Raw genomic sequence first — 115,343 nt, 5'->3', positions numbered from 1 at the left:
CCGCCGTGATGCGGTACGCACCTCCCTCGCTGACCCGTTCGGCGGCTCCCGCCACCGGTGTGACACGGAATCCGCTGCGGCGCTTGACGCCCCACGTCAGGACGGCGTCGGAGGCTGCCTGCCAGTCGCCTTCACCGTGCCCGATGACCACGGTGCCTTCGTAGCGGCGGTAGCCCGGGATCCCGGCCGCCCACACCTCGTCGCCGGGGCAGGTCGCGCCGGCCGGCCCGTAGGTGAGGTCGCCGGCCCACGGTGCGACGGGCGCCTCGTGGCGGCCGTCCGGTCCGTGTGTTCCCTCCGGGCCGTGCGTTTCATCCGGTCCGTGTGTTCCCTCCGGGCCGTGCGTTTCATCCGGTCCGTCCGGGCCGTCCGGTCCGTCCGGGGGCAGGGGGGCGCGGTCGCGGGGCGGCATGATGTCAGGGGCTCGCGGGGGTGTCCGCGTCGGCTACCAGCCCGAGCTCCACGTCCCGGGCGGCCTCGGCCTCGCGGCGGATCAGCCGGAACCACATGAAGACCACGAACGCCGCGAAGACGAACCACTCACCCGTGTAGCCCAGGTTCTGAAAGGCCTTCAGGTCGAGACCGCTGCCCTCGGGCGCGGCGGCCGGAACGGGGCGCAGGGCGCTGCCGCCGGACGCCGCGGTACCGGACGCACCCGTACTCGGGGCGGCCGTGCCGGTGTCACCGGTGTCGGCTGCGGCACCGCCGTCGGCGGTGGTGCCGGTCTTCTGGAGCGTCACCCAGGCGTCGTACACGTCGTACGGCACGAGGTTGACCAGCGACGCGGCGCTGATCATGCCGACCTGGCCGTCGGGGAGGCCGCCCACCGTGTCGGCGCCGGCGGTGCCCGCGTTCTCCGAGGCCTGGAGATCGCCGGTCACCGTGACCCGGCCGGTCGGTGCGGCCGGCACCGGGGTGTCTCCGGCCTTCCCGGGCAGCCAGCCCCGTACCACCGGCAGGGCCTTGCCGCTGTCGGTGCGCAGCATGTCCAGGACGTAGAAGCCGCTCCGGTCGTCCAGCTCCCGGCCGGGCACCAGGAACTGGTCGGCGTACCGGCCCGTCGCGGTGGCGGGGCGGCCGGAGGTCACGGTGTCGACGGGCAGCAGCTCGTCGAGCGGCTCGGCGGTCATCGTGCCCGGCGCGGGCTGCTTGTCGGCGGCCTCGTGCGTCTGCACGCGGTCCTCGAAGCGGCCGAGCTGCCAGGTGCCCATGAACACGCAGAACGGGATGGCCAGCACGACGAAGAGGTTGATCCCCCACCATCGCGGGGTCAGCAGGAACCGGTACACCCCTCCACGGTACGGTCCCCGCTCCGGTCGGCCGGAGCGGGGGCACCTGCCGAGCCGCCCTTTATCCGGCCCCTACGCGCCCGGGGCCGGGTCCGCGGGTCCGGCCGGAGCGGCGTCTGCCAGGTGGCGCCGCGCGAAGTCGAGCTCGAGCCGCACCTGCTTGATCCGCTCCTCCACGACGAGCGAGCCGTGCCCCGCGTCGTACCGGTAGACCTCGTGCACGGCGTCACGGCCCTTCAGCCGGTCCACGTAGTTCTCCACCTGGCGGATCGGGCAGCGCGGGTCGTTGACGCCCGCCGAGATGTAGACCGGCGCCCGCACGGCGTCGACGTACGTCAGGGGCGACGAGGCCTCGAACCGCTCGGGCACCTCCTGCGGTGTCCCTCCGAGCAGGGTGCGGTCCATCGCCTTCAGCGCCTCCATCTCGTCGTGGTACGCCGTGACGTAGTCCGCGACCGGGACCGCGGCCAGGCCCACGGCCCAGTCGCCGGGCTGGGTACCGAGGCCGAGCAGGGTCAGATAGCCGCCCCAGGAGCCGCCGGCCAGCACCAGCTTCGCCGGGTCCGCGAGGCCGGACTTCACCGCCCACTCGCGCACCGCCTCGATGTCCTCCAGCTCGATCAGGCCGACCCGGTGCTTCAGCGCGTCCGTCCAGGCCCGCCCGTAGCCGGTCGAGCCGCGGTAGTTGACCCGGACGACCGCGTACCCGTGGTCCACCCAGGCGGCGGGACCGGCCGCGAACGCGTCGCTGTCGTGCCAGGTCGGTCCGCCGTGGATCTCGAACACGGTCGGGAACGGGCCCTCGGCCGGAGCGGCCGGACGCTGGACGAGCGCGTGGATACGGCCCCCGGGTCCCTCCACCCACACGTCCTCGACCGGGACGGACACCGGGGCCTTCGCACCCGGCGGATCGAGCACCACCGCACCGGTCGTGGAGCGGACGACGGGCGGCTCGGCGGCCGACGACCACAGGTACTCCACGGAGCCGTCCGGCCGGGCCGTGGCTCCCGACACCGAACCGGCGGGCGTCTCCACCCGCCCCAGGGCGCCGCCCGCCGTCGCCGGCTCGTACCGCCACAGCTCACTGCGGGCCTCGAAGCCGTGCTCGATCAGCAGCGCGGACCCGTCCGGATACCACTCGGCGCCCACATCGCCCGGCAGGTCGATGGCGAGATCCGTCTCCGTGCCCGCCACCGGGTCCCAGATCATCGGCTCCCAGCGGCCGCGCCGCTGATGCCCGACCAGCAGCCGGGCGTCCCCGGCCACCGGCACGAAGCCCAGGACCGCGAGGCCCAGCTCCTTCGTGCCCCCTTCGGTGTCGTCCAGCTCCGCGACCGTGGTGCCGTCGGGGCGCACCACGCGCAGCGCGGAGTGCATCGCGTCGCCGTGCTCGGTGTGCTCCAGCGCGATCAGCGTCCCGTCGTACGACAGGTCACCGACCCCGGCCGACTCGCGGTGGCGGTAGATCTCCACGGGGGCCGAGCCCGGCCGCACGACATGGACCGTCGTCCCGTCCTCGTCCGTCGAACGGCCGATCACCGCGGTCCCGTCGCGTCCGATCGCGAGCCCGGCCGGGTAGGAGGGACCGAGACCGGGAGCCGCCGGCTCGTCGCGCGTCCCCTCGTCCTCGCCCGTGCCGCCTGCGTGGAACGGCTGGCGCATCCACACCCCGAACTCGTCGCCGTCGGTATCGCTGAACCACCAGACGGCCTCACCGTCCGGCGTCAGCACGCCGTCCGTCGTGCCGTTCGGCCGGTCGGTCACCTGGCGCTGCCCGCCCGTCGCCCGGTCCCATGCGTACAGCTCGTACGTCCCCGTCGCGTTGGAGACGAACAGCGCGCGGTCCGGCGCGTCATGCGCCCAGTCGGGCAGCGAAACCCGGGGCGCCCGGAAACGCTGCTCCCACTCCGGGACGGAATCGGTCGTCGAACCAGTGGTGTCAGTCATGCCCCCCATTCTGCGCCGGACCGCGGACAATCCGTTCGCGTCGTCCGCAGCCTGTGGATAACCTCGCGGGCATGCCTGTTCCGATACCTGCCGACTGGCGCGAGGCCAACCGCGCGATGTGGGATGAGCGTGTGCCCATTCACGCAGGCAGTGACTTCTACGACCTCGATTCCTTCCGCGCGGGCAAGGACTCCCTCCGGGCCTTCGAGCTCGCGGAGGTCGGGGACGTGACGGGCCGCTCGCTGCTGCACCTGCAGTGCCACATCGGCCTCGACACCTTGTCCTGGGCCCGGCACGGCGCCGCTCAGGTGGTCGGTCTCGACTTCTCCGAGCCGGCCGTGGAGACCGCCCGCTCGCTCGCCCACGACCTGGGCCTCGGCCCGGACCGGGCGGCATTCGTCGCCGCCGACGTCCACGACGCGGCTCAGGCCGTGCCGGACTCCTCGTACGACATCGTCTACACAGGCGTCGGCGCGCTGAACTGGCTTCCGGACATCGACCGCTGGGCCGAGACGGCGGCCTCGCTCGTCGCGCCCGGCGGTTTTCTCTACCTGGCGGAGTTCCATCCGCTCACCGACTGCCTCGACGACGCGACCGGTTCGAGAATCGTGCACGACTACTTCAGCCATGACGCGTGGGTGGACGAGACGCCGGGCACGTACGCGGACTTCGACGCGCCGACCGTCCACAACCGCAGCGTCGAGTGGCAGCACCCGGTGGGCAGTGTGGTCTCGGCGCTGGCCGCGGCCGGTCTGCGGATCGAGTTCCTGCACGAGCACGACATGTCGCTCTTCGCGCGCTTCCCGGTACTGGAGCGGCAGTCCGACGGCTGCTACCGGTTCCCGGCGGAGCGGCCGCGGATTCCGATGATGTACTCGATCAGGGCGACGCGTCCGGACCGGTCCCGGTAGGAGCCGGCGGCTCGGGCCGGTTGTCAAGCGTGAGGCCGGTTGTCAGTGGTGGGGGCCAGACTCGAGTGCATGACCACGACTGCTGATCTGCGCGCCACGGTCGAGAGCTACTGGACCGCGGCCGGCCACCGTGACTGGGACACCTTCGCGGCGACGCTCGCCGACGAGGTGCTGTACGACCTGCCGCAGACCCGCGAGCGCATTCGCGGCAAGGAGCGGTATCTGGCGTTCAACCGGGAGTACCCGGGGGACTGGCAGGTGCGCGTCGAGCGGATCGTGGCCGACCGGGAGGGGCTGCAGGCCGCCGCCCGGACGCTGTTCACCGTCGACGCGCAGGAGCTGCACGCCATTCACTTCTTCACGTTCGACGCGCAGGGGCGGATCAGCCAGATCACCGACTTCTGGCCCGAGCCGTACGAGCCCCCGGCGGGCCGGGAGCACCTCGTCGAGCGGTACTGAGGGCCCTCCCGGTCCGGGACGGCCCGGGACGGCCTGGGACTGCACGGGACCCTCCCGGTCCGGGACGGCCCGGGACGGCCTGGGACTGCACGGGACCCTCCCGGTCCGGGACGGCCCGGGACTGCACGGGTGCTCAGGCGGCCGGTGTCGGCCCCGCCCTGTCCCACCCCGGGGCGCGCACGTCCACGCTGAGCGTGTTCACCGCGACCTCCTCGCCACACGTCCGGCACACCCACGCCGCATCGAGATCGTGCGCGTGCCCCTCTTCGCGGCTGGCGCTCTCGCGGCCGTCGCCGCCGCCCGGCTCATGGACGATCACCACCGGCCGCTCCTCCAGCACCCACCGGTCGCCCCACTCCAGCAGCGACCGGATCACCGGAGCGAGATCGCGCCCCGAATCGGTGAGGTGGTACTCGTAGCGCGGCGGCCGCTCGTTGTAGGGCCGTCGCTCGACCACGCCTGCCTGCTCCAGCGAGCGCAACCGGGCAGCCAGCCGGTCGCGCGGCGCGCCCGTGTTGCGGGCGATCGCCTCGAACCGGTGGTTGCCGAAGAAGATCTCCCGCACCGCGAGCAGCGCCCACTTCTCACCCACGACATGCAGCGCCGCAGCGGCCGGGCACGGCCGTCCGGGCAGCGGGACGGTCAGGGCGGCCGCCGGGGCGGCGGGGGCGTCGGCGGCGTGGGGGGCGTCGGAATCACGTGCGGCACTCATCCCTACAAGGTTGCCATCTCAAACTCACTGGCGCTACCTTGCCGCCATGACAGTTGGAAAATCAAACTCACCCCGCCATGGGGTCGTCGGCACGACGGCTGAACCGGGCCCTGAAGCCGTAGTGGAACCGGCTCCCGCAGCCGTAGTGGAATCAGCCCCAGAAGCAGTGGCGGAACCTGCGCCCGGGGCAGTGGCGGAACCAGCACCCGCCGCCTCGCGCGCAACCGCGTGGATCATCGCGGCCGGCGTCTTCGTCGTGAATCTCGACCTGTTCATCGTCAACGTCGCCGTCCCCGCGCTCGGCGACGCCTTCCGCGGCAGCTCGCTCGCCTCGCTGTCCTGGGTCCTCAACGCGTACGCGATCGTCTTCGCCGCCCTGCTCGTCGTCGCCGGCCGGCTCGCCGACCGCTACGGACACCGCCGGGGCTTCCTGCTCGGGCTCGGCCTCTTCACCGTCGCCTCCGCGCTCTGCGCTCTCGCCCCCGGAGTCGGCTGGCTGGTCGCCGCCCGCGCCCTCCAGGCCGTCGGGGCCGCCGTGCTCATGCCGACCTCGCTCGCGCTGCTGCTCGTCAACACCCCGGCCGAGCGCCGCCCCCGGGCCATCCGCGGCTGGGCCGCGATCGGCGGGATAGCCGCCGGACTCGGGCCCGTCGTCGGCGGGCTGCTCGTGGAGGCGGACTGGCGCTGGGTCTTCCTCGTCAATGTGCCGGTCGGCGCGGTCGGGCTGATCGCCGGCGCCCGTCTGCTGCCGGACGCCCGCCCGCACCGCGACGGGCCCTTCCCCGACCTGGCCGGGGCCGTCCTGCTCACCCTCGCCATCGGTGCCCTGGCGCTCGGCCTGGTCAAGGCCGATGCCTGGGGCTGGAGTTCGGCGCGCGTACTCGGATCACTGGCGGCCGCGGTGCTGCTGACCGGGGCCTTCTGGCTGCGGTCCGTCCGCCATCGCGCCCCGGTGATCGAGCCTGCGCTGCTGCGTACCCCCGCCTTCGCCTCCGCGACGCTTGCCGCACTGCTGTTCACCGTGGCGTTCGCGGCGATGCTGCTGACCTCGGTGCTGTGGTGTCAGCAGGTGTGGGGGTATTCGGCGATCAGGACCGGACTGGCCATCGCCCCGGGGCCGTTGGTCGTCCCGCTGCTGGCCGTGTCCTCCGGTCCGGTCGTCCGCCGGATCGGCGCGGGCCGCACCGCCGCCCTGGGCTGCCTGCTGTTCGGGGCGGGGATGGCCTGGTGGGCACTCGCGCTCGACGCGGCTCCGCACTACGCGGCCGGCTTTCTGCCCGGCATGATGGTCACCGGAATCGGTGTCGGCCTCGCGCTCCCCACCCTGGTCGGGGCGGCCGCGGCGGCTCTCCCGCCGACCCGGTTCGCCACCGGATCGGCGGTCACGACGATGGCCCGCCAGACCGGTTCCGTGCTGGGCGTCGCGCTGATGGTCACCCTCCTGGGCGCCCCGAGCGCGCCGGCGGTCGCGGTGGACGCGTTCCGTCAGAGCTGGTGGGCGGCAGCGGCCGCCGCCGTACTGGCGGCGGTGACAGCTCTCGCCCTGCACGGGCGGCCGACTGGGGCAGACACCTGAGCACGCCAGAGGCGCGGCAACGCTCCGGAGCGATGCCGCGCCTCTGGCTGTGTCCGGGAACCTAAGCGACCGAACGGAAGGCGGGCAGATAGCCGTTGGACTGTCCCACGGCCTTGGGGTGGTACGAGTTGTAGACCGGGATCGAGACGCTGTGGAGCCATGCGTCACCGGAGCACAGTTCGTGCCCGGTGAACTCGTCGGCGACGCCGGAGAAGGTGAACCCGGCATTGGCCGCCTGCTTGGCGATCACGCCGTTCAGCACGTCGGAGGCGTTGTTGATGGCTGTGCGCTCCGCCTCCGAGAGCCCGGCGATGCAGCTTCCGCCGATCTTGTAGAAGCGCGGGTAGCCCAGCACCACGACGTGCGCCGCCGGGGCCTTCGAGTGGATGGACGCGTAGAGCGAGCTCAGACCGGACGGCAGCGAGCTGTTCATCTTGCCGACGGCGGCGTTCACCCCGGCGAGGCAGGCGGACTCACCGGACAGCACGCAGTCCTGCATGACGTCGGCGAACCCCACGTCGTTGCCGCCCGCGGTGACACTCACCAGCGAGGTGGACGAGCTCAGTGCGCCGAGCTGGCCGCTCGCCACGGAACTCGAGGTGGCGCCCGAACAGGCGACGAAGGCGAACGACGAAGGGGAGTTCGCCGCCGCCCAGAGGTAGGGGTAGGCATTGGTGCTGCGGCGGCAGTCACCGCTGTCGGAGAGATAGCTCCCGGCACCGACACCGGACGAGTACGAGTCGCCCAGGGCGACGTACCCGCCGGCGGCGGCCGAGGAGGTTGCCGAGGCCGGCTGGGCCATGCCCAGAGCAGCCGCGGCGGCGAGGAGCAGAGTGGATGCGGACGCCCAGAATCTCCGTACTGACATGTCTGTCAGCCCTCCGAAGTGTGGGGGGTGGGTGGGGGGTTGAGTGAGCGACACCCGTTGTAGCAGCTTCCGGTACCCACCGGTAATAGCCATGCGGGAAGCTGTCGGAATTGCCCGAATGATCGTTCGGTATCCGTAGCTCCGCGCGTAGATAAACCTTGAACTCCCCCTGAACCAAGGGTTTTACGTCTGTCGGATCATCGGTTCACAGGTGATCGCCGGGCGCACGTACCCCGCTGCGCCCGACCACCGCGCCCGCGCGGTCGATGCAGATGACATCGACAGCGACCGGCGCCCCCCGGAGAACCGACAGCGCCTCGTCCCGGGCCGCCACGGCCACCAGGTCCCCGAGCGCGATACCCCGCGCGAGGCAGGAACGGAGAGCCGCGAGCCCGGTGTTGGCCGCGGCCACCTCGGCCGCCAGGGCCTCGTCCGCCCCGCCCCGCCGGGCCAGTCCGGCCAGGAACGACGGATCGACCTGTGAGCGCCCGGAATGCAGGTCCAGATGGCCGGCCGCGAGCTTCGACAGCTTGGCGAACCCCCCGCAGACGGTGAGCCGTTCCACCGGATGACGGCGTACGTACTTGAGCACCGCGCCCGCGAAGTCGCCCATGTCCAGCAGGGCGATCTCCGGCAGTCCGTACTCGGCGACCACGGTCTTCTCCGAGGTGGAACCCGTGCAGCCGGCCACATGGGTCTGCCCGCCGGCCAGGGCCACATCCACCCCGCGGCGGATCGAGTCGATCCACGCCGAGCAGGAGTAGGGCACCACGACACCGGTCGTGCCGAGGATGGACAGACCGCCCAGGATGCCCAGGCGCGGATTCCAGGTGGACCGGGCGATCTCCTCGCCGTCGTCGACACAGAGCGTGACCTCGACGTCCCCCGCGCCCCCGTGATCAGCCGCGACCCGCTCGATGTGCTCGCGCATCATCCGGCGCGGCACCGGGTTGACCGCGGGCTCCCCGACGTCGAGCGGCAGGCCGGGCAGGGTGACCGTCCCCACGCCCGGCCCGGCCCGGAACACCACACCCGAACCCGCCGGCAACGCACGTACCGTGGCCCGGACGAGAGCGCCGTGCGTGACATCGGGATCGTCGCCCGCGTCCTTGACGATCCCGGCCGTCGCCCTCCCGCCGCCCAGCTCCTCCACCGCGAGCGCGAACGCGGGGGTCTGGCCGCCGGGCAGGGTGATGGTCACCGGGTCGGGGAAGTCGCCGGTCAGCAGGGCCGTGTACGCGGCCGTGGTGGCCGCGGTCGCACAGGCACCGGTGGTCCAGCCGGGCCGCAGACCGGTGTGTTTGAGTTGAGCGCTGCGCCCGCCTCCGGCTTCACTCATGGATGGATCCGATGCATGTTCTGATCTTGGGCGGGACGACGGAGGCCCGCCGTCTCGCCGAACTGCTGATGGCCCTTGCCCCGGCCACCGGTTCCCTTGCCGGGGCCAGGGTGACCAGCTCTCTCGCCGGGCGGGTGGGAAGTCCGAGGCTTCCGCCGGGAGAGGTCCGGGTCGGAGGCTTCGGGGGTGCCGACGGACTGGCCGCATGGCTGCGTACGCACCAGGTGGACGCGCTCATCGACGCCACCCATCCTTTCGCCGGCACGATCGGTTTCCACGCGGCTTCCGCCGCCGCTGCCGCCCATGTTCCTCTTCTCGCGCTGCGCCGCCCCGGCTGGGTGCCCGGTGCGGGCGACGACTGGCACCCGGTCGCCTCCCTGGAGGAGGCCGCGGCGGTACTTCCCGCACTGGGGCGGCGCGTGTTCCTCACAACGGGCCGCCTGGGGCTTGCCGCCTTCGCCGGGCTGGACGGGCTGTGGTTCCTGGCGCGGTCGGTGGACGCGCCCGGACCTCCGTACCCCGCACAGATGGCGGCCTTGCCGGCCCGGGGCCCGTTCACCCTGGACGGGGAGCGGGAGCTCATCCGCCGCCACCGCATCGACGTCCTCGTCACGAAGGACAGCGGCGGAGCCGCCACCGCCCCCAAACTCGCCGCCGCCCGCGAGGCACGGATCCCCGTGGTCGTGGTGCGCCGCCCGCCGGTCCCCCAGGACGTGGCGGTTGTCGGCACCCCGGAACAGGCCGTCACCTGGCTGCGCGCACACCTCGGCGGCACACCCTGACCCCGGCGCCCCGGCAGACCCTCCGCGGGCTCATTCCTCCTCGCTGGCCAGGGCGTTGACGGCCGACGCCGCCATCGCACTGCCACCGCGCCGGCCGCGCACGATCAGGTGCGCCAGCCCGGACGGATGCGCGGCCAGGGCGTCCTTGGACTCGGCGGCACCGACGAAGCCGACCGGTACACCGATGACGGCGGCGGGGCGCGGCGCACCCTCCTCGATCAGTTCGAGCAGCCGGAACAGCGCGGTGGGCGCGTTCCCCACAGCGACGACCGCGCCGTCCAGCCGGTCGCGCCACAGTTCCAGGGCGGCCGCGCTGCGGGTCGTCCCGAGCTCCGCCGCGAGACCGGGCACCGCCGGGTCGGACAGGGTGCACACCACCTCGTTGTCCGCGGGCAGCCGCCGCCGCGTGATGCCGCTGGCCACCATCGCCACGTCGCACAGGATGGGCGCGCCGCCCCGCAGCGCCGCGCGGGCGCGGCTCACCACGTCCGGGGTGAAGGCGAGATCGCGTACGAGGTCGACCATGCCGCAGGCGTGGATCATCCGGACCGCCACCTGGCTGACATCGGGGGGCAGACCCGTCAGATCCGCCTCGGCCCGGATGGTGGCGAAGGACTGGCGATAGATGGCCGGTCCGTCCTTCTCGTACTGGTGCACAGTGCTGTCGCTCTCGTCGTGTCCCGGCCGTCCCGGCCCCGGGCGGGGCACGGGGACGGGGACGGCCGTACGGTCCCGCCCGAGGCTATCCGCTGCCTGCGGCCCGCTGTCATGCACGGTCCGATCGCCAAGCAGCCAGGCCGCCCGGTCCCGATCGCCCGAATGGTCGAACTTCTTAACTGATCATCATCTTTATGGAGTGGTGGATTCGGCCCTGCGCCCACTGCGACCTAGGTTCACTCACGGTAATCAACAGGACTCGGCTTCGGTGGAACTGCCGAAGGCGGGCGCCGGTGCGATCTGGAAAAGTGAGGCTGGTTCATGTCCCGACTTCGGCATGCGCGTGCCCGGCTCCCTGTGGGGATCACGGCGGCGCTGACTCTGCTGTTCGTCTCCCAGGGTGCCGCGATGCCGCTCTCTGCCGCGGCGGACGATCCCATGAGTTCCGTCGGGATCACCAAGACCAGCAGCACGGGCGGTGATCCGCTGCAGCCCGGTGACGAGTTCATCTACACGATCAACGGTCAGTGCTCCGGGCTGACGGTGGACTGCGTGGACTTCACGGTCACCGACACACTTCCCGAAGGGCTGGACGTCACCAGCCTTCCCCAGTCCACCACCACCCGCGATGTCACGTACGACGAGTCGACGCGGGAGCTGACCGTCGTCTACACGCAGCCGCTGCAGAACCCCGAGGGCAAGACCGGCCTGCGGGCGGGCCAGGCGGGCGCCGTGGAGATCGGGATGCGGCTGCCGGCCGACACACAGGCGGCGGACGGCGCCACCATCACCAACACCGCGGAGGTCTCGGCCGGCAACGCCGAACCGAAGACCTCCGCCACCGATGTGTTGGTCTCCATCCCGCGCGCGGTCAAGCCGGTGGCGACGAAGTCCTGGGAGGACGGCTCCGCGGTCGCCGGCACCGGTGAGGAGTCCACGATCACGCTCGGGGTACGTAACAACTCCTCCTCGTCCGCCGAGGTCACCGAGCTGTCCGTCTCCGACACGAGTCCGGAGATCTCCGAGTACTTCGACTTCACCTCCGCCTCCGTGACCGCGTTTCCCAAGGGCGCCGACCAGGCACACCTGGTGGTGACCACGGCCGACGAGGCCACGCACACCGGGAACACCATCACCGCACCGGGTGAACTGCCCCTGCCCGACGGGGTTGCCGCGGGTGACGTCATCGGATTCGAGGTCGTCTTCACCAACAGCGAGGGCGACCCCCTGCCGTACGACGCGACCGGCGGCACCGTCGAGGTGGGGCTGAAGCTCCGCGACACCCAGCGCTCGGACGGTTCGCCGCTGCGGCCCACCGACAAGATCACCGTCGACAACTGCGCGGTCCCGTCCGCCCAGGAGACCACCGAGGGCAAAGTCGTCGGTACGCAGGCCTGCGACACGTACGACATCCTGCCGGACGTCCTTGTCCTCAACGGGTCCAAGAAGTTCTTCCCGGACACCAACGGCAACTTCGCGCAGGACAAAGGCGAACACGCCGTCATCGGCGTGAACTCCCCGGTCAGCATGATGGTCGACGTCAAGAACAGCTCCCCGTTCCCGGTGAAGTCGATCACGATCACCGAGCCGGACGCGAACGCGACGAGCGAGTTCAACAAGGTCGCGCTGAGCCAGGTCCGGCTGCGCCTCCCGGCAGGAGCCACCGAGGCGAAGCTGACCGTCACCTACGCCGATGGCACCAGCACCACGAACACGTACACGGAGAACCAGACCGTCGACGTCGCCAAGGACGGCACCTCCGTCACCCGGGTCGAGGTCGTGTACACCGGCGTCGACGGCGACGGGAACCCCACCATCGAGGCGGGCGCCGACGCGGGCCTGGACCTGCACGGCACTCTGACCGGCGCCGTCACCGCGGACGATCTGCCCTCCGGAAGCAGCCCCGGCATCGCCAACTGCGCCGGGTTCAAGGGGGATGCCGGCCGTACTGACGGCAGCGGAACCGCGGCCGGCACCGCATGCCAGGACCTGCCCATCGAGTCGCCGAACACCTCCGGGTCCGGCACCAAGACCGCCGACCAGACCGACGTGCCGCCCGGCCAGCCCATCCCGATGCACCTCAAGCTCAGCAACAACGGGAACAAGGCGCTGGTGGACCCGGTCCTCACCGACCCGCCGGCCGACGCGGACGGCAAGCCGACCGGCCCGAGCCCCTTCGACGTGCTGCAGATCGACTCCGTGTCGGTCTCCCCGTCCTCCGCCCCGGTCACCATCGAGCTCTGGGACCCGACCGCGAGTGGTGGTGCGGGCGCCTGGGTCGCGTACGACGCCTCCGACACCGCGCTGCTGCACCGCGCCACGGGCGTACGCGCCTCCTACGACGGGGACATGCCGCCCCAGTCCAGCTTCACGGTCGACCTCGTCACCGAGCGCCGCGAGGGCGTCGACGACGGCGGGACGTTCAACAACTGCTACTCGATCTCCGCGGGCGGCGACTACGTGGCCGGCGACCCGGTGTGCTCACCCGAGCTCACCACCGGTCCCGCCGACGACTCGGCCTCCCTCAACAAGTCGATCAGCCCCGGTGAACTCCCCGAGTACGTCCCCGGACTGCCCCGGCAGCACGCGGACGCCGCGCTCACCGTGCGCAACACCGGCAACATGTCGGCCAAGTACCTGCAGATGACCGACCAGGACACCGACTTCTTCGACGCCGTCGACCTCGTCTCGATCAAGTCGAACACGATGCCGGCCGGTGCGGACCGGGTCCAGATCGACGCGTACGTCGACGGGGCCTGGGTCAACGGCACGCCGGCCGCCTCCGCCGCTCTGCCGACGGGGGTGAACGCCGCGGATGTCACCGGCATCCGTGCCACGTACTCCTCGACCAGCGGATTCAACGACGGGTACACGATCACCCCGTGCGCCGAGACGGCCTGCTCCGGTGTGCTGGTTCTCGACGTCAGCCCCCGCCCGGCACTGCGTGACGGCGGCGGCCCCGTACCCAGCCATCTGGAGGACACCCTGGGCGGCAGCTTCCTCACCAAGATCGAGGACGAGGACAAGCCCAAGGACATCGACCCGGTCAGCGCCACCCTCGACCTGGTCAAGGGGGACCCGGTGCTGGACGTCAGCAAGACGCCCAACACCGCGCTCGCGCCCGGCGAGGACGCGCCTTTCTACCTGAAGGTCACCAACACCGGTACGGCGAACGTCCCGAACCTCGTGGTGAAGGACGCGCTACCCGAAGGCATCGCGTTCGTCGAGACCTTCGAGGGCGACAACGGCGAGCCCTACAAGGTCGTCGACACGAAGGTGCCCGACGGAACACCTCCTGTCCCGACCCCCGTGTTCAACCAGACCACCGGGGACGGCCGCGTCTCGGCGCTCAGCTGGGACTTCTCCAAGAACGCGGACGGCTCGGCATGGGTGCTGGCGCCCGGTGCCACCCTGACCATCGAGATCCACGTCCGGCTGGAGGCCGGCATCAACGCCGGTGACGTCGTCACCAACACGATGGGCGCCACCTCCTCCGACCCGGACATGACCTGCGAGGGCACCTCGCGGACCGACGGCTCCTTCGGGGACGGCCTGTACTGCGTCGCCGAGGCCACGCTCACCGCCAAATCCGGCGCCGCCTTCATGGCCCGCAAGTGGGTGTCGGGCAACGACGAACTGGGCTGGTTCAACATCCGTACGGGCAAGGTCGTCGACGTGGGTGACGACTCGTGCCTGTCGGCCACCGACGCGGCCGGCCGCCGGTACACCGCCACCCCGTGCATCGCCCTCGTCAACCCCGGCGACCAGTACCACTACCTGATGCGCGTCCAGAACGCCGGCACCGAGTCCGGCACGGCCATGCGTATCGTCGACCGGTTCCCCGTCCAGGGCGACAAGGGCGTCATCCTCGACGAGCCGCGGGGCACCGCGTGGGACAAGCGGCCCACGCTCGCCTCCGAGCCGAAGCTGGACGGGCCCGGCACCATGGCCGTCTCCTACGAGAACGACGAGCCGCTGTGCACCGACGACCTCGACATGGGCGGCGCCGGGTCGAACGCGGCCCAGTGCCCGTCCTCCACCTGGGACGACGCCTACGGCGCCGCGGCGGTCGGAGCCCGGATGGAGCTCACCTTCAGCCCGGCACTCGCCCCGGGCGGCAGCGTCGACATCACGTACGCGATGGACACCCCGGTGGACGTCGCGCACAACGGTGACCCGACGATCGCCTGGAACTCGTACGCGCACAACGAGACCACCGACCGGGCAGGATCCCCCCGGGTCCTCCAGGCCAACGAACCCATCGAGGTCGGCGTCGCCCTCGCCTACGGCGGCCTGAAGCTGGTCAAGCAGCTCGGCGACCACCCCGACCAGCTGGACGGCCCTCTGAAGCGGATCCCGTTCCCGTACCACGTCACGTGTGTCATCGCCCCGGAGGGCGGTGAGCCCCGAACGGTCCTCGACAAGGACTACCGGGTGTCCGTGAACAGGCCCGTCACCATCGAGGGCCTGCCGGCGGGCGCGCAGTGCTCGGTGTGGGAGACGTCCGTCCGCGGCGGCAGCGCCGACCACACCGCCGACAACCCCGTCGAGATGACCATCGAGCCGGGCATCGGCGAGGCCGCGGTACAGACGGCGGAGATCACCAACACCTTCCAGTTCGGTGAACTGACCCTGAAGAAGGACCTGGAGGGCGACGCGGCGGACTACGCCACGGACCGCACGTTCAAGGTCGATGTCTCCTGCACCCTGCCGGACGCCGCCGGCGCCGCCGGCGACCGTGTCTGGCAGAAGACCTACGAGGTGAAGACCGGCGAGCCCGTCACCGTGAAGCCGCTACCGGTCAACAGCCGCTGCTGGGCAGAGGAGGTGGACACCGGCGGTGCGTCGAAGGCGGTCGTCGACCACGGCTCGCCCGACAATCCGGCGGTGGTCACGGCCGCCGGCTCGGAGGGCGGGGGAGCGGTCATCACCGTCACCAACACCTTCCCGGCAGCGAAGCTGACCGTCACCAAGCACGTGGTGAACGGCGGCTCGGGACCGTACGAATTCGGTCTCGCGTGCACCACCGACCAGGGCGATGTGGCCCTCGCGGCGGACGACAGCGCCTTCTCCCTGAAGGACGGCGAGGAGCGCGATATCAGTGTGCCCGAGGGTGCGGAGTGCACCGTGACCGAGCTGAACGTCCCCGACGGTGACACGGTCACCGTGACCGCCTCCGACGGCGGCACGGACGGCACGGTGGTCGTGGCCGGCGACGCGTCGGTCGACGTCACCAACACGTTCGAGAAGAAGCCGGACGACGGCGACGGCGACCACCCGGACGACGGCGACGGCGACCACCCGGGCAAGGGCGACGGCGACCACCCGGGCAAGGGTGACGGTGACCACCCGGGCAAGGATGACGGTGACCACCCGGGCAAGGGCAAGGGCCACCTGGCCGACACCGGTGTCTGGACGTGGACCGTCCTCGGCATCCTGACCGCCGTGCTGGCCCTGGTGGGAGGCGTGGCAGTCCGGAAGGCCTCCAGCAGGCGCACCAGCTGACCCGACGTCCCACGACAGGGCGCAGGCCCCTCGAATCCACCCGGATTCGAGGGGCCTTTGCCGTGACGCGAGGGAGGAGGCGGCCTCCGGCCCTGCGGTGCGGCCTTCGGGGGCAGGTACGGCACTGCTCGTGGCGAAGGCGCTGGTGGTCCGTCACCGTTTCCCCCGTCTTCACCGGATGGGAGGAAACAAGATCCCTTTTCTGCTCCTTTCGGGGGCGAGTGGATACTCTCTGTTACATCGGTCTTGGTGCTCTCATCTGGAGGGAGCGCGTGAGGGCTGACAACAGCGGCCGCCGTACGTGCCGTCACCGCCTTGCCCGTCGGGGGGACGGGAACCACGTTCCCGGGGCCGGCGAGAGACAGAGAGGTACCGCTCACCATGGACGCCATCCTCCGCGCCACCGGTGTGGAGCTGTTCTACGGCTCGCAAAGAGCCGTGTGCGGAGTGGACTTCGCACTGAGCCCCGGCGAAGTCTGCGCGATCATGGGCAGCAGCGGTTCGGGGAAGTCGTCGCTGCTCTACTGCCTGGCCGGAGTCGTGGCGCCGACCCGCGGTGAAGTCTCCTTCGAAGGAGTGCCGTTCCAGAGACTCGGTGACGACGGGCTGAGCACGGTGCGCAGGGAACGGTTCGGGTTCGTCTTCCAGTACGGAGAGCTGCTGCCGGAGCTGACCGTGGAGGAGAACGCGGCTCTGCCGCTGCGACTGGCCGGCCGGCGCAAGGCGAAGGCGCATGAGGCGGCCGGGGAGATTCTCGGCCGACTGGGTCTCGCGGAGTTGCGGCAGCGCAGGACGTCGCAGATCTCGGGTGGCCAGAGCCAACGTGTCGCGGTGGCGCGGGCTCTTGTGCACCGGCCCGCCGTGGTCTTCGCGGACGAACCGACGGGCGCCCTGGACAGTGCCAACGCCGATGCCGTGCTGGCGGAGTTCCTGGCCCTTGCGCGGTCTCAGGGCACTGCCGTGATCATGGTGACGCACGATGCTTCGGTGGCTGCCCGCGCGGACAGCCGGTACATGATGGCCGATGGGGCCCTGGCCAGGCAGGCAGTGGCGTGAGCCCGCGCTCCGCGAGCACGTTCCTGATCGGGCTGCGGCTCCTGCTCGGTACCGGCCGTGCAGGGCGGGCCCGCTTCCTCCTGATGTCCCTCGGCTGTGCGATGGGTGTCGCCTGCCTCGCCGCCGTGCTGACCATTCCCGCGATCCTGTCGGCACACGACAGCCGTGCCGCGGCCCGCGAACCGCGGCCGGTGACCGGCGTTCTGCACGCCCGAACCCCCGAGGACACCGTCTTCCTCATCCGCGAGGACCCCTACGGTTCGCAGCCGTTCACCCGGGTCTTCGTCAGTCGCCCCGCCGGTAGTCACAACTCACGCCCGCCCGGCATCGACCACCTGCCGGAGGCCGGTGAGGTACTCGTCTCCCCGAGGCTGCGCGAGTCCTGGCCGGACAGCCCGGCCTCGCCGGGCTGCTCCCCGGCCGGATCACCGGCACCATCGGGCCCGAAGGCCTCACCGGCCCTGACGAGCTGTACGCCTATGTCGGACGCGCACCCGGCCGGCTTCCCGCCGCCGCCCGCCCGTTGGCGGGCTTCGGTTCCGCCTGGGCCCCGAGCCCCGCCGTGGACTCCTCCACCCTCGACATCCTGCGTTTCGCCCTGGGCTGTCTGGTGCTGCTGCCGCTGGCCGTGTTCCTGTCCGTGTGCGCTCGGCTCTCCGCCGAGGCCAGAGCAAGCCGACTGGCCGCGCTGCGCCTGCTCGGATTGAGCGTCAGGGACACCCTGCGAGTCAATGCCGTGGAGACGGTGGCCGCCGCCCTCCTCGGCGCGCTCCTCGGTGGCGGCGTGTACGCCGTGGCGAACGAGGTGCTCGCACGGGTCGGCCTGCCGGGACTTCAGTGGTACCCGCCGGACGGGCGGCTCTCCGCCACCGTCCTCGCCGTCTGCCTGCTCGCCTGCCCCGGCCTGGCCTGGTTCGTCGGGCGCCACCGCGCCCGTGAGGCAGCGCTCTGCCCGCTGCGGGTGCGCCGAGGCGCTCAGCCCCGGCCCCCGAGGAAGTACGGGATGCTGCTGCTCCTGCCAGGACTCGGTGTCATCTGTGGCTACTGCGCCCTCGGCGTTCTCGGCCGGGACCCCTCGGACGGCCCGGCCAACGCGGTGCTCGTCCCCGTCGGTGTCCTGCTGACGGGAGCCGGCCTCGTTCTCGCCCTCGCGCCGGCCACGGCCTGGCTCGCCCGCCGGCTCGCCGGCACCACTCAGTCGCTCCCCCTGGCGCTCGCCATGCGGCGCAACGAAGTCGAGCCCGACAGCTCCCTGCGTGTGGTCACCGGCCTCGTCCTTCTCGTCTACGCCGCTTCTCTCGCCCAAGGTGTCCTCGTCGAACTCGCCCATGTCAGCCGGCCCACCTCTCCCACCCAGGAATACGCGCTCCCCTTCAGCGATCTGAGCGACGGACAGCGCACTCGTATGCGTCGGGTCGAGGGCGTGCAGGCACATGCCGTCGCGATGGATTCCTGGATTCCGCAGGCCGACTCCACCACGCCTCGTATCACCGCTGTGGTCGCCGACTGCGCTCAGCTCGCGGCGTTCACCGCAGAGCCGCCCAGAGGCTGCGTGGACGGCAGGGTCCAACGCCTGACCGACTCCGACATGGCCGAGGACCCCGATGCCCGGCCCGGCCGCACCTATCCATTCCTCCTGCGCACAGACGCCGGGCAGGGGGCTGACACAGAGAAGTTCCGCGTCGCACTGCCACGCGGCCACCTCGTCATCCGGGCTCGTCAGCCCTCGGCCTTCGCCGGCGCGGACGTCCTCATCCCGCCCTCCGCACTCCCGGCCGGACAACAGCCGGCAGCAGGACAGCTCCTCCTGATGTCGAGCTCGACGCCGGACACCGTACGGACGGCGCTCGACGGCCTCGGCGCCATCGTCCCCACCGCGGAGATCGAGGCAGTGGGTGTCAACATCGAGTCGCTGCAACAGATCACCGTCGTCAGGAGCCTCCTCGCAGCCGGCATGATCCTCGGCCTCGCCATCGGCGTCGCAGCGTTCGCCGTGTCCGCCGCGGACCGCGCGATGGAGCGCCGAGGCCGGATCGCCACGCTCAACCTTCTCGGCGCCCGCTCCCTGACGGTCCGCGCGGCCCAGTGCATCCAGGTGCTGCTCCCGCTCGCCGTCGGCCTCGTGGGCGCCCTCGTAGCCGGCCGTCTCGCCGAATCCAGCTACCTGATCACCGGGGGCGGAACCGTCCACTGGGATGGCGACGGCCTTCCTCTCCTCGCCGTCTGCACCTGCGGAATCCTGCTCACCGCCGCACTGGCCTCGCTGCCCCTCACCAGCCGCCACGTCGAGCTCGAGCACATCCGACGCGATTGATCCGGGCCTCGCCGCATGGTCCCGGACGCGGCCCATGCCGTGACGGGCGGTGGCCGTTCATCGCAGGGTCACCTGCGGCTCCGGCGCCCCCGGAAACCACTCAGGGGCCTGATCCACTAAGTGGATCAGGCCCCTGACCTGGTCTTACGGCTGTCGGGGTGGCGGGATTTGAACCCACGACCTCTTCGTCCCGAATGAGGGTCGGTTACCGATCTTGCCAGGGGCGATGGTGTTTTCCCTGGTCAGAGGGTCGGTCTGTCGTGGTCTCGGACGGTCTCGAAGGGGGTTGGGGAGCGGGTTGGCTCCCAGATGGCTCCCAAGAAGCCCTGTTGCTAGGACGGGGGTCAGTCTGCGGTCCTATTGTTGTCCGCGGCTCGGCGCCGAAGGCTGTCGACGTAGTCCGGGCGGAGCATGGGGCGGCATCGCGGACGCTTCCCTGCGTTGATGTCCTCCACATACTTGGCGAGGCGCTCGGGGTTCTTGCCGGACCATCCATGTGCGAGAGCCCACCCCTGCATGGCTTCATCATCCATAGGGATGTCGGCGTCGTGCAGGGCAAGCAGGCAGCTCACGACCATCTCCTTCTCGTAGCCGGCCGAGATGGTGTTGTTGTGGTTGACGGTCAGTGTCAGGCTTTTCAGGGCTTCGACGACGACGGGGTCGGGCTCTGGCGTCAGCTCTTCCCACGCCGAGCCGCCACCCAGGATCGATGGCCTTACGGCTGTCACCCACGGCCTGACCTCGTCTTCGTTCCACGTGATGACGCAAAGCGCTCGGATGCGGTTGCCGCCATACTGCAGCAGCTTCCCGATGTCTGCCATGTTCGGCCACGCCATGAGCACCGGACCGTTTCCACGGATGATCCCGCCGCCCCTACCGGTGACGTGCTCGACGTTGGAGTGTCGGGACACGAGCTGTTCCAACTCCGAGTCGTTCTGCAGGTTGGACTTGAGGGCGGTCCAGACGGTGAGCATGTCGCCGTCTTCCACGTGTTCGCAGCACCAGTCGATGGCTGCGTTTACACCTTCGGTGTCGTTGCTGGCGACAGCGCACGGATAGTTCACGTTGCGATCGAACATCCCGGCTCCCTGTTCTCGGTCGGACCGGGCTCACGCTACGCGCAGGCACTGACGGAGCGACTCGCACGTTCATCAGCCCCCGATGCGCGGCCTTTCGCGCCAGCCACGATCCAGCTGGCAAGGGCTGACCCCGTAGATCGATCGGCTTCACGTACACACCGCGTGAGACACCGTCTCAGGGACAGCTGGCGGGTGGGCGCGAGGCGGACCGCCATGTTCCGGGAGCGCGCTGCCTAGCACAACTGTGCGGCCAACAGGTGTGGAATCAAAGGATAGTGAGGGGTTGTCACCCCTGCTGCTAGCGTTTTTCTAGCAGTCACATCAGCAGACTCAAGCTCCTCACCTTCGCCATGTTGGCGGTGGGCGGCAACGCCGGCAGCAGAAGCCGGTACGTCTCGGAAGTGCGGTCGAGCGTGCTGATGCCGTCTCGGACACATCGGGTCTTGCCCGGGCGAGCCGAGGGGGAGAACGGGCAAAGCGTGACCGATCTCCTTGGACGACCACGGCGTCCAGGTACGTGCCTGGATGGACACCGGGACGAAGATCGGAGAACACCTGATGGAGCCGTCATCCGGCGCGGGCGAGACCGTGCTGCCCCGCCCCGTCGAAGCGCTGCCACTACCTGCATTGGCGACCGCGACACGGAAGCTCGCCGACAAACTCATCGAACACTTCAGCATGGGCGAGCCCGCCGCATTGGCCCTCGCACAGGCTGTCGTCGACCCATCTGCCGCCCGGCGGGCGGCAGAGTCCCCGGAGCGGCTGCGGGTGCCCGGCGGCGTGATCCTGGCCATCCGGGCGGACGTGTGGGCGCGCTACATCATCCCAGACCCGCGAAATCCGCGGATCGGTCCGTCGCGCCGGCACCCGGCCTCGAACCTGATCGGCACTGGTGAGAGCACGCGCTTCCGTCCGTTGGCCGAGCCGATCGCGGCGTCAGGGAGTCGCCCGGAACTCGTGCAGAGGCTCGGGAATCAGGAACACCTCGCGTGGGCAGCGCAACTGTCCAAGGAGTACGTGCTTGACCACAACGACTGGCGCGAATCCCTCCGGCACCAGGGAGTGATGACAGAGGTCTGGCTGGCCGCGACGGCCTTTCAACACGAGGACAGCACACCCGGGGTAACGGTTCCGGTCACGGTAGAAGGGTCGAGTCGCGTGACGTGCGCCCACGATCTGCTCGACCTTAGGTCCGCCGACGTTCCCTACCTGCGCGACACGGTGAAACTGCGCTCCCACATCCGCAAGCTCAACGAGGCAATCACGACTGCGGGCGACCCGGCGCAAGTTGATCCCGAGATGGCGATCACCGTGCGCTGCGAACGGCTTCCGGCGCTGATGCTCGTCGGTTTCGAGCCTCATGACGGCACCACTTCTGACTTCGGCGTTGCCGTCAAGTCGTTGGTCGCGCTCCGGCACGTCGACTCCCCCAAACCGTGGGGTGAAGCCGCGGAGAACGAGGCTCTCGCCGACGCCGTGGTGGACGAGATCGAGCGGCGAAAACTGATCACTCCCGCCAAGGCGGACTGGCTACGTGGTGCTCTCAACCCCGACCAGGCGAAGGCCGCTGGATTCAACGACGATCCGTCCGTCCGGGCGGCAGCAATCGTCCGGCTCTTCGCCGAGCGTGATCAGCCGATCCACGCCGCTGTGCGGGTCGCCATCACCGGACAGAGCACCCGCAAGAACATCACCACCAAGCTGCTGCTCGACGTAGCTTCCTCTCTGGTAATGCGTTCGGTTTCGGAAGAGGACTCCCGTAGGCGGGAACGGATGCGGAAGTACCTGAAGGCGGCGTTCCCGGGTGAGCTGGCCAAGGACTGGGAGGCCACGTTGCGTGGGACGGAGGAGCTGGCTCAAGCCGCGCTTGAGGAGGTGGATAAGGGGGAGCCAGGCGTGGCGACCCGGGAACTCGCGGCCCGCAGCGCCTATCCCCTGGTGATCAACGGCCAGCTCACGGGTGACCGTGGCACGAACAACAACGATCAACCCGATCGTCGGCACCCAGGCGAGGTCATCGACCGCATGCGCAGCACCCAGCACGGCGTGCACCAGCTGAAGCAGACGCTCCTCGACGCTGGGGCGGGTCGCAGGGGCCGCAAGGTGGACGAGACAGGACGGGTCACTCAGAACGACGACGGTCGCGACATCCTCGTCACCGACGCGAGCCTCCGCCGCACCTTCCCACCAGCTGGCGAGGGTCCTTCGGCCACACCGGCTCCTCGGAACGCAGCTGAGATTCTCGGGAATGCCCTGCATGACCTAGCCACTTCGATCCAGGCGATCGAGGGTGCGGTCAAGGTCGTGGAGGCGGTCAGGGCCGACGACGGGACCCGTGTTATCGATTCGCTAGGCGCCGACCGAGCCGACTGCGATGCGTGGCGGAACGTCCTGCAGGACGTCCTATTCAAGCTGCCAGTCTGGCAACAGCGGAGTGTCCAGCGACACGGGATTGTTGCCGAGGACCCATACGACCTCGATGCGGACCGTGACGACGAGGAAGGTGAGGAACCGGACAACGAGTTCGGCGGTCAGCCGACTGGCGAAGACACCCCTCCTCAGGGCGAGGCCGTTTGAATCGCTCGTGCCTCCGGGTTCTCCGGGCGGGCATAGAAACCCGGCCGCGCGCCGGGTAACGCGACGCGGATAGACAGTGAGGCCCACCCACCGACCAGGGCGAGGGCGGCAACGCCGGCTTCCCGGGCTTGTGCTCGGGAAGCCGGTACACCTCGGGGCCGAACCGCGATCCGCCGCCGCTTGCCGTCACACCGGGCGTGACCCGGAAGACATCAAGTGGGTGCGCCGGGCAGTCCCCAGCTCACCCAGCTATTTGCTGTGGACCAGACATGGCCACGAGCTGGAGCACTCGATGGACAGCCTGCACTTTCTCGCCGACCGCGGACAGGAACTTCGCGATCTGATTCACTCGCCTGAGAACCGGGACGCGGTCCGTGCGGCATGCACGGACGTGGACGTGAGTCTCTACCATCCGGAGGATGGAGAGCGACCCGCCGATGGGCTCTTGGCAGTATGCGTCGGCTGCGAGGGCCGCTTGGAGTGCCTAGCCCTGGCGTTGCGGGCGGAGGACCCGGAAGTCCGTCACGGTTGGTACGGCGGCCTCGGCCCGGCAGACCGCGACCGCATCGCGGCAGTAGTCCGGCTTGACGCGGTGGCAACGCCTCTGTCGGACAAGGCTTTTGCGGCCATCCGCCTGGGCCAAAACGGATGGCGGATCAACGACATCGCACAAGAGCTTGGTTGCTCCAGACGAACTGTGCAGCGCTACCTCCGTTCCGTGCGTTGACACCAAGGTGCACTGCTGTATGCGCAGGTGGTGCTCGCCGGGCTGCCGAGATCGACTCAGAGAGGACACCGCGTCCGCGTCGAACTTCACTGTTGGGTTGGCGGGAATTGACCCACGACCTGTTCGTCCCGAATGAGTACGTTCGGGCCTTCCACCTCGGGCAAGGGCATTTACGCAGGTCACGCTAACGGGTATCGGTAGGTGCAGGGCTGTGCCAGCGGGTCTTGGGGAGCCGATCGGCTCCCAGCTGGATCCCAACAGAGACGTTCGCTCAGCTGCGGCTGGCCACGTTGGGGACCTGCTGCGAAGGGCCCCACTGCTGTCGGTCAGCGCTAGCACGTTCGTGAATGACGTTGCTCCTGGTCAGCGTGCCGGCTTCGACCGGTCCTGGCTCCGGAGGAGATCCGGGAGCTGCCTCTGCCCAAGGGCTCCTAGCAGCCGAGGTTGTCCGAACTGCCTACTCGGCAGTGGTCCGCAGCGGCAGACGGATGCGGAAGGAGGCGCCTCCGAGCTCTCCATAGGCATCTGCTGAGAAGCCAGCCTCGTCAACACCAGGCCGCGTTCCGCACATGTCAGCCACTGCATCTCGGATAACTGTCAGCCCGAGGCCAGCGCCCCTGGACTTTGCGCCACTCACGCCCGGACGCCACATCTGCGCGATGTCGACGTCAACGATTCCGGGGCCCGAATCCGAGAAGTCAACCACTGCGTGGGCGTCATCTATCCGAGTACGAACCAGTACTGAGGGATCCCCCAAATGGTCACCGGCACCTGCCAATGAGCTCATGGCGTTGACGGCCAGGTTGAATACGATCGCCTCCAGGTCCGACACCGCACCCGCTACGCGGATCGGGTCGCCACAGAGCTCTTCGCTCAGGGCGATGCCACGCCGCTCTAGGTAAGGCCGCACCACACCCAAGGCGTTCCCGATTACCTCGTTCAGGTCCAGGACCGCAACTCGACAACCTTCTGCTTGGGTAGCTTGGGTCGCGATTACTGGAAGCTCGCTTGCCCTAGCGGCCTGGCCGGCCTCACCGACGGCTGCTGCCTCATACGCGAAGGCGCTAGCAAGAATCCCGGTTGTTGCAAGCGCTCGGTAGAGAAGACGCTCCTTTGGCACCAGAGGCAAGCTGGCCTCATGGCGCTGGGCAGGCAGGCTGGGCGCCAAGGTCGGCAGTTCCGGTTGGGCCACAAGCTCGATTACCTGACCGTCGCCTGTGGGGTCGGGGTCTTCGGGCACGTTGGTACGTTCAACGGCAGGGCCGGGCTCAATCGGCCGAGTTGGCGCAGGATTTACCAGCCGCTCGCCGTCACGAATCCGCTTCCGTTCCCTCGCCGCCCAGTCTGTGGCGCTTCGGGCAAAATTCCGAAGTTCGATGAACGCGGCGTTCTCCTGGAACCCCATCCGGTCGGTCTTGGGGATGAGCAATGCATCGGGGTCCTCGACCGATACCCGCCCGATGCTTGTGTTTGTCGAAGGGCGTAGTTCCGGACTCCGTGCTCGGAGGAGGTTCAAGCTGAGCCAATCGAATCCCTCGTCCCCATAAGGGTGCACACGCAACCCCCGGTGGAAGAGGTGAACGCCCCCGACGACGCGCAGCCAAGGGCGTAGATCAGCAAATCTGCGCTTCGACTCGCGCAGCTCGAACGAACGCTTGTTCAGGAGGAACATCCACAGTTCGAAGGATGCTGCTGGAGCCTGATATTGGAGAGGGGACTGCAAGCGCCCGCCACGGCCATCCGGCGCCACATCGATGTGATCGCCGCGCGTGATTACCTGTCCTCTCCAGTCGTAGAGGACTGTGCTCGCATAGCCCTGTTCATCAAGATGAGCTTCAAGTTTGTACTCGTACTCATCGAAGAAGCTGCGGTTCACCGCGTCAGATACCTGCTCAAACTGCGGGGCGATCAGCGTCGCGGTGAATCCGGTTTCCTCGTCGTGGAAGAAGCCCGTGAGTAGTCGCATGGCCCGCGCCAGACGCTCCATCTGCTCCTTGTCGAAGCCGTGCCTCAAGCGGTGGACAGTCAACGAGGTACCGGGGTTCTTCACGGTTGTCCGGCTGACAACCGTGAGCTCGACCTCCTCGACCGAGCGAACCGTGTCGTAGTCAGCCCAGTCGATGACGAGTGTGTGCTCCACGCCGGGCTCGCTTCGCGGGCGCGACACCAGCTCTACCCGCCGCCCCAGTCGCAGCGCAGCCAGTCGGCCCAGGCCCTTCTCTCCGATCCGACGGCGGCTGGTCTTGCTATCCGGGGTCCCTGGCTTCGAGGATCTTCCGATTAGAAGGAACCCCTCGCGGATCTCCTCAGCCGTCATGCCGTCACCGTCGTCTTCGACGACAAGGGTGCCGCCGGGCTGGGTGGCGTTGTGGAGCTGGACGATGCTCTTCGTCGCATCCGCGTCGTATGCGTTGCGGACCAGCTCGATCACCCCCAGGTCTGGATGGGGGATTAGCTCCTCACCCAGGCGAATTAGGATTTCCGGGGCAAAGCGCAGATGAGTGCTCAAGTTTCCTCCTTCGGGCCAAATCCGCCTGCGTCACAAGATCTCTGGAGATCTGCCAGCGTAGCTACGTGCAGGGGCGGCGTATGGCCAGTGGCTGGATGATGGCCTTCGTGGGGGGCAATCTTGGCTGGTTCGCGCCTGCGCCTGCGCCGGCGACTGTGACCTGGTCTGGGCGCCCTGACGTGGCGCCCAGTGGCTGGTATAGATGCCGGCCGGGATCAGTCGACGGCTCGTGGCTCGGAGCCGGCTGCCACGGAAAGACTCGTGCGCCCTGCGATATGCAGCGGACCCCCCCAGCCGAGTGGAATCGGCCGAACGGTGAGCTGTATACTGATCCTCGAAAAGCGCTTCTCTACTAGGGGGAGCTCATCAGTTTTCGGTGACCATTGCGGTGGGGAAACGCCCGGCAACATTCCGAACCCGGAAGCTAAGCCTGTCAGCGCCGATGGTACTGCGAGGGGGACCTCGTGGGAGAGTAGGTCGTCGCCGATATCTTATTTGAGGGCCGCCCGCCTTGTGGGGGCGGCCCTCAACTGCTTACTCGGCTTTATCGTATGGGCCGAGGAAGCGTTCGCCATTGAAATGCACCATGTGTGTTTCTTCCTCCGCGATCCAGACTTCAGTCTCCCAGGCGATATCAGCCATGAATTGGCGGAACTTCCCTCTGGTTAGGAACGCTGTCACGAAGACCAGGCCAGGACGGGCGCCTGCGAAGAGCTCCTTGAGGTGTGAGATCCGCTGATTGTCGACTGGTCCGGTGGAGGTGACTGCCTCTACGAGGACTAGCCAGTCCTTATCGGTGAAGTGGATGACCACGTCAGGCATCTTGCCGTGGGGGTCCACCGCGACTCCCAGCTCAGCCAGGTACTCCGGCTCGTTCACGATCCATTTGGAGCCGGTGTCACCCAGATAGACCACAGTGCCCTTGGGTGTGAACTGTGATCCGAAGCGCTCGACGACCGCTTTGATAAGTTCACTATGTGCCCCGGGGCTCAGGTTGGCCGTGTCGACTTTGCCTCCATCGGGCAGTGTGACGGGCACCCTGTGAACCTGCCTCTCGGCGGCGTTCACTTCGATCAGCTTCGGCTGCTCCGCGTGGAACTCTCTCAGGCGCTCATCCCATGTCGCTGATTCAAAAGCTGCTATGGCCTTTATGGCAATATCGCTAGGGTGGTATCGGTTGTTTTGGTCGTTGGTGGCTCGGTTTGGTGAGTCAGAGTTCTTGACGAGGATTCCGGCGCGCATCAGCGGGTATACGGATTTCTTGCGGACGGACTCGCGACTGTTCGGCGCGTACCTGTCCTCGCCATTCCTCCCCTTGGGGATGTCCGGATAATTTTCGGCCATCCAATCCATGCATGGGGTCACTCCGAGAGTGTGGGGAATAACCTCATCCCAACTTTGTGTCGGTCGGAGATTAAGCATCGCAAGCAATACGAGTGCGGTCCGCTTTCCCTGCTGCTCTTTCGGCATCCCTATTGCGGCAAGAATCCTCCTCGCCTCGTCGAGCTTCTTCTCCTGCTGTTCTTTCGTCACCCGTCAGCCCCCGCCAGTCGTCTCGGTACGTTGAGTGAGGGTTAGGCTACAAGTCGGCTAGGTGGGTACCGGCGGTCACCCAGGGCGGTCGTGGCGGGGGCGAGAGCTGCGTCCCCGTCCGCGCCGCCCGGCTCGCCGGCGAAGGCCAGTTAAGAGGTGCCCCCAGCCTGACTGCGAGCGGCCAGGTGTTCGTAATCCGCAGCGCCCATGCGTTACGACATGGCTTCGCAGCGATGAATCCGGGGACGCCCTGCGCTCTCTCGCCTTCAGCGCCTGCCTCAAACGTTGCCACGAGGTGCGGATCTGGTAGGTATCTCCACCAACAACTCCACGGGGGTCTCCGTGAGAGGATCGCGGACGTGAAATTGATCGAGAGCACCGAGGCACGACGGGTGGAGGCGCTCAGTGTCCTTGCGCCTGATTCCCAGGCCGCCCTGGGGCAGTACTTCACTCCTGCACCAGCCGCCAACCTGATCGCCTCGATGCCTCGCCTAGACGTGCTGAGCAAAACCGTACGCGTTCTGGACCCCGGCGCTGGGGCCGGCTCGCTGACCGCCGCACTGGTGACCCGACTGCACGAAGAGCGCCCTGACCTGCACGTACACGTCGTTGCTGTGGAGATCGACCCTCAAGTCATTCCCTACCTGCGGGCCACGCTCGAGGAATGCAAGGCAACCTACGGCACCACGTTCGACCTCGTGCAGGGCGACTACCTAACCGACGATGACGCACTCATCGACGGGCCGTTTGACCTGGTCGTCGCCAACCCACCCTATGGAAAGCTCGCCGCAGGCAGCCTGCATCGGACGCGCACTGCGCACCACCTGGTCGATACCAGCAACATCTACACGGCCTTCTGGGCCAGGGCCGCAGCCGCCCTCGCCCCCGGCGGCCAGATCTCGATCATCGTGCCCCGCTCCTGGGCCAACGGCACCTACCACCGCGCCTTTCGTGAGTGGATGCTCGATCGCACCAGCCTCGACCTCCTACACGTCTTCGAGAGCCGTAACACAGTCTTCGCCGACACCGGCGTCCTCCAGGAAAACGTCATCGTGGTCGGCACACGGGGTGACCAGCAGCCTCAGGTCGTCCTTTCGGCGTCGATCGCGCACGATGACGCTCCGCTGCGCCGCACCATCCCGTTCGACGCCGTGGTCCTGCCCGGTGACCGCGAGCGGTTCGTCCGTTTCGATGACTCCGCTGTTGTGCCGCCGGCTGTCGCGTTCACCTTGGCTGACCTGGGCTTGGGTGTCAGCACGGGCAAGGTCGTTGACTTCCGCAACCGCGAACACTTGACCGAAGACCTCGGCGCCGACGGTGTCGTGCCGATGGTCTACCAGGCCAACGTACGCAGCGGAGCGATCGAGTGGCCACTGCGCACTGCGAAGAAGCCGCAGGGCTTCTCCCCTAGCACCGAGGCCGCGCGCAAACTACTTCTCCCCGAAGGGCACTACGTCGTCATCAAGCGTTTCTCCGCGAAGGAGGAGAAGCGGCGCGTGGTCGCGGGCGTCTGGAAGCATGACGGCCCGATTGCCCTGGACAATAAGACCAACTATCTGCACGAGAAGAAGGGGCCTATCGAGCCTCAGCTTGCGCACGGATTGATGCTCTGGCTGAACTCCTCGACACTCGACGCGATCTTTCGCACCTTCTCCGGGCACACCCAGGTCAACGCCGGGGACGTCAAGACGCTCCCCTTCCCCTCCCGTGACGACTTGGTGCGCCTGGCGCAGAGCGCACCGGAATGGCTCCCGGAGCAGTCGAAGCTTGACGCCCTCGTGGCTGACTTGTTCCCCGCTGTCGTAGGCTCCGCAGAGTGACCAGCACTTTACGAGCATCCGTCGACAACGCCAGCGCCCTCCTGGAAGCCTTCCGCTTCGACAAGGTTCGCTGCAATGACAGGTCCGCCCTGACAGCCCTTGCGCTGCTCGGCCTGGAGCCCGACGACCCGTGGGATATGGCGACCAACCCGCGCCTCGGCGTCACAGAAGTCATGGGCGTCATCGCGAACAAGTGGGGCAAGGGGTACGCCCCGAACTCGCGCGAGACCTTTCGCAAGCAGACGCTCCACCAGTTCGTCGACGCGGGTTTCGCTGAGCACAACTCCGATGCTCCCGAAGGGCGCGCGGTCAACTCCTCAAAGAACAACTATCGGATCGCTCCGGCTGCTCTGTCGGTAGTGCGTCTCTTCGGCACCCCGGGGTTCCAGGACGCCCTCGACGCCTGGATAGTCGAAGCTCCCACCCAGCAGGCTGCTTACAAGGCCACCCGCGAAATGCAGATGCTCCCGGTCACCCTGCCCGATGGGTCTCCGTTCCGCCTCTCTCCCGGTGGCCAGAACCCCCTGATCCGGGACATGGTCGAGGAGTTTTGCCCTCGCTTCGCCCCTGGCGGGCAGGTGCTCTACCTGGGGGACGCCAAGGATCACCGCTACGACATCCGCAAAGACGATGTCCTCGCTCGTCTCGGACTGACCTTCGACGAGCACGGCAAGAACCCGGACCTCGTGGTGTACGACGAGCAGCGCGGTTGGCTCTTCCTGATGGAGGCCGTCACTTCTCACGGACCGATCGACTTCGGACGGCGTCAGCACCTGAAGAACCTCTTCGCGACGGACAAGGCAGGGCTGGTGTTCGTGAACTGCTTCCCGGACCGCGCCACGATGCGCAAGTGGCTGGCCGACCTCGCATGGGAGACCGAAGCGTGGGTGGCGGACGCGCCTGATCACCTGATCCACCTGAACGGCTCGCGGTTCCTCGGCCCCTACGAGTGAGCCTTTTCAGCTCGCGCTCTGATTCGGTGAACCCCAGGTCGCGGTCGTCACAAGTCCGGTGTAACCCGGAGACAATGTTGCGGTCAGCGGTGCACGCAGCTTCTCCTTTTGCAGAGTCTCGGCGAGCCAGCGGACGTGACTGCCGACCCGCGCTCTAGCCGGCCCGAAGTGCACAGGCGTGTCGTTCAGTAGCGGCGCAGAGCGTGGTCGACCTTTTTAGCGGCAGTGAGACGCTTTCCTGAAGGCGTCGTCGAGCTTTCCCCGCCCGTGGACCGCCCTGGGATTGGGCCACTCTGTCCCTCCTCGCCAAACACAGTGGCGGATCACTAAAGTTGTTCTCAGGGTGATCGCCTCACCTGGGAAAATTGCACCTCTCCTGTAGGCTTCGGCCCACACGATCTTGCGCGTCTTCTCGGAGACATCCATGCGCGGAACCTTGCCGGAGCGTCCAGGTCGGGCGTATGAGAACGAGGTCGGTTGCGGTGCGGAGGCAGTCGTCGCCGCCTGATTGCGCCAACTGCAACTCTCGATGTCGAAGGGCCCCACCACGAACGGTGGGGCCCTTCGACATTGTGCCCCGCGGAGGATACGAGATTCGAACTCGTGAGGGGTCACCCGCAACACGCTTCTCAAATGCTCGCCCGGAGGCTCGGCGAGGTGCGGGAACCTCCTGACCTGCGGAGCAGCAGAGGTACATAGGGCTCGTGAACGGTGCCGTACGTTGGTGAACGCAGCCAAAACTGCAACCACGGAGCCGCCTTTTGCGGCACGGATGCTGCCGGCTCGTGTTTGCTCGTCGATCGTGTCAAGCCGCAGTGGCGGGAGCGTCGACTGGCGTCTCTTCGGGTCGGTACTGATCGAGCAGGCGCAGCAACTCGTCGTAGACGCTGTCCGGGTCGTCAGTCTCAAGGATCAGCATGGCCACCACGTCGAGAGCATGATCAATTTTGCCCTCGGAGTCCTTCTTGGCCTGTTCGAGCATTTTCAGCTGGCGGGCCGCCTCAGGTCGGGCGTCCGCGAAGGCGGTGGGCAGCCTGGCGAGTGCGTCGAGCAGATCCCATTTCTTCGGGATGAAGTACGTCGCCCGCATGGGGTCCTGGTTGACGACCCTCACGACGGGCTTCGTGATTCGCGGCCCTCGGGTGATCTCTACGCCCAGAAGGAGCTTCGAGGCAGCGTGGTACAGGTTCGTCAGAGCGGGATCGTGGCCTTCGAGGACCACCTCAGAGACACTGACGCCCTCGGAGGAGAGAAGCGCACGAGTGAGCACGGCTGCTGTGCCTACGTCGGCGCGCTTGGGGTCGTAGGTGGTGATGAAGCGGTCACCGTCACGACGTAGCAGAAAGGGTTTCGCTTGCCCGGTGTCTCCTCGGTAGATGTGGACCGAGGTAGCGGAAAGGCGTTCGCGGGTCAGGAGCGTCATCCCAGAATCTCCGCTCGTTGCCAGACCCGCCCGAGGGCGTCACGGTGGTGGTCGCTGTGGCCGTGCTGGTGGGTGCACGGCAGACGGTCGTACCATGTGTTGTCGGTGTCCGGCTGGCCGTCCGCCCGGTCACCTGTCAGTGCATCGCGGCCCGGGCGTCGCTCCAGACACTCGGACCCAACGATGCTGTTCAGGGCACCGCGCAGCGGGCTGGGTTCGACGTTGCTGTGTCGGCTGGCGATCTCTGCCATGTGCTTGGGGGTGAGCTGCAGGGCCAACTCGATCGCGGCCTGCGGGTCGTCAGCCCCCAGGCAGGCGGCTGCCAGGTCGTTGGCCACCTTCGCGATGACCACTTTCCCTATCGGCGTCACCTGGCCGTCCCTGACGACGAGGGCGCGTGGCGGGAGCGCGTCGAGGTCGATATCGGCGCTGGATATGCGTGTTCCTTGTGGCACCGTCGTGACTTCTTCCGGGGCTATGAAGGGGGTAATCGTTCTTCTCCTCGGTCGGCGGCGGAAACCCAGGGCCGGCTCCAGGCCGGCGCTGGCTGTCCTGTCTTCCTAGCGGCCCGCCGAGAAATAGGGCCAGGTATTTCCACCCGTTCGAGAGACATGGGCCCAAGGGCACCACACGGCAGTGCGATTTGTGGCACCCTTGGCTGGCGATTGCCTGGCCGGTTTCCGCTGGCCTACTTCGCTCAATCCAGTGTCGGGAAACGTAGTTCAGGTTGTCGCTTGGCGCGCTGAACGGCTAGCGACAAGGGGACCGGTGGCACACCGGGGGCGGTGGAAGCAGACGTACGAGTAGAAGGCGAGGGCGGCCGGAAAACGAATGCGCGGGTGTAGGCGCAGTGGTCCGGGGCGCGCGTCCGGCGTCGGTATCCTGGAGCGCATGTCTACTGCCCCGGTTCGCGTTCGTTTCGCCCCGTCTCCGACCGGCATGTTCCATGTCGGCGGGGCGCGGTCCGCTCTCTACAACTGGGCCGTGGCACGACAGTCCGGCGGCACGTTCGTCCTGCGCATCGAGGACACCGACGCGGCCCGGAACAAGCCGGAGTGGATCGACGGCATCATCAACGCGCTCGCGGCGATCGGTATTCATGGCGAGGATGCGGCCTTCGAGGGGCCGTACTTCCAGTCGCACAACGCGGCCCGGCACAGCGAGGCCGCCCAGCAGCTGTACGCGGCGGGCAAGGCGTACTACTGCGACTGCACCCGAGAGCAGCTGAAGGAGCGCACCGGGTCGGAGCACCTCGGGTACGACGGGTTCTGCCGGGGCCGGGGGCTGGCCTTCGAGGCGGGGCGGGCGCTGCGGTTCCAGACGCCGGATGAGGGCGAGACCGTCGTGGTCGACCTGATCCGCGGGGAGCCGGCGTTCCCGAACAGTGCGATCGAGGACTTCGTGATCGCCCGTGGTGACGGGTCTCCCGTCTTCTTGATCGCGAACGTGGTCGATGACCTGGACGAGGGGATTACTCAGGTCATCCGCGGCGAGGAGCACCTGTCGAACACGCCGAAGCAGCAGCTGCTGTGGGAGGCGCTCGGTGCCCAGCCGCCGGTGTGGGCGCACCTGCCGGTGATCGTGAACGAGAAGCGGCAGAAGCTGTCCAAGCGTCGCGACAAGGTCGCGCTGGAGGACTACCTCGCCGAGGGCTTCCTTCCCGAGGCGATGGTGAACTACCTGATGCTCCTCGGGTGGGGTCCCGGCGGTGACCGGGAGCTCATGCCGTACGAGGAGCTGGAGCAGCTCTTCCGAATTGAGGATGTCAACACTGCCCCGGCGTTCTTCGACGTGAAGAAGCTGACGGCGTTCAACGGCGACTACATCCGTGCCCTGGCGCCCGCGCAGTTCGCAGCCGCCTGCGCGCCGTGGCTCGTCGCCCCGTACGCGCCGTGGCAGCCGGAGGCGTTCGACCAGGCCGTCTTCGAGACGGTGGCACCCCTGGCCCAGACCCGGCTGGCGCTGCTGTCCGAGATCACCAACAACGTGGACTTCCTGTTCCTCGACTCGCCTGTCGAGGACGAGGCGTCGTGGAACAAGGCGATGAAGGCGGGCGCCGACGGCATCCTGGCCGATGTCCGCGCCGAGTTCGCCACCGTCGCGGACTGGGAAGCGGACGGCCTGAAGGCCCTCACGCTCGCCGTGGGAGAGAAGCACGGGCTGAAGCTGGGCAAGGCCCAGGCGCCCATCCGGGTCGCGGTCACCGGCCGAACGATCGGACTCCCGCTGTTCGAGTCCATGGAGCTGCTCGGCCGGGACCGCGTGCTGGCCCGTCTGGACGCCGCGGCCGAGAAGCTGGCCGCGCAGGCGTAAGCGGCCCCGGTCAGGCGACCTGCGTGAGAAGGTCGCCCCAGGCGTTTCCGAAGTAGTGCAGGTCGAACTGGGCCAGGGCCTCGTACGCGGCCTTGGCTTCGGTTCGGCGCGCCGTAGCGTGTTCCCGGACCTGCGTCGACAGACGGTCGAGGTCTGGCGCCGGCTGGCCGGTCAGGGCCGCGAGATCGCCGAGGCCCGCGACCGGTCGGATCAGGCAGGGCAGCCCGAGCAAAAGTGCCTCGGCTGCGCAGCGGCTCCAGCCCTCCCGCATCCGGGGCAGAAAGACGCCGACGTCGCATGCCCGCAGCAGCCGCAGGTATCGCTCGCGCTCCACGTCGTAGTGCGCACCGCCGAAGCCGATGGTGTTGCTGCCGCTGGTGATCACTTGAAGCCCGGGTGCGCCGGCCAGGGCCGCCGCGACCTCCGCGGTGCCCTTCCAGTGGACGGCCTTGCCCGCGTACACGCCGATCGTGTCCGCGGCCAGGTCGAATTCGGCGCGGCACTCGGCCCGGTCAAGGGCGCGTGCCCGTTCGATCTCGGTCATGTCGAAGGCGTTGTAGATCACCCGTACGTTGTGGACACCGCGGGACCGGAGGAAGTCAGCCCAGTACGGGGATACGCACACCACGGCCGCACACTGCGGCAGCACCCGGAACAACCGTTCCCAGAGCATGGCCTCCACGGGAGTGGAGTCGTGCTGCAACGGCTCGTAGTGGTGCAGGAGGAACACCGTGCGGGCCCGCATCTCCGGTGTGAAGAGCAGCAGGCTGAGGTCGTCCCACACGAAGGTGCCGGTGGCGGCGGAACTCAGCGCCCGGACGGTCGGGGCCAGTCGGGCGAGGTGGCGGATCTTCCGCCAGCGGCGGACGCGGTAGGTGCGCTTGTGGTCCGGAACCGTGCGCCACTCGACATCGCTGGCGGTCGCCTCGTGAAGCATCCGGAGGTAGACCCGGCCGCCGGTCCGACCAACCGGCTCCATCGAGTACACGATCCGTCTCACGGGCGTATCTCCTGTTGGTGGTGGATGTACTCGGCGTTGAGCAGCGTGTGCGCGGCTTCCAGGTGAGGGCTGAGGCAGCGTGCGGCGGCGGCCAGAGGGAGCTGGAAGTCTGTGAGGTTCTGTACGAACTTCCGCCGGCGTTCATGGTTCGGCGAGGCGGCCAGGTCGCGCAGGTTGTGGATGCGGTCGGCCAGCCGTACGAGGAGCTCCTCTGCGGGGAGGGCAGCTGTCTTCACGCGCCATCGGTTCTCGTCGCCCGGGACCTTGGGCCGGCGTTCGAGCCGATGGTCGGGCGTCATCGCGCGCAGCCGTTCAGCGAAGGCTGCCCCCAGCTGGTGGATGACGAGAGCCTCTGAGCTCGGTTCGACCTCCAGGGCGTCGTGCAGAAGGCCGAGGAGGAGAGTTTCGGGCTGTGTGACGCCGAGCTCGGACCGCAGAACCGTGACGACGGCGAGCGGATGCTGGACGTACGGGGTGCCCTGATCTCGGGTATGCCCGGCGTAGATCGCAATGGCCAGACCGGCAGCCACACGGGCGCGGGAACGGTCCCCGGCGGCCCATGTGCTGGTGGCGAGCGTGGTCAGGATGTGAGGCAGATTGGCAACGGCCATTTCCGTCACCCCTCTCGTAAGGATGGCTGGGGTAGAGCCCGGGGGTCGGGGACGTGGTCGGCGATCAGGAGGGTGTCTCCGACGGCGAGGGCGTCGAGTCCGAGGCCGCCTGCCGCCTGTACGGCCTGCTCGGCGGATCGCAGGATCGGCGTGCCTTTGAGGTTGAAGGAGGTGTTCAACAGCAGCGGCAGGCCGGTGTGCTCGTGGAACCGCTGGAGGAGTTCGTGCAGGCCCTGGTGGTCTTTGGCCACGGATTGGACGCGCGCGGTGCCGTCGTGGTGGGTGACCGCGGCTATGCGGTCGGCTCGGCACCGCCGGACGTGGGCGACGCGGTTCATGAAGGGGTCGCCCGCCGACATGAACCACTCCGTGGCGTGCTCGGCGAGGACGGCCGGGGCGAACGGGCGGTACGCAGCTCGTTGCTTGATCGCGTTGAGTCGGTCCCGCGTGGCGGCGTGGCCCGGGTGGGCGAGGATCGAGCGGTGCCCGAGGGCCCGGGGCCCGAATTCGAGTGGTCCCTGTACCCAGCCGACAATGCGGCGCTGAGCGAGCAGCGCTGCCGCCGCCGGTGCCAGGTCCGCCCCCAGGCCGGTCAGAGCGCGGTACCCGGATGGCATCGCACCCGTTTTCAGAGTGCCCGGGTTAGGGCCCCAGGCCGCGTCGGTCGGCACCTGGAGACGTTCCTGCCCGAGCTGGTAGTGCCAGGCGTACAAGGCGGCGCCCACAGCGGTGCCCGCGTCGTGTGGTGCCGGCGCCACGAAGAGGGTGTCGAAGCCGCTGTCGTCGGCCAGCCGGCCGTTGAGGTGGGAGTTCAGGGCGCACCCACCCGAGAACACCAGCGTCGAGGCTCTTGTGAGCCGTTGAAGATGGCGTGCGATGTGGATGACCGACTCGGAGAAGACATCCTGGACTGCGGCGGCCAGGTCGGCCCGATCCGAGTCGGCTTGCTCCACGACGTTGTCAGTGGTCCAGACGCGGCCACGGAGCAGCAGCGGTGTGCTGTTGTCCGCCGAGCCCCAGGGGTGGCCGATCCGGACCTCGCCGTCGTCGCCGAGCCGTACGAGTTCGCGGATCTGCGGCCCGTGACGCTGGGGGTCGCCGAACGACGCAAGCGCCATCATGCTGCCCTCGGGTTCGTCGCCCGGTGGGATCACTCTGCGGGCCAGGTTTCGGTAGAAGTGCCCGAGGGAGGAGTGAACGCGCCGAGGGCCGACAGGGCCGGGAACAACGGTCGGCATGCTCTGGTGGACGCGGTCGATGCGATCCGGCCGCAGGTCGTAGCCGGTGATGCGTTCCCGCCCCGGACCGAAGTCGGAGCCGAGGGAGGAGCCGCCGGCGTCAATGACGAGGCCCGCCGCGTGGTCGTGTCCGGAGAGCAGGTACCCGGAGAGCACATGGGCGGTGTGGTGGGAGAGGAGGCGGAGATGGTCACCGAGCGGGGCAGGTAAGAGAGCGGCGAGTTCGTCCCGCTCCTCGGTGAGCCACCAGCCGGCGGCAGGATTGGGACGCATGGAGGCAGCCCAGACGGCGTCGACGTCTTGCGGTTCGATGCCGGCGGCCTCCAGACACCACTGAAGGGCACGGACCGGCGCGGCGAGCGTGCCCTTGCGGGTGGGGTGGTTGTGCTTGACGCCGCTCCAGCGTTCCTCTTCTGCCGCGTAGAGGCGGCCGTCGACGATCAAGGCGGCGGCGGTGTCGTGGTGGAAGTTCAGCCCGAGGACTGCGGGCATGGTCGTGTACCTCCGGTCTGGAGTCATGCGGTCGGAATGCGTGCAGGCAGGACAGCGGCGCCCGAGTCGGTGTACTCGTGGCAGCGAAGGCAGAACCGGAAGTGATGGCCTCGGGGGGCGAACACCTTGGCCGCGAGGTCCTCGTCCCAGATGCTGAACTCGCTGTCGTCCTTCGCCATGGCGTTGAAGCAGCGGTAGCAGGAGCCGTCCATCTCGATCATCAGGTGCTGGTCGAGGTAGCGGTCGCAGATGCCGCGCAGCTCGTTCGCCGGCTGGCCGACGTCGACGTGGTGCACGTGGTTGGTGACGTGGATCGCGCCGTACGTGTCGCACAGCCTCGCGAGCTCCACGAGACGGGAGGAACTGATGCCTTCCAGCACGCTGTTGACGACCACGGTCTTGCCGGCTTCGCGGAGACGGGGCACGACGGCGTGCACTTCGGCGTAGTTCTCGTGCTCGTCGTCGCAGCCGATGAGGATCTGGTCGTACGAGCGGAGCGTGGCCTCCATGATCCGCTGGTTGCGGGCCAGCGTGATGGCGTTCGTGCCCAGAACCATGACCTTGCCCGGCAGGCGTGTCCGGGCGGCTTCGCTGAGAGCGGGGAAGTCCCGGTGCACGGTGGGTTCGCCGCCGTTGATGTGCAACTGCTGGAAAGGGATGGTCTCCAGCCGGGTCAGGATGGTGGAGAACAGCTCTGGGGCCATGTTCTCGCCCTGGGCGCCGTCGGCGAATATGCAGAAGTCGCAGGACCGGTTGCACTTCGTCGTGATCTTGATCTTCGCCGTCTTCAGGGCGCGGGGCTGGGACGCACGCGCGGGCATGGCGGGGCTCCTTGTGTCAGGGGTGGATGGCACTGGGCGGGAGGCTCAGGAATTCCTGCACCGTGGACTTCTGCCGGTGCCAGAGCGCGAGGGTGGTGCGCAGGGTGTCGGGGGTCGTCGGTCCGGTGGGGATCAGCCCGGCCATTCGGGCGGCCAGACGTTGGGCGGGAGTGGCCCCGTCCTCCGCGAGCGCGTTCAGGGTCTGTGCGGCGGAACGGAGTTCCTTCGCCTCTCGCCGGATCAGGTACTCGGTCGCGACACCGGGCGGCGGATCGAGGTAGTACAGCCAGCGGGCGACACGTACGCGGAGCATTCCGGCGGTCATTGTCCAGTCGGTGGCAGCGGACTCCTTGCCCTTGTCGGGAGGGTGGCTTGCCTGCGGAATGCGGCGCATGGCCGCTTCCAGGGAGACGTGTGCCGATCGGAGCAGGTGGCGCGGGCTGCGGAGTCGTCCGTTGGGTCCGTCTTCGGAGTGCCGGAGAAACAGCTCGGCGTACGCGTCCAGCCCGTCCGGACGCCACTGGGTGAGCGCGGCGGTCTTGCCGGGGCAGCGCGTCCGTGTCGCGAGTGCGGCGGCGGCGAACCAGCAGGGGGCGAGGTAGTGCCAGGCCACGCAGTGACGCCGGTACGCGGTGATGTCCTCGACCACATTGTCCGTACTGTCCGCAGCGAGCTGGTACCGGCCTCCGAGCCTCGACTGGAGGATTGCCCGGTAGAAGCGTTCGTCGGTCTCGCACCAGGGGGCCATCTGGGCCCGGGACCTCCAGCGTTGGAAGTCCCGGGCGCTACCGCTGATCAGCGACCAGGTCGCGAGCTCAGGTGCGCAGACGAGCCGTCCGTCCGTTTCGGGCACGGTGAATGCGAACCCGGGAGGATGCTCCAGAAGCCGCCCGTGGGAGACCTCCCGGCGGACGGCGGACTTATGCGCGGCGGCCAGACGGTGATTCCACTCCTCCCAGTTCGCGGGGGCCTCGGGAAGGAGGACACGCACGTCGATGTCGGAGTGGGGAGCCAGCAGATCGGCCAGCTGCCACTTGTGCGTGAGCATCACGGCCCCGACCCCGTGGGCGTCCAGCTCGTGTTCGTACAGCGTTCCGAGACCCGGGTAGAGCGGCGGTGCTTCGGCCGCGACCATCACCGCTCCCCGGTGGAGGATCGGGTGCACGACGGCTGGGCCGCGTCCGAGGGGAGGACGGGGAGCAGAGGCAGCAGGACCGGGGTGCCCTCGGGACGCTCCATCCGGTCCCAGCGAAGGTCGTAGTCGACGTAATGAAAGCCCTGCCAGGCGTCGTTCGTGTTGCGGTCGAGCATGGCCTGGAAGAGGTGGGCGAAGGCGTCGCCGAGGGTGCTGTCGGCGAGGTGGGGCTTCAGGGGGATGTCACGGTTGTGGAGGATGCAGGGGCGGGCCACACCAGTGGGCGTGATCTTGATGCGATTGGCGTCGGAGCAGGTGGCACAGCTGGAGTTGGAGATGAAGCCGATCGAGCCCGCCCAGCCGTCGGGACGGAGATACTGCCCGGGGCTACGGACCCCGAGCTGTTCACGAGAGACCTCCCCCGCACCCGCGAACCATTCATGGAGACGATTGCGGACGTCCGCCTCGTTGATGAACTCGGTGTCGAACAGCGCCTGTGCGGGCCCGATGTTCTGGAGTTCGATCAGACGGACGGCGACAGGTAGGTCGCGGGCCAACTCGGCTACGGCGAAGGCGTCGTCCAGGTAGGTGCGCTGGAGGACGCAGTTGATCTTCACCCGCATTCCGAGGGTGAGGGCCTCGTCGAGGGTGCGCATAGTCGTGCGCGGATCGCCGCCGCCCATGATCGTGGCGGATCGCGTCGGGTCGAGGCTGTGGAGGCTGAGGTTGAGGTACGTCAGTCCGGCGCGGTGCAGCTTCTCCACGCTAAGCCCGCGGCGTAGGTTGCCGTGGCTCGTCATGCCGATCGCGGCGTCGGACCCGAGGCCGTCAGCGAGGCCCTCGATCACGTCGAGGATGTCCGCCCGCAGGGTCGGTTCGCCGCCGGAGCAGTGCGCCTTCCGGATCTTCCAAATCCCGGCCTCGGCGGCGATGGCCGCGTAGTCGGCGGTGGTCAGGGGGCGGTCTTTGTGCCCGTAGTCCGGCATGCAGCGGGGCTTGCAGAACACGCAGTCCAGGTTGCACAACGAGTTCAGGGTGAAGGCCAGGTAGGGGTGGTTGCGGCCGGTAGCCGCGAAGGCTGCGATCAGGTCACGGTGGCGGGTGGTGGGCATGGGTCAGCCTCCTGCGAGGGGGGAATGGGCGTCGGGTACTTCGGCCAGGCCGTTGAGCGGCTGGCCAGCAAGGAATCGGCGCAGGTTCTCGGCGAAGAACGCGACCGCCCCGTCCATGTACATGTGGCAGAGCGTCGAACTCTTCGGCGTGAGCACGACCCGGGGGTGGAGCCGCAGCGGATGGCGAGCGGGCAGGGGCCTCGGGTCGGATACGTCCAGCGCGGCGCCCCGCAGGTGGCCGGTATTGAGGGCGGCCAGGAGGGCCGACTGGTCGACGGTTGTCGCACGGCCGAGGTTGAGGAAGACGGCTCCCGGCTTACAGGCCGTGAAGAGGGCGTGGTCGAAGAGATGGTTCGTGGCCCGGGTGGCCGGCAGCAGGTCGACCACCACGTCGGCGATGGCGACGGCCTGGTGCACCGCCGAGGCGTGCATCCAGGTGATCCCGTCCCCCGCTGCCACAGGCGGTGTCCGTCGTACTCCGATCACGTCCATACCGAAGGCGCGCGCGGTACGGGCCAGATGGCCACCGATGCTGCCGCAGCCGACGATGGTCATCGTCGACCCGGCCAGGTCGAAGAACTCCTCGGCGAGGTCGTCCTTCCACCAGGTCCGGTTCCGCTGGACGCGCTGGCTCGTGAACAACCCGCGAGAGAAGCCCAGGACCAGCCCCATGGCGTGCTCGGCCATGGGGCGGCCGTGAAACCCGTACGAGCGGGTCAGGGCCACCCCGGCGGAGTGCGCCTCGGCAACGGGCAGATGGTCGGTACCGGCGGCCGGAGATGCGATCCAGTTCAGATGCGGCGAGCCGACCAGCCACGATGGTTCGAACCGCCAGCCGAAGTAGATGCTGGCTTCCGCTAGCCCGTACGGCACGTCCTCCTCGGCGGCCGTACGGAAATCCACGCCCGGGAAAGAAGCACGAAGGGAACGCTTGTGCTCGGCGGACAACCGCCAGAACGAGTGCGGGGATTCCAGGCTGATGAGCACCACCGGCCGGCTCATCGGCCCCTGCTTTCCCCGGTGGGCGATGGAGCCAGAGCCCATGGGGCGATGCGGCCAATGGCGGAGCCAATGCTCGCCTCGTAGTCGTGGCGTGAACGCACCAGAGCCGCACCGGCGTTCCGGAGCCGCTCGCGCTCTCTGGGCAGGGTGGTCAGGGCTCGGTTCAGGGCGGACGCCAGAGACTGGGAGTCCCTGGGGGCGGCGGTGAATCCGGTCTCGTCTTCGATGACGGTCTGGGCCAGTCCGCCGGCGCTGGTCGCGACGACCGGCCCCGCCCCCGCCGCGAACGCCTCCAGAGGTATCCGTCCGAAGGGCTCCTCGCGCGAGGGAACAACGACCGCGTGCAGCGCGGGGCTATGCAGCCAGGAGCGGATGGAGGGGGTGAAGCGGGTGATCAGCGTCGCGTCCAAGCAGTAGGCGCGGATACCTGCTGCCAGATGCCTCTGGTACGAGCTCAGATGCTCGTGATCACTCGACGTGACCGCCGCCAGGAGTAGATGCGGCAGGCGGACTCCTCGTTCCTTCAGAAGGTGCAGCGCCTCCAGGAGGTCTTCGAACCCCTTGGTGGGCACCGCGCGCCCCATCGCAAACAGGAAGCCGGCTCGGGCCTTGAAGGGCAGGGGCCGAACACGCGTCGGCCTGGCCATCTCCTCTCGGATCAGCCCGTTCGGGATGTTCACGATGCCCGCCCGCGGGATGGCACAGTTCGTGACGAGGTGGTTTCGCATGTGGGTGGAGATGGCCCCGATACGACCGCCCTGGGCGGTCGCCGCCCGCAGGGCCTCACGCTCCCAGCGGATTCGGGACAGGTCTCCAGGCCGCGTCAGGGCCGCTGTGGAGCGGGGGACGAGCAGCAGGTCTGTGGTCGGTGGCGTGTAAGCCGCGAGGCCGAGGAAGGGAACGTCGAGGCCGACGAGCAGGCAGCGGCTCGTGCGATTGGCGACGCGTGCGGCAGCCTTCCCCGCCAGGGCGCACAGGTGCATGGAGCCGCGGACCGAATCCGGGGGCATCTGGACCTCGGGAATCGTGATCACCTCGGCCTCCGCCTCGTCCAGCATCAGCTGGACCTCGCGGATCCACCGCCGATCGTGTGCGACCGCTGTTTCAGAGACGGGTGGGGAGATCACGGAGAGGCGGCCCGTCGGTAGGAGGCGGGCGAGCGCCGTGAGGAAGGCACGGTTACTGAAGCCGGTGCCCGACTCGGCGCCGTACAGGCCCTCGTGAAGGGCGACGACTACGCGCGGATAGCGAACGGCCGTCGGCACTTCAGCGGACGGGGACGGCGGGGTCGCATGGATGCGCACCGTGTGGTGCCTCCTTCGAAGACAGGATCTTGTAGGCGCGGGCATCAGAGCGTTCTCGCAGGCGAAGACCTGGACGCGCGCGTCAGCCGGCACCAGGCGCGGGTGCCGTCGGCGCCGGTCGTCAGGGACCAGGCGTCGGCCAGTGCCTCGACGAGGACCAGGCCCCGCCCCGATTCGGCCTGCTCCTCGGGCGCCGGGTGAGAGGTAGGCCCGGGTCGAAGGCAGCCACCGTCGGTCACGGTGATTTCGACCTCCAGGCCACCGACGACCGGGCTCCTGCGGTCCACACACAGGACCAGGGGCGGGTTCCCCGAGGCGAACGCATTCGTTGCGAGTTCCGACCCGATCAGTCGGGCGTCGTCGAGCAGGTCCGACTCGGTGCCGAGGAGCGCCACAGCGACGGCTTTCCGAGCGACCGCGGCCGCCCTCGGCCCGTACGGCAGGTCCGTGATCAGCGTGGTCGTACCGCCGCCATCGGCGTACCCGTGTGAGGGCGCGGAGACCGGTCGCCCGGTGGCGCGCTCCAGCACACTGCCCGGACGGTCTCGGGAGGTGATCGTGTGGTTTCTCAAAGCCCACCTCTTTCTCCGCCGGCGTCGAAGGCGGCGCCTTCCGCCGTGACTCAAGAACACCGGAGGAGGCCGGTCGTGCAGCACCCGATCAGTCGGTCAACTCGGTCAACTTCCTTGATAGGCAGGAGATTCAGCAGCTGCCTGCCCCACCATGGGGAGCGCGAAGTGGTCGACGAACCCCTGGGACGCGAGGTGGTCGCACGTGGCACAGCAGGCAGGGGGACCGAACGCCGTGCTGTCGGGCTGCCTCGACGAACTCGGATGGAGCCCCAAGGCGCTTGCTCGCAAGCTCAACCGGGTGTTCGGAGCGGGCACCGTCGCTGAGTCGGCGCCGTACCACTGGAGGGACGGCGGTTCCCTTCCGCGTTCGCCGTTGCCGATGATGGCTGCCTACGTGCTCTCCCAGGAACTGGGCAGAGCCATCTCGGTGGCCGAACTGTGGCAAGGCCGCGCGGGCGACTCCTCGGCTCTCGTCCCTGCGGACACGGATCTCGCACGGCCCTGGACCGTGCAGGGCATGGAGGCGATCGTGGAGGACTGGGTGATGGGAGGGCTCGTCGACCGACGCCGATTCCTTGCGATCTCGGGCGCGGGGCTACTCGCGATCGTCGCCCAGTACCTTGACGGAACGGCAGGCCGAGGCCAGTACGCGCCCCGGATAGCTCCGTCGAACGGCGCCGATCCACTTGTCGACCAGGTTGAGCAGCACCTGCCCATGCTCCAGTTGCTTGACGACGAGCACGGCGGGGCGCGACATCTCCCCTACGTAGGTGCTCAGTTCCGCGCGGTGGGACTACTCATTCACGATGGTGGTCACTCGCCCGTCGTAACGAGCAGGCTTATCCGCGCGCTTGCGGAGATTAGCCAGCTGGCCGGCTGGATGGCCTTCGACGCCGCCGATCACGGCCTGGCGCAGCGCTACTTCGCCACGGCGCTGAGAGCCGCGCATCAGGCCAACGACCTCCCCCTGTGCGCCCACATCCTGGGCGACCTCTCCTTCCAGGCAGCGAGCCGAGGACACCCGGCGGACGCAATCGCCCTCGGCGAGGCCGCCCGCCGCGCCAGCGAAGCCGCTCCGCCCGCCGCCCGGGCATCCGTCCTTTCCCGGCTCGCCTACGCGTATGCCGCCGCCGGCCGTGACAACGACTTCGCACATACCCGTGGCTCTGCCCGAGAACTGATCGCAAGTCGGGACGGCAGCCAGGAGGAGCCCCGGTGGATGTACTTTCTGACCGACAACCACCTGGACTGCCAGGCCGGCTACGGCTTCATCCAGATGGGGCGCGCGCGGCAGAAGGCCGACGGCGGCACGAAGGCCCGACGATTCCTCGCGCAGGGGACCGAGATGCTCCGGTCCGGGGCATACGACGTTCCGCGTGGCGATCCCAGCCAACGTAGGGCCATGTTCGAAGGTGCCTGGCTGGCCTTGGGGCACAGCGCTCACGGAGACCTGGAGGCGGCCTGCGAGATCGGACTGATCGCGGCTGACCGCCTTGACGCCGTGCGTTCACCGAGGAGCGCCGCCCTACTGCACCAGCTTGCCGCGGACCTCCGCCGCCGCCAGCGCAACCCACACGTCCGCAGCTTCCTCCCGGTCCTCGAAGACGCACTCGCCCGACATGCTCCATCGACGCCACCTGGCCGTTAGTGTCGAGATCATGAACGCTGGGGAGCGCGTTGTCGTTGTCGGGGCTGGGGTGGCAGGACTGACCACCGCCGTCGTTCTCGCCGAGGCCGGGGCCTTGGTGCGAGTGATCGCCGAGCAGGTGCCCGGTGCCACCTCGCTGGCCGCCGGGGCTATGTGGGGCCCGTACCTGGTGGAGCCGAAGGACAAGGTCGATCGGTGGGGGCAGCGGTCCCTGGAGGTATTCCGGGAGCTGGCCGAGGACCAGGCCACGGGTGTCCGGCTCACCAGCGGCATCGAGGCATCGCGTACGGCCGAGTCTCCGCCGGACTGGGCTACGACCCTGCCGGGGTTCCGGCCGTGCGAGCCGACCGAACTTCCGACCGGGTTCACCGCCGGGTACCGGTTCACAGTGCCGCTGATCGACATGCCCGCTCATCTCGACTACCTTCTGCGCCGTCTGCATGTAGCGGGCGGGACGGTGGAGCAGCGACGCCTGACTTCGCTCGCGGACGTCGGGCCGGTCCCTGCGATCGTCAATTGTGCGGGCTTGGGAGCCCGCGACCTGGTCCGGGATCCAGAACTGCGGCCGATTCGCGGCCAGCACGTAGTGGTCACCAACCCGGGGCTCACCGAGTTCTTTTCCGAGGACACCGGCACTTCACCGGATCTGTTGTGCTTCTACCCGCATGGAGAGACCGTCGTCCTGGGCGGCACAGCCATCGACGGCGAAGGCGGCCTCGCCCCAGACGGCAAGGCGGCGGACGGCATTCTCGCTCGATGCGTCAAGGTCGAACCCCGCCTCGCCCGTGCGCGTGTCCTGGAGCACCGGATGGGCGCTCGGCCGACCCGATCCACGGTTTGCGTGGAGGCGGAGCGGAGGGCGGGCGGTGCGCTGGTCGTGCACAACTACGGTCACGGGGGTGCCGGTGTCACTCTGTCGTGGGGGTGCGCTGAGGAGGTTCGGGATTTGCTTGCTCCGAACTGACTCTGGAGCTGCGGTCGCCATATGGAGAGCAGCAGACCACTCAGCTCACGGAGGCGTCCAGCAGGCGCTCGGTGCGGTGGTCGGTGCGGCGGGTGCGCTCGACAGAGTCGAGCTGTACCTCAAGGTTGGCCGCAAGGTGGCCCGCATCGGCGCCTGAGATGGAGACCGGGCGCCGGCCCCCGGTGGTGGGCCAGTTGGCCTTTGTGGGACGCCGTGAGGTCGATCTATTCATGCGCACGAACAACCGCTCCAACGCGCGCCTGCCCTCCACGGCGACTTCGTTCACAGAGTGCCACCGCGCCTATAGCCAACCCACAGCCGACCGCCGACCTGCTCCAGCACTTCGTCCACGACTTCCACGAGCGGCTCAATCCGCCTTGCCAGTACGTCACGAAGGCCGTCGTGAAGGCGCATGCTGAGTCCCGGCGCCGTGGTCTCAAGACGGCGCGCCAGCCACTTCCCGCCTCCGTTCCAGGATCCGCCGGCGGTCAGCGCCAACTCGCCGGTGCGTCGTACCAATTCGGTGGCAATGAACAACCGTTCGCTCTGATCTTCGCTGCCCGCGAGGTCGTCGAGAAGGTCAGTGATCGCGTAGCGGCAATCATCGATCTCTTCAGCTGACACCGTCGGCGGTCCCGCTGCGGTCAGCTTCCGGGCCTCAGCGGCGACGTAGGCGCCGACCCCGTCGTGGTCGAAGAGCAGGATCCCGTCGGCGCACATCCAGAGCAGCGGTGATCTGCGCTTTCGTACTTCCCGCTCGACGAATGCGTGCCACGTTGCCTCGGTGTGCACGAACATCTCCACTGGCCACTCACCGTGCTGGAGACTTGCCCGGTACGGGGCTGGGGATCCATGGAGGAGCACCACGATGTCGAGGTCCGACATCGCCGTGCGGCGTTCCGTCACGACGCTGCCTCCCAGGAAGGCGGCCCGGGCGTCAGGGTGGTGCTCCTTGATAGCGGCACGTGCGGCGTCGATCGCATCCATGCAGCAACTATTCAGCACTCTGTCTGTCGTGCGCACCGGGTTTCTATGGGGATACGGCAGGGCTGTCCCCAGGGGCAGACTGTTGCTCCATCTGGCATGTCTCCAGGCAAGCGGGCCCGTGTCTGCGGGCAAGACGTCGGCGAATGCTCTCAGGTCGTGGCCCTGGTCTCCGTCTGCGCTGACATCGACGCGGTATGGGGTTCACGGCTCCTACGCGGCGCTTCCGGCGACGTACAAGTGTCGCCCGTATCCCAGTTGTCCGTTGGCGTCGAACCCAGTCGTCTTGCCATCGAACCGAGCCCCGCCGAATCCGGTATGCCCCCACCCGCAAAATAGTGACGCCCCATAGACCGCTACGTCATCTCTATAGACAACCCAGGCCCCACTCCGTGACACTGCCTATAGCGATCGATAGAGATCACATAGAGTGCTGAGGGGGTCGTTGTGAGGTTCACCATTGAAGGCGCGAGTGAGGAGTTCGAGGGCAAACTCCTCGCCCTGCTCGCCGAGCACCGAGACGAACTGGCCGTGTCCGTAGACACCGCATGGGGTGCCGACCGGGCGATGGTCTTCCTGAACACACTCAATGAGGACGCCCGCCAGTTTGTGCGCCTGGTCGTCGAGTCCGACGGCCATCTGGAAGCCGTCGTGCTGCGCGAGGCGTTCCCGCGCGGACTGCGCGGCCCCACAGTGGCCCTGACCTACGCCCTCAAGCGCGGCTACAAGCACGGCTGGTGGCCCGAAGGCACCGAGGCGCCAGTCACAGTTGTCTATGGCGGCGGCCCACAGGACGGATGGCGACAGGCATCGGCCTACGAGATGTCCGGTGAGAATCTCCCCGTCTTCCGCGCCGCCCTAGCTCACTACGACGCCACTACATCCCGGCCTCCTTGGGACGAGGAGGCACCCTCCGCGTTCGCCGTGCATCCAAGCTGGGGGGCCGACGCTGACGTACCGAGGGCGCTGTACGACGATCCGCCGACCACACCCAACTTCCGGACGGAGGAGCAAGATGATCGGGGGTTGCGCGGCTAACCCCCGCCTGCCGCATCCTCGGCGCGGCCCGTCGCAGTGGCGAGCCCTACCCGCCTCGCAGGAGTGATGCCGCCGTGTCCGCGTTCTTCGACAAGTTTTTGATCCCGATTGCAGTTGGCCTGGTCGTCACCGGTCTCGCTGCCGTAGCCACCCGGCTCTACCGGCGTCGCCGGACCACCCCGACGCCACCCCGCGTGCTGCGCCGCTTCAGTCTGCTTGGAACCGCCGACGCTGGCGGCACTCCTCTGTACTACGAGACCACCCGGGCCCCCGGCAGCGTCGTCACTCGCCGGGTCGGCAGTCTGCCTCAACGCTTCGAGCTAACCGATGCGCCGCTCGGCGACGGCACGTACGCCGCCGAACCCCTCGACCACCTGTAGGACGGCCAGTGCATGGAGGGTGTGTTACCGCGAGTGCCCTCGTGCTGGGCTGCCCACCAGCACTTTTACCGCACGATTCCGTTAACAACCACAGCCAACCGAAGCGGCTACGTTCGCTGTCAAACGACCGGGTTGAATGACAGCGGACACCAGCTCGCCGGGGGCAGACAGGAAAGAGTCACGAAAGACTGGCCAGCGAGTGCAGAGGGATGTCAACGTAGACGACCTGCCGGACGCCCAGGTCAGAGCGTTGATCGGCGCGCCTGCGGCTCCCCCTGGCCGCAGCCCCTCCACTCGTCTATCTAGCCGGAGGCGCGACGCCGACAGCGGGCTCGGGCGCCTGCCGCCCGAGGTAGCCGTCGCCATGAACCGGCAGGATCCCGTCCAGGCGCTGCCGCGCCGCGTTGCCGGCGCCCAGTACACCCGAACCCGGCCCTTGGAGGCACTCCTGAATCCGCGCTACCCGTTCGATCCGTCTTTTGAGGCTGGCGCTCTTCCCGCGTACTGGGTCAGCCCTCGACACCTGGCCGGCGATGACGGCCGTCTCTGCGATGTCGTCGCGGACAGCCTCGCCGGTCTGGGCTGGGCGAGTCTGACAGCCGTGCGAGGACGGCGAGACTTCGATGAGCTGGGAGATCACCAGGTGGTGCGCAGCACCGTCCTGCACATCAGTCCCGACGCTCTTCGGTGGGCACAGTGGATGCTGGCGGACGAGCCGTTCCACCTCGGTGGCCTGCCGGTCGCGTGGCAGGTCTCGGCCCGCTCGGACACCACCAGTTCGCTCGCGGACTGGTCCGCCTACTTAACCCCAGGCGTACCGGGAGAGGCCATCACCGAGTTTCTCCTGGCGCTCGACCAATGCAGCCAGCCCACCACCTTGTACGACGGTCCCGAGGTGGTCCTCGCTGCGGCCGCCGGGCACGGTTGGCTCCGCGACGCCGACCAACCCCACGCGGCGGCGATGCACCCCACCTTCACCGCCCGCCTCAGCCTCGGTGAGGTGCCGCCCCTCATCCAGGTTGCCGACCCCAGCGTCCTGACCGCCGAGGGGGACGGGCAGGTGGCGACGGGCTGGCAGGCGTGGGCTGAGCCTGCAATGGGGGCTCCGTACCTGTGGGCCGCCTCATTCAGCGCGAGCGTGCCGCACCGTTTGGTCGCCGCGTTCGCCTTCTCGCTCAGCTCCACGGCACCGGTACTGCGCCGGGTGCTGCCGGAAAGTACGCGGGACCAGATCCTGTGTGCTCCCGCCAACTGAGAAGCGCCCCACTCCGCGTAACGAAGCCGGGCCTCCCGTCTGGGAGGCCCGGCTTCGTGGTGCTCTAGCAGGTTTTGTGTGTAGCGGACCTGTGGTTGCTGGGGCGGAACCGTGTCAGCACTGGGGGCCATACCCCACTTGTTGGCACCGCTGAGCGACGGTGCCTATCTGATCTCTCGTCGCTCCGATCGCTGAGGCTGGCAGGCACTCCGGCCAGGCCGATTCCTCGCCCTGGTCGAACAACGACGCGGCCCTTCGTCAGAAGGTGTTGGCGGTGAAGGGGCGCGGGGGTATGGCTACGAGGCCGAGCAGGCGGTTGAACTCCGTTCGGTCCTCTTCGCTCATGAGCTCGTGGGCGTTGCCGAGGTTCTTCACGGTGAGCTGCTGCATGAACGGGGCGAGGAAGCGCTGCAGTGCTTCCGGGGCGTCAGCCCATGCCTGCCGGTGCTTCACGAAGCGCTTGAACTGCGCTTCAAAATCGAGGAACTCGCTGCGAGTCGCTGTGAGGACATGAGCCTGTTCCTCCTTGCTGAACGGCCGTCCGTCGCGATGGCTCCACGTGTTGGTGTCGGCTCGGTACTTGAAGTCCGCGTCGGCGAGGAGGGCGATGATGTCGGGTCGGGATGAGGTTGCGGTCATACGGGTGTGACGCTCCTTGTGGGATTGGATGGGGAGCATCAATCGTCTGGAGAATCGCCGGTTGGGCTAACTGGCGATCGTCGGCTATGTTGCGCCCGATTCCCCGGGTCAGTGCCTGCGGCTGGAGTGGTTCGACGCCTGAGCCGCGGACGGTGTGGCGGAGGCCGGTGTCGGGATGTGCCGGCCGTCTCGGGCGCCTGCGGTCTGGAGGCTTTCGGGTGCCGCTGCGGGCAGGTGGGCGCTGCGGCGCAGGCGCCAGACGAGGACATCGCTGATGGAGTCGGCGCTGCCGAGCTCGCGTCGCCGGGCGGCGTCGGCGAGCAGTGCGCCGGGGGCGTGGCCCGCTTGGCGGGCGTCGGTGAGGGTGGCGGCCAGGGCGGGCCAGCCGGGCTCGGCCTGGATCCGTTCGGCGAGCTCTGGCAGTGCCTGGTGCAGGAGATCGGCTTGCCGCTCTCGAATACGCGGTGCCATCCGCTGGCCTCGCTGGCGGAGGGCGGCGATGGGGTGGGCCGCAGCAGCCTGGTAGGCGGTGCGTAGGTGTTCGGCGGCTTGCTGGGCTGCGGCTGCCTGCTGGCTGTGGTGCCTTTTGGCGTGCCAGTTCGCTGCGGCGATGGCGAGGAAGACGGCCATGTCGATGACCATCGCCGTGGTGGCTCCGTCTTCGCCGCGGCCGAGTGCGGGGCCACTGTGGACGAGATCGTGTGCGGCCTGCCGCAGAGCGTGGTCATGCCCGCGTACGGCGCGGACATGGGAGCGGCCGGCCCGCTCGAACGCGTTGGCCGCCTCCCGCAGTTCCGCACGGGTGTGCGCGGCAGAGGTCTTGGCGAGCGCGTCCAGGACCTCACCCGCTGCGGCGATCTGTGCTGCCGCCATGCCGTCGTCGCCGTGGTCGATGATCAGTAGGGCCTGCCAGCCGGCGGCCGACGCCCGGCGCCGAGCGAACGCGGGATGGGTCACCTGCGGCAGGGCGGACTGCACCGGCTCGGAGCCGCTGGAACCGGCCTCGGAGACCGCCTCTGCTTGGAGGGACCAGCGTTCGCGGATGCGGGGCAGGGACAGGTCGGGTGCGAGGGTGGAGCCAGCGTAGAAGACCGGCTCGTCGTCCTTGTTGCGGTCACCAGGCAGTGCGACCTTGTAGCCGAGCAGGTCGCCCGAGGGCGCGATCCGCTTGTGGATCAGAAGGCCGTCGGCGGCCAGACGGTCGAAGAACTCATCTGTGGAGGCGGCGCCGGCCGATGCGCCGCGCACGGTCTCGCGCAGTTCCTCCCGCACGGTGCGCTCTCGCCCTTGGCGTTCGGCTTTGTGGCGCTCGGCGCTGGTGGGGCGTTTGGCTGCGGTGCCGTCGCCGGGGGTCACGCGGTGCAGGTCGTAGTCGGCTTCGATGAGACGGGCTTCCGCCTGGGCGCGCCGACCGGAGCGGTGGTGGTCGGGGCGGCGGCCGTCCTCGCGTACGAGGGTGGCGATGATGTGGATGTGGTCATCGGCGTGGCGGACGGCGGCCCACCGGCACCCGGCGTCGTCCGGGCCACCGGAGTCGATGCCGGTGGCGGCCACGATGCGGCGGGCGATGTCGCCCCACTCCTCGTCGCTCAAAATGCGGTCGGTGCGTGCCGCGCGGACGGAGCAGTGCCACACGTGATGGTCGGGCCGCTGGTCTGCGTCGAGGAGGTGCAGCGGCTGGTCGAGAAGCCGCTGGAGATCTTCCTTCGTCGCGGAGGGGTCGCGGCCGGGGTCAGGCGCCATGCCGTCGAAGGAGGCGACCAGGTGCGGGCCGACGTGCTCTTCGCGGGTGCCCTTGCCGTAGAGGTAGTTGAGCAGGCCGCGGGTGCTGCTGCCTTGCTTGTGGATGCTGGGGATCAAGTGGTCTCGTCTATCTGCCGGTTATTGATCCGCTCGACGGCCGCCTTGGTGGCGGTAGCCGCGCGGCGGACGTAGGTGAGGGTTTCCACGATGCGGGCGCTGTCGATATCGCCGCCCGAGTTGAGGGTCTTGGCCATCTGGTTGAGGTTGCTGCCGGCCCATCCGAGCTTGCGGCTGGTGGCGAAGAGCTCGGTGAGGATGTCGTGGTCGGCGGCGATGGTGGCGGCGGTGCGGGTCTGGTCGCGGGCGGAGGCGAGCGCGGAGTGGGCGAGGAATCCGGCGATACTCATGCCGACGGCATCGGCGCCGGCCTGGATGAGGGTGCGTTCGCGTTCGTTGAGTCGGACACTGTGGGCGGGGCGCTGCTTCTTGTCGCGCGGGCGGGGTTTCCCCTTGGTCAGGCGCGTGTGGCCGGCCGTACTTGGCTGCGATCCGCCCTCGGTCGCAGCCCTCCCGTCCGGCGCCCCCTGGCGCTGGGCGGGCCCCGCCACCCCTGGGGCGGGGTCGGGTTCGGACGCTCCCCCTGCGGGGGAGTGTCCGAACCTCCAACTTGCTCCGCTTTGGGCTGGCGTGGCTTGGGGCGCGTTCTGGTGCTCTGGGCTGTGGGTGCACGAATCCTGCATGGAGAGCAGCTCCTGGTTGAGGGGAGAGGGCAGCGGACCAGGTCGACGTACGGGCAGCGTCCCCAACGCCCGCTGGTTCGAGCGGTGAGTCGCGGGGGAGGGCCGTGCGTGCCTGGTCAAGCGGTGCCAATGGGGCGGGGCCGTGGGACCAGACGGGGTGCTGGTCCACGGCCCTCGTTCGGCGTTCAGGGCTGACCGGATATCCGGTCAGCCCGTGGGGACGGCGGTCTCGCAACCCTGCTCTGCCGCCAGGAGGGCCTTGAGTTCGGTGAGCCGGTCCTCGGAGATGGGGAGGTCGGCCTCGCGGATGGCGTTCCGTAGCACGGCGCGGGTGGCTGTTCCGTGCATGGCGATGGCCGCGCGGCCGATCGCGAGGAGTTCGTCCATCTCGGCACCGGGAGGACGTCCGTAGCGTTGCGCCGCGGGGACGTCGTCCTCGTGGGACGGCTCGGTGGTCTCGCGGGTGGGGACCGAATCGTGCAGGGGAAGTTGGTTCTGCACGGATCGAGGAGGCAGGGACTCAAGACGAAGGTTGGAGTCGGCGCGCTCCCCGGCTTCCTCGCTCGTCAAGTCGAAACCTGCACCCGATCGGCTGCGCCGCGGAGTCGTCTCGACGTGGCGCATGGCGCCTTCGTTCGGAGTGAAGGCGTTCCAAGGCGATGGCAGTTCGATCGTGGCCAGCGCTGTCGCGTGACGGCGGACGGCAAGCTGGTGCAGCAGCACTTCGCGCTGGCGCTGGTCGATTCCCACAGACGCTTGGGCGACGGCGCGGGAAAGCCGTCGCGCGGTTCGCCGGCCTCGCCAGCCGGCGCGCTGATTCGGGGTTCGCTCCGCAAGGTGCGCGGCCAGGGCGACGGCCCTGCGGGTGGCACGGTCGCGGCTGATCTGCGCGGCGTCACGATCGTGTTCGGCGATCCCAAGGCGCGAGAGGCCGCGTTCGCGTACTTCGCGACCTATCCGGGCGAGGAGACTGTGGGAGGCAGCCTCGGGCGTGCGGATGCGTAGTTCGATGCCCATGGCCTGATGCCACAGCAGTGCGGCCATGACCGGTCCCACGAAGGCCCGCACCGTGCCGCCGACCACACCTGACTCGGCGTACGCGGGGATCACCTGCACAGCGGTGATCACCCAGGTCAGGACGCCGGGCAGGCCGGGTGCTTGCTTCGGGCCGTGCAGGTTCTGCCGCGCCAGCAGGGCCGTGGCGAAGAGGGCGAGTTCCGCGGCGGCGAACATCGCGGTGCGCTCGGTGGTGCCCCTCATGTCGAGGTAGTCGGCGGCGAACCGCCAGCTGGTGTCGGCGCTGTAGGCAGTGCATCCGACCGCGGCCAGTGCGGCGACCCTGACCGCGGGCGTTCCGGGCTGTCGCTCGGCGTGGTTTCGGGGAGCGCGTTGGTAGATCAGCCAGCTGACCAGCAGCACTGTGCAGGTGGCAAGGAGGGCGGCGAGCGCGATAGGTATCGCGTTCCAGTGCCCGAGTGCGGGCATGGCAAGTTCCGTCATGCAGGGGTCTCCAAAGGGCCCGATGCGCCGTGTGGGCAGGCGTGGGCGCGGACGGGCGGTGTGGTGAAGGTGAGCTGGTGCGGGGCGGCGCCGTGCGGTCAGGCGGAGAGCTGGCGTCTGCGGTCGGCGCCGGTGAGGACGACGGTGGTGGTCATCTCGGCGAGACGGGAGGCGACGCGGTCGCCGACGGCGTCGCGGAGCGCGGCGGTCGGCAGATTGGTCGTGAGGAGGGTGGGGAGCAGGTCGGTGTAGCGGCGGTTGATCAGCCGGTACGTGATCTCCTCGGTCCACTCCGACTGCTTGGCTGCGCCGAGGTCGTCCAGGATCAGCAGCGGGCAGGTGCTGAGGGTGGCGAGGTCGCGCTCGGCGTCGTGGCCGGGGCGTGGGCGCAAGCGGGCGTACAGGTCGGCTGTGGTGGCTGCCTCCCACCGCAGCCGTACCCCGGCGGTCAGCAGCGAGCGCACCGCGCCGTACGCCTGGTGCGTCTTGCCGGTGCCGGTGGGCCCGGCGATCAGCAGGGACGGTCCGAGTGCGATACCCCGGGTGCCGCTCGGGCCGGGCCGTGCGGCGAGCGCCACCTCGTCGACCCAGGCGGCAACCTGCTGGTGGCCGGCGAGCGCGTGGCGGTAACGGGGCGGGATGCGGGCCGCGGCCAGTTCCAGGGCGGTCACCCGTTCCGAAGGAGCCTCGGCAGGTGACGTAGTTGGATCGATGCCCCGTTCGGCGAGGATCGTGCCGAGGCGGGCGGCGAGGGTGTTCATGCGCTCCGGCTCCCGGCTGGTGGTGGCTGTGGTCACAGCTGACCCCCGTAGGCCGCCTCGACGTCAGCGGGCGCCGGGTTGGTCCATGCTCGGTGCGGGGCGGCAGCTGCCCGTGGAGCGTTCATGGCCTCGTCGACCAGGCTCGGCAGCAGCCCAGCGGACAGCCCCTTGGTACGCATGCGGTCCATCCCGGCCCTGATGTGGTCGGGGGACAACCCCTCGCCGAGCAGTTTGCTGACCACCTTGCCGAGGCGGCCGAGGACGTCGCTGGGCGGGCGGTGTTGGCATGCGGCGACGTGCTCGGCGACCAGGTCCTTGGCCGAGACCGAACCCGAGACGGCAGGGGGCGTGGGGGCGCTTGCGCTCCCCACCGGAGGTGATCCTAGATCCAGGATCCTAGGTCCTAGATCCGGCCCCTGAGTCCTCACCGCAGTCTCCCAGCGTTGTGGTGAGGGCTCACTGAAATTGCTCTGACCTGTTGTTTTCCGGTTCACGGAGGGCTCGCTGCATCCGCGTGACGCATCAGAGCGTCCACCGTGAGGGCTCACGGCCTGTTCATGGAGGGCTCCGTGAACAGGCGAGGCCGCCTCGTCCGACCGGCTGCCCTGGTGGCGCGGGCAGGCCGGGCAGCGGCTGCCGCTGGGCCGGTTGATCTTCTGGTGACGGGCCCAGGTGACGATGTGCAGGTACCGCTTGCCGTCGTCGCCTTCGTACCGGCAGATCAGACCCGCACTGTCGAGCTGCGTGAGGTCGTCCTCGACCTCCAGCGGGCCGTGCTCGGGGCGCAGGGACCAGAGGGCACCGGCGATGACGGCGGCCTGGTCGCGGAAGCGACCGTGGTCGTCCGCCTGCGTAAGCAGGCCGAAGAAGGTCCGCTCGGCATGGACGCTCACCGCGGCGAGCGACTCGGAGATGAAGGCTTCCGGCTTGATGGTGCGTATCCGCGCCATGTCTATCGCCCCGCCTTCGTGGGCCGAGCGGGCGAGTTCGGCGACGGGGATGCGACTACGGCCACGAAGGCAGTAGCTTGTTGGGGCATGCACAGTTCCTCACCCGGTGGCGTTATGACCGCCACCGTCTTGATCGTTCAGGTACGGGCGATATCGGTAGGGACTTCTTGGCCCCCGGCGTTGGCCCGCCGGGGGCTTTTTCATGTGCTCGGGACCGCAGGGATTTCCGGGCGCATGGCCAAGACAGCCACATCTTCCCCGCACAAGTCCAGCATTCCGCCGGGAAAGCAAACAGCTCTCGGCGAACGTGTCGTGCGCGGCTTCCTTAAAACGGTAGACCCGAATCGCCGGTTGACCAAGAAGTTGCATAAATCGGGCAGTTGGCAAGCGAATCCGTGGGCGGCGCTGGTGAGCGCGTGATGCAAGATGCCCACGTCGAGGCCACGTAGGTGCTACCAGCATGAGGGCAGCAGGTGATTTGGTCATCCGCCAATTCCGGTCTATGTTGCGCCGCTCGCAAGGAGCCTGGGGACCAGATCTGACAAAAAAGATGCGAAACATAGCAGCACATCGCCGGTTACCCAAACCGGCAATGCAGAGCTACAACTGACCCATGCCTGAGAGCCCTTTGGGAATTGGTCCGGCCGGCGTGCTGACCGCCCGCGCCATTACCCGTGCCCGCACAGCGCGCGGATTCGCCCAGCGCCAGCTGGCCGAACGTGTCACCGCGCTCGGCCGGCCCATGACCATCACGATGCTGTCCCGCATCGAATGCAGACAGCGCCGCTGCGATGTCGACGACCTCGTCGCCATCGCAGCCGCTCTCGGCCTCTCCCCGCTCGCCCTGCTCGCCGAGACGAGTTAGCCGAACGAGCCCCAACAGCGCTCCCCGGGTGGGCCAACACCCGGCAGCCGCTACGCACATCACCCCGCCCGTACCTGAACCACCAAGACCGGCGTACCCGTCTCCGCACGGCCGCGCCAGAGAAGGAACCTCCTTGCGCCGAGAGGCCATTCCCCCTGCCCCGTTGCCGTTCCGCCTCCGTACCGCGAAGGAGGCGATCTCGCATGGCTGAACAGCCAGGCACCGGCGTAGCGCCGCCCCGCCTCTACCGTCCCGAGGACATCGCTGCTGTTCTCGGCTGCTCTGCCTGGTGGGTCAAGGACAGGGCCCGCCGGCGGCTGATCCCCTTCACCCGGGTCGGCCGCGCGTACCGCTTCACCGCAGAACACCTCGCAGAGATCATCCGCCTTCACGAGGAACGGCCCGCACGGGCACACCAGCCCGCCACAGCTCGGACCGCCGCCAAGGCTGACGCCCAGCAGGCGAACACGGCCCAGCGTGCCGCGCCCACAACCCGCCTGCGGGCGCGGCCTCCGGTCCGCGCCAGGCAGAACCAGTTCAGCACCGTCGCCTGACACGACCGCGTATCAAGGGAGAGGAGGAGCGTGGGTTTCGCGGAGAAGCGCGCGAACTACTGGCGTGGCCGGTACAAGACCGCACCTGGGAAGCACCTCACGGTCGTCGACGAGGGCGGCAAGGCGATCAAGTTCGCCACCAAGGGCGAGGCTCAACGGGCCGCGAGCGAGGCCGAGAACAAGTACCGGCGCGGCGACTGGCGTGACCCGGCACTCGGCCAGGAGACCTTCGGCGAGTACGCGAGCCGCTGGTACGAGGCCCAGGACCTGGCCGCATCGACGATGCAGAATTACAAGCGCCACATCGAAGAGCACCTGCTTCCCGACTTCGGGGACCATGCGCTCGCCGGCATCCTGCGCTCGGACGTCGACCGGTGGGAGAAGAAGGAAAGGGCTCTGTACGCGGCCTCCAGCGTCAAGACCTGGCGCTCGACGTTCCACCTGATCTACGAGGACGCGATCGACGAAGGGCTGATCACGTCGAACCCGGCGACCAGGCGGCGTGGGCGGGGCAAGCGCGCGGGCCGCTCCCGTGACCGAGGCCCGGAGAAGGTCGTCACCGATCCGCTCGGCATCCTGTTGATCGCCGAACGAGCAGCACTGCTGTCCGGCCGAGATGACGAGTTCGTCGCCGTCGTCCTCAAGGGATACACCGGCATGCGCTGGGGCGAAATAGTCGGCCTGGAGACCGAGTTCACTCGACCTGGCTCCGTCCGTGTCGAATGGCAGCTGTACGAACTCGACTCGGGCGAGATGGTGCGCTGCCCGCCCAAGGACGACAGCTATCGCACCCTCGACTCGATGGACTGGCTGTCTGCCCTGGTCGCCAATCACGTCGCCCGCACGAAGCCGACGCCCTGCCCCTGCCACGGTAGGACCTACGTCTTCCGCGGGCAGGGCACGGCTCGTACGGGCGGCCACCACGGTGCGAAACTCGTCGACGTTGCACGCCGTGCCGAAGTCTCCACGGGGACGGTATCCAACGTCCTCAACCACCCCGATCGCGTCGCTGAGGCGACGCGAATGCGGGTGGAGGAGGCAATCATGGCGCTCGGGTTCGTACGAGGCGGCGCGGTGGTGGAGCCTGCGGCCCATTGGCGCAGGAACGGTTTCGCAACGTGGCTGTTCACCCCAGCGGTATCGGGCTGGTATCCGAAGAAGGCCCCGCAGGAGGCACGACCCGTGCCGCTACTCGGCGAGCCGTGGCCAGGAGTCCCCGCGCGAGGGCGGGGCGCCGGCCAACGAGCTGACGCCTGCTGGCTCCCGATCGCCAAGGGCCTCACGCCTCACGGACTGCGCCACGCCCATAGGACCGTGATGGAGGACCTCGGCACCGAGAAGGTCCTCATGGACCAGCGCATGGGACACATCGACGGCTCCGTCTCGGCGCGCTACGCCCACGTCACCCCCGGTATGCGCAAGCGGCTCATGCTCGGATTGACTGAGCAATGGGAGGCCGTGCTCGACGCACGGCGTGCGATGTGCCCCACCTCACCGGTGCACGCGCTAGATGCGTTGCTGCGGGCTCGAAGTCGCTAGCAGGGTTCGGGAGCCGTATGCCCGAACGGCTCCCGGACAGCCTGAGACGAAAGGATCGTGCACCTAGGGAGGTAACCCCAAGCTTTGCCCTGTGTCGTCCCTGTTCATGCCTCACACGCGCGTACGGGCACCGGAGGCGCACGGTGCGGCGGGGTGAGTCGCCGGAACCTGATCACCCGTGTATGCGACGTGCCACCAACGGCATATGGGTAGTCGCCAGCAGCGGCCACACCGATCTGGCTGTGCGCCAAGTGCTGATGTCAGTGGCTGGGGGAAGAATGGCTACACGTGAAGGAGGAACTATGTCCATACCGGGCAAGGACTCTGACTCGCTCTTTCCAGAGCCCAGTGGATGTCGCTGGTGCGGTGTGAACGAGCGTGAGCACATGCAACGCTGGAAGCCACCAGTCGGGTGGCACAAGTGGGAGGCCCCGACGTTGGAGCAACGCAAGGAGCGGATGCTTGCACGACGGCGCCGTGCTGCCGGGTCCATGGGATCGGGCCCGGCAGAGCCTCCTACGCGGCTAGCTTCCTGACGTCAGCGAACACCTTGCGGAGCTGGTCAGGGACCTGCTGGCGATCCTTTAGGGCCAAAGCGAACCTGTACATCATGTCCGGCTTCCCTCCAGGACCGATATCGCTGCCAGTCTGCAACATTTCCTCGACGGCCTCGCTGAACTTCTTCGCGCCCCTTAGCTCCGCAAAATCAGCTGCAGTCCACTCTTCTTCGTTCTTGGGCCACACCTCGTTCGCGATGGCCACCCACAGGTCGTCGGGGAAGAGTGCCTCAAGTTCGGGTACATCGTCGGATCCGTCGTCAGCTGTCTCACCGATGAACTTCACGTAGTCGGCGACATTCGGTCCGAAGTGTTCCCGGAGCTTGGGCTCCTTGAAGATGCTCTTGGGTAGGTTCCTGCTATCGGCATCGACTACCAGCATGAAGGCGCGCTCGTGCTTGACCAGGTAGCGCGCGAGATGCAGGGCCCCCTCGTTGTTGAAGCAGGCCCATAGGGCGACACCGGCTGCCTGCAGGGAGAGCCCCTCACACAGACGGAAGAGCAGCGGGAAGGCCCGCTGCTCGGTGTCTCCCTCTACAGCTAGGAAGCATCGTTCGTGCAGGAGAACTGAATTGCGCAGGCCCAGGGCCGCCGCAATTTTGCCTAGGTGGAGATCGATGGCCTGGCCGACCTCGGCTGCTCCGATCCGCTCGGTGACGGTCCGGTGGTTCTCCAGTTTGAGGTGGACAACGTCAGAGATGTCGACTCCGTCGATCAGGTTCATGGAGTGGGTAGCGACCATGACGCTGACGTGTGGAAGGGCAGCCTGGCTCTGAATCAGCTGCATTACCTTGCGTTGGTGGTGGTAGTCCAGGTGAGTGTCTGGCTCGTCGTAGACGACGATGGTTTGTACTGGCAGCGGGGTCTGATGCAGGGTTGGGTGACAGGTTCAGTCACGCGGCCTGGAGGGCCGGTGTGGTCATGACGGTTTCGAATTCGACGGGGGTCAGTCGGCCGAGTGCGGCTTGTCGACGGCGCCGGTGGTAGGTCTTCTCGATCCAGGTCACGATGGCGATCCGCAGTTCCTGGCGGGTGGCCCACGTGCGGCGGTCGAGGACGTTCTTCTGCAGCAGGCTGAAGAAGGACTCCATGGCTGCGTTGTCGCCGGCCGCGCCGACCCGTCCTATCGAGCCGACGAGCTGGTGGTGGCCGAGTGCGCGGACGAATTTCCGGGACCGGAACTGCGACCCGCGATCGCTGTGCAGGACACACCCGGCGACACTGTCACGCCGGGCAACAGCGTTGTCCAGGGCGGCGACGGCCAGCCGGGACTTCATCCGCTCGTCGATCGAGTAGCCCACGATCCTCTTGCTGAAGACGTCCTTGACCGCGCAGAGATACAGCTTCCCTTCCGCTGTGGGATGTTCGGTGATGTCGGTGAGCCAGAGCCTGTTCGGGCCATCAGCGGTGAAGTCGCGGCGGACGAGGTCCTCGTGCACCGGCGGACCGGCCTTCTTGACCCTGCCGCGCTTTTTGCCGAACACACTCCACCAGCGGTTGTCCCGGCAGATCCGCCACGCGGTCCGGTCCGCCATGCCGGCTCCCGTGACTCGTGCTTCGTCGGCCAGGAAGCGGTAACCGAACTCCGGGTCCTCGCGGTGGGCGTCGAACAACGCGTTTGAGCGATACGCCTCCTCGACCGCAGCGTCGGTCACCGGCTTGTCGAGCCAGCGATAGTAGGGCTGTCTGGCGAGCTTCAGGACCCGGCACGCGACCGTGACGGGAACCCCGTCCACGGCCAGCTCCCTCACGAGCGGGTAGATCCTTTTCCCGGCAGATACGCCTGCGACAGGTAGGCCGCAGCCCGGCGCAGGACCTCGTTCTCCTGCTCCAGCAGCTTGATCCGCCGCCGTGCTTCGCGCAGTTCCGTGCTCTCCTGGCCGGTCGAACCGGGCTTCGCCCCGGCGTCGACGTCCGCCCGGCGCATCCACTTCCACAGCGTCATCGCGTGGACTCCGAAGTCGGCGGCCACCTGCTCGACCGTCACGCCCGGGCCGCGGTTCCTCGCGACCCGCACGACATCCTCGCGGAACTCTTCCGGATAAGGCTTGGGCACAGCGACATCCTTCCCACCTGCCCTACAGGGCAAGCCAGTTCAGATGTCACCCGATCGTGCATCAGACCCGCGGCCCCAACTCGGCGTCTGTGGACGTAGCCAGATCGGCTGCTTCGGCTTCCTCCTCCGCTAGAAGTTCGCTAGTCCATTCCCACACGGCGAGCGATACTCTGCGGTTGCTACCCAGTCCCGAACGGTCCAGACCGACCGACTCGCCGCTGACGCGAGCGATGTGCAGTGGAGCCCCGCGAAACCCGTGCTGGAACGAGACGTCGGGTTCGACGAAGACCTCGGCAAGATCCGGACAGCGTTCCTTGATGTGATCGCACAGAGACTTGGCGTCGATGCGCAGGCTTTCCTTGACGTCGTCTTCGACGGCCTGCAGTTTGCCCTGTAGATCAGGGTCTGACATGTGTGCTTGGAACTTGCCGATGAGCGCCGTCTTGACGGCGTCGTCAGGGCGAGCAGCCTTTCCGTCGAAGACCAGCACCCTGGGCATGCGCCGCTGCAACCCAGTAGGAGCCGACGACCAGCCGGAGGCTTCAGAGTGCTCGCGGCCGTAATCACGCAGGCACTTCTCGTAATCGGCCTTCCTGGGTTTCGGCACGAAGGGCTTGATCCCAAGGGTGGCCGCGAGGTCCTTCAGGTCCTGCAACTGGTAGCGAGCTAGATTCGTCAGCCGGTCGTCGTCTGGTAGTGCGTCCCAGAGCTCCAACGACGGTGCGAGATCGGCGTCGACGCGTCGTCGTAGGCGTACCTGTGATGGCAGGTCGAACTCCTGCTGCTCCCACTCATCGAGTGTGAACTCGCCCTCCACCACTGTCTCGTTGCAGCGCTCAAGAGCACCTTCTTCGTCAGGATCTACGCCAACGAGGTAGCTTCGGTCCGCGTCAACCACGGTGTGATCGCCGACAAGGAAGCCGAGGGCATTCAACAGCGCGCTCTTACCGCCGTCGTTATGGCCGGCCAGGATGGTTGGCTTGCTCACTGGGATGTCGGACACATCCTGCAACGACCGAAAGCCGCTCGCTGAATAGTTGTTCAGGTGCACTACTGGTCGCCCGCTCCACGCCCTCGTGCCGCCAACTGCCTTGGCAGTGCAGCCAACTGATGGGACGCCAGTGACACAGGGCACCAGGCGTCTCGGATGCACCATCCTAGGACGTTGCCGATCCGGCGCGGGCTCCCCTGGGCGAAACGGCCGTTCCCTCACGACGGGAACTTGGCCCGATGACATCGGGGGTGTGCCTACGGTGGCGAATCCCCATGGCCGCGAGATCCTGAGAACATTTGGCACGTCCTTCCCACTGCCGATGCCAGGGAGGCGGTCAGTTCGAGGAGTGTGGCCAACTCGGCGCATCGGCACCGATCATGGAGTTTCGTCAAGGTAGAGATACCTCAGGCTCCGAGAGTCGTAGGCTGCCAGCTATACCGAGGTGAACGAGCAGGGCAGGCTCGCCTGCTTCACGCAAACGGCAAGATGTTCGATTCGAAGGGGTTTCTGTGCTGCGCACACCTGTCGTTTCATCCAATCTGGATTCTGTCGGCTATGACAGACAGATCAGCATGCTCGAGGTTCAGTTCAGGAACGGGAGGATCTATCAGTACGCCGGAGTTCCAGAATCGGTGTACAGCGGACTAGTGAATGCCTTCAGCAAGGGAGCGTATCTTGACACCTTCGTCAAGAAGGCTGGATACCCGGCCACGAAGGTTGCGTGAGATCGTTCGTGCAGGTGCAAGCCAGTGGCTCCCCCGGTGCGTACATGAGATGCCGCGACGGGCAGGGCTTGGGTCCGAGCTGTGATCCTGCCTCAGGTGGTGCCCGGTAGAGCTCACACCCCGCGGACAAGCTAATCGTTGGCTGGGGACAGAGGCGGTGCGTGCTTCTTGTGCTGGGCCGTGCCCTGAGCCGTTCGGCCGGGGGGCGAACTCGTGGCATCGGTTCTCAACGTCTTACAGAGGTGCCCTGCTCCTGGTCGAGTGATCCAGACTTGGTGAAGACGGCCAGGTATCGGAATTCACCCCGACGTCCGTCTTGTTCTGAGTATGGCTGCCAGCTGAGGTGATAGTTGCCCCGCAATGTCCGGGCATTCCGTTTGTAGTTGCCATCGGCCCAGAGGAGTTCGCCGGCGAGCGTGCGTCCTTCGTGGATGCGGAAGTCGTGGTCCCGAGTCTTCTGATTCGCGTGGGGCGGTGGCACCATCCACAGCGATCTTTCATTGGTGACGAGAAGCGCCAGGCCATTTTGACCGGGTCGGTCAGCGAAGCGCTCAAGCCTGGCGATGTCGGACACGAAGCCCAGTCGGCCGCGATCAGTGGCCGCGTGAGATGTCAATACGTACTCCTCTTTCAGCGGCCCGACGGCCCCGGCCCACCTGGCCTTGAAGTACTTGAACTCGATTGCTGTACGAGCCGAGGGGCCGATACACAGCAGATCGAGATGTTCACGGTGGGGCGTATCCGGTACGTGTTGGCTCACTTCCAGCCTGGACTCGATCGTGGGAGCCAACCTCCACAGCGCTCGCGCGAAGCTGTGTTGCAGGTCCGCTTCGGAGTGGAACACTGGCCGTTCCTGATGGAGCTCTGCCATGACTTCGATGAGTGGCACCTGCCCGGCGATGAGCGCAGATGTACTGCTCGGTCCGGAGGTCATCGCTCTGCCAGCCAGCTGCACCCTGCACCTTTGCGATGGGTCCGGCCCATACTTCCCCCAGGCGACGAAGAAATCGTGAGGGCGACGGTAGCTGTGAAACTGGCCACAAGCCAGGTGTTCTGCCGCGTGGTCCAGGCTCAGGCCCTTGCTCGGGGAGCCGGATTCCCGACTCGGCTCCCAAACGGCTCCCAAGAGGCCCCCGGAAACCACTCAGGGGCCTGATCCACTTAGTGGATCAGGCCCCTGACCTGGTCTTACGGCTGTCGGGGTGGCGGGATTTGAACCCACGACCTCTTCGTCCCGAACGAAGCGCGCTGCCAAGCTGCGCTACACCCCGATCGCCGCCGGTCTCCCGGCGACATCGATTACTTTAGCCCACCGGCGCCCGGAGACGAAATCCGCTTTCTGCCGATCGGAGGCGAGGCGAGGCAGGGCGCGGCGGGACCGGACGGGGCGAGGGCGGTGGGTGGCGGGCGGTCACGCGTCCCGGGGCGTCAGGGTCAGCAGGGTCGCCTCCGGAGGGCAGGCGATGCGGATCGGGGTGTAGCGGTTGGTGCCGCAGCCGGCCGAGACGTGGAGGTAGGCCCGGTTGCCGTCGGCGGAGTGGGAGGACAGGCCCTTGGCGCGGTCCGTGTCCAGGTCGCAGTTGGTGACCAGTGCTCCGTAGAAGGGGACGCAGACCTGGCCGCCGTGGGTGTGGCCGGCCAGGATCAGCGGGTAGCCGTCCGCGGTGAAGGCGTCGAGGGAGCGCAGGTAGGGGGCGTGGACCACGCCGATGGAGAGGTCGGCGCCCGTCTCGGGACCGCCCGAGACCTCCGCGTAGCGGTCGCGCCGGATGTGCGGGTCGTCGAGGCCCGTGAAGGCGAGCTCCAGGCCGTCGAGCTTGAGGCGGCCGCGGGTGTTGGACAGGTTCAGCCAGCCCGCCTCGTCGAAGGCGTCGCGCATCGGTTCCCACGGGTTGTGGACGACGCCGACCGCCGGCGCGTTTCCGTTGAGGCCGTGCTTGCCCGCGGCCTTTTCGATGAGGTAGCGGGCGGGGTTGCGGAGCTTGGGGCCGTAGTAGTCGTTGGAGCCGAAGACGTACACGCCCGGGAACTCCATCAGCGGGCCGAGCGCGTCGAGCAGCTCCGGTACGGCCTGGGGGTCGGAGAGGTTGTCGCCGGTGTTCACGACGAAGTCCGGGCGCAGCCCGGCCAGCGACTGCAGCCAGGCGCGCTTCTTGCGCTGGCCGCCGACCATGTGGACGTCGGAGACCTGCAGAACGCGCAACGGGCGTGCCCCGTGCGGGAGTACCGGGACGGTGACCCTTCGCAGACGGAACGAGCGGGCCTCGAATCCGGCCGCGTAGGCGAGGCCGACGGCGCCGGCCGCGGCGGTGACCGCCGTGATTTTCAGGGGTACTCCGTAGCGTGCGCGCATGCGCCCATCGTCGCAGACGGCGCGTGCCCACAGGAAAACCGGCGGGCGGCGGGCACCTCGTACCTGCCACAATCACCCCATGACCACGCTCAAGTCCAAGCTCAAGGAAGACCTCACCACGGCCATGAAGGCGCGTGACGAGCTGACCTCGTCCACGCTCCGGCTGACCCTCACCGCGATCACCAAGGAGGAGGTCAGCGGCAAGACGGCCCGCGAACTCTCCGACGACGAGGTGGAGAAGGTGATCGCCAGGGAGGCCAAGAAGCGCCGCGAGGCGGCCGAGGCCTTTGCCAAGGGCGGCCGGACCGAGCAGGCCGAGCGGGAGAAGAAGGAGGGCGAGCTGCTCGACGCCTACCTCCCGCAGCAGCTGAGCGACGACGAGCTGACCGCGATCGTGGCCTCCGCCGTCGACGAGGCGAAGGCCGCCGGGGCCGAGGGGCCGCGTGCGATGGGCGCCGTCATGAAGATCGTCAACCCGAAGGTCGCGGGGCGCGCCGAGGGCGGCCGGGTGGCCGCCACGGTGAAGAAGCTCCTCGCGGGCTGAGGCCGGTCCGTACAGCCGGCGGACATGACGGTGGGGCGCCCCCGGATCGGGGGCGCCCCACCGTCATGTCTGGTGTATGCGCAGGTCAGGGACCGTTCGTCCCGCCGTCGTTCTGGCCGCGGCCATGGCCGTCGTTGCCGCCGATCAGGTCCGGCGGAATGCTGATGCCGGGGAAGGGACTGTCGTCGCCGGGCTTGTTGTCGTCGCCCGGCTTGTTCTTGTCCCGGCCCTTGTCCTTGTCCTCCTTCGGCTTCGCCCGCGGTACGGAGACCGGGTTGAAGGCCGGGGTCTCGGAGGCGTTCAGGGAGCCGGTCATCGCCGTCCGCCAGATCGGACCCGGCAGACAGCCACCACAGACGTCCTCGTAGTACTGGCCGCCGATGTTGATGTTGCTCATCGGGATCTGCCGGGCGCCGTCGCTGCCGACCCACACCGCCGTGGACAGGTTCGGCGTGTAGCCGACGAACCAGGCGTTCTTGCGCTCGTCGGTCGTACCGGTCTTGCCCGCGTTGTCACGGTCACTGAGACCGGCCGCCGTACCGGTGCCGTCCTCCACGACACCCTTGAGCATCTGGTTGATGGTGTCCGCCGTGTGCTCGCTCATGGCCCGGCTGCACTTCGACTTCGGTACGTCGATCTGCTTTCCGTCCGGCTTGGTCACCGAGAGGATCGCGACCGGGGAGCAGTACGTGCCGCGGTTGGCGAAGGACGCGTACACCGAGGCCATCGCCAGCGGCGTCGACTCCTGGCCGCCGAGGGTGGTGGAGGGGACCTGCTGCAGCGGCTTGTTGTTGCCGCGGATGTAGCCGACCTTGTCCGCCATCGAGAGCGTCTCGCAGAGGCCGGCCTTCTGCTCCAGCTTGGCGAAGTAGGTGTTGATCGACTTGCCCAGCGCGCTGGTCATGTCGAACGTGCCCTTCTCCGTCTCCAGCTCGTTCTGCACGTCCCACGGGATGGTGTCCGCGGGCTGGTTCTCGCAGGTGAGGAAGCTGTTGCCGGGCAGGGTGATCTTGTGGTCCGTGGTGAAGCTCTGGGCCGGGCTGATGCCCTTCTCCAGCGCGGCCGCGGCGGTGATCGGCTTGAAGGTCGATCCCACCTGGAAGCCGTAGTTGGTGCCGCCCATCTTGTGGTCGACGGCGAGGTTCAGCACGGTCTGGTGCTTGGAGATGTCCAGTCCGTACGGGCGGGACTGGGCCATCGCCGTGATCTGGCCGCTGCCGGGCTTCACCTGCACGACCGCGGCGGCGACCTTGTCGCTCTCGTTGACCCGGGAGGTGGCGGCCTCGTTGGAAGCGGCCTGCGACCGCGGGTCCAGGGTCGTCTTGATGGTGAGCCCGCCGACCGCCCAGAGCTTGGCGCGGTCCTTCGCGGTCTTGCCGAACGCCGGGTCGCCCGTGACGATCTGCCGTACGTAGTCGCAGAAGAAGCCGGACCCGTTCACCGCGGTGATGCAGCCGTTCTGCGGCCGCTTGACCTTCAGCTTGATCGGGGTGTTCTTGGCCTTGTCCGCCTCGGCCTGCGAGATGTCGCCGACGTCGGCCATCCGCTGGAGCACGGTGTTGCGACGCTTGGTCGCCTCCTCCGTGTCGTTGACGGGGTCGTAGCGGCTGGGCGACTGCACGATGCCGGCCAGCAGCGCGGCCTCCTCCACCTTCAGGTCCTTCGCGGACTTGGAGAAGTACCGCTGGGAGGCAGCCTCGACGCCGTACGCCTGCTGGCCGAAGAAGGTGATGTTGAGGTAGTTCTCCAGGATCTTCTTCTTGCCGAGCTCTTCCTCGACCTGGATCGCGTACTTCAGCTCCTGCACCTTGCGGCCCAGCGTCTGCTGGGTGGCCTCGGCGACCTTGGCCGGGTCGTCCCCGGCCTCCTCGACGAAGACGTTCTTCACGTACTGCTGGGTGAGGGTCGACGCGCCCTGCGCGGTCCCGCCCGCCTGTACGTTGCGGTTCATCGCGCGCAGGATGCCCTTGAGGTCGACGGCTCCATGCTGGTAGAACCGGGCGTCCTCGATCGCGATGATCGCCTTCTGCATGTACGGGGAGATGCTCTTCAGCGGCACCACGGTGCGGTCGCGCGAGTAGACCGTGGCGATCGCGCCGCCCTGGTTGTCCAGGATCGTGGTGCGCTGGCTCAGCGGCGGAGTCTTCAGATTGGCCGGGATCTCGTCGAACCCGTCGACCGTTCCCTTCGCGGCGAGGCCCAGAGCTCCGGCGGCCGGCAGCGCGATGCCCGCCAGGACCACTCCGGAGAGTGCGGCGACACCGAGGAACTTGGCGGCCTGCTGGGTCGTCGTGAGACCCCCGCCCGAGCGCTTCTTTGGCATGGGGGCAGCCTACGTTCTCATTCGCCGGACACACGTATATGCCTTGGCCTAAGCTGCTCTCAACTGTCACAGCAGTCCGGTTTCGTATCAACCCCCCTGCATGACCCTGTGCGCGACCCGGCCACGAGTTCAGGCGCCCCCGAATTCGCCTCGTGTGTCATTGAACGTCCCGTTGTGACCCTGGTGAACTGTCCCGATTTTGCAGAGATAGTCGCCCATGTCCTCACCTCACTCCCCTGGGTGATCTGCCGCATACGCATAGTCCGTTCGGGCCATTCAAGATTGGGCCCGAAGGGGGTGTTGTGCTGTCGCCACCTTCCGTAACGTCCTCAACTGGCAGCGGTGAATATGCCGCTGTCGCCGTGGGGGAGCCTCGATTCGGGAGAGGACGGCGCCGGGATGGGCTGGGTAACCGACTGGAGTGCGCAGGCAGCCTGCCGCACTACCGATCCGGATGAACTGTTCGTACAAGGGGCAGCGCAGAACAGGGCCAAGGCGGTGTGCACCGGATGCCCGGTGCGGACCGAGTGCCTGGCCGATGCGCTGGACAATCGCGTCGAATTCGGCGTGTGGGGCGGAATGACGGAACGGGAGCGCCGCGCACTGCTGCGCCGGCGCCCGACCGTCACGTCCTGGCGCCGGCTGCTGGAGACCGCGCGCAGCGAGTACGAGCGGTCCACGGGCATCCTGCCCGTGGCGATCGGGCTGGAGGACGACGAACTGCACGAGACGTTCGCCGCCGTGGGGTAGCCCCGGGCGGCAGGACGGACGACGGGGTGACTACGCAGCTCCGGCCGGGGAGGAACCGGTCGCGAGCCGGTCCCCGATGGCTCGCAGCCCTGCGAGGTCATGGACATCTCCGGGCAGTGCGGCCACCGCGGTCACGGCCACCTCGGGATGCAGCGCGGTGAATCGGTCGCGTGTGCGCTTTTCGCGCGCGACCACCTGCATCCGTTCGGCATGCAGACGCAGCAGAGCCGCCGTCAGCTGTTCGACGGTCACATCGTCCGTACGGGTGCCGGCGTCGGGGGCCTCGACGGAAGCGTCGGCGGGCTTGGGCTCCGAGGCATGCCCGGAAGGTTCGGGAGTGGCGGCTCCAACGGTGTCCGTGGTGTGTGCGGAACCGGCCGCGGGGGATTCGGCGGGCTCACGAAGTCCAGCCTTCCCGGCCCCCTGATCCACAATGCGGTCGCCCTCAAGATTTTCTGCGCCGGCCAGCGCGCGCTCGGCGGAGAGCCGGGCGGCGTCACTGCCGTGGACCCGGTTGAGGACCAGGCCCGCCAGGGGCATGTCCTCCGCGGCCAGGCGCTCCACGAAATACGCCGCCTCACGGAGCGCGTCCCGCTCGGGTGTCGCGACGACCAGGAACGCCGTGCCGGGCGCCTGGAGCAGTTTGTACGTGGCGTCGGCGCGGGTGCGGAAGCCGCCGAACATGGTGTCCATCGCGGCGACGAAGGTCTGCACATCACGAAGGAACTGTCCGCCGAGCAGCTTGCCGAGCGTCCCGGTCATCATCGACATGCCCACGTTGAGGAACTTCATCCCCGCCCGGCCGCCCATCTTCGCCGGCGCCATCAGCAGCTTGATGAACTTCCCGTCCAGGAACGAGCCGAGCCTCTTCGGCGCGTCCAGGAAGTCCAGCGCGGAGCGCGAAGGCGGGGTGTCGACGACGATCAGATCCCACTCCTCGCGCGCCCGCAGCTGGCCGAGCTTCTCCATCGCCATGTACTCCTGCGTGCCCGCGAAGCCGGCCGACAGGGACTGGTAGAAGGGGTTCTCCAGGATCGCGCGGGCCCGCTCGCCGTCCGCGTGCGCCTCGACGATCTCGTCGAAGGTCCGCTTCATGTCGAGCATCATGGCGTGCAGCTCACCGGTGCCCCGGGCCTCGATGCCCTTCACCCGGCGAGGAGTGTTGTCCAGCGAGTCGATGCCCATGGACTGGGCGAGCCTGCGGGCCGGGTCGATGGTGAGGACGACGACCTTGCGGCCGCGTTCGGCCGCCCGTACGGCGAGCGCCGCGGCGGTCGTCGTCTTGCCGACACCGCCCGAACCGCAGCACACGACGATCCGGATGTCCGGGTCGTCGATCAGGGCATCGGTATCCAGGGCGGGGGCGGAAGCCTCCGGGCCCGTGCCTGCTGCCGTGCCCGCGTCCGTCCCGGCGTCCGTCCCCGTCCCCGTTCTCGCTGTTGTGCCTGTGTCCGGGCCCGCTCCCGAGCCCGTCCCCGCGTCCGCCGTCATGTGCCCGCCCCTCGTCCCGACGCCCCTTCGCCCACACCCTGCTGACGGAGCCCGATCGCCAGTTCGTACAGCCCTGCGGGGTCCACCCCCTCGCCGATCAGCGGAAGCTCGTACCCCGGCAGTCCGAGGCCCGCCAGCACGGCGCGCTGCTCACGCTCCAGCGCGACCCGCTGGGCGTGTTCGGCGGCCTGCTCGACCAGCGGGCGCACGAGCCCGGCGGAGCCGGTCACACCGGCACGCGTCAGCGTCTTGGCGATCTCCTTGCGACGGCCGACGACGGTGGTGCGCAGGGCGTCCTCGTCCAGGAGGTGCGGCCGCACCATGTTCACGATGACCCGGCCCACCGGCAGATCGGCGGCCCGCAGCTCCGCGATGCCGTCCGCGGTCTCCTGGACCGGCATCTCCTCCAGCAGGGTCACCAGGTGCACCGCGGTCTCCGGGGACTTCAGCACCCGCATCACGGCCTGCGCCTGATTGTGTATCGGGCCGATCCGGGCCAGCCCGGCCACCTCGTCGTTCACGTTGAGGAAGCGGGTGATGCGGCCGGTCGGCGGGGCGTCCATGATCACGTAGTCGTAGACGAACCGGTTCTGCTTGTCCTTGCGGCGTACCGCCTCGCACGCCTTTCCGGTCAGCAGGACGTCCCGGACGCCGGGCGCGATCGTGGTGGCGAAGTCGATCGCGCCGAGCTTCTTGAGCGCCCGGCCCGCGCTGCCGAGCTTGTAGAACATCTGGAGGTAGTCGAGGAGGGCGCGCTCGGCGTCGATCGCGAGCGCGTACACCTCGCCGCCGCCCGGTGCGACGGCGATCTTGCGCTCCTCGTAGGGGAGGGACTCCGCCTCGAAGAGCTGGGCGATGCCCTGTCTGCCCTCGACCTCGACGAGGAGGGTGCGCCTGCCCTCGGTCGCGAGGGCGAGCGCGAGGGCGGCGGCGACCGTGGTCTTACCGGTACCGCCCTTGCCGCTGACGACCTGGAACCTGCTCACGTATTCGAGCCTAACCAGTCGCACCGCAGGCTACGCACGAGGCTGCGCGTGCCAGGGATTACACAGGCATTACAGTCGGGCCATGACCAAGTGGGAATACGCGACCGTGCCCCTTCTCGTGCACGCGACCAAGCAGATTCTGGACACCTGGGGCGAGGACGGCTGGGAGCTGGTCCAGGTCGTTCCCGGCCCGAACAACCCCGAGCAGCTCGTGGCCTACCTGAAGCGGGAGAAGCAGTAGTGGCGGGCGCCGTCGAGGCGAAGCTCGCCGAGCTCGGACTTGCCCTGCCGGACGTCGTGCCGCCGCTGGCCTCGTACCAGCCGGCCGTGCAGTCCGGGGTGTACGTGTACACCTCGGGCCAGCTGCCGATGGTGGGCGGCAAGCTCGCCGTCACCGGCAAGGTCGGCGCGGAGGTCACGCCCGACGAGGCCAAGGAGCTGGCGAAGACCTGCGCGCTCAACGCGCTCGCCGCCGTGAAGTCGGTCGCGGGCGACCTGGACCGGATCGCACGTGTCGTGAAGGTCGTCGGCTTCGTCGCCTCGGCCACCGACTTCACCGGCCAGCCGGCCGTGATCAACGGCGCCAGCGAGCTGCTCGGCGCGGTGCTGGGCGACAAGGGTGTGCACGCCCGCAGCGCTGTGGGCGTCGCCGTGCTGCCGCTGGACGCGCCGGTCGAGGTCGAGGTCCAGGTCGAGCTGACCGGGGTCTGAGCCCGCCGTACCGCTGCCGGTTCAGCCACCGGTACCGCTGCCGGTGTTCAGCCACCGGTACCTCTGCCGGTGTTCAGCCACCGGTACCTCTGCCGGTGTTCCTCTGCCGGTACCTCTGCCGGTGTTCCTCTGCCGGTTCTCAAGGGATCCCGTCCGGTCATGACGACCGGGCGGGATCATCTGTGTACGGGGCATGTACGGATCACCGCGGCCCTCGAACATCGTCGCTGTTCCGGATAGCCTCCGGCCATGTCCAATGGTCAGTGGTACCCACCGGAATGGCCCGACCGGATCCGGGCCCTCGCCACCGGCGAGCTGACGGCCGCGGTCCCGAGGAGGGCCGCCACCGTGATGCTGCTCCGGGACGCCGCCGCCGGTACCGGGGGCGGCCCCACTGTCCACATGCTGCGCCGGCGCGCCTCGATGGCTTTTGCCGGAGGCGCGTACGCCTATCCGGGTGGCGGGGTCGACCCGCGCGACGACGACCGGCTCGTCGGCTGGGCCGGGCCCACGCTGGAGAGCTGGGCCGGGCGGCTCGGTGTGGCCACGCCCGCCGAGGCGCAGGCGATCGTCTGCGCGGCGGTCCGCGAGACGTACGAGGAGGCGGGTGTCCTGCTCGCCGGCCCGACGGCCGGCACGGTCGTCACGGACACCACAGGCGACGACTGGGAGGCCGACCGCGAGGCGCTGGTCGCGCGGGAGCTGTCGTTCGCCGAGTTCCTGGACCGGCGCGGGCTGGTGCTGCGCTCGGACCTGCTCGGCGCGTGGGCGCGCTGGATCACGCCGGAGTTCGAACCGCGCCGCTACGACACCTGGTTCTTCGTGGCCGCGCTGCCGCCCGGCCAGCGCACCCGCAACGCCTCGACGGAGGCCGACCGCACGGTGTGGATCGGCCCGGGCGAGGGGGCCGACGGATATGACCGCGGTGAGCTGCTGATGATGCCGCCGACGGTCTCCACGCTGCGTGCGCTCAGGCCGTACGCCACCGCCGCACAGGCGCTCGGGGCGGCATCGGACCAGGACCTCACCCCCGTACTCGCACAGGCCCGTCTGGAGGGTGACGAGCTGGTGCTGAGCTGGCCGGGGCACGAGGAGTTCACCAAGCGCATCCCCACGGCCGGTGGTTCCGTATGAGCGAGGCGGCGGCACTGCCGGGGCAGCCGCGCGGCGGGGTGCTGTCCGGTCCGGCCACGACCCGTACGGTCAACGTCCTCGCGCCCAACGCGTCGGCGATGACCCTGGACGGCACCAACACCTGGATCGTGGCCGAGCCGGACTCGGACCTCGCGGTGGTCATCGACCCGGGCCCGCTGGACGAAGCGCATCTGCGGGCCGTCATCGGCACGGCCGAGCGGGCGGGCCGCCGGATCGCGCTCACGCTCCTCACCCACGGCCACCCCGACCACGCGGAAGGGGCGGCACGCTTCGCCGAGCTGACCCGTACGAAGGTGCGCGCCCTGGACCCGCAGCTGCGGCTCGGCGACGAGGGCCTGGGTACGGGTGACGTGATCACGACCGGGGGGCTGGAGATGTACGTGGTGCCGACCCCGGGCCACACCGCGGACTCGCTCTCGTTCCATCTGCCCGCCGACCGCGCGGTGCTGACGGGGGACACGGTCCTCGGGCGCGGCACGACTCTGGTGGCGCATCCGGACGGCCGGCTGGGGGACTACCTCGACTCGCTGCGGCGGCTGCGCTCGCTGACGGTCGACGACGGGGTGCACACGGTGCTGCCCGGGCACGGCCCGGTGCTGGACGACGCGCAGGGCGCGGTCGAGTTCTACCTGGCCCACCGCGCGCACCGGCTGGCCCAGGTGGAGACGGCCGTGGAGTCCGGCCACCTGACGTCGTCGGAGGTCGTGGCGCATGTGTACGCGGATGTGGACCGGTCCCTGTGGCCTGCGGCGGAGCTCTCGGTGCGGGCGCAGATGGAGTACCTGAGCGAGCACGGGCTGATCTGACGGGACCCGTCCCGGATACGTACGCGAGGGGCCCCGCCGGTGTCGGCGGGGCCCCTCGGGCGTTGCGTACGACGGTGTGTCAGCGGGACCGCTTGGCCAGCCGCTCCACGTCCAGCAGGATCACCGCACGGGCCTCCAGCCGCAGCCAGCCGCGGCCGGCGAAGTCGGCGAGGGCCTTGTTGACCGTCTCGCGGGAGGCGCCGACCAGCTGGGCCAGCTCCTCCTGGGTCAGGTCGTGCACGACGTGAATGCCTTCCTCCGACTGGACGCCGAAACGGCGCGACAGGTCGAGGAGGGCCCGGGCGACACGGCCCGGCACATCGGAGAAGACCAGGTCGGACATCTGGTCGTTGGTCTTGCGCAGGCGCCGGGCGACGGCGCGCAGCAGGGCCGTGGCCACCTCGGGGCGGGCGTTCAGCCAGGGCTGGAGGTCGCCGTGGCCGAGGCCGAGGAGCTTGACCTCGGTCAGCGCGGTGGCGGTGGCGGTACGCGGGCCCGGGTCGAAGAGCGACAGCTCACCGATCAGTTCACCGGGGCCGAGGACCGCCAGCATGTTCTCGCGCCCGTCGGGGGAGGTGCGGTGGAGCTTCACCTTGCCCTCGGTGACCACGTAGAGGCGGTCGCCCGGGTCCCCCTCGTGGAACAGCGCGTCGCCGCGCGCGAGGGTCACCTCACTCATCGAGGCGCGGAGCTCCGCGGCCTGCTCGTCATCGAGCGCCGCGAAAAGCGGGGCGCGCCGCAGAACGTCGTCCACGAGTTCTCTCCTTGTCGGCCTGTTCAGGGAACCGTGGTCCCCATCATGCCGGACGGTAAAACAGTGCGATCAATCACAAACCAGTTTGACGCACGTGCGTCCCGGGGCGTACGGCAGGGGGCCGATTGGGGGTGGATCCCCGATGGCCGGGGCGAATGCGCGGGGCGGGCACTGGGCCGGACGGGTGACGGGAACGCCGGTGAGCGTGCAGGCCAAGGGGGCTGACGGGGTGTCGGCAGGCCGTGATTCCGCTGTGGGCGAACAGGGTGAACGGGGCGGGTGTGGGCGGTGCGCCGGGGGAGTGGGGGTTTCCTGCACTTCGGGTTTCGGGCTTCGGGCTTCGGGCTTCAACCTTCGGGCCCCGCGCTTCGGACTCCGTACCGCCGGCTGCTGACCCCCGCCCCCCGGCTCCCGACCCCCGGCTGACGCCCTCTGGCCGCTGATCCGCTGTCTCCGGTTCGATCCGGCACTCGGGGTGGTCGATTGCATACCCCTACCTGGTATGTGGATTCGGGTTGACCACATACCCCCTAGGGGTATGTAATGCGTGTGTTGGCACGCCGTCGCCGGAGGTTGAGGAGGCCCCGCATGTCCGAATACCGAGACGGCAAGGGGCCGTCCCCCGCGCAGCCGACCGCGAAGGCGACGGCGAAGGCGACGGCGAAGGCGACCGCGAAGGCGCCGGCTCAAGGTCGCTGGGGAATCCCGGGCCGTTGTCCGCCCGATCCGCGCCCGGCCTTTCCCCTCCACCCCGAAATCGCTGAGGAGCACGCCATGAACACCGCCCTGAAGATCACCGCTTTCACCGCCGGCCTCGCCACCGTCTTCGGTACCGCGTACGGCATCGGCCACGCCGCCGGAGGCGTGTCCTCGAAGCCGTCCACCGCCGCGCACACCGGACACGCGGAGTCGCCCGCCGCACCTTCGGGCCCCGCGGCCCCGGACACAGGCGGTCCATCGAGCGGCGCCGGCCACCTACCCGGTGGCCTGCAGATCTCCGATCGCGGCTACACGCTCAGCCTCAATGACGCCTACGTCACCGCCGGCGGCCCCACCGACCTGCGCTTCCGGATCCTCGGAGCGGACGGCAAGCCCGTCACCGCCTACCGGCCCGCGCACGGGAAGGAGCTGCACCTCATCGTCGTCCCGCGCGACCTCTCCACCTTCCAGCACCTGCATCCCACCCGTGCCGCCGACGGCACCTGGCGCACCTCCGTCGCGCTGCCCGCGGCGGGCGAGTACCGCGTCCTCGCGGACTTCACCCCGGCGGGCGCCTCGCAGGGCCTCGCCCTCGGCGCCGATCTGCATGCCGCCGGCGAGCTGCGCCCCGTACCCCCTGCCAGGACGGGACGCACCGTCACCGTCGACGGCTACCGCGTCACCCTGACCGGCGAGCTCACCCCCGGCCGCTCGACCCGGCTCACGCTCACCGTCGCCAAGGACGGCAAGCCCGTGACGGACCTCCAGCCCTACCTCGGCGCGTACGGCCATCTGGTGGCCCTGCGGGCCGGCGACCTCGCCTACCTGCATGTCCACCCGGACGGTGAGCCGGGCGAAGCCGGCACCGCGCCGGGCCCGGACATCACCTTCACGACCACTGCGCCGAGCCGGGGCAGCTACCGCCTCTTCCTGGACTTCCGGCACGGGGGCACGGTCCGCACCGCCGCCTTCACGGTCGCCGCCGGTGACAAGCCGGTCCCGCAACCCACGGCCACCCCGACCGCATCGGCGCCCGCGGAACACGACGGCGATCACCAGCACTGACGCGCACGCAGCCCGGCACGCCTTCCCCTTCCACTTCCTCCCGCCACAGGAGCACACGGTCATGTCCGATCTCAACGCACCTCCCTCACCACGCCGCTGGACGGCTCTGGTCCTGATCGCCCTCGCCCAGTTCATGGTGATCATGGACACCTCGATCATCGGCGTGGCCCTGCCCGAGATGCAGACGGAGCTGGGCTTCTCGCAGGAGAACCTGTCCTGGGTCTTCAACGCCTATGTCGTCGCCTTCGGTGGACTGCTGCTGCTCGGTGGCCGGCTCTCCGATCTGCTCGGCGCCAAGCGTCTGTTCGCTGCCGGCTGGGTGGTCCTGGCCATCGGGTCGGCGATCGCCGGGCTGGCCGGCGAGGCCTGGGTCGAACTGGTCGGCCGGGCCGTCCAGGGCGCAGGCTCCGCCCTGATCGCACCCGCCGCACTGACCCTGCTGATGACCCTGTTCGGCGGGCGGCCCAAGGAGCTCACCAAGGCGTTCGCCCTGTACGGGGCGGCAGCCCCGGCCGGTGGCACCGCGGGCGTATTCCTCGGCGGCCTGATCACCCAGTACGCCAGCTGGCAGTGGGTCTTCTGGATCAACATCCCGGTCGCGCTCGGCGTCCTGCTCGCCGTTCCCGGCGTGATGCCGGCCGGCGCCGCCCGCCGCGGTTCGGTCGACTGGCTCGGCGCGGTGACCGTCACCCTCGGTCTGGCCGTCTCCGTCTACGCCGTGGTCCGCGCCCCGGAGACCGGATGGGGCTCGCCGGCCACCTGGCTCGTACTGGCCGCCGGCCTGCTGCTCATAGGCGCGTTCGTCGCGATCCAGGCCAGGCGCCGCGCACCGCTGATGCGGATCGGCATCTGGCGCAGCCCCAACCTGGCCGGCGCCAACCTCGCCCAGTTGCTGATGGCGGCCGCGTGGATCCCGATGTGGTTCTTCCTCAACCTCTACCTACAGCAGGTGCTGGGGCTCGAAGCGTTCGCCTCGGGTGCCGCCCTGCTGCCGATGACCGCCGCCACCATGCTGATGATGGTCGTGCTGGCACCCCCGCTGATCGCCCGCTTCGGCCCGAAGCCGCTGATCGTCACCGGGCTGCTGGCCCTGGCGGCCGGCATGGTCTGGCTCTCCTTCGTCCGGCCCGACGGCAGTTTCGTCGTGGACGTCCTGCCCGCCTCGCTGCTCGCCGCGGCGGGTATGTCGCTCGCCTTCATACCGTCGCTGGGCACCGCGCTCGCCATCCCCGACCCGGCGGAGGGCGGCCTCGCCTCCGGCATCGTCAACACCAGCTACCAGGTCGGTTCGGCCCTCGGCCTGGCCGCGATGACCGCGGTCGCCGCCGCCAACGGTGCCGGTGAACCCGGCAACCCGCAGGCCCTCACCGACGGCTTCTCCGCCGCCTTCCTCGGCGCGGCCGCCCTCGCCCTGGCCGGGGCGCTCGCCTCCGCCTTCACCATCCGCACCACCGCCCCCGCCGGTGACGCCCAGGCCGCCGGGGAGAAGGCCTCCGCCGCCGGCTGACCCGGGCAATGCGCGGGACGCCGGACCGGAACCACGGGCCGGCGTCCTGCCGCTTGCGTCACCGGGGCGACGGGAAATCGCGCAAGCGGAAGCGCGGCGCTCCCGACGGGATCATGAACGGGCCACGTGGGCACGCCCCTGCGGCGTAGCCTTCGGACATGGCAGAGAGCAAGGTCCGCAAGGCTGCGGTCAAACCGGCGGTGAAGGCGGCTGTGAAGCCGGCGAAGCCGGAGTCGCGCCTGGCGATGGTGCGGCGGGCGCGGAAGATCAACCGCATCCTGGCGGAGACGTACCCGTACGCACATCCGGAACTGGACTTCGAGAATCCGTTCCAGCTGCTGGTGGCCACCGTGCTGTCGGCGCAGACGACGGACCTCCGGGTGAACCAGACCACGCCCGCCCTCTTCGCCGCCTACCCCACCCTCGAGGACATGGCCGCCGCCGTCCCGGAGGAGATGGAAGAGATCATTCGGCCGACCGGCTTCTTCCGGGCCAAGACCAGGTCGCTGCTGGGCCTCTCCGCGGCTCTCCGGGACAACTTCGGCGGCGAGGTGCCTGGACGCCTCGAGGATCTCGTGACGCTGCCGGGGGTCGGCCGCAAGACCGCCAACGTCGTCCTCGGCAACGCCTACGGCGTACCGGGCATCACGGTCGACACCCACTTCGGCCGGCTGGTCCGCCGCTGGAAGTGGACCGAGCAGGAGGACCCCGAGAAGGTCGAGGCGGAGATCGCGGAGATCTTCCCCAAGAGCGAGTGGACGATGCTCTCGCACCGCGTCGTCTTCCACGGCCGCCGTATCTGCCACGCCCGCAAGCCCGCCTGCGGCGCCTGCCCGGTCGCCCCGCTCTGTCCTTCGTACGGCGAGGGCGAGACCGACCCCGAGAAGGCCCGGAAACTTCTGAAGTACGAGATGGGGGGCCGGCCGGGCCAGCGGCTGAACCCGCCGCCGGACTACCCCGGCATACCCGCTCCCGCACTGGGCGCCGGCTGACACGGCCAGGCGCTCCGGAACGAAATGCGCGGGGACAGGCGTTGTGAGACGAGGGGTGCCTATGAAGACGCATGAACACAGCACGGAGCAGCACGGCGGGGAACGACAGCACGGCGAGGAACGACAGCACGGCGCGGAAAAGCACAGTCCCGAGCAGCAGCGTCGCGCGGAACAGCACGGTGCGGAGCAGCAGCGTCGGGCGGAACAGCACGGCAGGGACGCGGCGGCCGGACGCGAGGCGGCCATCGACGTCACGACCGAGGGCCTGCCCGGCTGGCTGGACCCCGTGGCCCACGCCGCGCGGATCGTCGAACCACAACAGCTCAGCCGCTTCCTGCCGCCCGAGAGCGGTGCGGGACGCCAGTCCGCCGTGCTCGTCCTGTTCGGCGAGGGCGCGCGCGGTCCGGAGCTGCTCCTCATGGAGCGCGCCGGAAGCCTGCGCTCCCATCCCGGCCAGCCGTCGTTCCCCGGCGGCTCGCTGGACCCCGAGGACGGCGACCAGGCGACGACGGGGCCGCTGAGGGCCGCACTGCGCGAGGCGGAGGAGGAGACGGGCCTCGATCCGCACGGGGTGCAGATCTTCGGCGTGCTGCCCCGGCTCTACATCCCCGTGAGCAGCTTCGTGGTGACGCCCGTACTCGGCTGGTGGCGCTCGCCCAGCCCGGTCGGCGTCGTCGACCCGGGCGAAACGGCCCGTGTCTTCACGGTGCCCGTGGCGGATCTCACGGACCCGGCCAACCGGGTGACGGCCATCCATCCCAGCGGCCACCGAGGCCCGGCATTTCTGGTCGAATCCGCACTCGTATGGGGGTTCACCGCAGGGGTGATCGACCGGATTCTGCACTTCGCGGGCTGGGAGCGCCCCTGGGACAGGGCCAAGCAGGTGCCGCTCGACTGGCGCGCATGACAGGCTGACACTCGTGCTCCACGGCTCCGGGTCCGCCCGGACCTCGGAGCCGTACGGGCCCGGTGACGAATCTGCGAGGCTATAGACGGTGAACGTGCTGGACATCCTGCTGCTGGCCGGCGCCGTGTGGTTCGCGGTGATCGGCTACCGCCAGGGTTTCGTCGTCGGCATTCTGTCGGTGATCGGGTTCCTGGGCGGCGGTCTCGTCGCCGTCTACCTGCTGCCCATCCTGTGGGACCAGATGACGGACGGCTCCGAGGTCTCCTCGACCGCCGCCATCGTCGCGGTCGTCATCGTGATCGTGTGCGCCTCGGTGGGCCAGGCCTTCACCACCCATCTGGGCAACAAGCTCCGCCGGTACATCACGTGGTCGCCCGCGCGCGCCCTCGACGCGACCGGCGGTGCCCTGGTCAATGTCGTCGCGATGCTGCTGGTGGCCTGGCTGATCGGTTCCGCGCTGGCCGGCACCTCTCTGCCGACGCTGGGCAAGGAGGTCCGTAACTCCTCCGTCCTGCTCGGCATTTCCCGGGTGATGCCGCCCCAGGCCTCCACCTGGTTCACGGACTTCTCCTCGGTCCTGGCGCAGAACGGCTTCCCGCAGGTCTTCAGCCCGTTCGCCAACGAGCCGATCACCGAAGTCAGCGCCCCCGACCCGGCTCTGGCCGGCAGCGCCGTCGCCGCCCGCGCCAAACAGTCCATCGTCAAGGTCGTCGGTACGGCCCCGAGCTGCGGCAAGGTCCTCGAAGGCACCGGATTCGTCTTCTCCGACCGCCGGGTCATGACCAACGCCCACGTCGTCGGCGGCGTCGACGAGCCGACTGTCCAGATCGGCGGCCAGGGACGGCTGTACGACGCGAAGGTCGTCCTCTACGACTGGCGGCGCGACATCGCCGTACTCGACGTACCGGACCTCGACGCGAAGCCGCTGCGGTTCACCGACACCGACCATGACGCCGAGACGGGCAACAGCGCCATCGTCGCGGGCTTCCCGGAGAACGGCTCGTACGACGTACGCTCCGCGCGGGTCCGCGCCCGTATCGACGCCAGCGGCCCCGACATCTACCACCGGGGCACCGTCCGCCGCGATGTGTACTCGCTCTACGCGACGGTCCGGCAGGGGAACTCGGGCGGTCCGCTGCTGACTCCCGAAGGCAAGGTGTACGGAGTCGTGTTCGCCAAGTCGCTCGACGACCCCGACACGGGGTACGCCCTGACGGCCGACGAGATCCGCCAGGACATCGCACAGGGCCGCACCGCCAACCAGCAGGTCGACAGCCAGGCCTGTGCGCTCTAGGTACGCCGACCCGGACAGAGCCGCCGGGAGCCGGCAGCCGGAAGACGTGAGCCGGAGGGCGTGAAGCCGGAGGGCGTGAAGCCGGAATGTGCTCGCCGAGATCGCGCCCTCCTGGAAACCGTCAGGCCCCTCTGGAAACCGTCAGGTCCCCCGGGACCCTACGGGCCTCGGGGGTCGCGTCGGCCCCGTGCGGATCCGTGGGTCATCCGCGCGGATGACGCAGCCGCGCCGAGACCCAGCGGGCCCGGCGGCGGAGAATGCGCGGAATGCCGAGCCGGGGATCATGCAGGACATGCATAGCGTGCACCCGGCCCGGGGGGCCGCCCCCCTCGTGAGTGCCCGGAACCGCCGTGGCGGTCGAGCGACGATTGCGTGCTGTGTCACCGAAGTCGTGCGTCCAGCCCATACCCGGACGTCTGCCCGTGACGCATGGTCGGTAACCGCCCATCCGTCAGCCAATTGGCCTATGCGTCAGGCAAGTGGCTGTTCGTAGGACACGCGTGCCTTTCGGTTAGCGGTCGGGCTCGGAATCCTTGAGCCAGCTGATGAGTTCGGCCGAGAATCCGGCCGGATCCTCCTCGTGGGGGAAGTGCCCGAGACCATCGAAAAGTCGCCACCGGTACGGTGCCTCGACATACTCGCCGGACCCCGCCGAACTCCGGGTGCGGACCGCCGGATCGAGTGAACCGTGCAGATGCAGCGTCGGCACCCGCACCGGCCGCTTCATGCGCCGGTTGAACTGGATGCCGTCCGGGCGCGCCAGCGAGCGCACCATCCAGCGGTACGGCTCGATCGAGCAGTGTGCCGTCGACGGAATGGACATGGCGCGCCGGTAGACGTCCACCGCCGCCTCGTCGGGGAAGTCGGCCGTCCCCGGCCCCGCCCATTCGCGGATCAGCCGGCCGACCAACGCCGCGTCGTCCGCCACGAGCTGACGCTCCGGCACCCATGGCCGCTGGAAACCCCAGATGTACGAACCGGCCCGGGACTGAGCGAAGTCGGAGAGCATCGAGGAGCGCCACCGCCGCGGATGGGGCATCGAGGAGACCACCAGCCGGCGCACCAGCTTCGGGCGCATCACCGCGGCCGTCCAGGCCAGGTAACCGCCCATGTCATGGCCGACCAGGGCGGCGTCCGGCTCGCCGAGCGACCTGATCACGCCGGTGATGTCGAGCGCCAGGTTGGCGGGGTCGTAACCCCGCGGCGTACGGTCGCTGCCGCCCACCCCGCGCAGGTCCATCGCGACGGCCCGGAAGCCGGCGTCGGCGAGCGCGGGAAGCTGATGGCGCCAGGTCCACCAGAACTGCGGGAAACCGTGCAGCAGGAGGACCAGCGGCCCTTCACCCATTTCGGCGATGTGGAAGCGGGCACCGTTGGCCGCGACATCACGGTGGGTCCAGGGGCCGTCGAGGCGCACGGGCCCGCCGGACGAGGCCGTGGGGCTCAGCCGGCCGGGAGGAGCCGGTGCGGCCGGGGCGGAGGCAGGGTCTGCCGGGCCGGCCGGCTCTTCGTGGCCCGCCCGGTCTTCCGGGCCGCCCACTGGGCCGAACGCGCTGGAATCGGGGACCGTCATGTGGACGAGCGTGCCACAGCCGACGACTTGTCCTGAACCGGACGGTTCTCGATGGCCTTGTCCGCAAGCGTGCTGCCACCCAGCGGCAGGATCGCGTCCGCGCCGATGCTCGCACGCGGGTGCGGCTTGACGCCCTGCAGCACGGCGGCGGTCTGCCTGGCCGACGCGATGGACTTCTCCGGCGGCTTGACCTTCTTGAACTTGGCGTAACCGAAGAGCGCGAGCAGGATCCCGAGCAGAATGAACGCGCCGCCCACGATCAGGAACGACCAGGCGAGGCCCAGCCCCAGGTTGTGGATTCCGTACGCGGCCGCGAAGCTCAGCACCGGGATCGCGAACAGGATCAGCACACCGGTGACGATGAACGCCACGCTGCCGATGACGCCGCGCTTGACGTCCTGCCGCACCTCGGCCTTGGCCAGGGCAATCTCGTCGTGCACCAGTGCCGACAGTTCGGCCGTCGCCGAGGCGACCAGCTGGCCGAGACTGCGGTCGGCGCTGCCCGCGTAATTGCCGGGGTCGCTCATCCCTGACTCCCTCTCCTGTTCAACACATCCGATGTCAGATCATGCCGGACTGTCCGGCTCACTGCTCGCTGCCCCCGCCAGTTGGGCAAGGCGGCGGTGCTCGGCCGCCTTCTTCTCGTAGATCGCGGCCATCCGCAGGTGGTACTGCGGGTCGTCCTGTTCGTAGATGTCCGGCACCCCGGAACCGTCCTCGTCGAGTTCCTCGGCATCGGACATCGCCCGGTATCTGCGTACCCGGAGTTTGAGCAGTACACCGGAGATTACGGCGGCAATCAGGGAGCCGAGCAGTACCGACGCCTTGATCTCGTTGATCATTTCGTCATTACCGGCGAAGGCGAGTTCGCCGATCAGCAGGGAGACGGTGAAGCCGATACCGGCGAGCGAGGCGACCGCGAAGACATCGGCCCAGGCCAGGTCCTTGTTCAGCTCCGCCTTGGTGAACCGGGCGGCCAGCCATGTTCCGCCGAAGATCCCTATGGTCTTGCCGACGACGAGTCCCAGAACGACACCGAGCGTTTCGGGCCGGGTGAACACGCCGGCCAGCGCGTCGCCGGAGAGCGATACCCCGGCGGCGAAGAGCGCGAACAGGGGAACGGCGACGCCGGCCGACAGCGGGCGGACCAGGTGCTCGATGCGTTCGCCGGGCGAGTGGTCCTCGCCGTCGCGCCGGGTGCAGCGCAGCATGAGCCCCATGGCGACACCGGCGATGGTGGCGTGGATGCCGCTGTTGTACATCAGCCCCCAGATGACCAGGGCGAGCGGTACGTAGATGTACCAGCCGCGCACATTCAGGCGCAGCAGCACATAGAAGACGGCCAGGCCGGCGAAGGCGCCGATGAGCGCGAGGAAGTCGATGTTCTCGGTGAAGAAGACCGCGATGATCAGGATGGCGAAGAGGTCGTCGACGACGGCGAGGGTCAGCAGGAACGCGCGGAGCGCGGACGGCAGCGAGGTGCCGATGACCGCGAGGACGGCGAGCGCGAAGGCGATGTCGGTGGCCGTGGGGACGGCCCAGCCGTCCATGGATCCGTCGCCGACCGTGTTCGCCAGGGCGTAGACCACGGCCGGTACGGCCATGCCGCAGAGCGCGGCGACGACCGGGAGGACGGCAGCCTTGGGATCGCGCAGCTCACCCGCGACGAGTTCGCGCTTGAGTTCGACGCCCGCGACGAAGAAGAAGACCGCGAGCAGTCCGTCGGCCGCCCAGTGCGCCACGGAGAGATGGAGACCCAGTGCTCCGGGCCCGAAGTGGAACTGGCTGACGGCCGAGTAGCTCGATCCGAAGGTGTTCGCCCAGACGAGCGCCGTCACGGCGGCGACCAGCAGGATGATTCCGCCGACGGTCTCCGTACGCAGGGCGTCGGCGAGGTAGTTCCGCTCGGGGAGCGACAGGCGCCCCAGGAAGGTGCGGCGGGAGGAAGGGGGTGCGGGGGTGGGCGCGGCCACGGGTGGAGACCTCCGGGTCGGTACGGCAGCGATGGCATGGCTGATGCACTTGCCGACCAGACTTCCCGGCACACCCTGTGGAGATTTCTTATCGTTTTATTAACCAGCTGCCACTGTACCTGGGGTGTGCGGGGCCGTATGCGGTGATCTTCACCCTAGATGCCCGAAGGGCATTCGGCGCGCTGCCGAATGCCCTTCGGGGATGTGTGCTGCTCGCCGGTTCACAGTCCTCGGACTTTCCCAGTCCTCGGACTCTCGGCCCATGGACTCTCAGTCCTCGGACGAGGAGGACGGCAGCTGGGTCTGGATGAGGTCCATGACCGAGGAGTCGGTCAGCGTCGTGACGTCCCCCAGGGCCCTGTTCTCCGCGACGTCACGCAGCAGGCGCCGCATGATCTTGCCCGAGCGGGTCTTGGGCAGCTCGGCCACCGGCATGATCCGCTTCGGCTTGGCGATCGGGCCGAGCGTCGTGCCGACGTGGTTGCGCAGCTCCGCGACCAGGTCGTCGGAAGCCGTCGCCGTACCTCGCAGGATCACGAACGCGACGATGGCCTGGCCGGTCGTCTCGTCCGCGGCGCCGACCACGGCGGCCTCGGCGACCGCCGGGTGCGACACGAGCGCCGACTCGACCTCGGTGGTCGAGATGTTGTGCCCGGACACCAGCATCACGTCGTCGACGCGGCCGAGCAGCCAGATGTCGCCGTCGTCGTCCTTCTTGGCACCGTCGCCCGCGAAGTACTTGCCCTCGAAGCGCGACCAGTAGGTGTCGAGGAACCGCTGGTCGTCGCGCCAGATGGTGCGCAGCATCGACGGCCACGGCTCGGTGAGGACCAGGTAGCCGCCTCCGCCGTCCGGGACCTCACGCGCCTCGTCGTCGACGACGGTGGCACTGATACCCGGCAGTGCGCGCTGGGCACTTCCCGGCTTGGTCTCCGTGACGCCGGGCAGCGGCGAGATCATCATCGCGCCCGTCTCGGTCTGCCACCAGGTGTCCACGATCGGGCACTTGTCGGCGCCGATGTGCTTGCGGTACCACATCCAGGCCTCGGGGTTGATCGGCTCACCGACCGAACCGAGGACGCGCAGCGACGACAGGTCGAACTTGGCGGGGATGTCGTCACCCCACTTCATGAACGTGCGGATCGCGGTCGGCGCGGTGTAGAGGATCGTGACGCCGTACTTCTGGACGATCTCCCAGAAGCGCCCCTGGTGCGGGGTGTCGGGCGTGCCCTCGTACATGACCTGCGTCGCACCGTTGGCCAGCGGGCCGTAGACGATGTAGGAGTGTCCGGTCACCCAGCCGATGTCGGCGGTGCACCAGTAGACGTCGGTCTCCGGCTTGAGGTCGAAGACCGCGTGGTGCGTGTACGCCGCCTGCGTGAGGTAACCGCCGGAGGTGTGCAGGATGCCCTTGGGCTTCCCGGTCGTGCCCGACGTGTAGAGGATGAAGAGCGGCTGCTCCGCCTCGAACGCCTCGGGGGTGTGCTCGGTGGACTGACGGGCGGTGATCTCGTGCCACCAGACGTCGCGTCCCTCGGTCCAGGCCGTGTCCTGGCCCGTCCGGCGGACGACGAGGACGTGCTCGACGCTGTCGATACGGGAGACGGCGTCGTCGACAGCGGGCTTGAGCGCTGAGGGCTTGCCGCGCCGGTAACCGCCGTCGGAGGTGATGACGACCTTCGCGTCCGCGTCCTGGATGCGGGTGGCGATGGCATCGGCGGAGAAGCCGCCGAAGACGACCGAGTGCGCGGCACCGATGCGGGCGCACGCCAGCATCGCGACGGCGGCCTCGGGGATCATCGGCAGGTAGACGGCGACGCGGTCGCCCTTGCCGACACCGAGCTCGGTGAGGGCGTTGGCGGCCCGCGAGACCTCGTCCTTCAGCTCTGCGTAGGTGATGGCCCGGCTGTCGCCGGGCTCGCCCTCGAAGTGGATGGCGACCCGGTCGCCGTTGCCCGCCTCGACGTGACGGTCCACGCAGTTGTACGCGACATTGAGCTTCCCGTCCGCGAACCACTTCGCGAAGGGCGGGTTGCTCCAGTCGAGCGTCTCCGTCGGCTCGGTGGCCCAGGTCAGGCGGCGGGCCTGCTCGGCCCAGAAGCCCAGCCGGTCCGCCTCGGCCTGCTCGTACGCCTCCGCTGTGACGTTGGCGTTCGCGGCCAGATCGGCAGGCGGTGCGAACCGCCGCTCCTCTTTGAGCAGATTGGCCAGACTTTCGTTGCTCACGACATCTCCCATTCCCAGGGTGTCCGTTGTGTCCCGGGGCATAGCTCATCAGGCCAGGGGCCGGGTGACAAGTGTCTGCCAGGAATTGGTTTAGACCTGTGTTTCGTGTATGGGGCCACGATCCCGCTTCCGCGGCGGGTGGAACGGTGCATCGGGGTGCCGTGCGGAGTGCGGTGTGCAGGGGTGAGCACGGTGCACGGTGCGCGGCGACGCGGAAGCGGGACCACAAGGTCTCACGGACCCGGAGTGCCTGCGGTTCAGGCGCCGGTACGAGCCAACTCGGCGGGATCGGCGGGATCGGCGGGATCGGCGGGATCGGCGGGATTGGCGGGACCGCACTGCCCGGATCTGGTGTGCGGGTCGTGGGGGTCGTGCAGCGTGTACGGGGCGTAGGGATCGGCCGGGCCGATCCGGCTGAACACCTCGTCGAGGCCGCTGCCGGCACTCGCGCCCTCGGCCAGGAGATACGACTGGGCCTCGGCCACGTGGAAATACATGCCGTGCAGTTGCAGCGTGCCTTCGGCGAGGCGTCGCGCCACCGAATCGTGGGCCCGCAGATGGTCGAGTTGCTGGACCACATTGGTGAGACAGAGCTGCTCCACCGCATCGGCAGGCAGCCGGCCGGAGATCCGGGCCCATACATGCTGTCGTGAGGCCATCCGCTCCAGGCTGGGGAGCCCGTGCCGAAGCCAGCGCCACAGAGAGGTCTCCGGAGTCTCCGGTCGGGAGCCGAGCAGCGCGTTCATCGCTCCGCAGCCGGAGTGGCCGCAGACAGTGATGGACTCGACGCCCAGCACATCCACCGCGTACTCGATCGCCGCACCGACCGAGTGGTCACCGGCCTCGGCTTCCGGTGGCGGTACGAGATTGCCGATGTTCCGCACGGTGAACAGGTCGCCGGGTCCACTTGCCGTGATCATGCTCGTCACCAGGCGGGAATCCGCGCAGGTGATGAACAGCTGGGACGGGCGCTGGCCCTCCTCAGCCAGTCGCGCCAGCTCCTCACGTACCAGCGGAGCCGTATTGCGCTGGAACGAGCTGAGACCGCTGACCAGACGGTGCCCACCGCTCAGGCGCGGGGGAGCAGGGGGGTGATCGGGTGTGTAGTCCGGTGCACGGCCGGGGGCCCGGCGGAGGTCGGCGCCGCCGACGATCGGCAGGGGCAAGGACGGGGCCGGAGCCGGGGGCGATGTCTGGGACCTGGTTTGGGGCTTGGCTGGGGACTTGGTTTGGGGCTTGGCTGTGGTCGTGTCCGGCTGTGGGGCCGGGCCATGGGCGGTGGCCGGAACCGTCGCGGCGTCCCGAGCGGGGTCGGGTGCCGCATCGGGCGCGGCAACGGGATCACTGCCGCTGCTGTGAGCGCGCAGGGCGGGGGGCGTATCCGGACCAGTGGCGACGCCCGTCGGGATGACCGCGGCTGCGTCGCCCCCGGCAATGCCACGGTCCGGGCTGCCTGCACTGTCTTCATGGCGTGTGCTGCCTGCGTTGAGGACCGTGGCGAGGCCGGTGGAGTCTCTGTCGGACCGGCCTGCGAGGACCCCGGCGAGGACCCCTGCGAGGGGCACGTGTTCGGGGCGGTCATGGCAGTGGTGGTTGCGCCAGGGCGTCCATGGGCGGCAGCAGGAGTGCGCTGCGGAGGCGGGCTCGGCGATCCGGCCGCCGGACCTGCCGGTGAAGACGACCCGGCCGCCGTGGGCGCCATGGGCGGTGCTCCAGTCCTGGATCGCCTCGTACGCGGCATGGTCCATGAAGAAGCCGTCCAGTTCGACGACCACGTCCGCGTCCTGGGGCAGCCGGCCCAGTGCCCGGCTGAGCCGTGGCACCGCCAGGAACGTCAACTGGCCTCGTACGACAACGAGGTGCTGCCCGTTCTGTTCGGAGACGGAGATCCTTGTCCGGGCCAGTCGGTGCAGGGCGACGGCCACAGCCACGGCGATGCCGATGACGACGCCCTTGAGGACGCCGAAGAGCAGTACACCGGTGATCGTCGCGCCGTACACCAGGAATTCCCGGTGCCTGTGGACGTTGCGGATGTGCGCGAAGCTCACCATCTGGACGCCGACCATCATCACGAGCGCACCGAGCGCGGCCAGCGGGATCCACTCCAGCGCGGTGACGAGCAGACCGGTGGCGAGCAGAACCCAGACGCCGTGCAGCACGGTGGAGGCACGGCCGGTCGCCCCGGCCCGTACATTCGCCGAGCTGCGCACGGCGCCGCCGGAGACCGCCAGACCACCCAGCAGGCCCGATACCGCGTTGGCGATGCCTTGCGCGCGCAGCTCCCGGTCGAGGTCGGAGCGTTTGACCGGCAGGGGTGCCGCGGTGAGGGTGGTCTCGTCGGAACCGGCGGTTCCGTCGCCCGGCCGGGTGCCGCCGGGCGGGCCGGTCGCTCCGGCCGAGCGCTCGCGGTTCCGGTCGGCGGCGAGCTTGTCCACGGCGACGGCGGCGAGCAGGGATTCCAAACTGGCCACCAGCATCATCGTGAATACAGCTGTGGCCAGTCCGAGCACCGGGCCCTGTGGCATCTCGGGCAGTGCGTGCGAGCGCCAGGACGGCAGATCGACGCGTGCGATCGACGGTGCCGCGAACGCCGCCACCGCCGTTGCCAGGGCAACGGACGCCAGGGCTGCCGGGACCCGGCGCAGGAGCCGCCCGGCCCGCCCCGGGAGCCGTGGCCACAGCACCAGAACCGCGATCGTGAGTGCACCGATCAGTGGTGCGGCCGGTCCGACGCGCTCCAACTGGGCAGGGAGGTGAAGGACGTTGGATACGGCGGTGCTCTGCGGTGAACCGCCGAGCACGATGTGCAGCTGAGCGAGTGCGATCGCCACGCCGATGCCGGCAAGGGTGCCGTGCACGATGGCGGGGCTGACGGCGAGCGCGCTGCGCGCCGTCCTCAGCGAACCCAGCAGGAGCTGCAGCAGGCCCGCGCCGATGGTGATCGCGCAGGTGGTGCGCCAGCCGTAGATCTGGATCAACTCGGCTGTCACCACGGTCAGTCCGGCGGACGGGCCGGACACCTGGAGCGGTGTCCCGCCCAGCAGTCCGGCGACGATGCCGCCGACCGCCGCGGAGATGAGGCCGGCTTCCAGGGGTGCGTCCATGGCGACGGCCAGGCCGAGCGACATGGGGATGGCGAGAAGAAAGACAGTGATCGATGCGGACAGATCGGCGCCCGCAATGCGGAATCGTCCACCGCGCTTCGGCGGCGGGCTGTGTGGTCGCTTGATCCCCGACGACCGGGGAGGGCGCGAACTTCGGGATGAGTGGTCATGACGAGTGGGGACGCAGGCAGACATGTTTCCCGTCTCCTCCGGGGCAGCGCGGTCGCGGAACGTGGGACGCGGCCGTGGGTCACGGCGTGCAGCGGCGGGATATCTCAACTCTCAGTAAACAGATCGTAATGGAGAGTAAAGATGCGTGTCCAGGATTACGGGCAAATGGTCCATTCAACCACCCATTCCAGTGAATAGGCAGCTTTTCGTGCGGCCTGTCGTCCGGATCTTTGTGCAGTGCGTGCGACTTTGACCGCGCCGTGTCGGCACCCGGCGCAAGCTACCTGCAAGGAAGAGGGTGGGCGGATGATGGCCGCCACGAAGAGGATCGCTTTGGGCGTCATGGCCCTTGTACTGCTCGCGGGAGCGGCAGGATGCGCCGGGTCGGGCTCCGGTTCGCCCGTGTCCGGCCCCGGTGTCGCGAACGGCGCCGCCGGAGCGAAGAAGAAGGCGCCCGAAGCGGCCCCCAAGAGCGCGCTCCGCCTCATCGGTGACGGTTCCACCGCGTTCACGGGCGCCCAGCCGAAGCAGCCGGCGGTGCAACGGCTGGCGCCGGGCCGTAAACCTCCGCAGTTCGTGGTGTTCTCGTGGGACGGTGCGGGGGAGGACAGCCAGCGACTCTTCTCGCACTTCCGCGAGGTGGGCAAGAAGTACCACGCGAACATGACGTACTTCCTCAGCGGCGTTTACCTGCTGCCCGAGTCGAAGCGCATGCGCTACGACCCGCCCAAGCACAACGCCGGCAGCTCCGACATCGGCTTCAACGACACGGAGGGCATCCGGAACACCCTCACCCAGATCCGCGGTGCCTGGCAGGACGGCAACGAGATCGGCACCCACTTCAACGGCCACTTCTGTGGCGAGGACGGTGGCGTCGGCACCTGGTCGGTCGAGGAGTGGAAGAGCGAGATCAACCAGGCCAAGTCCTTTGTGAAGGGCTGGAAGACGAACGACCCGGCCCTCGGCGGAGAGAAGGCGCTGCCCTTCGACTACGACAAGGAACTCATCGGCGGCCGCACCCCCTGCCTCGAGGGGCAGAAGAACATGGTGGCGGCGGCGCGATCCATGGGCTTCCGCTACGACTCCAGTGGAGTCAACGACCAGGTCTGGCCGAAGAAGAAGGGCGGCATCTGGGACCTGTCCATGCAGCTTGTCCCGGTGCCGGGGCGCGAGTTCGAGACGCTGTCGATGGACTACAACTTCATGTTCAACCAGTCCGGTACGACGCAGGGCGACCCCGACGAGCACGAGTACTGGGGCGATCAGATGCGCGACGGCCTGGTCCAGGCCTTCGGCCGCGCGTATGACGGAAACCGTGCACCACTGATCATCGGCAACCACTTCGAGTCCTGGAACGGCGGCACGTACATGCGCGCCATCGAGGAGACAATCGAGACGGTCTGCACCAAGGAGGACGTGCGCTGTGTGTCCTTCAAGCAGCTGGCGGACTGGCTGGACGCACAGGATCCGGCGGTGCTCGCGAAGCTCGGCACGCTGAAGGTCGGCAAGGCCCCGAAGGCCGGCTGGGCCGCGTATCTCGAGGGGGCTGCGAGCCCCGGCAAGGACGGGACCGCGACCAAGGCGCCCGCAGAATCCGCGGGGGAACCCGCCGACCGCTAAGGGCTGTCCGACGGATCCGGGCCGGGCATGCCCATGGTGAGGCCTTCGCCGGCGATGTCGTCACCGACTGCCGCCTTCCCGCCGGGTGCGGCTGCTGCGGACCGGCGCGACCGGCGCCGGGCGGACCTGTCTGGCCCGCCCGGCGCATCCGGCCGCCGAAGGAATGCCCGTTCCGGATCCGGCCGTGGCTTCGGGCGGTCAGGCCGGCTGTACGGCCTCGGCGTGGACGAGCCGCTCGTCCAGCACGAAAGCGGGGTCGACCTGGGCGGCCAGATCGGCCCCGGTCTTCTCGTTGCCCCAGCTCTCCGCGTTCTTCAGGTGGAAATGGACCATCTGCCGCGTGTACCGATCCCAGTCGCGCCGGGCGTACGAGTCCTCCGCGGCGTTCTGCAGGGACTGCAGGGCCATTCTGTTGTCCGCCTCGAGCAGCTCGAAACGGGCGGGGCGGCCCTTCTCCATGGCCCGCACCCAGTCGGAGTGGCCGACGGATACCAGCAGGTCGTCGCCGACCTCGTCGCGCAGGAACTCCAGGTCGTCCTCGCCCTGCACCTTGTTTCCGACGACCTTCAGCTCGACCCCGAAGTCCCGCGCGTACTCCTTGTACTGGCGGTAGACCGAGACTCCCTTGCGGGTCGGCTCGGCAATGAGAAAGGTCATGTCGAAACGGGTGAACATCCCGGAGGCGAACGAGTCCGAGCCGGCGGTCATGTCGACCACGACATACTCCTCGGGGCCGTCGACGAGGTGGTTCAGGCAGAGTTCGACTGCGCCAACCTTGGAGTGGTAGCACGCCACTCCCAGATCCGACTCGGTGAACGGCCCGGTGGCCATCAGCCGGATGTCCCCGTCGTCGAGCCGGACCGTGCGAGCACAGGCGTCGTAGACCGGGTTGTCCTCGCATACGCGCAGCAGCCGTGATCCCTCGCCCGGCGGCGTTGTCTTGATCATTGTCTCGGCGGAGGCGATGCGCGGGTTGCTGCCGCGCAGATACTCCTTGATCAGGGGCAGCTGCGCTCCCATGGCAGGCAGCGCAGCGGACTCCTCCTCGTCGAGGCCGAGGGCGGCCCCGAGGTGCTGGTTGATGTCGGCGTCCACCGCGACGACGTGGGCCTCATTGGCGGCAAGGTGGCGGATGAAGAGCGAGGACAGCGTGGTCTTGCCGCTGCCGCCCTTCCCTACAAAAGCGATCTTCATGTTCACCTAGGGTAGTCGAGCGATCGCGTTGCGCTGTTGAACTTCGTGAAGAAGGCCACTCGGACCTAGCGCCTGTGCGTCGGGCGCGTAGCCTCGCTACTTATGAGTACGACTTCCTCTGACCCGCTTGCCGCTCTGGGCGCTCTGCCGGGGGTGACCGATGCGGTGGACTCCGTGCGCAAGGCCGTCGACCGCGTCTACGGTCATCGAGTCATGCGGCGCCGCAGTAACGAGGTCACTGCGGAGGCGGCCCTGCGGGGTGCCCGCGGATCCGCCGCTCTCTCCGGCGCCGACTGGAATCTGGAGGAGGTGCGCAGGCGTACCGACTTCAGTGGTGACGGCGAGGCGCATGTGATCGGGGCGGCCTTGCGGTTGACCGCGGAGGCGGGCCAACTGCTTTCCATCTGGCGGCAGTCGCCGCTGCGAGTCCTGGCGCGCCTGCATCTCGTGGCGGCCGGCGGCGCCGCACCCGAAGACGCTGTGGGGAGGCCCCGGCTGGCGGGTGAGCCGGTGGACGAGCCTCTGATCGAAGCGCCGCTGCCGGATGCCGACGAGGTCGCCGGGCGGCTTGAAGGCCTCAGCGGGCTCATTCTTTCGGGGAGTGAGGCGCCCGCTCTGGTGACGGCTGCGGTCGTGCACGGCGAACTGCTCGCTCTTCGCCCCTTCGGCTCGTACAACGGCCTGGTGGCACGTACCGCTGAGCGCATCGTGCTGATCGGGAGCGGGCTGGACCCCAAGTCGATCTGCCCGGCCGAGGTGGGCCATGCCGAGCAGGGGTGGGCGGCCTATGTCGCGGCCTTCGAGGGCTATGCGTCGGGAACGCCGGAGGGTATGGCGCTCTGGATCGCCCACTGCGGGCGTGCGGCGGAGCTGGGGGTCAGGGAATCGACAGCGGTGTGCGAGGCTCTCCAGCGCGGCGCGGCGTAGCGCGGCGGAACGAGGGGCGTTCCCGTGGGCCGAGCGGCATTCCCGTGGGCCGAGCGGCATTCCCGCCGGCTCCCGGCCGCCCCGGCGAAATGGGTTGCGGCGGTACCGTCCTCGGTACCGCCGCTGGCATGTCCACCCAGTTACCAAGCGTCCTCGATATATGCCCATCAGGTCGGATGCTTAGCCCGTTCCTGGTGCGGCTGGCCCGTAATCGACGGGTCGACGTCGCGTGGGTGCCCGGTTTTCATGCGCGGTCCGTGGGGCCGTCTCTGCGTTACAGGTCATCCTCACGGATGTCCTTGGTCTCGCGGGCCGTTGAGTCCTTTGTACTCCCCGGGACGGGCGAGCGGTAGTGGAGGCCGCACTTCTTTACTTTTAGGTTCAATTACGGACGAGTCGGTTCAATCAGGTCGTGCGGGGCGATCGGATGGTGCGGAGCCGGTCCATGGGCCCGGGTCACGCGGAAACCGGGGCGGCTCGGCGCCGGGCGGTGTACCAGACGAGGCCCGCAGTGAGGGCGGCTGCGCCCACAGCAGCCGCGGCCATGAGCGCCGGACGTGGCGGCAGTGAGAGTGCGGGCACCCGCTGCTTGAGCCGGACGGGGCGGTCGAAGACGAGAATCGGCCATTCCCGGAGAGTCGCCTCGCGGCGCAGCGCGCGGTCGGGATTGACCGCGTGCGGGTGGCCGACGGACTCCAGCATCGGCACATCGGTCGCGGAGTCGCTGTACGCGTAGCAGCGGGCCAGGTCGTAGCCCTCCGACACGGCGAGCGCTCTGATGGCCTCGGCCTTCGTCGGCCCGTACGCGTAATACTCCACCTCGCCGGTGAAGCAGCCGTCGTCGCCTACGACCATGCGGGTGGCGACGACGCGGTCGGCGCCGAGCAGCTCGCCGATCGGTTCGACGACCTCGGCGCCCGAGGTCGAGACGATCACCACATCGCGTCCGGCGGTGTGATGTTCCTCGATGAGCGTCGCCGCTTCGTCATAGATGATCGGGTCGATCAGATCGTGCAGGGTCTCGGCGACGATTTCCTTCACCTGCTGCACGTTCCAGCCCTTGCAGAGCGCTGAGAGGTATTCGCGCATCCGCTCCATCTGGTCGTGATCCGCGCCCCCGGCAAGGAACACGAACTGTGCGTACGCGGTGCGCAGTACGGCGCGGCGGTTGATCAGTCCGCCTTGGTAGAAGGACTTGCTGAAGGTCAGCGTCGAAGACTTCGCAATGACCGTCTTGTCCAGGTCGAAGAAGGCTGCCGTGCGCGGCAAGAAGCGGTTTTCCACAAGGCAGAGCATAGGGGCCCACCATTCGGCGTAAACCCCGGCGCGTGGGTTTGCCTGAGAAGGGCCTCGGGTACACCATGGAAGTCACGGATCGTTCGCGACCGTGCTAACCCGGTCCGACTCCTCCCCCCCCCGAGTCGGCCGTGGGGACGACCCCCGCTCTCCCCCCCGGCGGGGGTCGTCGCATGTCCGGACGTGGTTCTGCCGCTCGGAATCAAGCACTTCTTCACCCTCCCGGCCGCGACGGCCCAGTTTTTCCCTCGATGTGCACCAGCATGCTTCGTCACGGTGCGTAATGGAAGGGGTGCTCTCCGGATGTCACCGGTGTGAGCTACGAAGTTATTCACAACGGTGGAGTTGTCCACCGTTTTTGAGCAAGATCCACACGATTCCCCGAAGCACTGCACCGTGATTCCACCCGTGAAGTCCGCGGGTCCGGAATCACCGTTCTCGGAACAGTCCGAGATCGCCGCGAACGGCGGTGAAGGTGAGTGAAGAAGGGGGTCGAGAGCGTGGCTGAATCCAGCGCACGGGATCGTCTGCCGGCCGTCGAGGCGCGACGGGGCGGACCGTTGATCGTGACCGAGGACGTGGAACTGCTCGACGATCTGCTGAGGCTGTGCGCGGCCGCCGGGGCGGAGCCCGAGGTTCATCACACGCTGCCCGACCGCAGGGGAGGCTGGGAGCAGGCCCCCATGGTTCTCGTCGGCGACGATGCGGCGGTGCGGTGCCGCGGGGCAGCACGCAGGCGGGGCGTGATGCTCGTGGGGCGGGACCAGGACGCCCCCGATGTCTGGCGCCGTGCCGTGGAGATCGGGGCCGAGTACGTGCTGCGGCTGCCCGATTCGGAGAACTGGCTCGTCGATCAGATTGCCAACGCGGCAGAAGGCGTCGGCCGGCCCGCTCTCACCGTCGGGGTGATCGGCGGCCGGGGTGGTGCCGGTGCTTCCACTCTCGCCTGTGCTCTGGCGGTGACCGCGGCGAGGATCGGGCGACGGACCATGCTGATCGACGGCGATCCGCTGGGCGGCGGCATCGATGTACTGCTCGGCGGCGAACGGGCGCAAGGAATGAGGTGGCCTGATTTCGCCCATTCCAAAGGGCGAGTCGGTGGCGGTGCCCTGGAGGAGTCGCTGCCCGCATTGCACGGCCTGCGGGTGCTCAGCTGGGGCCGCGACGACTGGGTGGTCATCCCGCCCCAGGCGATGCGGGCGGTTCTGGCCGCCGCGCGCAGGCTCGGCGGGGTGGTGGTGGTCGATCTGCCGCGCCGGGTGGACGAGGCAGCGGCCGAAGCTCTGGCGCAGCTGGATCTCGGCCTGGTGGTGGTCCCCGGGGAGCTGCGGGCTGTCGCGGCGGCGAAACGGGTGGCGTCGATGGCCGGGATGGTTCTCGACGACCTGCGTGTCGTAGCGCGTGGGCCGTACGCATCCGGACTCGACGAGCAATGGGTGGCTCACGCCATGGGGCTTCCGCTGGCCGGTGAGCTACCCGTGGAGGCGGGGCTGTCGGCCGAGCTGGACGCGGGGGCTCCCCCTGGCGGCAGTGCCCGCGGGCCGCTTGCCAGGTTCTGCTCCGAATTCTGGGACCGGGCCCTCGCCGGCGAGGGCGTCGGCAGGCCCGCTGCCGGAGGTGTGTCATGACCGAGGCCCTGCTCGACGCAGTGAGGCAGCGGCTGGCACAGAGCGGCGCCGCGCCGACCCCGGCCGGTGTCGCGGCCGCGCTGCGGGCGCAGGGACGGCTGCTCGGCGATGCCGAAGTGCTGGGGACGGCGGACGAGTTGCGTGGTGAGTTGATCGGGACCGGCGTGCTGGAACCACTCCTCGCCGATCCTGCGGTCACCGACGTCCTGGTGTCGGCCCCCGACCGGGTGTGGGTGGACCGTGGCGGCGGCCTCGAACTCACTGAGGTGACCTTCGCCGACGCGGCCGCGGTCCGCAGGCTTGCGCAGCGGCTCGCGGCCGTGGCGGGCCGGCGGCTCGACGACGCCAGGCCCTGGGTGGACGCGAGGCTTCCGGACGGGACCCGCATGCATGCCGTGCTGCCCCCGGTGTCGGTCGGATCGACGTGCCTGTCGCTGCGGGTGGTCAGGCCAAGGGCCTTCTCGCTGGGGGAGCTGGTCGAGGCGGGGACCGTTCCGCCAGGTGGCGACCGGTTGCTGAGGGCGTTGGTGGAGGCCCGGGTCTCCTACCTCATCAGCGGCGGGACCGGCGCGGGAAAGACAACGCTCCTTTCGAGCCTGCTGGGGGCGGTGGGGAACCGCGAGCGGATTGTGCTCGCCGAGGACTCGGCCGAGCTCCGGCCGGACCATCCGCACGTGGTGCGGCTCGAATCGCGCCCTGCGAATCAGGAGGGTGCCGGGCGGGTGACGCTCAGGGACCTGGTGCGACAGGCCCTGCGCATGCGCCCCGACAGGCTGGTGGTCGGGGAGGTGCGGGGTGCCGAGGTCACCGAACTGCTGGCCGCTCTGAACACTGGCCATGAAGGTGGTTGCGGGACGGTTCATGCCAACGCGGCCGAGCATGTCCCGGCCCGGCTGGAGGCCCTTGGGACCGCGGCCGGGCTGGACCGGACGGCGCTGCACAGCCAGTTGGCAGCGGCTCTGTCGGTGGTGGTTCATCTCGTACGGGACCGGACAGGGCGACGTCGGATCGCGGAGGTCCACGTGCTGGAGCGGGATGAGGCGGGGCTCGTGGTCACCGTACCGGCGCTGCGCTGGGGCGCGGAGGGATTCGAACGGGAGCGGGGCTGGGAGCGGTTGCGGTCGCTTGTCGGAGGCGGGCTGTGACCGGGGCGCCGGAGGCGGTGTACGGCGCGGCGCTGTGTGCGGGGGCGGCAGCCTGCCTGCTGTTGGCGGGACAGGGGCAGGGGCTGCGGAGAGCGCGGGTGCTGCTCGCGGACGGAGTCGCCGAGTCGCCGTTACGGGAGCGCTGGGCGAGCCGCCGGAGCCGGTTCCAGCAGTGTCTGAGGGACCGGCAGGAGTGGTTGTGCCTGCCGGTGGCCCTGGTCCTTGCCGTTCTCGGCGGGTCCGTGCTGCCGGTGATCGCGGGGGCCGTCGCGGTGCCCGTGGTGAGGCGGTGGCTGCGGGGAAGGCGGCTGCGCAAGGACCGGGAGCGTCGGGCCGACGGGGTGGTGGACCTGTGCGGTGCGCTGGTGGGTGAGCTGAGGGCCGGGCACGAGCCGGGGCAGGCGCTGCTCGTCGCCGTTCGCGGTACGGGGGTGCTGGGTGCGGCCGGGCCCGGGGTATCGGCCGCCGCGAGGTTCGGGGGCGATGTTCCGGGAGCGCTGGGACAGGCGGCGTGCCTGCCGGGACTGGACGGGCTGGCCGGAGTGGCTGCTTGCTGGCGGGTGGCGGTGGACGGCGGGGCAGGGCTTGCGGCCGGTCTGGACCGGCTGGAGGTCGCGCTACGGGCCGAGCGGCGTCGGCGGGAGGAGTTGCGGGCACAGCTGGCCGGAGCATGGTCGACGGTCGCGGTGCTGGCCTTGCTTCCGGTGCTCGGCATGGGGCTGGGGGCAGCGCTGGGGGCGGATCCGCTGAGGGTGTTGCTCCACAGTCCGGCTGGGTTGGTCTGTCTGGCGCTAGGTGGATTGCTGGAGGCGACCGGCCTTGTCTGGGCCGCCCGGATCGTCCGGGCCGGAGAAGCGGGATGACGGCCCTGGTCGGTGAAGTCGCCCGCACAGCGGGGGTGGCAGGGGCGGTGCTGGGTGTGCTTTCCCAGCTGGTCCTCTCGCTGGCGCGGCGCAGGACGGGGCGTCGTGTGCGGCGCCGGGGCCTGATGCTCCTTGCTGTGACTCCGGCAGCCTCCGCAGGTGGTCGGGGTCCGGCGGGCATGCGCCTGCTGCGGATCGGGATGCCGGTGTCCGTTGCCGGGGCCAGGCAGGGGGCGGCGGTGCTGGGCGCTGTGCTGACCGGCTGGATTCTGGTGGGCGGCCCGGCGGGGTGGGTGGCCGGTCTGGCGGCGGCGTACGGCACCTGGCGGTGGCAACGGGCTCGGCCGGGGCGGGCCCGGCGAGCCGCTGCCGCGCAGGCGTCCGGGGCGGCGGAGTCCGCCCGCCAGCTTCCGCTGGCAGCCGATCTGCTGGCGGCCTGCATCTCCGCCGGCGCAGGTCCGAGGGAGGCGGCCGAGGCGGTGGGTGAGTCGCTGGGCGGGCCGGTCGGCGAACAGCTTTCACGCACGGCGGCGGAGATCCGGCTCGGTGGCGATCCCGCCGTCGCCTGGGGGAGGTTCGGGGAGATACCGGGTGCTGCAGCTCTGGCCCGCTGCCTGGACCGGGCCGGCTCGACCGGCGCTCCCGCAGCGGAGCCGGTCTCCCGCCTCGCCGAAGGCATGAGGGCCGAGCGGGCGAGCGCGGCGGTGGCTCGGGCCCAGCGGGCAGGCGTTTTGATCACTGCGCCCGTTGGCCTCTGCTTCCTTCCCGCATTCCTGGTGATCGGGGTGGCGCCTGTGGTGATCGGGCTGGCGAAGGGATTGCTGCACTCCTGATCAGCCGAAAAGACGCTACTGAAGATGATTTCGACATGGAAAATGGATTTCGTGGGGGTATGGGAATGATGCAGAAAATCATGACCTGGATGCGAGGCGTGGCACGCAAGATCCGGGCGGACACCGGAATGACGACGTCCGAATACGCCGTGGGGACGATTGCTGCATGCGCGTTTGCCGCGGTGCTCTACAAGGTGGTCACCAGCGCACCGGTCATGGCGCAGTTGCAATCGCTGCTGAAGGGCGCACTCGATGCGAAATTCTGACGGCGGCACCACTGTGTTGACGGGATCCGGGACAAGGCGAGGACGGGAAGAGGCGGGTGCGGTCGCAGGGTGGGGCGACCGGGGCGCTGTGACGGCGGAGGCCGCGCTGGCGATTCCGGTGATGGCGGTCTTCGCCCTCGCTCTGGTGTGGGCGCTGATGGCCGCCTCGGCCCAGATCCGGTGTGTGGACGCGGCCCGGGCCGGTGCCCGGGCGGCAGCCCGCTCCGAACCGGAGGCGCAGGTGAAAGAGGCCGCACTCTCCGCGGCGCCGGACAGGGCCAGGGTCGAGTTGGCGCGGTCCGGGACGCTGTGGCGGGTCAGGGTGGTGGCGCCGGCGCCCGGTTCCGGCCCGCTCGCCGTCACGCTGAGCGCGGAGGCAGCGGCGGCGGCCGAGGACATGGCGGGGGCGACACCGTGATGCGGTCCGGTCCGCGCCCGGTGGCCCGGCTGCCGGGAGGGCCGCGCAGCCGCTGTCGGCAGGACCGGGGGCTGGCGACCGTGTGGGCTGCGGTCACCACGGCGACGCTGTGCACCGTGTTCGCCGTCGTTCTGGCCCTCGGGCAGGTGGTGGTGGCCCGGCACCGGGCCGGGGGCGCGGCCGACCTGGCGGCCCTGGCAGCGGCAGACCGGGCGCTGGAGGGCGTGGCGGCGGCCTGCCGGTCGGCCCAGGAGGTGGCCGGGGCGCAGGGAGCGGAGGTCGTGCGGTGCGCCGTGGAGGGAGAGGTGGCCGATGTGACGGCGAGAGTGCGCGTCGGGCCGTATGCGCCGGAGGTCAGGTCCCGGGCGGGCCCTGCGGAGGCGGCTCCCCCGCCTGCCGGTCCGTTGGGGCCCCGGGGACGTCCGCAGACCGGAGGAGTTCCGTGAGCAGGCGGACGGCGCCCCGCTTGTGCAGGGGTTCATTGCCGTTGCCGCACTTGGGGGACTGGATACAGGACGGGCAGCCCGCCTCGCACTCGCAGGATGCGATGGCCTGGCGCGTTGCGGTCAGCCAGCCGTGCGCGGTGTGGAACGCGCGTTCGGCGAAGCCGGCACCACCCGGATGGCCGTCGTACACGAAGACGGTGGGCAGCAAGGTGTCCGGATGCAGCGGTACGGACACACCGCCGATGTCCCAGCGGTCGCAGGTGGCGAAGAGCGGCAGCATTCCGATCGAAGCGTGCTCGGCGGCATGCAGCGCGCCGCCCAGGATCTCCGGATTGATGCGCGCGTTGTCGAGCTGGTCCTGGGTGACCGTCCACCAGACGGCACGGGTACGCAGGGTGCGGGGCGGCAGGTCCAGCTTGGTCTCACCGAGTACCTCGCCGGTGATCAGTTTGCGACGGAGGAAGGAGACGACCTGGTTGGTGACTTCGACGGAGCCGTAACAGAGCCTTCCGTCACCCCATGGGATCTGGGTGTCGGTCTCCAGGACGGTGATGGCCGTGGTGTCGCGCGCCGTCGTCGAGTACGGCGGATTCGCCTCCTCGACCAGCGCCACGGAGTCCTCCAGGTCCAGTTTCCGGACCAGGTAGGTGCGGCCCTGGTGGAGGTGGACGGCTCCCTCGTGAACGGCGGTGTGCGCGGCGGACTCATCGATGGTGCCCAGCAGTCTGCCGGTGCCCTCCTCGACGATCTGGACGGGGCGGCCGCCCTCGCCCCGGATGTCGGTGAGGTCGGCGGCCCGCTCGCGCCGGGTCCAGTGCCACCCGGACGGCCGTTTGCGCAGGAGCTTCGCGGTTTCCAGCTGTGGCAGCAGTTCGGCCACTGCGGGACCGAAGAGTTCGAGGTCGGATTCGGTCAGCGGCAGCTCCGCAGCAGCGGCGCACAGATGGGGGGCCAGGACGTACGGGTTGTCCGGGTCGAGGACGGTCGACTCCACGGGCTGCTGGAAGAGTGCCTCGGGATGGTGGACGAGGAAGGTGTCCAGCGGGTCGTCACGGGCCACCAGGATGGCCAGGGCGCCCTGGCCGGACCGCCCCGCACGGCCGGCCTGCTGCCACAGCGACGCCCTCGTGCCCGGGTAGCCCGCTATGACGACAGCGTCCAGCCCGGAGACGTCGATGCCGAGTTCGAGCGCGGTCGTGGCAGCCAGCCCGAGCAACTGGCCGGAGTGCAGTGCGCGTTCCAGGGCCCGGCGTTCCTCGGGGAGATATCCCCCGCGGTAGGCGGCGACACGCGCGGGCAGGGAGCGGTCGACTTCGGCGAGGCGTTCCTTGGCGATGACCGAGATGAGCTCGGCGCCGCGCCGGGAGCGTACGAAGGCGACCGACCGGACGCCCTGGACGGTGAGGTCGGTGAGGAGGTCGGCGGTTTCGGCCGTGGCGGTGCGGCGCACCGGGGCGCCCTTCTCGCCGTGCAGCTCGGTCAGGGGCGGCTCCCACAGGGCGAAGACCAGTTCGCCCCGCGGGGAGGCGTCGTCGGCGACCTCCGTGACCGGGAGACCGGTGAGACGCCCTGCCGCGACCGATGGCTCCGCCGACGTGGCGGAGGCGAGGAGGAAGACCGGATCGGCGCCGTACCGGGCACACAGGCGGCGGAGCCGGCGTACCACCTGGGCGACGTGGGAGCCGAAGACGCCCCGGTAGGTGTGGCACTCGTCGATGACGACGTAGCGCAGGGCACGAAGGAAGGAGGACCAGCGGGGGTGGGACGGGAGTATCCCGCGGTGCAGCATGTCGGGATTGGTGAGGACGTAGTTGGCGTACTGGCGTACCCACTCCCGTTCCTCGACAGGGGTGTCGCCGTCGTAGACGGCAGGCCGGATCCCGTTGCCCAGTGGAGCCGCGAGCTCTTTCACCGACCGTCTCTGGTCGGCTGCCAGGGCCTTGGTGGGGGCCAGGTAGAGAGCGGTCGCACCGCGGCCGTTAGGGGCTTCTGAGCCGTCCAGGAGGGCGCTGAGGACCGGCGCGAGGTAGGCCAGCGACTTGCCCGAGGCCGTTCCGGTGGCGATCACGACCGATTCGCCGTCCAACGCGTGTTCCGCGGCGGCTGCCTGGTGGGCCCAGGGGTGGTCGATTCCGGCCTTCTGGATGGCTGCGATCACTTCCGGACGGATGCGATCGGGCCAGATGGCATGGGTTCCCGCGCGCGGGGGCAAGTGCTCCGTATGAGTGATGCGCGCGGACCGGCCCGCCCCTGCGGCGAGCCGGTCGAGAACCACGTCGGGAGAGGGGTGGGAGCCCCCGCTCTCGGGGGGTCGGCTGGGGCGGTGATTCTTGGCCATCGACACCGAGTGTGTCACTGGCGAGACGGACAATGGTCCCAAGGCGTCGTGCATGGCTGCCGGTAAGTGATTGAATGCCATCGCGGCTGGCGATCCGTCCCCTGGCTCCGTCGGGGAGACCGAGGGGCGACCGCTCGATAGCAAGGTGCTGGAGGATCCGTGGACCTGTCCTTGTCGACTCGCAATGTGTCCGGCCCTGGTGGCGACCGTACGGTCGTCGAGGTCGGTGGCGAGATTGATGTGTATACCGCGCCCAAGCTGCGCGAGCAGTTGGTCGAGTTGGTGAATGACGGCAGCTACCACCTGGTTGTCGACATGGAAGGTGTCGATTTCCTCGACTCCACCGGCCTCGGCGTGCTCGTGGGCGGCTTGAAGCGCGTTCGGGCCCATGAGGGCTCGCTGCGCCTGGTGTGCAACCAGGAGCGCATTCTCAAGATTTTCCGGATCACCGGTCTGACCAAGGTGTTCCCGATTCACACCACGGTCGATGAGGCCGTTGCGGCAACCGACTGACGTGCGGCCCGCCGCTGGAAGGCTCCTGTAGCCGGTTCAGCGGCGGTCGGTGCGCCGGCGGCTTCGGAGGAAGACTGCGGGGGTGACGGTGGCCGTTCATCGGTGGCCGGTGATCCCGGTGGCCGGCGTTCGGCAGTCGGCTGTCACCCGTTTGGCGGTCATCGGCTGATTCATTTGCCGGCCGGTCGCTCACGTGATCGGATCAGCCGTCAGCCGTCAGCCGTCAGCCGTCAGCCGTCAGCCGTCAGCCGTCAGCCGTCAGCCGTCAGCCGTCAGCCGTCAGCCGTCAGCCGTCAGCCGTCAGGCCGTTCGGCCGTCAGTCGTCAGGCCGTTCGGCCGCTGCCGAATGGTGTCCGGATATTGCCCGTCGGGCCGGTGTCCGGTGGGTGTCGGACAGGTGGTGCGGGCCGACCGGTTCGACGGCTTCGGAGACAGATTTCAGGGGCACCGGACCACAGGGTCCGCTCCTGGAGTGCACATACGTACGTTCGAGGGGGATCGCATGGCCACCGTTGAACTCCGCTTCAGCGCCCAGCCCGAACACGTCAGAACGGCCCGCCTCGTGGCGGCAGCCGTGGCGCGCCGGGCCGGGGTGGACGAGGCCGTGCTCGACGAGGTCAGACTTGCCGTGGGCGAGGCCTGCAGCCGCGCTGTCGGTCTGCACCGCAGCCACGGCATCACGGCGCCCGTCACGGTCGTGCTGATCGAGGAGGAGAAGGCCTTCTCCATCGAGGTCGGCGACGAGGTGCCCGGCCCCGGCGCCGACGGGTCGGTACCCGGTGGCATCCCCGGACGCCACGCCGGTGCGCACGGCGTGGGACCGGACGAGCCGGAACCGGACGCCGACGGCGACGGTGAGGACGAGATGGGGCTCGCGGTCATCAGCGGCCTGGTCGACGACGTGGAAGTCAGATCCGGCGCGGACGGTGGAGTGATCCGGATGAGCTGGCCCAAGACGCCGGTGCCCGTGCTTCCCTGAGCGGAGCGCGTCGCGGGGCCGTGCCCGTCCGCATCGACGGTGCCGGCGGTCGTACCCGAATCGTTTTCCGAGGCCCTGCTGAGCAGGGCCTTTTTTCATTTGCGCTTGATCGGTGATCTACGGGCAATGCATCTGCCCCATTACTGCATTCGGTCCAGGCGGAGAACGCGATCAATTGTCGTTCGGTGGATGAAGGCCAATTACATTTACCGCGCACTGTTTTGATCGTGTTCCGCTCCCTACAATCCGTCCACGTCTTGAGCGCTGAGCGTCAAGGAGGACGTATGGCGGGATTCGGCACCACACCACTGGCAGAACTGACGCAGCTTTCCGCACTTTCCGACCCACCCACCACTCTCGCAGCCGCGGTACTCACCGACGAAAACCGCTTGATCGTGATCGTCATCGCGGTCGTCGCCGTCGCCGCGCTGCTCGTCGCACAGCTCCTGGTACGTCAGGTGCTGGCAGCCGGCGAGGGCACCGAGCGCATGAAGGAGATCGCGGCAGCCGTCCAGGAAGGCGCGAACGCCTATCTGGCCCGGCAGTTGCGCACGGTCGGCGTTTTCGCCGTCGTGGTCTTCTTCCTGCTTCTTCTGCTACCGGCCGACAACTGGTCGCAACGCGCGGGCCGTTCGCTGTTCTTCCTGGTGGGTGCGCTGTTTTCGGCGGCCACCGGATACATCGGGATGAGGCTTGCCGTACGGAGCAATGTCCGGGTGGCTGCCGCCGCGCGTGAGGCGACTCCGGCAGAAGGTGAACCGGAAAAGGATCTCACCGCCGTTTCGCACAAAGCGATGAAGATCGCATTCCGTACGGGCGGCGTGGTCGGCATGATCACTGTGGGCCTGGGGCTCCTGGGCGCGTCCTGCGTGGTCCTCGTCTACGCGGCCGACGCGCCCAAGGTGCTGGAGGGGTTCGGGCTCGGTGCGGCGCTGATCGCGATGTTCATGAGGGTCGGCGGCGGTATCTTCACCAAGGCAGCCGATGTCGGCGCCGACCTGGTCGGCAAGGTGGAACAGGGCATCCCGGAGGACGACCCGCGCAACGCCGCCACCATCGCCGACAACGTGGGCGACAACGTCGGGGACTGCGCGGGCATGGCCGCCGACCTCTTCGAGTCGTACGCCGTGACGCTGGTCGCCGCGCTCATCCTCGGCAAGGCCGCGTTCGGCGATTCGGGGCTGGCCTTTCCCCTGATCGTGCCGGCGATCGGCGTGGTCACCGCGATGATCGGCATCTTCGCCGTCGCTCCGCGGCGCTCCGACCGCAGCGGGATGACCGCCATCAACCGCGGATTCTTCATCTCCGCGGTGATCTCGCTCGTTCTGGTGGCTGTGGCGGTCTTCGTCTATCTGCCGTCCTCGTACGCCGGCCTTGACGGTGTCACCGACACGGCCATCACCTCGCACGGCGGTGACCCGCGGGTCTTCGCCCTTGTGGCCGTCGCCATCGGCATCGTGCTGGCAGCCCTGATCCAGCAGCTGACCGGCTACTTCACCGAGACCAGCCGGCGCCCTGTGAGGGACATCGGGAAGTCCTCACTGACCGGGCCGGCCACCGTGGTGCTCGCCGGCATCTCCATCGGGCTCGAGTCCGCCGTCTACACCGCGCTGCTGATCGGGCTCGGCGTCTACGGGGCGTTCCTGCTCGGCGGTACGTCGATCATGCTGGCACTGTTCGCGGTGGCGCTGGCCGGCACCGGTCTGCTGACCACCGTCGGTGTCATCGTCGCCATGGACACCTTCGGCCCGGTGTCCGACAACGCGCAGGGCATCGCCGAGATGTCCGGTGACGTCACCGGCGCCGGGGCGCAGGTCCTGACCGACCTGGACGCCGTCGGCAACACCACCAAGGCCATCACCAAGGGCATCGCCATCGCCACCGCGGTCCTGGCGGCAGCGGCGCTCTTCGGCTCCTACCGCGACGCGATCGCCACCGCGGTCGACGACGTCGGCGCCTCGGCCGGGGAGATGGGGCTGAGTCTGGACATCTCGCAGCCCAACAACCTGGTGGGTCTGATCCTCGGTGCCGCGGTCGTCTTCCTCTTCTCCGGACTGGCCATCAACGCGGTGTCCCGGTCCGCGGGCGCCGTGGTCTACGAGGTGCGGCGGCAGTTCCGTGAGCATCCCGGGATCATGGACTACACCGAGAAGCCGGAGTACGGGCGCGTCGTCGACATCTGCACCAAGGACGCGCTGCGCGAGCTGGCCACGCCTGGTCTGCTGGCGGTACTGGCGCCGATCGCGGTCGGTTTCACCTTCGGCGTCGGGGCCCTCGGCTCGTATCTGGCGGGGGCCATCGGCACCGGGACGCTGATGGCTGTCTTCCTCGCCAACTCCGGCGGCGCGTGGGACAACGCCAAGAAGCTCGTCGAGGACGGCCACTACGGCGGCAAGGGCAGCGACGCCCATGCCGCGACCGTTATCGGTGACACGGTCGGCGACCCCTTCAAGGACACGGCCGGGCCGGCGATCAACCCCCTGCTCAAGGTGATGAACCTGGTGGCCCTGCTCATCGCGCCCGCGGTGGTGCAGTTCAGCTATGGCGAGGACGCGAGCGCCGGGGTGCGCGCCGTGGTGGCGGCGCTCGCCATCGCGGTCATCGTCGGTGCGGTCTACGTCTCCAAGCGGCGCGGGATCGCCGTGGGGGACGAGGGCGACCCGGACGGCGGGGACGGAGGCGATTCCGCCAGGCCGGCCGACCCGGCAGCCGCTCGGTGAGCCGAGGCCCGGCAGGAGCGCACGCCTGCTAGGCGAGCCGTCGTCAGATCCTCAGAGAGCGGGCGGTCGCAGCATCCTGATGCTGCGTCCGCCCGTTAGCTCTGTTCGTACGAGTGGTGGTTCGCGCAGGCGTTCCCGTACTCGGGGGCCGTGTGGGTGAGTTGTATCTCCCTCATTTCCCTTGGTGCAAATGGCTGCAAAAGGTCACCCATCGGACGCCGGGCACCCGGATGGAGTGCGCTCGGCGTGTAAGTTCCGGGGCCGAGAGCCTTGGAAGGGACCAATCCGGTGAACAAGAAGCTTGCAGCCGCACTGTCCGGCGGTGCGGTACTGGTACTGACGCTGTCGGGCTGCAGCGACGACAGCGACGACAAGGTGAACGACTGGGCCAAGACGGTCTGCGACCAGGTCCAGCCCCAGCTGCAGAAGATCGCGAACGCCAACGCCTCCATCCAGCAGCAGACCGCCGACAACAGCAAGCCCGCCGATGTCCAGGAGACCGACTCGGCCGCCTTCCAGCAGATTTCGCAGGCGTACAAGGCGCTGGGTGCAGCGGTCGACTCCGCGGGTCCGCCGCCGGTCGACGACGGCGAGACGACGCAGAAGGAGGCCGTGAAGGAGCTCAACGCCTCCTCCGTGGCCTACGCGGATCTGCAGAAGAAGGTCGATGACCTCGACACGAAGGACCAGGCGAAGTTCGCCGACGGCCTCAAGGGCATCGCGGACGAACTGAACAAGATCAGCACCAATGGCGACGAGGCGCTGAAGAAGCTTCAGTCGGGCGAGGTCGGTACCGCGATGGCCAAGCAGAAGGGCTGCCAGAAGCCGACCGCCTCGGCGCCGCCTTCGGCCACCTCCTCGAAGGAGGCGTCGCCCTCGAAGGAGGCGTCCGCCTCGCCCAGCAAGAAGTCGTAACCGGGCCGCCTCCGGCCCCGGCGGCAGACCCGGACGCGCAGCCGTACGACCGCGGACCGGCGGGCGTACGAACGGCCCGGCGCCCCTGGTGGGACGCCGGGCCGCTGCCGTTTTCATCGGTCCCGTACCCCGGTGGGAGGGCCGGGCTGCCCGGCCTTGTCGTGGGTCCCGCGCTCGCGGTGGGAGGCGCGGGCTGCCGGAGTTGTCAGTGGGAGCCGTCACAATGGGTCACGTGAGTAAGACCAGCCTTCCCGCAGCAGACCACGCGACCCGGCTCCGCGAAGCCCTGCTCGCCGCCGCCTTCACAGCCGACGGGCTCCTCGACCTGCTCGGCGCACCCGCCTACGCCGCGCTTGCCCGGAGCGAGACGGTACCGGCGCTGCGTGCCACCCGGGGTGACGCGCCGCTCGACACGCTGGTGCGCCTCTTCCTGCTCCAGCGCGCGGTCCCGTCCGCGCGGGCGGCCGCAGTGCTGCCGCTGGCGGAGTGCCTGGCGGACGGCTGGCTGACCGAGGCGGACGGCGAGGTACGGGCGACCGTCGACGTGCGCCCGTACAGCGGGCCGGAGGACCAGGACTGGTTCATCGTCTCCGACCTGGGGTGCGCGGTGGGCGGCGCGGGCGGCATCGGTTCGCACGAGGAGGGCGTCGTCCTCGGTATCGGCGGGGCCTCCACCACCCTTGCCGGGATCACCGTGCGCAGGCCCGTCGGCTCCGCCCTGGACGTCGGTACGGGCTCGGGCATCCAGGCACTGCACGCCTCGCAGCACGCCACCCGGGTCACGGCCACCGATCTCAACCCGCGCGCCCTCGACTTCACCCGGCTCACCCTCGCCCTGTCCGGCGCCGCCCCGGCCGATCTGCGCGAGGGCTCCCTGTACGAGCCCGTGGCCACGGAGACGTACGACCTGATCGTCTCCAATCCCCCCTTCGTCATCTCGCCCGGCGCCCGGCTCACCTACCGCGACGGCGGCATGGCCGGCGACGACCTGTGCCGGACCCTGGTGCAGCAGACCGGCGACCGGCTGAACGAGGGCGGATACGCCCACTTCCTGGCCAACTGGCAGCACACCGAGGGCGAGGAGTGGCAGGACAGGCTGCGGTCCTGGGTGCCGTACGGCTGCGACGCCTGGATCGTGCAGCGAGAGGTGCAGGACGTCACTCAGTACGCGGAGCTGTGGCTGCGCGACAGCGGGGACCACCGTACGGACCCTGCACAGTACGCGGCGCGGTACGACGCCTGGCTGGACGAGTTCGAGGCCCGGGGGACCAGGGGAGTCGGCTTCGGCTGGATCACGCTGCGGAAGTCCGCCGCGGCCGCGGCCGGTGAACCCTCGGTCGTGATCGAGGAGTGGCCGCATGCGGTGGAGCAGCCGCTCGGACCCGCTGTCGAGGAGCACTTCGCCCGCCAGGACTATCTGCGGGAGCAGGACGACGCCGCGCTCCTGGCCGGCCACTTCACCCTGGCCGCCGAGGTCGTGCAGGAGCAGGTCGGGCTGCCGGGGGCGGAGGACCCCGAGCATGTGGTGCTGCGTCAGAACCGTGGGATGCGACGGGCGACGAAGGTCGACGCGGTGAGCGCCGGGTTCGCGGGCGTGTGCGACGGATCGCTGCCGGCCGGCCGGATCCTGGATGCCATCGCCCAGTTGATGAACGAGGACCCGGTGCTGCTGCGCGACCGTACCCCGCAGGCCATCCGGGTGCTGGTCGAAGAGGGCTTCCTGGAGCCGGTGCCCCCGGCCGGGCGGGCGGCCGGATGATCCGTATCGAGCTGGACGAGGCGACCCTCGGCGCGACGCGCATCGCCATCAGTCCGCTGTGGGACGCCTTCTGCAGCCTGCATCTCACGATGCCGCACCGCGTCCCGTCCCGGCCCTACGAGGAGTGGGTGGTGCGTGCCCGCGAGGTGCTGCGGGACGACGACCGGACGCATGCGCTGCGGCTGCTGATCGACGGCCCGCCGAGTTTTCCGGACTTCCTGCTGCCGCGGCCGGTCGGGGCCACCTCGGTCGAGGCGGAGCTCGACGCGGTCCGGGCCACGCCGGCCGACGTCGTACGGGCCGGGGTGGCCGCGCACTATGCGGGGCTCGAGGACCACCCCCGCATACGCCCGTATCTGACGGACCCCGAGGCGGCCTGCGCATCGCTGGCCGATGCCTATGCGGCCTACTGGGACGGTGCGATGGCGGCGCACTGGCCCACCATGCGCCGGGTCGTCGAGGACGAAGTCCTCATCCGCGCCAGGACCTTCGCGACCGAAGGCATCGACGCACTGTTCACCGGCCTGGAGAGCCGCGCCAAGTGGACACCTCCCGTCCTTGAACTCACCAAGCACATCGACGCGGAGTACCGGGCGGGCGAACGGCGGCTTCTGCTCGTACCGCTCGTCTTCGCCGAGGGCTGCCGGCTCTACTCCACCGACGACCCGGACGTCCTGGCCGTCTCCTTCCAGGCCCGGGGCGCGGGCGCCCTGCGCGAACGTTCCCCGGAGCAGCCGGACAGCGGCGACCGGCTCGGCCTTCTGTTCGGGCGGGGCCGCGCGTCGGTGCTGCGGCAGCTCGGCGGGCCGCTGACCACGGCCGGCATAGCCGACCGGCTGGGGCTCGCGCCGAGCACGGTGTCGGAGCATCTGTCGGTCCTCGCCGCCGCGGACGTCGTCACCCGGCACCGGATCGGCCGCAGCGTGTACTACCAGCTCACCGACACCGGCCGGGCCCTGCTGGCCCTGCTGTCCGGGGAGGACGTACTGCGCGCGGTCTCCTGAACCGGACCGCCGGGCCGGGCACGGGGGAAGGGGGCCGGGACGCGGTCCGGGACGATTCGGCGGCCCCCGAATAGATGGCGGGTGCGGTGGGGGCGGGCCTAGCGTCCCCGCCATGCTTGCGATCGAGGCGAAGAACCTGCGCCGCACCTACACCAGCCGGACCGGCTTTCTGCGTCCGCGCCGCACCGAGACCCAGGCCGTGCGGGGGGTCACCTTCGAAGTGGCGCGCGGCGAGCTCTTCGGACTCCTCGGTCCCAACGGCGCGGGCAAGACCACCACCATCAAGATGCTCAACACCCTGCTGCTGCCGACCTCCGGCACCGCCCGGGTGCTGGGCCACGACGTGGCGTCCGACCCCGTATCCGTACGCCGCAGGATCGGTTACGTGTTCGGCGGTGACCGGGGCCTGTACGACCGTCTCTCCGCCCTCGACAATCTGCGCTACTTCGCCGAGCTGTACGCCGTCGAGCCGCGCGAGCAGAAACGGCGGATAGCCGAACTGCTCGACCTGGTCGGCCTCGCCGGGCGGGAGAAGGAACGCGTCGAGGGGTACTCGCGAGGGATGCGGCAGCGGCTGCACATCGCGCGCGGCCTGCTCCACCGGCCCGACGTCCTGTTCCTCGACGAACCCTCCATCGGCGTGGACCCGGTGGCGGCCCGGGATCTGCGCCGAACCGTCGCCGATCTGCGGGCCGGCGGCACCACCGTGCTGCTGACCACCCACTACATGGCCGAGGCCGATGAACTCTGCGACCGCATCGCGGTCATCGCCGGCGGCACGATCAGGGCCCTGGGCACACCGGACCGGCTCAAGTCCCGGGTGCAGGAGCGCGGCATTCTGGAGATCGAGGCGTACGGGGCGGGCGAGGAGCACCTCGACCGCATCCGGGAGGTGGCGGGTGTGTGCGGGGTGGCCGCGGAGGACCGGGGCAGCCGACAGGCCGTCATCGTGCAGACCGAGCGGGGAGCGGAGCTGCACGCACAGGTACTGGCCGCGCTCGACGGCGTCAGGGTCGGACGCGTCCTCACGCGCGAACCCACGCTGGAGGACGCCTACATCGCGATCGTCGAGGAGGCGGAGGCGGAGGCGGAGAGCAGCGAGGAGGCGGAGAGCGGCGGGGAAGTGGAGACCGGCGCGGATTCGGACGTGGTGCGGGAGGCGGTCACCGGGCCCGGTCGGCCTGTTGGGGCCGGCCGCCCCACCGATGGGAGCGCGGCATGACCCCCGCAAGGGCCCTGCGCCTGACCGTCGTCGGAGTGCGTACCCATGTCTCGTACATGAGCCGTTCACCGCTCGAAATCACCTTCGCCGTTCTCGTGCCCCTGGTGTACGCGACCCTGGCCGTCTATCTCTTCCGTGCCGCCGACAACCCCGACGCGCTGCTCACGGCCGCCGTCGGGGCGGGGCTGATGGGCATCTGGTCGTCCGTGCTCTTCGGATCGGGCGGAGCGGTGCAGAACCAGCGCTGGCTCGGCACGTTGGAGACGCTGGTCGCCTCGCCCACACCTCTGTCCCTCGTGCTGCTGCCGATCACCCTGGCCACCGCCGTCATCGGCACGTACGCGATGGGGGCGACGGTGATCTGGGGCGCGGTGCTGTTCGATGTGCCGCTCGACTTCACCCACCCGTTGCTCTTCCTGGCCGCCGTACCCGTATGCGTCCTGTCGCTCGGGATGATGGGACTGCTGCTCGCCGCCACGTTCGTGCTGCTGCGCAACGCCAACGCGCTCGCCAACCCGCTGGACGCTCCCGTGTGGCTGCTGTCCGGGATGCTCGTGCCCGTCACCGTGCTGCCGGACTGGACGCGGCCCGTCTCCTGGGCGCTGCCCACCACCTGGGGTTCGCGCGCCGTGCACGCGGCCACGTCGGGTGGTGCGGGAGCCGGCGAGGTCCTGGTGCCCATGGCCGTGGCCCTTGGCCTCGGCATGCTGTACGCGCTGGTCGCCGTCCTGGTCCTGGGGCGCGTCGAACAGCGCGCGCGGGCCGCCGCCACGCTCTCCCTGGCCTGAGGCCTCATCCGCCTCCTCGGCCCCGAGGGGCCTCCTCCTTCCTTGTCCGAGGCCTCCTCTCCCCCGGCCTGAAGGCCCCTCACCCGGAGCCTCCACGGCTGAAGCTCCCCTGTCCGACATCAGGAGTCGCCCCGCCATGCCTGCCCATGCCCGCACACCGGCACCGTCCCCGGCCGTCACCGAACCGGACCCGGACCCGGACCCGAACCCGGACCCGGACTCCGTAATCGTGGCCCTCGGCCCCACCCCCGGCCTTCGCCGGAGGATCGTTTCCGCGCTGCGGCTCGTCGTGATCGGTGGCGCGCTGTCCTACCGCGCACTGTTCAACTGGACGACGCCGCCCATGTTCATCGGCACCCTGCTGGTCGGGCCACTGCTGCAACTGCTGTTCTTCGTCTTCCTCGGACGACAGCTCCAGGTCGCCGACGACCACTTCTATCTGCTCGGCAACGCCGTCGTCTCCGCGTCGACCGCGTGCGTGTACGGCGGCACGATGGCCGTTGCCAACGAACGCCGCTACGGAACGCTCGGCGCGGTGCTGCTGAGCCCCCGGAACCGGGCTCCGCTCTGGTTCGGCCGCGCTCTGCCGTATGTACTGAACGGCCTTGTCATCAGCGTCTTCACACTCTCCGCGGCTTGCCTTCTGCTCGGGCTCCGGATTCCGGTTGGGGCGCTTCCCGGACTGGCGGCGGTACTGCTCGCGGCTGCGGCGGGATGCTCGGCCTTCGGTCTGGCGCTGGGGGCGCTGGGACTGCGGTTCCGTGATGTGTTCCTCGTCTCGAACGTGGCCAGTTCCGTACTCCTGCTCCTGACCGGCGCGAACGTGCCTCGGGAGAACCTGCCGGGGTGGATGCGCGCCGTCGGTGACGTCCTGCCGATGACCCACGCGGCCGAGGCCGCACGTGAGTTGTCCGCCGGAGCGGGTCTCGACGGCCGGGGCATCGCCGCCGAACTCGTGACAGGGGCGGGATACGTGCTGCTCGCCCTGGTGCTGCTGGCGGTGTTCGAACGGGGCAGCAGGCGGCGCGCGACGCTCGACGTGATGTGAGGGGCGTGATGTGAGGGGCGTGAGGCGAATGACGTGGGGTGATTGACGTGATGTGAATTCGGCCATGGCCGGCCGTGCGGCCGCGGTGACGTGTCCACCGCGGCTCGGCTGTTCACCCGGAGTTCGCGTCTGCGACGTTCCGCGGTGGGAGTCTCCCCACGAATCCGAGCGGCACCGCGCCGGCAACCGTGCCGGGCCGCACCGGCGGGACTGGGAGGCGTACGGGTATGGAGAGCGGACCTGCTGTCTTCGCCGGAACGGCGTTCGCGCTGTTCGGCGCCGCATTGCTGCTGTGGACGGGGGCGCGCGTGCTGCACCGTGCGCCGGTGGCGCACGGGGTGAGCCCCGTTGTCTCCACCGCACTCGCCACTGTGTTCGGCGTACTTTTTCTCGTTCTCGGGGTGTGGTGCCTCACCCGCGTCTGAACCCGCTCGGGCCCCGGCCCGCCCGGCCCGGACCGGGAACACGCCCGGACCGCCCGCCCCTCGCCCCCGGCACCCGCAGAGCAG

At 69.0% G+C, this 115,343-nt stretch carries 98 protein-coding genes, 1 tRNA gene, 1 rRNA gene and 1 pseudogene (1 of these 101 running past the window's edge); 53 read left to right on the top strand and 48 right to left on the bottom strand.

What is annotated here, in order from left to right; translation table 11 throughout:
* The 3 genes from OG782_RS16845 to OG782_RS16835 form a co-directional block, all read right to left on the bottom strand.
* Positions 1-412, bottom strand: partial view of a DUF1990 family protein gene (locus OG782_RS16845; RefSeq protein ID WP_406451763.1) — the 5' portion only. The gene continues 293 nt to the left of window position 1, outside the view; 412 of the gene's 705 nt are visible here — the first part of the coding sequence; the start codon lies at positions 410-412; its stop codon lies beyond the left edge, outside the window.
* A gap of 4 nt (positions 413-416) precedes the next feature.
* A complete protein-coding gene (locus tag OG782_RS16840) occupies positions 417-1,289 on the bottom strand; it encodes an SURF1 family protein (protein ID WP_406451761.1) in 873 nt (290 codons plus the stop codon).
* A gap of 72 nt (positions 1,290-1,361) precedes the next feature.
* Positions 1,362-3,236, bottom strand: coding sequence for a S9 family peptidase (locus OG782_RS16835; RefSeq protein WP_406451759.1), 1,875 nt, complete (start codon positions 3,234-3,236; stop codon positions 1,362-1,364).
* Positions 3,237-3,307: 71 nt separating this feature from the next.
* Here OG782_RS16835 and OG782_RS16830 point away from each other — a divergent pair, with 71 nt between their 5' ends.
* Both OG782_RS16830 and OG782_RS16825 read left to right on the top strand, forming a co-directional pair.
* A complete protein-coding gene (locus OG782_RS16830; protein ID WP_406451757.1) occupies positions 3,308-4,147 on the top strand; it encodes a class I SAM-dependent methyltransferase in 840 nt (279 codons plus the stop codon).
* 69 nt (positions 4,148-4,216) lie between these two features.
* Positions 4,217-4,606 (top strand): nuclear transport factor 2 family protein, encoded by a 390-nt coding sequence (locus OG782_RS16825; RefSeq protein WP_406451755.1) that lies wholly within the window; start codon positions 4,217-4,219, stop codon positions 4,604-4,606.
* A gap of 133 nt (positions 4,607-4,739) precedes the next feature.
* On the opposite strand, the gene OG782_RS16820 is transcribed toward OG782_RS16825, so the two are convergent.
* Complete coding sequence (locus tag OG782_RS16820; protein WP_406451753.1) at positions 4,740-5,318, bottom strand: winged helix-turn-helix transcriptional regulator; 579 nt, start codon at positions 5,316-5,318, stop codon at positions 4,740-4,742.
* Positions 5,319-5,508: 190 nt separating this feature from the next.
* On the opposite strand from OG782_RS16820, the gene OG782_RS16815 reads away from it, so the two are divergent.
* Positions 5,509-6,894, top strand: coding sequence for an MFS transporter (locus tag OG782_RS16815; protein WP_406451751.1), 1,386 nt, complete (start codon positions 5,509-5,511; stop codon positions 6,892-6,894).
* Between the two features lie 61 nt (positions 6,895-6,955).
* Here the strand turns inward: OG782_RS16815 and OG782_RS16810 are convergent, their stop codons facing one another.
* Entirely contained in the window at positions 6,956-7,762 is an 807-nt protein-coding gene (locus OG782_RS16810) for an SGNH/GDSL hydrolase family protein (RefSeq protein WP_406451749.1), read from the bottom strand.
* Positions 7,763-7,967: 205 nt separating this feature from the next.
* Positions 7,968-9,101 carry a cobalt-precorrin-5B (C(1))-methyltransferase gene (locus tag OG782_RS16805; RefSeq protein WP_406451747.1) on the bottom strand — a complete coding sequence of 378 codons (1,134 nt, stop codon included), beginning with the start codon at positions 9,099-9,101 and terminating at the stop codon, positions 7,968-7,970.
* An 11-nt stretch (positions 9,102-9,112) separates the two neighbouring features.
* On the opposite strand from OG782_RS16805, the gene OG782_RS16800 reads away from it, so the two are divergent.
* The gene (locus OG782_RS16800) at positions 9,113-9,883 is read left to right on the top strand and encodes a cobalt-precorrin-6A reductase (RefSeq protein WP_406451745.1); all 771 of its coding nucleotides are present in this window, start codon (positions 9,113-9,115) and stop codon (positions 9,881-9,883) included.
* A gap of 30 nt (positions 9,884-9,913) precedes the next feature.
* Here the strand turns inward: OG782_RS16800 and OG782_RS16795 are convergent, their stop codons facing one another.
* A complete protein-coding gene (locus OG782_RS16795) occupies positions 9,914-10,540 on the bottom strand; it encodes a precorrin-8X methylmutase (RefSeq protein ID WP_406451743.1) in 627 nt (208 codons plus the stop codon).
* Positions 10,541-10,861: 321 nt separating this feature from the next.
* On the opposite strand from OG782_RS16795, the gene OG782_RS16790 reads away from it, so the two are divergent.
* The 3 genes and pseudogenes from OG782_RS16790 to OG782_RS16780 all read left to right on the top strand — a co-directional run bounded on the left by OG782_RS16790 (position 10,862) and on the right by OG782_RS16780 (position 19,415).
* On the top strand, positions 10,862-16,045 hold the full coding sequence (locus tag OG782_RS16790; protein ID WP_406451741.1) for a DUF5979 domain-containing protein: 5,184 nt from the start codon (positions 10,862-10,864) through the stop codon (positions 16,043-16,045).
* Between the two features lie 381 nt (positions 16,046-16,426).
* On the top strand, positions 16,427-17,101 hold the full coding sequence (locus tag OG782_RS16785) for an ABC transporter ATP-binding protein (RefSeq protein WP_406451739.1): 675 nt from the start codon (positions 16,427-16,429) through the stop codon (positions 17,099-17,101).
* 83 nt (positions 17,102-17,184) lie between these two features.
* Positions 17,185-19,415, top strand: a pseudogene (locus OG782_RS16780) (ABC transporter permease).
* Between the two features lie 344 nt (positions 19,416-19,759).
* Here OG782_RS16780 and OG782_RS16775 read toward each other — a convergent pair.
* Positions 19,760-20,494 carry a hypothetical protein gene (locus tag OG782_RS16775; RefSeq protein ID WP_406451737.1) on the bottom strand — a complete coding sequence of 245 codons (735 nt, stop codon included), beginning with the start codon at positions 20,492-20,494 and terminating at the stop codon, positions 19,760-19,762.
* 525 nt (positions 20,495-21,019) lie between these two features.
* On the opposite strand from OG782_RS16775, the gene OG782_RS16770 reads away from it, so the two are divergent.
* Together OG782_RS16770 and OG782_RS16765 are read left to right on the top strand one after the other, a co-directional pair.
* Positions 21,020-23,071 (top strand): hypothetical protein, encoded by a 2,052-nt coding sequence (locus tag OG782_RS16770; protein WP_406451735.1) that lies wholly within the window; start codon positions 21,020-21,022, stop codon positions 23,069-23,071.
* A 292-nt stretch (positions 23,072-23,363) separates the two neighbouring features.
* Entirely contained in the window at positions 23,364-23,798 is a 435-nt protein-coding gene (locus tag OG782_RS16765) for a WhiB family transcriptional regulator (protein WP_406451733.1), read from the top strand.
* Positions 23,799-24,255: 457 nt separating this feature from the next.
* On the opposite strand, the gene OG782_RS16760 is transcribed toward OG782_RS16765, so the two are convergent.
* On the bottom strand, positions 24,256-26,307 hold the full coding sequence (locus tag OG782_RS16760; protein ID WP_406451731.1) for an ATP-binding protein: 2,052 nt from the start codon (positions 26,305-26,307) through the stop codon (positions 24,256-24,258).
* Positions 26,308-26,679: 372 nt separating this feature from the next.
* On the opposite strand from OG782_RS16760, the gene rrf reads away from it, so the two are divergent.
* Positions 26,680-26,796 (top strand): 5S ribosomal RNA (rrf, locus tag OG782_RS16755).
* Positions 26,797-26,841: 45 nt separating this feature from the next.
* Here rrf and OG782_RS16750 read toward each other — a convergent pair.
* Positions 26,842-27,840 carry a BsuBI/PstI family type II restriction endonuclease gene (locus OG782_RS16750; RefSeq protein WP_402144912.1) on the bottom strand — a complete coding sequence of 333 codons (999 nt, stop codon included), beginning with the start codon at positions 27,838-27,840 and terminating at the stop codon, positions 26,842-26,844.
* Positions 27,841-28,199: 359 nt separating this feature from the next.
* On the opposite strand from OG782_RS16750, the gene OG782_RS16745 reads away from it, so the two are divergent.
* Positions 28,200-29,660: an Eco57I restriction-modification methylase domain-containing protein gene (locus OG782_RS16745; RefSeq protein WP_402144909.1), complete on the top strand. Its 1,461-nt coding sequence runs from the start codon at positions 28,200-28,202 to the stop codon at positions 29,658-29,660.
* On the top strand, positions 29,657-30,613 hold the full coding sequence (locus OG782_RS16740) for a BsuBI/PstI family type II restriction endonuclease (protein WP_406451728.1): 957 nt from the start codon (positions 29,657-29,659) through the stop codon (positions 30,611-30,613). Before OG782_RS16745 ends, OG782_RS16740 begins: the two co-directional genes overlap by 4 nt.
* A gap of 805 nt (positions 30,614-31,418) precedes the next feature.
* On the opposite strand, the gene OG782_RS16735 is transcribed toward OG782_RS16740, so the two are convergent.
* Both OG782_RS16735 and OG782_RS16730 read right to left on the bottom strand, forming a co-directional pair.
* Positions 31,419-32,036 carry a hypothetical protein gene (locus OG782_RS16735; protein WP_406451727.1) on the bottom strand — a complete coding sequence of 206 codons (618 nt, stop codon included), beginning with the start codon at positions 32,034-32,036 and terminating at the stop codon, positions 31,419-31,421.
* Complete coding sequence (locus OG782_RS16730) at positions 32,033-32,491, bottom strand: hypothetical protein (protein WP_406451725.1); 459 nt, start codon at positions 32,489-32,491, stop codon at positions 32,033-32,035. The genes OG782_RS16735 and OG782_RS16730 overlap by 4 nt, the downstream gene beginning before the upstream one ends.
* Before the next feature lie 484 nt (positions 32,492-32,975).
* On the opposite strand from OG782_RS16730, the gene gltX reads away from it, so the two are divergent.
* The gene (gene gltX / locus OG782_RS16725) at positions 32,976-34,349 is read left to right on the top strand and encodes a glutamate--tRNA ligase (RefSeq protein WP_406459113.1); all 1,374 of its coding nucleotides are present in this window, start codon (positions 32,976-32,978) and stop codon (positions 34,347-34,349) included.
* 10 nt (positions 34,350-34,359) lie between these two features.
* Here the strand turns inward: gltX and OG782_RS16720 are convergent, their stop codons facing one another.
* Genes OG782_RS16720 through OG782_RS16680 form a run of 9 tightly spaced genes read right to left on the bottom strand, consistent with a single transcriptional unit; the run spans position 34,360 to position 43,636 of the window.
* Positions 34,360-35,349 (bottom strand): glycosyltransferase, encoded by a 990-nt coding sequence (locus OG782_RS16720; protein WP_406451723.1) that lies wholly within the window; start codon positions 35,347-35,349, stop codon positions 34,360-34,362.
* Positions 35,346-35,960, bottom strand: coding sequence for an HD domain-containing protein (locus tag OG782_RS16715; RefSeq protein ID WP_406451721.1), 615 nt, complete (start codon positions 35,958-35,960; stop codon positions 35,346-35,348). The genes OG782_RS16720 and OG782_RS16715 overlap by 4 nt, the downstream gene beginning before the upstream one ends.
* A 5-nt stretch (positions 35,961-35,965) precedes the next feature.
* Positions 35,966-37,690 carry a carbamoyltransferase C-terminal domain-containing protein gene (locus OG782_RS16710; RefSeq protein WP_406451719.1) on the bottom strand — a complete coding sequence of 575 codons (1,725 nt, stop codon included), beginning with the start codon at positions 37,688-37,690 and terminating at the stop codon, positions 35,966-35,968.
* A gap of 23 nt (positions 37,691-37,713) precedes the next feature.
* A complete protein-coding gene (locus OG782_RS16705) occupies positions 37,714-38,511 on the bottom strand; it encodes a radical SAM protein (protein WP_406451717.1) in 798 nt (265 codons plus the stop codon).
* 16 nt (positions 38,512-38,527) lie between these two features.
* The gene (locus tag OG782_RS16700; protein WP_406451715.1) at positions 38,528-39,646 is read right to left on the bottom strand and encodes a hypothetical protein; all 1,119 of its coding nucleotides are present in this window, start codon (positions 39,644-39,646) and stop codon (positions 38,528-38,530) included.
* Entirely contained in the window at positions 39,646-40,758 is a 1,113-nt protein-coding gene (locus tag OG782_RS16695) for a radical SAM protein (RefSeq protein ID WP_406451713.1), read from the bottom strand. The genes OG782_RS16700 and OG782_RS16695 overlap by 1 nt, the downstream gene beginning before the upstream one ends.
* A gap of 3 nt (positions 40,759-40,761) precedes the next feature.
* Positions 40,762-41,760: a D-2-hydroxyacid dehydrogenase gene (locus OG782_RS16690; protein WP_406451711.1), complete on the bottom strand. Its 999-nt coding sequence runs from the start codon at positions 41,758-41,760 to the stop codon at positions 40,762-40,764.
* A complete protein-coding gene (locus OG782_RS16685; protein ID WP_406459111.1) occupies positions 41,757-43,064 on the bottom strand; it encodes a glycosyltransferase family 4 protein in 1,308 nt (435 codons plus the stop codon). The genes OG782_RS16690 and OG782_RS16685 overlap by 4 nt, the downstream gene beginning before the upstream one ends.
* A 44-nt stretch (positions 43,065-43,108) precedes the next feature.
* Positions 43,109-43,636: an ATP-binding protein gene (locus OG782_RS16680; RefSeq protein ID WP_406451709.1), complete on the bottom strand. Its 528-nt coding sequence runs from the start codon at positions 43,634-43,636 to the stop codon at positions 43,109-43,111.
* A gap of 202 nt (positions 43,637-43,838) precedes the next feature.
* Here OG782_RS16680 and OG782_RS16675 point away from each other — a divergent pair, with 202 nt between their 5' ends.
* Together OG782_RS16675 and OG782_RS16670 are read left to right on the top strand one after the other, a co-directional pair.
* Entirely contained in the window at positions 43,839-45,284 is a 1,446-nt protein-coding gene (locus OG782_RS16675; protein ID WP_406451707.1) for a carph-isopro domain-containing protein, read from the top strand.
* Between the two features lie 10 nt (positions 45,285-45,294).
* Positions 45,295-46,248 (top strand): FAD-dependent oxidoreductase, encoded by a 954-nt coding sequence (locus OG782_RS16670; RefSeq protein ID WP_406451705.1) that lies wholly within the window; start codon positions 45,295-45,297, stop codon positions 46,246-46,248.
* A 40-nt stretch (positions 46,249-46,288) separates the two neighbouring features.
* On the opposite strand, the gene OG782_RS16665 is transcribed toward OG782_RS16670, so the two are convergent.
* Both OG782_RS16665 and OG782_RS16660 read right to left on the bottom strand, forming a co-directional pair.
* Positions 46,289-46,480, bottom strand: a complete 192-nt coding sequence (locus OG782_RS16665) for a hypothetical protein (RefSeq protein ID WP_406451703.1) — start codon at positions 46,478-46,480, stop codon at positions 46,289-46,291.
* 50 nt (positions 46,481-46,530) lie between these two features.
* On the bottom strand, positions 46,531-47,235 hold the full coding sequence (locus OG782_RS16660; protein WP_024490713.1) for a nucleotidyltransferase domain-containing protein: 705 nt from the start codon (positions 47,233-47,235) through the stop codon (positions 46,531-46,533).
* A 444-nt stretch (positions 47,236-47,679) separates the two neighbouring features.
* On the opposite strand from OG782_RS16660, the gene OG782_RS16655 reads away from it, so the two are divergent.
* The 3 genes from OG782_RS16655 (at position 47,680) to OG782_RS16645 (ending at position 49,905) form a co-directional block, all read left to right on the top strand.
* Entirely contained in the window at positions 47,680-48,270 is a 591-nt protein-coding gene (locus OG782_RS16655) for a hypothetical protein (protein ID WP_405403969.1), read from the top strand.
* Positions 48,271-48,344: 74 nt separating this feature from the next.
* Positions 48,345-48,650, top strand: coding sequence for a hypothetical protein (locus OG782_RS16650; RefSeq protein WP_024490711.1), 306 nt, complete (start codon positions 48,345-48,347; stop codon positions 48,648-48,650).
* Between the two features lie 436 nt (positions 48,651-49,086).
* Entirely contained in the window at positions 49,087-49,905 is an 819-nt protein-coding gene (locus OG782_RS16645) for a DUF317 domain-containing protein (RefSeq protein WP_406459109.1), read from the top strand.
* 258 nt (positions 49,906-50,163) lie between these two features.
* Here the strand turns inward: OG782_RS16645 and OG782_RS16640 are convergent, their stop codons facing one another.
* From OG782_RS16640 to OG782_RS16615, 6 genes are all read right to left on the bottom strand, one after another.
* Entirely contained in the window at positions 50,164-50,544 is a 381-nt protein-coding gene (locus tag OG782_RS16640; RefSeq protein ID WP_406451700.1) for a hypothetical protein, read from the bottom strand.
* Positions 50,545-50,652: 108 nt separating this feature from the next.
* Entirely contained in the window at positions 50,653-52,404 is a 1,752-nt protein-coding gene (locus OG782_RS16635; RefSeq protein WP_406451698.1) for a mobilization protein, read from the bottom strand.
* Positions 52,401-52,694, bottom strand: a complete 294-nt coding sequence (locus tag OG782_RS16630; protein WP_406451696.1) for a mobilization protein — start codon at positions 52,692-52,694, stop codon at positions 52,401-52,403. The genes OG782_RS16635 and OG782_RS16630 overlap by 4 nt, the downstream gene beginning before the upstream one ends.
* Positions 52,695-53,234: 540 nt before the next feature.
* Positions 53,235-54,527, bottom strand: a complete 1,293-nt coding sequence (locus tag OG782_RS16625; protein ID WP_406451694.1) for a hypothetical protein — start codon at positions 54,525-54,527, stop codon at positions 53,235-53,237.
* Between the two features lie 98 nt (positions 54,528-54,625).
* Complete coding sequence (locus OG782_RS16620; protein WP_265690317.1) at positions 54,626-55,324, bottom strand: ATP-binding protein; 699 nt, start codon at positions 55,322-55,324, stop codon at positions 54,626-54,628.
* Positions 55,321-56,238 carry a hypothetical protein gene (locus tag OG782_RS16615; protein WP_406451691.1) on the bottom strand — a complete coding sequence of 306 codons (918 nt, stop codon included), beginning with the start codon at positions 56,236-56,238 and terminating at the stop codon, positions 55,321-55,323. Before OG782_RS16615 ends, OG782_RS16620 begins: the two co-directional genes overlap by 4 nt.
* A 234-nt stretch (positions 56,239-56,472) precedes the next feature.
* Between OG782_RS16615 and OG782_RS16610 the strand changes: the two genes are divergently transcribed.
* From OG782_RS16610 to OG782_RS16595, 4 genes are all read left to right on the top strand, one after another.
* Positions 56,473-56,658, top strand: coding sequence for a hypothetical protein (locus tag OG782_RS16610; protein ID WP_406451689.1), 186 nt, complete (start codon positions 56,473-56,475; stop codon positions 56,656-56,658).
* A gap of 193 nt (positions 56,659-56,851) precedes the next feature.
* Positions 56,852-57,103: a helix-turn-helix domain-containing protein gene (locus tag OG782_RS16605; RefSeq protein ID WP_073733580.1), complete on the top strand. Its 252-nt coding sequence runs from the start codon at positions 56,852-56,854 to the stop codon at positions 57,101-57,103.
* Between the two features lie 203 nt (positions 57,104-57,306).
* A complete protein-coding gene (locus OG782_RS16600; protein ID WP_406451687.1) occupies positions 57,307-57,657 on the top strand; it encodes a helix-turn-helix domain-containing protein in 351 nt (116 codons plus the stop codon).
* 30 nt (positions 57,658-57,687) lie between these two features.
* Positions 57,688-59,196 carry a LacI family DNA-binding transcriptional regulator gene (locus OG782_RS16595; RefSeq protein ID WP_406451685.1) on the top strand — a complete coding sequence of 503 codons (1,509 nt, stop codon included), beginning with the start codon at positions 57,688-57,690 and terminating at the stop codon, positions 59,194-59,196.
* Positions 59,197-59,712: 516 nt separating this feature from the next.
* Here the strand turns inward: OG782_RS16595 and OG782_RS16590 are convergent.
* The 3 genes from OG782_RS16590 to OG782_RS16580 all read right to left on the bottom strand — a co-directional run bounded on the left by OG782_RS16590 (position 59,713) and on the right by OG782_RS16580 (position 62,860).
* The gene (locus tag OG782_RS16590; protein ID WP_406451683.1) at positions 59,713-60,477 is read right to left on the bottom strand and encodes a TOPRIM nucleotidyl transferase/hydrolase domain-containing protein; all 765 of its coding nucleotides are present in this window, start codon (positions 60,475-60,477) and stop codon (positions 59,713-59,715) included.
* 169 nt (positions 60,478-60,646) lie between these two features.
* A protein-coding gene (locus OG782_RS16585) for an IS3 family transposase (RefSeq protein ID WP_406451681.1) occupies positions 60,647-61,809 on the bottom strand; the annotation gives its coding sequence in 2 pieces (ribosomal slippage) (positions 60,647-61,522 and positions 61,525-61,809; 1,161 coding nt in all).
* Between the two features lie 61 nt (positions 61,810-61,870).
* On the bottom strand, positions 61,871-62,860 hold the full coding sequence (locus OG782_RS16580; protein ID WP_406451679.1) for a hypothetical protein: 990 nt from the start codon (positions 62,858-62,860) through the stop codon (positions 61,871-61,873).
* A 452-nt stretch (positions 62,861-63,312) separates the two neighbouring features.
* Between OG782_RS16580 and OG782_RS16575 the strand changes: the two genes are divergently transcribed.
* Entirely contained in the window at positions 63,313-63,528 is a 216-nt protein-coding gene (locus OG782_RS16575) for a KTSC domain-containing protein (RefSeq protein WP_406451677.1), read from the top strand.
* 226 nt (positions 63,529-63,754) lie between these two features.
* Here OG782_RS16575 and OG782_RS16570 read toward each other — a convergent pair whose 3' ends face one another.
* From OG782_RS16570 to OG782_RS16560, 3 genes are all read right to left on the bottom strand, one after another.
* Entirely contained in the window at positions 63,755-64,417 is a 663-nt protein-coding gene (locus OG782_RS16570) for a hypothetical protein (protein ID WP_406451675.1), read from the bottom strand.
* Positions 64,418-64,725: 308 nt separating this feature from the next.
* A tRNA-Pro gene (locus tag OG782_RS16565) sits at positions 64,726-64,799 on the bottom strand.
* A 140-nt stretch (positions 64,800-64,939) separates the two neighbouring features.
* Positions 64,940-65,881, bottom strand: a complete 942-nt coding sequence (locus tag OG782_RS16560; protein ID WP_406451673.1) for a metallophosphoesterase — start codon at positions 65,879-65,881, stop codon at positions 64,940-64,942.
* A gap of 79 nt (positions 65,882-65,960) precedes the next feature.
* Between OG782_RS16560 and OG782_RS16555 the strand changes: the two genes are divergently transcribed.
* Positions 65,961-66,425 carry a GatB/YqeY domain-containing protein gene (locus OG782_RS16555; protein WP_406451672.1) on the top strand — a complete coding sequence of 155 codons (465 nt, stop codon included), beginning with the start codon at positions 65,961-65,963 and terminating at the stop codon, positions 66,423-66,425.
* An 85-nt stretch (positions 66,426-66,510) separates the two neighbouring features.
* Here OG782_RS16555 and OG782_RS16550 read toward each other — a convergent pair whose 3' ends face one another.
* Positions 66,511-68,748, bottom strand: a complete 2,238-nt coding sequence (locus tag OG782_RS16550) for a transglycosylase domain-containing protein (protein ID WP_406451670.1) — start codon at positions 68,746-68,748, stop codon at positions 66,511-66,513.
* 399 nt (positions 68,749-69,147) lie between these two features.
* Here OG782_RS16550 and OG782_RS16545 point away from each other — a divergent pair, with 399 nt between their 5' ends.
* Complete coding sequence (locus OG782_RS16545) at positions 69,148-69,498, top strand: WhiB family transcriptional regulator (RefSeq protein ID WP_018551136.1); 351 nt, start codon at positions 69,148-69,150, stop codon at positions 69,496-69,498.
* Between the two features lie 30 nt (positions 69,499-69,528).
* Here OG782_RS16545 and OG782_RS16540 read toward each other — a convergent pair whose 3' ends face one another.
* Both OG782_RS16540 and OG782_RS16535 read right to left on the bottom strand, forming a co-directional pair.
* Positions 69,529-70,989 carry an ArsA family ATPase gene (locus tag OG782_RS16540; RefSeq protein WP_406451668.1) on the bottom strand — a complete coding sequence of 487 codons (1,461 nt, stop codon included), beginning with the start codon at positions 70,987-70,989 and terminating at the stop codon, positions 69,529-69,531.
* Positions 70,986-71,975: an ArsA family ATPase gene (locus OG782_RS16535; RefSeq protein WP_406451666.1), complete on the bottom strand. Its 990-nt coding sequence runs from the start codon at positions 71,973-71,975 to the stop codon at positions 70,986-70,988. Before OG782_RS16535 ends, OG782_RS16540 begins: the two co-directional genes overlap by 4 nt.
* An 82-nt stretch (positions 71,976-72,057) precedes the next feature.
* Here OG782_RS16535 and OG782_RS16530 point away from each other — a divergent pair, with 82 nt between their 5' ends.
* The 4 genes from OG782_RS16530 to OG782_RS16515 all read left to right on the top strand — a co-directional run bounded on the left by OG782_RS16530 (position 72,058) and on the right by OG782_RS16515 (position 74,647).
* Positions 72,058-72,216 carry a DUF4177 domain-containing protein gene (locus tag OG782_RS16530; protein ID WP_003991873.1) on the top strand — a complete coding sequence of 53 codons (159 nt, stop codon included), beginning with the start codon at positions 72,058-72,060 and terminating at the stop codon, positions 72,214-72,216.
* The gene (locus tag OG782_RS16525) at positions 72,216-72,686 is read left to right on the top strand and encodes a RidA family protein (protein ID WP_406451664.1); all 471 of its coding nucleotides are present in this window, start codon (positions 72,216-72,218) and stop codon (positions 72,684-72,686) included. Before OG782_RS16530 ends, OG782_RS16525 begins: the two co-directional genes overlap by 1 nt.
* A gap of 249 nt (positions 72,687-72,935) precedes the next feature.
* The gene (locus tag OG782_RS16520) at positions 72,936-73,820 is read left to right on the top strand and encodes an NUDIX hydrolase (protein ID WP_406451662.1); all 885 of its coding nucleotides are present in this window, start codon (positions 72,936-72,938) and stop codon (positions 73,818-73,820) included.
* Entirely contained in the window at positions 73,817-74,647 is an 831-nt protein-coding gene (locus OG782_RS16515) for an MBL fold metallo-hydrolase (RefSeq protein ID WP_406451660.1), read from the top strand. Before OG782_RS16520 ends, OG782_RS16515 begins: the two co-directional genes overlap by 4 nt.
* A gap of 79 nt (positions 74,648-74,726) precedes the next feature.
* Here OG782_RS16515 and OG782_RS16510 read toward each other — a convergent pair whose 3' ends face one another.
* The gene (locus OG782_RS16510; RefSeq protein ID WP_014046869.1) at positions 74,727-75,401 is read right to left on the bottom strand and encodes a Crp/Fnr family transcriptional regulator; all 675 of its coding nucleotides are present in this window, start codon (positions 75,399-75,401) and stop codon (positions 74,727-74,729) included.
* Between the two features lie 588 nt (positions 75,402-75,989).
* Between OG782_RS16510 and OG782_RS16505 the strand changes: the two genes are divergently transcribed.
* From OG782_RS16505 to OG782_RS16485, 5 genes are all read left to right on the top strand, one after another.
* Complete coding sequence (locus OG782_RS16505; RefSeq protein WP_406451658.1) at positions 75,990-77,165, top strand: hypothetical protein; 1,176 nt, start codon at positions 75,990-75,992, stop codon at positions 77,163-77,165.
* 61 nt (positions 77,166-77,226) lie between these two features.
* A complete protein-coding gene (locus OG782_RS16500; protein WP_406451656.1) occupies positions 77,227-78,672 on the top strand; it encodes an MFS transporter in 1,446 nt (481 codons plus the stop codon).
* A gap of 158 nt (positions 78,673-78,830) precedes the next feature.
* Positions 78,831-79,664 (top strand): endonuclease III, encoded by an 834-nt coding sequence (gene nth / locus OG782_RS16495; protein ID WP_406451654.1) that lies wholly within the window; start codon positions 78,831-78,833, stop codon positions 79,662-79,664.
* A 61-nt stretch (positions 79,665-79,725) separates the two neighbouring features.
* A complete protein-coding gene (locus tag OG782_RS16490; protein WP_406451652.1) occupies positions 79,726-80,571 on the top strand; it encodes an NUDIX hydrolase in 846 nt (281 codons plus the stop codon).
* 88 nt (positions 80,572-80,659) lie between these two features.
* Positions 80,660-81,865, top strand: a complete 1,206-nt coding sequence (locus tag OG782_RS16485) for a MarP family serine protease (protein ID WP_406451650.1) — start codon at positions 80,660-80,662, stop codon at positions 81,863-81,865.
* Between the two features lie 202 nt (positions 81,866-82,067).
* Here the strand turns inward: OG782_RS16485 and OG782_RS16480 are convergent, their stop codons facing one another.
* From OG782_RS16480 to OG782_RS16455, 6 genes are all read right to left on the bottom strand, one after another.
* On the bottom strand, positions 82,068-82,271 hold the full coding sequence (locus OG782_RS16480) for a hypothetical protein (RefSeq protein WP_406451649.1): 204 nt from the start codon (positions 82,269-82,271) through the stop codon (positions 82,068-82,070).
* A 105-nt stretch (positions 82,272-82,376) separates the two neighbouring features.
* A complete protein-coding gene (locus tag OG782_RS16475; RefSeq protein ID WP_406451647.1) occupies positions 82,377-83,438 on the bottom strand; it encodes an alpha/beta fold hydrolase in 1,062 nt (353 codons plus the stop codon).
* Positions 83,435-83,965 (bottom strand): phage holin family protein, encoded by a 531-nt coding sequence (locus OG782_RS16470; protein ID WP_406451645.1) that lies wholly within the window; start codon positions 83,963-83,965, stop codon positions 83,435-83,437. Before OG782_RS16470 ends, OG782_RS16475 begins: the two co-directional genes overlap by 4 nt.
* A gap of 39 nt (positions 83,966-84,004) precedes the next feature.
* Positions 84,005-85,411 (bottom strand): Na+/H+ antiporter NhaA, encoded by a 1,407-nt coding sequence (gene nhaA / locus OG782_RS16465; protein WP_406451643.1) that lies wholly within the window; start codon positions 85,409-85,411, stop codon positions 84,005-84,007.
* 270 nt (positions 85,412-85,681) lie between these two features.
* Entirely contained in the window at positions 85,682-87,679 is a 1,998-nt protein-coding gene (gene acs, locus OG782_RS16460) for an acetate--CoA ligase (RefSeq protein WP_406451641.1), read from the bottom strand.
* 215 nt (positions 87,680-87,894) lie between these two features.
* A complete protein-coding gene (locus OG782_RS16455; protein WP_406451639.1) occupies positions 87,895-90,936 on the bottom strand; it encodes a SulP family inorganic anion transporter in 3,042 nt (1,013 codons plus the stop codon).
* A 282-nt stretch (positions 90,937-91,218) separates the two neighbouring features.
* Here OG782_RS16455 and OG782_RS16450 point away from each other — a divergent pair, with 282 nt between their 5' ends.
* A complete protein-coding gene (locus OG782_RS16450; protein WP_406451637.1) occupies positions 91,219-92,532 on the top strand; it encodes a hypothetical protein in 1,314 nt (437 codons plus the stop codon).
* A gap of 198 nt (positions 92,533-92,730) precedes the next feature.
* Here OG782_RS16450 and OG782_RS16445 read toward each other — a convergent pair whose 3' ends face one another.
* Positions 92,731-93,726: an ATP-binding protein gene (locus tag OG782_RS16445; RefSeq protein WP_406451635.1), complete on the bottom strand. Its 996-nt coding sequence runs from the start codon at positions 93,724-93,726 to the stop codon at positions 92,731-92,733.
* A 102-nt stretch (positions 93,727-93,828) separates the two neighbouring features.
* Here OG782_RS16445 and OG782_RS16440 point away from each other — a divergent pair, with 102 nt between their 5' ends.
* Positions 93,829-94,653, top strand: a complete 825-nt coding sequence (locus OG782_RS16440; RefSeq protein ID WP_406451633.1) for an oxidoreductase — start codon at positions 93,829-93,831, stop codon at positions 94,651-94,653.
* Between the two features lie 456 nt (positions 94,654-95,109).
* Here OG782_RS16440 and OG782_RS16435 read toward each other — a convergent pair whose 3' ends face one another.
* Positions 95,110-95,949, bottom strand: a complete 840-nt coding sequence (locus OG782_RS16435) for an HAD family hydrolase (protein ID WP_406451631.1) — start codon at positions 95,947-95,949, stop codon at positions 95,110-95,112.
* Between the two features lie 500 nt (positions 95,950-96,449).
* On the opposite strand from OG782_RS16435, the gene ssd reads away from it, so the two are divergent.
* The 7 genes from ssd (at position 96,450) to OG782_RS16400 (ending at position 101,548) form a co-directional block, all read left to right on the top strand.
* A complete protein-coding gene (ssd, locus tag OG782_RS16430) occupies positions 96,450-97,577 on the top strand; it encodes a septum site-determining protein Ssd (protein ID WP_406451629.1) in 1,128 nt (375 codons plus the stop codon).
* Entirely contained in the window at positions 97,574-98,722 is a 1,149-nt protein-coding gene (locus tag OG782_RS16425) for a TadA family conjugal transfer-associated ATPase (protein WP_406451627.1), read from the top strand. Before ssd ends, OG782_RS16425 begins: the two co-directional genes overlap by 4 nt.
* The gene (locus tag OG782_RS16420; protein WP_406451625.1) at positions 98,719-99,585 is read left to right on the top strand and encodes a type II secretion system F family protein; all 867 of its coding nucleotides are present in this window, start codon (positions 98,719-98,721) and stop codon (positions 99,583-99,585) included. Before OG782_RS16425 ends, OG782_RS16420 begins: the two co-directional genes overlap by 4 nt.
* A complete protein-coding gene (locus OG782_RS16415) occupies positions 99,582-100,418 on the top strand; it encodes a type II secretion system F family protein (RefSeq protein WP_406451623.1) in 837 nt (278 codons plus the stop codon). The genes OG782_RS16420 and OG782_RS16415 overlap by 4 nt, the downstream gene beginning before the upstream one ends.
* 59 nt (positions 100,419-100,477) lie before the next feature.
* Positions 100,478-100,684 carry a DUF4244 domain-containing protein gene (locus OG782_RS16410; protein ID WP_406459107.1) on the top strand — a complete coding sequence of 69 codons (207 nt, stop codon included), beginning with the start codon at positions 100,478-100,480 and terminating at the stop codon, positions 100,682-100,684.
* An 88-nt stretch (positions 100,685-100,772) separates the two neighbouring features.
* Positions 100,773-101,102 carry a TadE family type IV pilus minor pilin gene (locus OG782_RS16405; RefSeq protein ID WP_406451621.1) on the top strand — a complete coding sequence of 110 codons (330 nt, stop codon included), beginning with the start codon at positions 100,773-100,775 and terminating at the stop codon, positions 101,100-101,102.
* Positions 101,102-101,548: an Rv3654c family TadE-like protein gene (locus OG782_RS16400; protein WP_406459105.1), complete on the top strand. Its 447-nt coding sequence runs from the start codon at positions 101,102-101,104 to the stop codon at positions 101,546-101,548. The genes OG782_RS16405 and OG782_RS16400 overlap by 1 nt, the downstream gene beginning before the upstream one ends.
* Here OG782_RS16400 and OG782_RS16395 read toward each other — a convergent pair.
* On the bottom strand, positions 101,457-103,967 hold the full coding sequence (locus OG782_RS16395) for a DEAD/DEAH box helicase (RefSeq protein ID WP_406451619.1): 2,511 nt from the start codon (positions 103,965-103,967) through the stop codon (positions 101,457-101,459). The genes OG782_RS16400 and OG782_RS16395 overlap by 92 nt on opposite strands.
* Positions 103,968-104,045: 78 nt before the next feature.
* Here OG782_RS16395 and OG782_RS16390 point away from each other — a divergent pair, with 78 nt between their 5' ends.
* From OG782_RS16390 to OG782_RS16345, 10 genes are all read left to right on the top strand, one after another.
* Positions 104,046-104,399 carry an STAS domain-containing protein gene (locus OG782_RS16390; RefSeq protein WP_003967428.1) on the top strand — a complete coding sequence of 118 codons (354 nt, stop codon included), beginning with the start codon at positions 104,046-104,048 and terminating at the stop codon, positions 104,397-104,399.
* 502 nt (positions 104,400-104,901) lie between these two features.
* The gene (locus OG782_RS16385; RefSeq protein ID WP_406451617.1) at positions 104,902-105,378 is read left to right on the top strand and encodes an ATP-binding protein; all 477 of its coding nucleotides are present in this window, start codon (positions 104,902-104,904) and stop codon (positions 105,376-105,378) included.
* A gap of 284 nt (positions 105,379-105,662) precedes the next feature.
* The gene (locus OG782_RS16380) at positions 105,663-108,098 is read left to right on the top strand and encodes a sodium-translocating pyrophosphatase (RefSeq protein ID WP_406451615.1); all 2,436 of its coding nucleotides are present in this window, start codon (positions 105,663-105,665) and stop codon (positions 108,096-108,098) included.
* Between the two features lie 288 nt (positions 108,099-108,386).
* On the top strand, positions 108,387-109,013 hold the full coding sequence (locus OG782_RS16375) for a small secreted protein (RefSeq protein WP_406451613.1): 627 nt from the start codon (positions 108,387-108,389) through the stop codon (positions 109,011-109,013).
* Between the two features lie 223 nt (positions 109,014-109,236).
* Positions 109,237-110,772 (top strand): methyltransferase, encoded by a 1,536-nt coding sequence (locus tag OG782_RS16370; protein WP_406451611.1) that lies wholly within the window; start codon positions 109,237-109,239, stop codon positions 110,770-110,772.
* Positions 110,769-111,776 carry an ArsR/SmtB family transcription factor gene (locus tag OG782_RS16365; protein ID WP_406451609.1) on the top strand — a complete coding sequence of 336 codons (1,008 nt, stop codon included), beginning with the start codon at positions 110,769-110,771 and terminating at the stop codon, positions 111,774-111,776. The genes OG782_RS16370 and OG782_RS16365 overlap by 4 nt, the downstream gene beginning before the upstream one ends.
* A 112-nt stretch (positions 111,777-111,888) precedes the next feature.
* A complete protein-coding gene (locus OG782_RS16360) occupies positions 111,889-112,998 on the top strand; it encodes an ABC transporter ATP-binding protein (protein ID WP_406451607.1) in 1,110 nt (369 codons plus the stop codon).
* Positions 112,995-113,786: an ABC transporter permease gene (locus OG782_RS16355; RefSeq protein ID WP_406451605.1), complete on the top strand. Its 792-nt coding sequence runs from the start codon at positions 112,995-112,997 to the stop codon at positions 113,784-113,786. The genes OG782_RS16360 and OG782_RS16355 overlap by 4 nt, the downstream gene beginning before the upstream one ends.
* 136 nt (positions 113,787-113,922) lie before the next feature.
* Positions 113,923-114,834, top strand: coding sequence for an ABC transporter permease (locus OG782_RS16350; RefSeq protein ID WP_406451603.1), 912 nt, complete (start codon positions 113,923-113,925; stop codon positions 114,832-114,834).
* 227 nt (positions 114,835-115,061) lie between these two features.
* Positions 115,062-115,259, top strand: coding sequence for a hypothetical protein (locus OG782_RS16345; RefSeq protein WP_406451601.1), 198 nt, complete (start codon positions 115,062-115,064; stop codon positions 115,257-115,259).
* The last annotated feature ends 84 nt before the right edge of the window (positions 115,260-115,343 follow it).

Origin of the sequence: Streptomyces sp. NBC_00876, from assembly GCF_045207435.1 — a bacterium.
GTDB lineage: Bacteria > Actinomycetota > Actinomycetes > Streptomycetales > Streptomycetaceae > Streptomyces.
Note: the sequence above shows the minus strand (reverse complement) of the source record. Positions and strands in the feature narration are given on the sequence as shown.

What these genes read in the sequence shown, in the direction of transcription:
- OG782_RS16835 (WP_406451759.1), bottom strand. Translation starts at nt 3,236, where the DNA reads ATGACTGACACCACTGGTTCGACGACCGATTCCGTCCCGGAGTGGGAG.
- OG782_RS16830 (WP_406451757.1), top strand. Translation starts at nt 3,308, where the DNA reads ATGCCTGTTCCGATACCTGCCGACTGGCGCGAGGCCAACCGCGCGATG.
- OG782_RS16825 (WP_406451755.1), top strand. Translation starts at nt 4,217, where the DNA reads ATGACCACGACTGCTGATCTGCGCGCCACGGTCGAGAGCTACTGGACC.
- OG782_RS16820 (WP_406451753.1), bottom strand. Translation starts at nt 5,318, where the DNA reads ATGAGTGCCGCACGTGATTCCGACGCCCCCCACGCCGCCGACGCCCCC.
- OG782_RS16810 (WP_406451749.1), bottom strand. Translation starts at nt 7,762, where the DNA reads ATGTCAGTACGGAGATTCTGGGCGTCCGCATCCACTCTGCTCCTCGCC.
- OG782_RS16805 (WP_406451747.1), bottom strand. Translation starts at nt 9,101, where the DNA reads ATGAGTGAAGCCGGAGGCGGGCGCAGCGCTCAACTCAAACACACCGGT.
- OG782_RS16800 (WP_406451745.1), top strand. Translation starts at nt 9,113, where the DNA reads ATGCATGTTCTGATCTTGGGCGGGACGACGGAGGCCCGCCGTCTCGCC.
- OG782_RS16790 (WP_406451741.1), top strand. Translation starts at nt 10,862, where the DNA reads ATGTCCCGACTTCGGCATGCGCGTGCCCGGCTCCCTGTGGGGATCACG.
- OG782_RS16785 (WP_406451739.1), top strand. Translation starts at nt 16,427, where the DNA reads ATGGACGCCATCCTCCGCGCCACCGGTGTGGAGCTGTTCTACGGCTCG.
- OG782_RS16775 (WP_406451737.1), bottom strand. Translation starts at nt 20,494, where the DNA reads ATGTTCGATCGCAACGTGAACTATCCGTGCGCTGTCGCCAGCAACGAC.
- OG782_RS16770 (WP_406451735.1), top strand. Translation starts at nt 21,020, where the DNA reads ATGGACACCGGGACGAAGATCGGAGAACACCTGATGGAGCCGTCATCC.
- OG782_RS16765 (WP_406451733.1), top strand. Translation starts at nt 23,364, where the DNA reads ATGGACAGCCTGCACTTTCTCGCCGACCGCGGACAGGAACTTCGCGAT.
- OG782_RS16735 (WP_406451727.1), bottom strand. Translation starts at nt 32,036, where the DNA reads ATGACGCTCCTGACCCGCGAACGCCTTTCCGCTACCTCGGTCCACATC.
- gltX (WP_406459113.1), top strand. Translation starts at nt 32,976, where the DNA reads ATGTTCCATGTCGGCGGGGCGCGGTCCGCTCTCTACAACTGGGCCGTG.
- OG782_RS16715 (WP_406451721.1), bottom strand. Translation starts at nt 35,960, where the DNA reads ATGGCCGTTGCCAATCTGCCTCACATCCTGACCACGCTCGCCACCAGC.
- OG782_RS16710 (WP_406451719.1), bottom strand. Translation starts at nt 37,690, where the DNA reads ATGCCCGCAGTCCTCGGGCTGAACTTCCACCACGACACCGCCGCCGCC.
- OG782_RS16705 (WP_406451717.1), bottom strand. Translation starts at nt 38,511, where the DNA reads ATGCCCGCGCGTGCGTCCCAGCCCCGCGCCCTGAAGACGGCGAAGATC.
- OG782_RS16700 (WP_406451715.1), bottom strand. Translation starts at nt 39,646, where the DNA reads ATGGTCGCGGCCGAAGCACCGCCGCTCTACCCGGGTCTCGGAACGCTG.
- OG782_RS16695 (WP_406451713.1), bottom strand. Translation starts at nt 40,758, where the DNA reads ATGCCCACCACCCGCCACCGTGACCTGATCGCAGCCTTCGCGGCTACC.
- OG782_RS16690 (WP_406451711.1), bottom strand. Translation starts at nt 41,760, where the DNA reads ATGAGCCGGCCGGTGGTGCTCATCAGCCTGGAATCCCCGCACTCGTTC.
- OG782_RS16670 (WP_406451705.1), top strand. Translation starts at nt 45,295, where the DNA reads ATGAACGCTGGGGAGCGCGTTGTCGTTGTCGGGGCTGGGGTGGCAGGA.
- OG782_RS16665 (WP_406451703.1), bottom strand. Translation starts at nt 46,480, where the DNA reads ATGAATAGATCGACCTCACGGCGTCCCACAAAGGCCAACTGGCCCACC.
- OG782_RS16660 (WP_024490713.1), bottom strand. Translation starts at nt 47,235, where the DNA reads ATGGATGCGATCGACGCCGCACGTGCCGCTATCAAGGAGCACCACCCT.
- OG782_RS16640 (WP_406451700.1), bottom strand. Translation starts at nt 50,544, where the DNA reads ATGACCGCAACCTCATCCCGACCCGACATCATCGCCCTCCTCGCCGAC.
- OG782_RS16630 (WP_406451696.1), bottom strand. Translation starts at nt 52,694, where the DNA reads ATGAGTATCGCCGGATTCCTCGCCCACTCCGCGCTCGCCTCCGCCCGC.
- OG782_RS16625 (WP_406451694.1), bottom strand. Translation starts at nt 54,527, where the DNA reads ATGACGGAACTTGCCATGCCCGCACTCGGGCACTGGAACGCGATACCT.
- OG782_RS16615 (WP_406451691.1), bottom strand. Translation starts at nt 56,238, where the DNA reads ATGGCGCGGATACGCACCATCAAGCCGGAAGCCTTCATCTCCGAGTCG.
- OG782_RS16610 (WP_406451689.1), top strand. Translation starts at nt 56,473, where the DNA reads ATGGCCAAGACAGCCACATCTTCCCCGCACAAGTCCAGCATTCCGCCG.
- OG782_RS16605 (WP_073733580.1), top strand. Translation starts at nt 56,852, where the DNA reads ATGCCTGAGAGCCCTTTGGGAATTGGTCCGGCCGGCGTGCTGACCGCC.
- OG782_RS16600 (WP_406451687.1), top strand. Translation starts at nt 57,307, where the DNA reads ATGGCTGAACAGCCAGGCACCGGCGTAGCGCCGCCCCGCCTCTACCGT.
- OG782_RS16590 (WP_406451683.1), bottom strand. Translation starts at nt 60,477, where the DNA reads ATGAACCTGATCGACGGAGTCGACATCTCTGACGTTGTCCACCTCAAA.
- OG782_RS16560 (WP_406451673.1), bottom strand. Translation starts at nt 65,881, where the DNA reads ATGCGCGCACGCTACGGAGTACCCCTGAAAATCACGGCGGTCACCGCC.
- OG782_RS16555 (WP_406451672.1), top strand. Translation starts at nt 65,961, where the DNA reads ATGACCACGCTCAAGTCCAAGCTCAAGGAAGACCTCACCACGGCCATG.
- OG782_RS16550 (WP_406451670.1), bottom strand. Translation starts at nt 68,748, where the DNA reads ATGCCAAAGAAGCGCTCGGGCGGGGGTCTCACGACGACCCAGCAGGCC.
- OG782_RS16545 (WP_018551136.1), top strand. Translation starts at nt 69,148, where the DNA reads ATGGGCTGGGTAACCGACTGGAGTGCGCAGGCAGCCTGCCGCACTACC.
- OG782_RS16540 (WP_406451668.1), bottom strand. Translation starts at nt 70,989, where the DNA reads ATGACGGCGGACGCGGGGACGGGCTCGGGAGCGGGCCCGGACACAGGC.
- OG782_RS16530 (WP_003991873.1), top strand. Translation starts at nt 72,058, where the DNA reads ATGACCAAGTGGGAATACGCGACCGTGCCCCTTCTCGTGCACGCGACC.
- OG782_RS16520 (WP_406451662.1), top strand. Translation starts at nt 72,936, where the DNA reads ATGTCCAATGGTCAGTGGTACCCACCGGAATGGCCCGACCGGATCCGG.
- OG782_RS16515 (WP_406451660.1), top strand. Translation starts at nt 73,817, where the DNA reads ATGAGCGAGGCGGCGGCACTGCCGGGGCAGCCGCGCGGCGGGGTGCTG.
- OG782_RS16505 (WP_406451658.1), top strand. Translation starts at nt 75,990, where the DNA reads ATGTCCGAATACCGAGACGGCAAGGGGCCGTCCCCCGCGCAGCCGACC.
- OG782_RS16500 (WP_406451656.1), top strand. Translation starts at nt 77,227, where the DNA reads ATGTCCGATCTCAACGCACCTCCCTCACCACGCCGCTGGACGGCTCTG.
- nth (WP_406451654.1), top strand. Translation starts at nt 78,831, where the DNA reads ATGGCAGAGAGCAAGGTCCGCAAGGCTGCGGTCAAACCGGCGGTGAAG.
- OG782_RS16490 (WP_406451652.1), top strand. Translation starts at nt 79,726, where the DNA reads ATGAAGACGCATGAACACAGCACGGAGCAGCACGGCGGGGAACGACAG.
- OG782_RS16480 (WP_406451649.1), bottom strand. Translation starts at nt 82,271, where the DNA reads ATGGGCTGGACGCACGACTTCGGTGACACAGCACGCAATCGTCGCTCG.
- OG782_RS16475 (WP_406451647.1), bottom strand. Translation starts at nt 83,438, where the DNA reads ATGACGGTCCCCGATTCCAGCGCGTTCGGCCCAGTGGGCGGCCCGGAA.
- OG782_RS16470 (WP_406451645.1), bottom strand. Translation starts at nt 83,965, where the DNA reads ATGAGCGACCCCGGCAATTACGCGGGCAGCGCCGACCGCAGTCTCGGC.
- acs (WP_406451641.1), bottom strand. Translation starts at nt 87,679, where the DNA reads ATGCCCCGGGACACAACGGACACCCTGGGAATGGGAGATGTCGTGAGC.
- OG782_RS16455 (WP_406451639.1), bottom strand. Translation starts at nt 90,936, where the DNA reads ATGTCTGCCTGCGTCCCCACTCGTCATGACCACTCATCCCGAAGTTCG.
- OG782_RS16450 (WP_406451637.1), top strand. Translation starts at nt 91,219, where the DNA reads ATGATGGCCGCCACGAAGAGGATCGCTTTGGGCGTCATGGCCCTTGTA.
- OG782_RS16445 (WP_406451635.1), bottom strand. Translation starts at nt 93,726, where the DNA reads ATGAAGATCGCTTTTGTAGGGAAGGGCGGCAGCGGCAAGACCACGCTG.
- OG782_RS16440 (WP_406451633.1), top strand. Translation starts at nt 93,829, where the DNA reads ATGAGTACGACTTCCTCTGACCCGCTTGCCGCTCTGGGCGCTCTGCCG.
- OG782_RS16435 (WP_406451631.1), bottom strand. Translation starts at nt 95,949, where the DNA reads ATGCTCTGCCTTGTGGAAAACCGCTTCTTGCCGCGCACGGCAGCCTTC.
- OG782_RS16425 (WP_406451627.1), top strand. Translation starts at nt 97,574, where the DNA reads ATGACCGAGGCCCTGCTCGACGCAGTGAGGCAGCGGCTGGCACAGAGC.
- OG782_RS16415 (WP_406451623.1), top strand. Translation starts at nt 99,582, where the DNA reads ATGACGGCCCTGGTCGGTGAAGTCGCCCGCACAGCGGGGGTGGCAGGG.
- OG782_RS16410 (WP_406459107.1), top strand. Translation starts at nt 100,478, where the DNA reads ATGGGAATGATGCAGAAAATCATGACCTGGATGCGAGGCGTGGCACGC.
- OG782_RS16400 (WP_406459105.1), top strand. Translation starts at nt 101,102, where the DNA reads ATGCGGTCCGGTCCGCGCCCGGTGGCCCGGCTGCCGGGAGGGCCGCGC.
- OG782_RS16395 (WP_406451619.1), bottom strand. Translation starts at nt 103,967, where the DNA reads ATGGCATTCAATCACTTACCGGCAGCCATGCACGACGCCTTGGGACCA.
- OG782_RS16385 (WP_406451617.1), top strand. Translation starts at nt 104,902, where the DNA reads ATGGCCACCGTTGAACTCCGCTTCAGCGCCCAGCCCGAACACGTCAGA.
- OG782_RS16380 (WP_406451615.1), top strand. Translation starts at nt 105,663, where the DNA reads ATGGCGGGATTCGGCACCACACCACTGGCAGAACTGACGCAGCTTTCC.
- OG782_RS16370 (WP_406451611.1), top strand. Translation starts at nt 109,237, where the DNA reads ATGGGTCACGTGAGTAAGACCAGCCTTCCCGCAGCAGACCACGCGACC.
- OG782_RS16365 (WP_406451609.1), top strand. Translation starts at nt 110,769, where the DNA reads ATGATCCGTATCGAGCTGGACGAGGCGACCCTCGGCGCGACGCGCATC.
- OG782_RS16360 (WP_406451607.1), top strand. Translation starts at nt 111,889, where the DNA reads ATGCTTGCGATCGAGGCGAAGAACCTGCGCCGCACCTACACCAGCCGG.
- OG782_RS16355 (WP_406451605.1), top strand. Translation starts at nt 112,995, where the DNA reads ATGACCCCCGCAAGGGCCCTGCGCCTGACCGTCGTCGGAGTGCGTACC.
- OG782_RS16350 (WP_406451603.1), top strand. Translation starts at nt 113,923, where the DNA reads ATGCCTGCCCATGCCCGCACACCGGCACCGTCCCCGGCCGTCACCGAA.
- OG782_RS16345 (WP_406451601.1), top strand. Translation starts at nt 115,062, where the DNA reads ATGGAGAGCGGACCTGCTGTCTTCGCCGGAACGGCGTTCGCGCTGTTC.